The following is a 109,439-nucleotide window of genomic DNA, read 5'->3' as shown; positions in this document are numbered from 1 at the left end:
CCGGCGGATTCATCGGACTTGCAGTCTACATAAGCCGCCGCGCCGCTCGATGACGCGTGTCCGGTGTCCGATCGCCGCTCGCCTCCACCCCCCGCATTCAAGTGGGTCCAACACCCGAACCAGTCGATCGCCCCTCCGCGTTCCACCAGTCCGTGTCATTGAGCGGAACAGAACAGAAATCGACGATGGCGCCCTCCCTTTTCGAACTGAGCCCCATGCGCTTCCACCCCCCTTCCCTGCTGTCCACGCTCGCCGTCTGCGCCCTGGTCGCCGCCTGCGGCGGACGTTCGTCGGACCCGGTCGCGACGCCGTCCAGCACCCTGATCCCCGTCCCGGATCCCACGGTCGCCTGCAGCATCCTGCGCGTCACGCCGGACAACGCGATCAAGCAGACCTTCGTCGATCCGCTGATGACCATCGTCTACGCCGCCCCCTCGGCCGGGGCCTGCGGCGACCTCACGCTGCAGGACTCGTCCCGGTCGGCGGTCGCCGCGACCGTCGTCGCCAGCAGCGAGTGGCCCAACCCGCAAGGCGGCTACATCGGCACGCGCACGATCGAAGCCGCCGCGGCGCTCAACCCCGCCGCCATCTACAGCCTGCGCTGGAACGACAAGACCATCTCCACCTTCAAGACCGGCACGGAACGGCGCGGCGCGGTGGTGTCGGTCACCGAGCAGGCCCTGCAACTCCCGTCGCTGCCCGATGCCGCGCACCTCGGCCAAGGCGACATCAACGACGTGCTGGACTCGCTTGCTGAATTGATGGCCAAGGGCAACGACATCAAGAAGGCGCTGTTCGCGACCGTGCTGCGGCACGAACTGCCCAACATCGCCCGACCGGACGCCCGTTTCGGCGCCAGCATCGGCAAGCTCGCCTACCGCAGCGCCGATGCACGCGGCAATCCGGTGACGCTGAGCGCGCTGCTGATCGCGCCCGAGCAGTCGCCCGGCGGGACCCCGGTCGAGTTCAACGGCATGCCGATCGTCGTCGGACAGCGCGGCTCCACCGACAACAACTCGGACGCGCCCTCCTCCGGCGCCACGACGATGGCCATCCCCGGTCTGATCGCGGCGGGCAAGGGCCAGGTGTTCGTGGCACCCGACCTGATCGGCCTGGGCGATTCGAAGGCGCTGCCGCAGGCCTACCTCGTCGCCGCCGATACCGCCGGCCAGACCCAGGATCTGCTGCGCGCCGTCCGCGCGCACTTCCAGGAGCAGTACCGGTCCACGCTCGGCATGGACCTGCGCCTGTTCGGCGGATCGCAGGGCGCGCATTCCACCATCGCGTCCCTGCCGTACCTGGCGCGGGAAGGCACGGTCCGCGTCGTCTCCGCCTCGCAAGGCCCCTACGACGTCTACCGGACCTTCCACGGCGCGCTGCTGGCCCTGGGCGGCGCCGCCCGGGACGCCTACGCCATCAACGAGAACCTGGACTTCCTGCCCGGCCGCACCCGCGACGTCATGACCAGCTTCCAGGCCTACGGCAACTACGCCTTCGATGCCAAGACCGTCTTCGACGCCGACGGCAAGATCCTTCCGTCCTTCCTCGCCGATTACAAGGACGGCAAGGTCAAGGACTTCGTCCGCCAACTCGGCGCGAACAGCCTGGTCACCGGATCCCAGGTCTACGACCTGCCGCAGGCCCAGGTGCAGCTGTACCACTTCAGCGCCGACACCCTGGTACCGGCACAGAACACGGTGGACATGCTGGCCGCATTGGCCGACAGGAAGCACCGCTTTGCCAGCATCCAGCGCGGCAACTGCCATGAGAACTCGGAGCTGGTGAAGCTCATCGTCAGGCTGAGCAAGAGCAGCACGACCACCCACACGATCTGCGTGGCGTTCCAGATCGACGATTTCGTCGGCGGGCTCTGAACCACCATCCCGGCGCCCAGACGTTCGGGCGCCCAGGCGCCCGGAACTCAGGAGCTCAGCAACTGCCGCACGCGCTGCCGGTGCATGCCGCGCAGCGCCGGCAGCAGCGCGCCGACGTCGCTGTACTCGGCGCCGGACAGCGCGCCCGCCAGCGATCCGGCGAGCGCCCCGGCCTGCGCCGGCGACAGGGGCTCGCCCTCCGCCCATGTGGGCCGCGCGGCCGATTCGAGCTGCTCATGCAGGCGAGCCCGCGCCTGCGCCACCTTCGGCTGCGCCTGGAGCAGCTGACCCAGCGCCTGGCGCTGGCCGCTCGCCTCCTTGACGTCCCAGCGCTGCGGCTGCAGCGCCTCGGGCGAAGGCTCCAGCAGCGCACGCACCGGCTGACCGCTCGGGAAGCGCTTGCCTTCGCCGCGCAGCGTCAGGCCGTCGCGCAAGGCGGGCCATTGCGATTCAGCCACGCTGAAAACGATCTCCGTGCCCTGCGCCTGCACCGACAGGCCCGCTGGGGACAAAGCCTTCGTCAGCGCCTGCAGTTGCTGCTGGGTGCCTTCGCCATCCAGCGTGACAGCGATCAGCGTCGGCTTGCCGCCCGTAGCGCCGAAGCCACCCGTGCCGCCGCCCGTGCCGCTGTCCTGCGCTTGACCCGGCAACTGCAACCGCAGCGTTTCCTTGCCGCCCTGCTGCAGCACGGCCAGATCGAGGCCGCGCAGCTTGAAGCGCTGGCGCGCCGCGCCGTCCTCGGGCGCGGCCTGCAATTCGGCATCGACGCGTCCGCCGGCGTCACGGCTGCGCTGCGACCAGAGTTGGCGCAATTGATCGAGCTGCCCGTTCACCGCCGCGGACGGTGCGGCCTGGCGCGCCAGCGTGTCGCTGAGGCCGCCCTTGAGCTGCTGCATGGCCGCGGCCAGACGATCGAGGTAATCCAGCCCCTGCTGCAGTTTGCCGAGCTGAAGCTGTGCGCCGGGCTCGCGCGCCGACGAAGCGCCATCGCCTGCCCGCAGCGGCGCGGCGGAGAGAACGGCGACAGCCGGCGCCTCGCCGGCGCGCGCGCCTCGGGCCGCTGCGACGCCCGATCGCGTGGCGACGACCGCCGCGCCCTCCGCGCCGCTCGCTGCCGAGGAGGCTGCCGCCGACGACGCCACGTTCGACAGCGCGGGCGCGCGAGCGCCGTCGGTCGTCCGCCCTGTGCGGTCCCCGCCGAACAGCGGCGCGGTGATGCCGTCAGATCGCATCGAACAGGCTCAGCTGGCTGACCTTCGCGTAGGCCTTCTGCGTCGCCTGCAGCGCCAGCGTGTAGCTGTTGAGGCGGGTGGCGGCCTCGCCGTAGTCGATCTGGCCGAGGTCGATGGCGCTCTGCTGATTCGCCAGACTCACCGACGCATGATTGGTGGCGATCGTGTCCAGGATGTTCTGCCGTCCGCCGAGCTGCCCGATCTTGCCCGCCACGTCGCCCAGCGTCTGGTCGAGCGCAGCGATCATCGCGGTCACGTCGGCGTGCGCGCTCTCGGCGGTCACGCCCGGCATGGCCAGTTGGCCGCCCAGCGCATTGAGCTGCCGCAGGAAGGCGCCTATGCCCTCCAGGGACACGTTGCCGCCTATGGTCATGTTGTCCGCCACCGCGACCTGCTGCGTCTGCGAGTTGCCCTGGAAGTTGTAGGCCGCATCCACCGTCGGCTGGTCGCTGGCCGTGCCGGAGAACAGGTAGCGGCCTTCCGCGTTCTTGCCGTTGGCCAGGAAGAGCAGGCTGTCGTGCAGCGTCTTCACCGAGCCCGACATCGCGTTCAGGTCGTCGCCGGTGTTGCCCGCGTCGGCCGCCCAGACCAGCAGGTCGCGCGTGGCCTGCAGGTCCTCGCGGATGCTGTCGAGCGAGACCTCGCTGGTCTTGAGCCGGCTCTGCAGCGCGCCGATGTTGTCGCGGTACTGGCCGAGCGCGGCCTCCTCGCGCGACAGCCGCGCCAGGCGCAGCGCGGCGATGCTGTCGTCGGACGGCTTGAGCACGCGCTGGCCCGAGGCCATCTGCTGCATCACGTGCGTCAGGCCCTCGTTGGCGGCCTGCAGCGCGCTGTTCATCGTCGTGTGGTACTGGTTGCTGGCGATGCGCATGGGAGCTTCTCCGAAGGGCGACAGGCAGGAGGCGGACTGGACCTGGACAGGCGGCAGGGACGGGAACGGCGGCTTCGAGTGCGGGCTCAGCCCAGCATCTGCAGCGTGCTGTCGAACAGCTGGTTGGCCACGGCCACCACCTTCATGTTGGCCTGGTACATCTGCTGGTACTGCATCAGGTTGATGGCTTCCTCGTCGGTGTTGACGCCGGCGCTGGACTTCCAGTCCTCCTCGGACTGGTCGCGCACGGTGGTCGCGGTCTTCTGCGAGCCCTGGTTCAGCGAGCTCGCCACGCCCAGCTTGCCCACCAGCTGCGTGAAGACGTCGCCGGTGACGATCTGCGAAGTGCCGGCGGCGTTGCCGGCGGCGTCGAAGGTGGTGATGGTCATCGGCCGGTTCTTCAGGGCGATCAGCGCGGTGAGGTTGCCGCTGTCGCCGCTGACCGTGGCGCTGCTGGAGAAGGCCAGCTGCGCCGCGGTGATGCCGGTCATCTTGAGCGTGCCGCCGCTGGTGTCGAACAGCGCCGCGCCGGGCGTGGCCGCCGGCGGCGCGAAGCCCGACGCCAGCTGCGCGTTGAACGCGTTGCCGATGCCCAGCGCCAGCTCCGAGATCGTCGTGCGCATGGGCCCCAGCACCTGCTTCTGCAGATCCGCCAGGCCGCCGAGCTGACCGCCCTGCCCCACGTCCGAGACGGTGAACGCGGTGTTGGCGAACTGGAGCTTCAAGGCGGCGGGACCGGCGGTGGACAGCGTCGCCGCGTCGGCGCCGACGACCAGCGGCTGGCCGCCCTTGAGCGACACGCTCTTGGCGCCGTCCGGCGTGTCCACGACCTGCAGGCCGACCAGCGCGGACAGCGACTTGATCTTCTCGTCACGCGCGTCCTGCAGGCCGGCGTCGTTCATGCCGGTGGCGCGGCTGCCGGCGATCTGCTTGTTCAGCAGCGCGATGTCCTGCGTCAGCGCGTTGACCTGGTTGACCACGCCCTCGCGCTGCGTCGCGATCGCGGTCTGCTGGTTGGTGAACAGCTGCTGCAGGCTGTCGAAACGCTTGACCAGGCCATCGGCGGCGGTCAGCACGGCCTCGCGCAGCGGGCCGGATTCGGGCTGCACGCTGGCGGCATTGAGCGCGGCGAAGAACTGGTCGATGCCGTTGTTGATGTTGGCGGTGTCGTCGGACATGACCTGCTCCAGCTGCGTCATGTAGGACTGGCCGGCGCTGTACTGGCCGAGCTGGCTGGTGGCCTGCCATAGCTGCACGCTCTTGAAGCTGTCGGCGAAGCGCAGCAGTTTGGACACCTGCACGCCGGCGCCGCCCTGCGGCGTCTGCATCGAGCCCAGCAGCACGCCGGTGCGGGTATAGCCCGGCGTCATCGCGTTGGCGACGTTCTGGCTGGTGGTGCCCAGCGCGGCCTGGGCGGCCTGCGCGCCGGTGAGGCCGTTGAGGAGGATGCTCATGAGGTCGAGGTTCCGGAGGAGGCGGAAGTGCTTGCGGGATCGCCTGCAGGTGTGCGTGCCGGCAAGGCCGCGGGGGTCTTCTCTCCGGAAGGCGACGCGGAAGCGGCGGAACTTAAACCGGCTGCGGGCAGCACCTGCTTGAGCATCAGATCGGCGATGCCGAAGGCGCGCTGCTGGGCGAGCGCGTCGGCGACCATCCCGTCGGCCAGGTCCAGCATGTCCTGGTTGGCGCGCTTGTTCTCCGCGCTGTCGTCGTCGGCCAGCGCGCGCGTGCCGGCCCGCATCTGGCTGATCATCTGCTTGATGAAGAAGGCTTCGAACTTGACGGCGGCATCTGTGGCCTGCGCCTTGATGCGGGCGTCGGGATCCTTGGCGCCGTCCAGCGCAGTGGCCAAGGGCATCGGAGAGGAGGTCGGAAAGTCGCTCATCAGATGACCTGCAGTTCGCCTTCGATGGCCCCGGCCTGGTCCAGCGCCTGGAGGATCGCCATCAGGTCGTCCGGGTTGGCGCCGATGCTGTTGACCATGTCGACGATCGCCTGCAGCGAAGTGCCTGCCGGCCAGCGGAACATCCGACCATCACCCTGGTCCACGCGCAGCTGCGACTGCGGCACCGTCTGCGTGCGCCCCTGGCTGAAGGCGTTGGGCTGACTCACCTGGGGGCTCTCGCTGATCACCACCTTCAGCGATCCGTGCGACACCGCCGCCGGGCGCACCTTGACGCCGTCGGCGATGACCACCGTCCCGGTGCGGGAGTTGAAGATCACTCGCGGCAACGCCGGCGCCGCATCGATGGACATGCCCTGCAGCTGTGCGACGAAGGCGACCCGCTGAGTCGACTCCATGGGCGCGCGCACCGACACGCTGGTGCCGTCGCGCGTCGACGCCGTTCCGCCGCCGAAGCGCTGGTTCAGCGCGTCGACGATCTGCGTCGCGGTCTGGAACGCGGGCCGCTTCAGGTTCAGCACCACGTCCGGACGCGTGTCGAAGTCGCTCGATATCTCCCGCTCGATCGAGGCGCCGTTGGGCACGCGGCCGGTCGTCGGCGTGTTCACCGTCACGCTGGAGCCGCTCTGCCCCTGCGCGCTCAATCCCGTCACGACGAGGTTGCCCTGCGCCAGCGCATAGACCTCGCCGTCGGCGGCGTGCAGCTCGGTCAGCAGCAGCGTGCCGCCGCGCAGGCTCTTCGCGTCGCCGAGCGAGGACACCGTGATGTCGATCGCCTGGCCGCGCCGATAGCCCGACGGGAAACTCGCGCTCACCATCACCGCGGCCGCGTTGCGCGATTTGGCCTCGGTCTTCTCCGGGAGCTTCACGCCGAACTGCTTCAGCAGGTTGGCCACCGACTGCCCGGCGAACTTCACCTGCGTGCTGTCGCCGCTGCCGTTCAGGCCGACGACCAGACCGTAGCCCAGCAGCTGGTTCTCGCGCACGCCTTCGATGTCGACGAGCTGGCGCAGCGGCTGCGCGGCGAAGCTCGGTGCGGCGACGGCCAGACCGAGGACTGCACCGAGCACCAGACCGATGGACAGGGAGATCAAGCGCTTCTTCATGAGGGTCTCGCGGTGGACGAATGTCGAATCGGAAGTCGGATCGGATCTCAGATCGGATTCCACGGGCTGTTGAACCAGCGCGTGAACCAGCCCGGCGTGGCGGCGTCGGCCAGCACGCCGCGGCCGCTGTAGGCGATGCGGGCGTTGGCGACGCGCTGCGAGGACACGCGGTTCTCGCTGTCCACGTCGGCCGGTCGGACATAGCCGGCCACGCGCATCAGCTCCTCGCCCTGGTTCAGCGTCAGGCTTTTTTCGCCGTGCACGCGCAACAGGCCGTTGGAGGTCACCTCCTGCACGACGACGGTGATCGCGCCCTGCAGCGTGTTCTGCTGCGTGCTGCTGCCGCTGCCGTTGAAGTCGCGGCCGGCATTGATCCCGTACGCGCGCTGCTTGCCGTTCAGGTCCAGGCCGAGGCTGCCGCCGCTGGTCTTGCCGCTCTGCGTGTTGGCGCTCTTGCTGGCCTGCGTCGCCTCTTCGAGCACGATGGTCAGCACGTCGCCCGAGCGGAACGCCCGTGTGTCCGCGATCAGGCTGGCGCTGCGGCCCGCGGCGAACACGCCGCCGCCGGAGGGCTTCACCGTCTCGGCGATCGGCAACGGCAGGCCGCCCGGATCGGCGCTGGGCAGCTCCGGCGGCGCGATGATCGCGCAGCCGCCCAAGGTCGTTGCGACGACCATCGCGAGGGCGACGGCAAGCCTCCCGCGGCGCACGGATCGCTCGGCCTTGAAGTCTTGGGGGGCAGCGTTCATCGCGTTCTCCTCAGCGTGCGGCCTGCGCCAGCACCTGCAGCATGTTGTCGGCGGCGGAGAGCACCTTGGTGTTCATCTCGTAGGTGCGCTGGGCCGCGATCATGTCGACCATCTCCTCGACGACCTGCACGTTCGAGCCTTCCAGCGCGCCCTGCTTGAGCTTGCCCAGGCCGTTCTCGCCGGGCACGCCTTCGGTGGGCGCGCCGCTGGCGCCGGTCTCCTGGTAGAGGTTGTCGCCCAGCGCCAGCAGACCGGCCGGATTGACGAACTGCGTCAGGCGCAGCTGGCCGATCTCCTGCGGCGCGGCGTTGTCCGCGACGGTGATCGACACGGCGCCGTTCTCGGCAATCGTCAGCGACTTCGCATTGATGGGCACGGTGATCTCGGGCTGCAGACGCTGGCCCTGCGCCGTCGTCAGGCGGCCTTCCGGGCTCAGGTTGAGCTGGCCGGCGCGCGTGTAGGCCGGACGGCCGTTCGGGCCCTCGACCTGCAGGAAGCCGTTGCCGACGATGGCGATGTCCATGCTCTGGCCGGTCGTCTGCAGGCTGCCGTTGGTGAACACCTTCTGCGTGCCCACCATGCGCGTGCCGTTGCCCAGCTGCACGCCGGTGGGCGCGGCGGTGCCGTCCTCGGCCTGGGCGCCGGGCTGGCGCTCCACCTGGTAGAAGAGGTCCTCGAACATCACCCGGTCGCGCTTGAAGCCGACCGTGTTGACGTTGGCCAGGTTGTTGGCGATCGCTTGCAGCTTGGCGTCCTGCGCCTGCACGCCGGTCTTGCTGATCCACATGGCGGGGTTCATCGGGGGCTCCTTGGGGATGTTCGGGAATGGCGGGAATGTCGGGGAAACGGATTCGAAGAGGGAGACGAGGTCGAGGTCGAGGTCGAGGTCGAGATCAACGTCGAGACTCGACGCCTCACTCGCGGACCAGACGGTTGCCGGTGTCGGCCATGCCGTCGGCGGCCTTGTAGAGGCGCATCTGCAGCTCGAAGTCGCGGGCGAGGTTCATCGTGGCGACCATCTCCTCGACGGCCGACACGTTGCTCGATTCGAGCTTGCCCTTGGCGACCTGCACCGCCGGATCGGCCGCCGGTGTGCTGCCGTCGCGCGTCACCAGCAGGCCGGCTTCGTTCTTCGTCAGTTGCGAGAACGGCGGCTTGACCAGCTTGAGCCGGTCCACCGTCTGCAGCTCCGGCTGGCCGTTGGACAGGACCGAGATCGTGCCGTCGGCCTGCACTTCCAGCTTGTCATGCGGCGGCAGCACGATCGGACCGCCCTCGCCCAGCACCGCGTGGCGGCCCAGTCGCAGCGTGCCGTCGGCGTCGACGGTGAAGTTGCCGCTGCGGGTGTAGGCCTCTTGCCCCGCCGGACCGTCCTGCGCGACCGCGAACAGGCCTTCGCCCTCGACCGCCAGGTCGAGGTCGCGACCCGTGTCGCGCTGGCTGCCGGCGCGCGCGCTGATGACGTCCGAGCGCGCCTGCGACAGGTGCCGCGCGTCGTAGCCGTAGCCCAAGACCCGCGCGGCGCTCGCCTGCTCCAGGTTGGCGCGGAAGCCGGCCGTCTCCAGGTTGGCCAGGTTGTTGGCATGCACGGCCTGCGCGCGCTGGATGCGCTCGGCGCCGCTCATGACGGTGTAGATCAGCGCGTCCATGCGATCACACCGCCTGCATCAGCGCCTGCATCATCTCGTTCTCGGTCGAGATGAGCTTGGTGTTGGCCTGGTAGTTGCGCTGCGCGCTCATCAGGCTGACGAGTTCGCCGGTGACGTCGACGTTGGACTGCTCGATCGCGCCGGCGCTGAGCTTGGACGCGGTGCCCGCGCCCGGGCGCGCATAGAGCGCCACGCCGCTGTCCAGCGTCGCCGTCCAGCTGGTGTCGCTGATCGGCTTGAGCGCGCTCTCGTTGGCGAAGGTCGCCAGCGCGATGGTGCCGACGGTCTGCTTCTCGCCGTTGCTGTAGTTGGCCACCAGCGAGCCGTCCTCCGACAGGCTGGTGCCGGTCAGCGTGCCGGCGGCGTAACCGTTGGACTCGTTGGTGCGGGTGGTCGTGTCGCCGGAGAACTGCGTGGTGCTCGTGTAATCGATGCGCATCGCGATGGGCGCGGCGCCGTTGGCGGGCGCGGCGTTCAGCGTCACGGCGGGCACCGCGGTCAACTGGCCCTGCGCGTCGAAGTTCATCGTCGCGCCGACGCCGGCCGGGGCCGCGCCGTCGAAGCTGTAGTACGCGTTGACGGCGCCGACGCCGGTCTTCACGAAGTACTGCGTCACGCTGTGCTTGGTACCCAGCGAGTCGTACACCACCGAGGTCACCGAGCTGTTGTAGCTGCGCGAGTCGTCCTTGTCGAAGGGCGTGAGCGCCGGCACGGTCCAGTCGGCGCTGAGGTTGCCGTTGTAGGTCAGCACGTCGCTGGGTTGCGCCGGAATCGTGCCGGCGTTGACGCGCAGGTCGCCGAAGGCGCCCAGGCCGGCGCCGGGCAGCGGGCGGCCGCTGGCGTCCAGCACGGCGGCGTAGCCCTGCGCCTTGCGGCCCAGGCTGTCGATGACGTTGCCGTCCTTGTCGACATCGAACAGGCCCACGCGGGTGAACACGGTCTGGCCGTCGTCGCCCTTGACCGCGAAGAAGCCGCGGCCCTGGATCATCGCGTCCATGCCGCGACCCGTGTTGAACAGGCCGCCACCGGTCTGGATGCTCTGCGAGATCGATCCGACCTCCACGCCGGTCGCGTGGCTGTCCGCATACATCGACGAGAAGTTGCTGCGGCTGGACTTGAAGCCGTAGGTGCCGGAGTTGGCGATGTTGTTGCTGATGGTCTCCAGGCTGGCGTTGACCGCGTTGATGCCCGAACGTGCGATTTCGAAACTCATTGGGGGCCTCCGAAGGCGTTGGATGCAGGGAACTCGAGAAACTCGGGGAAGCGGGAGGAACGCGGTCGCGTCAGGACGCGGCGCGGCCCTTGAACTGGGTGATGGCCTGGCTGGTGACCTCGCCCACGCCGGCGAGCTGCAGCATCACGCCGCCGTCGGCGGACAGGCGCACGCCGTCCAGGCGGGCGACGGTCTCCAGGCTGACGTCGCGCTTGTCCTTGGCCTCGAACTTCAGGCTGTACTGGCCGTCGCGCAGGCCCAGCCTGGCCGGGTCCAGCGTGTAGCCGTGCTCGCCCTTGCCGAGCGAGCCGAGATCGATGCGCTGCTCGGTGCCGTCGCCGCCGGTGACGACCAGCGTGTTGGCCGGGCTGCTCGCATCCAGCGTGTAGCGCAGCTCGACGGGCTCGCCCTGCAGCTGCACCTGCGAGACCGTGGCCTGCAGCGTCGAGCCGACCTGCGCGCCCAGCGTCATCAGCTGCAGGCTGGCCAGCATGCTGGCGTTGGTCTGGCCCTGCGAGGTGAGCTTCTGCATCGATTCGACCTGGCTCAGCTGCGTGAGCTGGCTGACGAACTGCGACGGGTCCTGCGGCGAGAGCGGGTCCTGGTTCTTGATCTGCGCGACGAGCAGCGTGGTGAACAGGTTGCTCAGGCCTCCGCTGTCGCCGTTGCCGGCGATCGCAGGGGAGGACGACGCGCCGTTGCCGGTCGTGTTGTTGTTGACGGAAGTGGTCATGTCGGGGGCTCCGTGGCGTTCGGGGTCAGGTCTTGATCCGGGCGATCTGGCGACGATCGGGCGTCGATCAGCTTTCGCCCAGACGCAGCAGCGACTGCTGCATGGACTTCACGCGCGACAGCACCTCGACGTTGGTCTCGAAGGCGCGCGAGGCGGACAACATGTCGGTCATCTCGGCGACCGGGTTGACGTTGGGATAGAAGACCTCGCCGTTCTCGTTGGCGAGCGGGTTCTCGGGCTCGTAGGCCTTGCGCAGCGGCTCCTGACTCTCGACGACGTCCAGCACCTGCACGCGCGTGCCGGCGAGCTGCTGATCGCCCAGCCCTTCGCGCGCGGCGAGAGCGGCGAACACCGGCTTGCGCGCGTGGTACGTGGCGGTCTCGCTGCCGGCGGCCGACTGCGCGTTGGCCAGGTTGCTGGCGATGGTGTTCAGGCGCACCGTCTGCGCGGACATCGCCGAACCGGCGATCTGGCTGATCTGCTTGAAGGACATGGGAACGACTCCTGGGCGGCTGGCCGTGGTGACTGGCGAGGTGAGCGCCGGTGGTTACTGGCCGCTGATGGCCTTGGCCAGGCCCTTGAGCTTCATGTTCACGAAGCTCAGGCTGGTCTGGAAATCGAGCGCGTTCTGCGCGAAGGCGGCCTGCTCCACGCCGAGCTCGACGGTGTTGCCGTCCTGCGCCGGGTGGTAGGGGACGCGGTACTTCACGTCCTGGTCGCCGGTGTCGAGTGCGAGCTCGCCGTTGAAACCATCGCCCGATCCGTCGCCCGAACCCAGTGCGCTGCGCAAGGACGCGGCAAAATCGATGTCGCGCGCCTGATACCCCGGCGTGCTGACGTTGGCGATGTTGGAGGCGAGGACCTTGGTCCGCTCCGCGCGCAGACGCAGCGCGTCGTCATGCACCCCGGCCGCCTTGCTGAAATCGATGCTCATGCGCGACTCCCTCTCTGCTTTCGTTGCTGTGTTCCGTCCGCCGTTGATCGCCGTGGCGATCTCAGCGTTGTCCTTGCCCTGCGGGGTGACGGCCGCCCCGGCCGCGAGTCCCGCATCGAATGCGCCCGGTGCTTCCAAGGACGGCACCGCCGCGCTCGACGCCCAGGTGCTGGACACCGCCCGCAGCGCCTTGCTGGACCAGGCCCAGCAGTCCGGCCTGATCTCGCCCGAGTTGCAGCTGCTGCAGCCCGCACCGCGTCCGCGCCCGGCCTGCCCGGCCGGCTGGGACGTCGCGCTGCAGGACAGCCGCAGCCTGATGCGCCTGCGCCTCGTCGCCCGCTGCACCGACGACGCCGCGCGCGTGCCGCCGCAGGACTTCCTGCTGCGCGCGACGCTGAGCGCCGAGGTCCTGGTCGTCACGCAGGGCGTGGCCAGCGGTCAGCCGGTGACCGACGATCAGCTCCAGCTGCAGCGCCGCGACATCAGCCAGACGCCCGACGCGTTGTCCACGCTGGAGCCCGGCTTCGCCGCGCGCACGACGCTGCGCCCGGGCCAGCTGCTGCAGAAGCGGCTGCTGGCGGCGGCCATCGTGGTGAAGCGCGGCGACGCCGTGCGCATCCAGGCCAGCCGCGGCGGCGTCAGCGTCGAAGGCGCCGGCGAGGCGCTCGACAGCGGCGCGCGCCAAGGCCTGATCCGCGTGCGCAACAACGCCAGCGGCCGCGTGATCCAGGCGCGCGTGCTGGACACCGGCCTGGTCGAGCCCGCCGAGCTGCGCTGACCCCTTCACGACGGAAACGATCGTCATTTCGAAGCTCCTCCCGCTCGGGCTGCTCGGGTCGATGCACCTGACGTGACCGACATCGGTGCGGTCGTCGGCACCGCGCCGGCCTGCGCCGACACGCGCGCCGCCACCTGCGCGAGCTTCTGTGCATACGCCGGATCGGTGGCGTAGCCGCCGCGTTGCAGCGCGGCCCCGTAGGCCTGCGCATCTGCGCCCGCATTGAGCGCGGCTTGGTAACGCGGGCTGGTGCCGACCAGCCGGGCCAGATCGTCGAAGGACTGCGACGGCGACGCGTAAGCGCGGAACGCCTCGCTGCGCGCGACGGGCGCGCCGCCTTCGAATTCCGTGGTCATCGCCTGGGCGACGGCGCCCTGCCAACCCGTGGCCTTGATGCCGAAGTAGTTGTGGCTGCTCGCGCCGTCCGCCGCGCGGATCGGCGAACGGCCCCAGCCCGTTTCCAGCGCGGCCTGCGCGGTCAGCACCTCGGGCGCGACGCCCAGCTTCGCGCCGGCGCTGCGCGCCAACGGCAGCATCTCGTCGATGAACGCCTGACGCTGCGCCTCGCTGACGCCGTCGTCGGCGGAACCGCCGGTGCCCGGCGCCGAGTCCATGCCCGCCACCGACTGCGATCGCGCGCGGCCCCACGCCCCTTCGGGACTGAGTCCACCGCCGGAACCGCCGTCGCCCTGCTCGATGTAGCGGACGACGTCGCGATTCAATTCGTTGAACAGCGCGTCGAAGCGCGGCGTGCCGAAGGCGCCCGTGCCAGCGGGGCTTGCGGCACCGACGGCGCCGGTTGCGCGCGCCGGCGTGACCTGCCCGCCCGGCAGCGACGGAAACTCACCCGCCCGGAAATCAACGTTCCGCATAGATGTGATCCTCGCGGCCCAGCAGCTGCTGCATCAGCGCCTGCTGCTCGCCGATCAGTTGCGCGTTGCGCAGGTTCATCGCCTTGCACTCGGCCAGCGCGCGTTCGATCGCGCGGCGCAGCGTCGCGATCGGCTCGGCCGTCGCGGCGGGCAGGCGTTCCAGCAGTGCGCGCAGGCTGGGCTGCGCGGCACGGCCCAGCAATCCGACCAGCAGATCGCGGCGACGCGTGCGCTGCGCCTCCATCTCCGCGGCCTGCGCGAGGATCTCGGCGGACAGCGCCGCCATCGCCTCGGCCTCGTGGCGCAGCGCGGCGTGGAACTGGCGGTCCAGCAGCGCGCGCAGCGTCTCGTAGCCGCGCAGGTCCTGCGAGAGCCCGTCGAGGAGCTGCTGCAGCATCACCGCGGCGGTGCTGTCGGCGCGGCGCGCCGTGCGGGTCAGCGTGGCGGTCACGCGCGGCCTCCGTGATAGCGCTGGATCAGCTGCGACAGGCGATTCGCGTCGAACTTGATCTCGCCCTTCGCCAGCGCGTCGCGCAACGCGGCGACCTTCAGCTCGTCGACCTCCGGCATGGCGGCCAGCGCGGCCTGCGCAGGCTTGAGGACCTCGCTGGCGAGCTCGCCGGCCAGCATCGCGGGACCCGACGACGGCCCGGCGACCAGCGCAGCGCTCGCGCGATCAGTCGATTCGACGGACGCCGACGACGTCGTGCCGGCGGCGGGGTTCAGCGGGTTGTTGCCTGTGATCTTCATTCGTTCACCCTTGGGTCTGGTGCGCATGGGGCCTCCGTCAACGGGAGGCCGCCGGAGCGGCGGGCGCGGCGGGAGTCGTGGTCGTGGTGGGCGTCGCTGCCGTCGCTGCTGTCGCTGCCGCGGCGGCCGCGCCCGTCGCCGGCGCCTTCGTCAGCGCGCCGCGCACCTGTTCGGCGGCGTCGCCTTCGCGGCCTGGATCGCGCAGCCCGGCCGGGCCGAACATCCCGGCGATCGCCTGTGCCTGCCTGGCGGTCAGCAGCATCAGCTCGATGCGGCGATTCGCCGCGGCGGTCGGTGCGAGCGGATCCAGCGGCGCGGCGTCGGCCATGCCGGAGACCTGCAGCACGCTGGACTCGGGCATGCCGCCGATCAGCAGTTCCTGGCGGGCCGCCATCGCCCGGTGGCTGGACAGCGCCCAGTTCGTGAAGGCGCCCGGGGCCTTGTCCTGATAGGTCGTCGCATCCGTGTGACCGACGATCAGCAACTGGTTGCGGATCTCCGCCAGCAGCGGACCGAGCTTGCGCAGCAACGCGCGCAGCGGCGCGCTCGGCTGCGCGCTGCCGCGCTCGAACATGCCGCTGGCCTCGGTGTCGTGCAGCTGCAGCCGCAGACCCTGCGCCGTGACGGCGCTGCGCAGGTGGCCCTCCAGACCCTCTTCCGCGGCCAGCGCGGCGATGCGGCGCGCCAGCGCCTGCAGCTGCTCGGGCGAGTCCAGGCTGGGCCGGCCCATGCGCGCATCGGTCGAGCCGTGCTGAGGATCGCCGGGGCTGGGTTCCTCGCTGCGCGCCGGCACCGGGTGGCGTTCGATCATGCTGCCGCGCGAGCCCGCCGCCAACGAATTGGTCAGCCCCTGCCCGTCCTCGATCAGGTTGGCGCCGGCGTTCTGCAGCACGATCTGCATGCGCTCCGCGTTGCGCGAGGCCAGCAGCCACAGCACGAGGAACAGGCACAGCAGCGCCAGGCAGAAGTCGGCGAAGGCGACCTTCCACGCGCCGCCGTGGCCGTCGTCCTCGGCGCGGCGCGAGACGCGCTTCACCACCGTCGGGTGGTGATCGCGCGCGCTTTTTCCGCCGGGGCTGCCAGCGCCGCCCATGCCCTGGAGGCCGCCCGGGCCGATGGACACGACCTCAGGCTGCACGGCGTTCTCCTTCGCCCGCCGGCCGGTCGCCGGCACGGCGGCGCGGTGCGGCGGACGACGACTCGTCGCCGTTGAGCGCGTCGATCCAGCTTTCCAGCAGCGCGAAGCTGGGCTTGATGTTGAGCTGCACCAGCCGGCGGCCGGCGTCGATCGCCAGCAGCGGCGGCTTGCCCGACACATGCGTGACCAGCACCACCTTCACCGACTCCAGCGAGGACAGCTCGTGATGCACCAGCTGCTTCATCATGTTGGACAGCGGGTCCATCACGCCGTAGCAGAAGAAGATGCCGATGAAGGTGCCGACCATCGCGGCGGCGACCATCACGGCGATCTCGCCGGTGCCCGCGCCTTCGGCGACGTGGTTCATCGCCATCACGATGCCCAGCACCGCGGCCAGGATGCCGAAGCCCGGCATCGCCTCGGCGATCTTGTGCAGCGACTTGGACGGCTGGATCAGTTCGTCGTGGATGGCTTCGAGCTCCTGCTCCAGCACGCCTTCGAGCTCATGCGCGTTGATCTTGCCCATCGCCATCAGCCGGAAGTTGTCGACGATGAAGTGCAGCAGCTTGCGGTTCTCCAGGATCAGCGGATAGCGCTGGAACAGCGCGCTCTCGTGCGGCGCCTCGACGTGCGCGTCCAGCGCCTTGAGGCCGCCGGCGGCCGTCTGCAGCAGCTCGTACATGAGCAGCAGCAGCTGGCGCTGGAACTCCTGGCCGTGGTCGCTGCGGCGCACCAGCTTGCGCAGCTGCAGCAGCATCTCCGACAGCACGTGGCGCGGATTGCCCAGCACGATCGCGCCGACCGCGGCGCCGACGATGATCAGCAGCTCCACCGGCTGCCAGATGACCTTGAACTGGCCGCCGTGCAGCATGAAGCCGCCGAAGACGCAGCCCAGGACGATCGCGATTCCGACGAGTGCCTGCATGTCCGTTTCCTTGTCCTTTCCCTTTTCCTGTCGCGCCGGTCCTCAGACCTGCTGCAGGAAGGCGCGCATCTTGGCGAGCGCGGCCTTGTTGATCTGGGAGACGCGCGCCTCGGTGAGATCGAGCACGGCGGCGATCTCCTTGAGGCTGGCGTCGAATTCGTAATAGAGCTGGATCACGCGCTGCTCGCGCTCGTTGAGCGCCGTCAGCGCCTGCGCGATCGAGCGCGTGACCATCAGCTGCGCCTCCGGGTTGCGGTGCTCGCTGGGCAGCTGCGCGAGTTCCTCGACCAGTTCGTCGAAGCTGGCCATCTCCTCGGCGACCTCGGCCTGGAGGAAGTCCTGGTACTGCTGCGGCGTGAGCTTCAGGTGGCGCAGGATCTCGGCCTCGGTCGCCTCGCGGCCGAGCTGCCGGGTCAGCGCGCGCAGCGCGTCGCGCTGCCGGTGGCTGTCCTGGCGCACCGTGCGCGGCCGCCAGTCCTGGCGGCGCAGCTCATCGAGGATCGCGCCGCGCACGCGCAACGCGGCGAAGGCGCCGAAGCCCGCGTCCGGCGTGCCGTAGCGGCGCAGCGCCTCCAGCAGGCCCATCAGCCCGACCTGCGCCATGTCCTCGCGGTCCATCACCGCGCTGGCCTGCGCCGACAGCTGCCGCACCACCCGCTTGACCAGCGGCGCGTACTCGCGCAGCGCGCGCTGCTCCATCGCGGCGCCCTGCTCGGCGCCGAGGCCCGCCGTCGCGACGGCGCCCCATTCGGCGTAGGCGTGCTGCACAAGCCCCTCACTCGATGATCAGCTTGCCGATGAGCGCCTCGGCGAACGGCGCCTCGCGCCGGTCCGCGGCGTAGCTCTCGGCATAGGCCTGGTTGAGCAGCTGCGCGAACTGGTCGACGCTCATCGCCTGCGCGCTCTCGACGGTGTGCGTGGACAGCGCCTTCACGGCCACCGTGCGCAGCAGCGGCAGGTGGTCCTTGGTGCGCTTCTCCTGCTCCGGCAGCGTCTTGAAGACGATGTCCACCGCCATGTAGTGCGACACCGCGGACCCGTTCGGGCCGCGCAGCATCACCAGCACCTTGTCCAGCGTCACGTACTTGTAGTCCGGCGCGGGCTCGCCGTCGTCCTTGGACGCGTTGGCGTCCTTCGCGTCCTTGCCGGCGTGAGCCGCGTCCGCGCCTGCCGCCGCGCTCTTCGTGCCGTCCGACTTCATCCACCACACGGCGGCGCCGGCACCGCCGGCGGCCAGCAGCGCGACAACGGCGATCACGCCGATCAACTTGATCCTGCTCTTCATCGCGAAGTCCTCGTGTTGCCGCTCACGGTGCCGATGACGCCCGTACTTCCGGCCGTCGATCCACCGGCGTTGCCTGCCAGCGCGTCAGCGAATCCGTAGGCGGAGGAACTTGCCGCAGCGCTCTGGTCCTCGTCCTGCAGCGCGCGACCGGGCTGACGTTGCGCGTCGCGCTGTTGCCCGTTCGACTGCGGTTGACCGCCAGCGGCCGCGCCGTCGCGGCCTCGGCCGTCGCCGGCGGCCTGCGCGCCCGAGGCCACCTGCACCGAGACCTCGCCCGCATGGCGCTGCACCAGTTCTTGGCGAAGCGGCTCGGCGATCTGGCGCAGCTGCTGGCGCACGTCGTCGTTGCTCGCGGACAGCTGCACCTGCAGCGCCCCGCCCTGCTGGCGGATGTCGATCTCGATGCGGCCCAGCTGCGGCGGCGCCAGATGGAGCCGCGCGCTGTCCGCGCGCTGCGCGATCTGCAGTTGCAGCCGGTCGCCCAGCGCCTGCATCAAGGGCTGCTGCCAGGCCTCGCGCGCGGCAGGCAGCGTGAGCGTCGAACCCATCGCATCGCCACCGTCGGCGAACGCCGTGCCGATCGCGTTGGCCGAACCCGCCGGGCTCGCCGACGCCATGGCGGTCATCAGGTCGGCGCTCCAGCGCGGCAGGCCCTGCCAGGCCGGAACGTCCGCCGGCATCGATACGGCGTCCGACCCGGGAATCGCCAGCAAACTGGCGAGGTCCGTCGTCAGCGCCGACTTGGACGCAGCCTGCGACGAGGACGCGGTGGCGCCGGCCACGTCCGAAGAAGCGGTGGACACCGGGACCGATCGCGACGCTGACGCCGCCGGCATGGCCGCGGGAATCGGTGCGGGAATCGCCGTGGGCATCAGCATCGCCAGGATCGGCGTGGGCGTCACCGCCGGCATCGCCGCCGAGCGTTCGTCGTCAACCGCGTCGACCGGCACATCGCCGTCAGCCGCGACCGCAGTCGCCTTCTTCGACGGTCCGCGGCTCAACATCTCGTCGAGCGCCTGCATCAACGCGGTGTCGAGCACGTCGACGGGCGCGTCGTCCGGCACCGCATCCGACGTCTCATCCGACGCCTCGCCCGGCTTCGGCAACGACATCGCCGGCGCCTCGTCCTTCGTCTTCAGGAGCGGGGCGAACGGCAAGGCCGGCGCGACGGCCTTCGTGGCGTTGGCGGCGACTGTCGCACTGCCGACCGCGAGCGTGGGAGCAGCCGGCGTGTTCATCGCGGCCAAGGGATTCATCGTCATCGTCATGCTTGCGCCTCCGTGCCCCAGTCGGCGGACTCCGCATACGCGGACCACCCCTGGCGCTGCTGGCGCATCTGTTCCAGCGTCTGGCCGACGCGCTCCAGTTCGCGCTGGCAGTCGCCGCTGATCTGCCGGTGGAGCTGGCGTAGCTGCTGCAGGGCGGTGCGCTCGCCGGGCGTCAGCGCCGCGGCGTCGAGGCCGCCCAGCCACTGCGCCAGCTCGGCGTCGGTGCGGGCCAGCGCGGTCCAGTTGCGCTGCGCGCAGGCGTCGCGCAGACGCTCGCCGAGCCTCTGCAGGCGGGCGGTGACGGGAAGGTTGCGCAGGGTCTGGGGCATTGCCGTTCCTTCCTCAGCCGTGACGGGCCTGCACGCCCAACCAGCCGCCGCGGATCTGCGCCAGCAGGCCGCGGACCTCGTCGACCGGGGCCACGTCCAGCTCGACGCCGGCGCGGTACAGCCGCTCGGCGCAGTAGTCGTACAGCCGCGCGAGGCTGGCGACGACCTCGCCGCCCGCGTCCAGGTCCAGCGCGCTGGACAGCCCGTTGATGATGGCCACGCACTTGTCCAGGCTGGCCGCCTTGAGCTCGAAGCGCCGCGCCTCGATGTGGGCGCGGGCGCGCGCGAGCTCGTCGAGCAGGCCGTCCATCAGCACCAGCACCAGCTGAAGCGGCGAGGCCTGCGCGGTCTGCGCCTGCAGATGGACGGACTGATAGCTCTGGTAGGCGTCGTGGCTCATCGTGGGGTCATCGGTCTTCCCGGCGCTCAGGCCGAGACGGCGTCGAACAGGCTGCTGGTCCCGCCCAGTTGCGACTGCAGGTTCTGCAGCTGCGTGAACTGTTGGAGGTAGCGCGTGTACGCCTGGTTGTATTGCTGGTCGAGACGCAGCTGGCGGTCGCTGATGCTCTTCTGCTGCGACTGGATCGTGGTCTGGCGCTGCTTGATCTGGCCGTTGGAACTGTTGGTCCAGGTGTCGGCGAGCTTGTCCATCGCGCCGAGCAGCCCCGAGGCGGCGGACAGCGAGGTCGTGCCCATCAGCTTGTCGAGCGCGTCCGGCGCGGTCGAGAGCGCCTTGGTCAACTTGGCGCCGTCGAGCTTGGCGCTGCCGTCGCGTTCGATGGAGACACCCAGCGTGCGCAGGTTGGCGCCGGCGTAGTCGCTGCGCAGCACGTTGCCGATGCGGTCGCGCAGCGCGCGCACGCCGGCGTCGCTGGCGAAGGCGCCGTTGGCGGTGCCTTCCTTGCCGACGACGGTCAGGTCGTCGAGCGCCTTCTCCAGCGTGTTGTACGCGTCGACGAAGCTCTGCAGCTTGGCGCTGGTGGCCGAGTCGTCGCGGGCGACGCTCAGCGTGACGGGCGATTCGCCGGCGGCCTGCGCCTTCTTCAGGGTGACGGTCACGCCCTGGATCGCGGTCACCGTGTTGCCGGCCTGCTGCAGCCGAACGCCGGTGCCCTGCGCGCCCAGCCAGACGACCGCGTCCTGCGCGCCCACCAGCTCCTTGCGCTTGGTGGTGTCGTCCAGCGCCGTCTTCAGCGGGCCCGACAGGCCGGAAGTGTCGATGGTCAGCTTGCCGCCCGCGCCGCTGACGCCGGAGCTCAGCACCAGCTGCGTCGCGCCGCCGACGGTCACCACCATCGCGGTGGCGCTGCCGCTGGCCGCGGTGTTGATCGCGCGGGCGATCTCGGTCTGCGACAGCGTGCCGTCGCCGTCGCCGTCGGCGCTGGCCAGGTCGACGTTGAAGCTGCTGCCGTTGGCCAGTTGCACGGACATGCTGCCCGGGCCCGCCGGCACCGCCGGCAGGTCCTGGAAGGCCACCTGGTGCGTCGTCGCCAGCTGCTCGACGAACATGGGCGTGCTGGTCGGCTGCGCGCCGCTCGCCGCGGTCGCCGTCATGACCGTGCTGTCGCTGGGCGTGGCGCTGTACTGCGTGACCGCCTGGCCCGGCTTGGACGACAGGGCGGCCAGCGCCGTCTTGAACGCGCTGAGCGCGCTCTGCAGCTTGGTCAGGCCGGTCGATGCGGCCTGCGCCGCCTTGGTCTGGGCGTCCAGCAACGTCTGCGTCGGCTGCGTGTACGCGGTGGCCAGGCTGGTGGCCGTCGAGGTCGGATCGAAACTAGTCGCCATGGCGGGCTCCTCCACAAGGTCCGGGGTTGAGACTTCCCTGGTGGTGGGCGACCGGCTCGCGGCAGAACTTAAGTCCCGCGATCTCGTCCTGCGCTTTCTGTTCCTTGCGGATCGACTCCACACGGACGCGCTCGTCGGCGCGCTGCATGAGCTGGCGCAGCGTCTCCTGCTTGCGCGCGGCGGCCAGCGTGTCGGCGCGGGCGAGTTCCAGCTCGGCCTGGCGGCGCGCCAGCTCGGCGCGCTGCTGGTCGGCCCAGCCGCGCATCGCCTGCTTGTAGGCGGCGCTGTTCTGCGCCAGGCCGGGCAGCGCGACGCCGCTCAGCGTGGCCTGCGCGCCCAGCGCGTCCAGCCGCTCGACGGTGCCCTGCACGCGCCGGCACAGCTGCTGCTGCGCGACCAGCTTCGCCTGCTGGCGATCGAGCTGGAGCTGCTGCAGTTCGGCCAGCCTGCCGAGGCTGCGACGCAGCGAATCCTGGCTGCCGCTCATGCGAGCACCTCCGTCAGTTGGGATTGCGAACGCGCCAGCGGCGCCCCCTCGTGGGTGCCCTGGTGCAGGAAGGCCTCGATGCGCGGCCACAGCGCGACGGCGCGGTCGGTGGCCGGATCCGCGCCGGGCACGTAGGCGCCCAGCGGCATCAGCTCGCGGACCTGCTCGAAGCGGGCCATCAGCTGCTTGAGCTCGCGCGCGGCCTGCTGCTGGCCGCGGTCGGCGACCAGCGCCATGCAGCGGCTGATCGACTGCGCCACGTCGATCGCGGGGTAGTGGCCGCGCTCGGCCAGCGCGCGCGTCAGCACGATGTGGCCGTCCAGGATCGCCCGGGCCGTGTCGACGACCGGGTCCTGCTGGTCGTCGCCCTCGGCCAGGACCGTGTAGATCGCGCTCATGCTGCCCTCGCCCTCGCCGTTGCCGGCGCTTTCGACGAGCTCAGGCAGCAGGCTGAAGACCGACGGCGGATAACCGCGCGTGGCCGGCGGCTCGCCCAGCGCCAGTGCGACCTCGCGCCGCGCCATCGCGTAACGCGTCAGCGAATCCACCAGCAGCAGCACATGCTGGCCCTGGTCGCGGTAGTGGGCGGCGATGCTGTGGCACAGCTCGGTGGCGCGCAGGCGCATCAGCGGCGACTCGTCGGCCGGCGCCACGACGACGACCGCGCGCGCCAGGCCCTCGGCGCCCAGCGACAGGTCGATGAACTCGCGCACCTCGCGGCCGCGCTCGCCGATGAGGCCGACGACGACCACGTCGGCGACCGTGTTGCGCGTGATCAGCCCCAGCAGCACGCTCTTGCCGACGCCGGAGCCGGCCATCAGCCCGACGCGCTGGCCGCGGCCCAGCGTCAGCAGGCCGTTGATGGCGCGCACGCCGACGTCCAGCGGCTCGTGCACCGGCTTCTTGCGCAGCGGATTGACCTTGGGCGGCACCATCTGCAGCGGCAGGTCGCCGCCCAGACGCCCACGGCCGTCGATCGGCTCGCCGAGCCCGTTGACGATGCGGCCCAGCCACTGCGGGCCGATCATCAGCGAGGAGCGCTCCGGCGCGGGCAGCACGCGCGCGCCGGCGGCCAGGCCGTCGGGCTTCTTGAACGGCATCAGGTAGGCGACCTGGTCGCGGAAACCGACGACCTGCGCGGCGAGCCAGCCGTCGGGCGCGCCCTCGACCGCGCCTTCGAGCCGTTGCTCGATCAGGCAGCGCTGGCCGGTGCGCAGCGTGCAGCCGCTCGCCTCGAGCAGCAGGCCCGAGGCGCCGACGAGGCGGCCGGTGGGCGTCGACACCGGCACGTCACCGAGTTCGACGCGACGCAGCGCGTTGCTGATCATCGGGCGCCCTCCCCGGTCGCGCCGAGCGCATCGAGCGCGCCGGCGGCCGTGGACGCATGCGCGTCCGGATCGACGTACGAATGCGATGACGATGAAGCGCCATCGGCGCCGCCATGCGCGTCCATCGTCGCCTCGGGCATCAGCTGACCCCGGACCTGGTCCATGCAGGCGGCCAGGCGCTGGCGGCAGCCGGCGTCGGCCTCGCGACCGCCGGCGATGACGCGGCACTCGCCCGGATCCAGCGAGGCGTCGGCATGCAGCGTCCACTCGTGCACGCGCTCGGGGCCGAGCTCCAGCAGGCGCTGACGATCCTCGGGGTTCAGGAAGACCTCGACGCCGTCGCGCGCCGGCGGCATGGCCGACAGCGTCTCGTCGACCAGCGCCATCAGCTGCGTCGGACGCAGCGTGAGTTCCGCGCGGATGACCTGGCGCGCGACGCGCTCGACCAGCTCGACGACCTCGCGCCGCACCGCGGATTGATAGTCCTGCTGCAGCTGGCAGAGGTGCGTGAGCAGCGTGTCGACCGCCGCCACGGGGCTGACCAGCAACGCCCGCGCGTCCTCGCGACCGGCGGCCAGGCCGTCGGCATGGCCGCTGGCCTCGGCGGCGCTGCGCGCCTCGTCGGTGCCGGTCTGCAGGCCGCTCGCATACCCTTCCTCATAGCCCTTGGCCAGGCCCTCCTGGAAGCCCTGCGCAAGGCTGGCCTGCAGCTGCGCGCCCGACTGCCCGTCGAGCAGCGAGGAGACGCGGCCGACCTGGGCCAGCGGCGGGAAGCGGTGCGGGCGCGGCGTCTTCATTCGACGACGTCCTCGGCGAACAGCTGGACCTGGATCTCGCCCGCGTCCACCAGCGCCTTGACCTGCGCCATGATCTCGGCGCGCGCCTGCTCGACGCGGCTCATCGGCATCGGCCCGCCGCGGCGCATCAGGTCCTCGAAGCTCTGCGCCTGGCGGCGCGGCATCGCGGCCAGCAGCGCGTCGCGCACCGGCGGCTCCGCGCCCTTGAGCGCGACCGCCCACAGCTCCAGCGGCACTTCCTCGATGAGTCGCGTCAGCGTGGCCTCGCTCTGACGCGAGAGCATGAAGAACTCGTACATCGAGGACTCGATCTCGCCGACCACGCCCGGGTCGTGCGCGCGCAGCAGCTCCACCATCTGCTGGCGCTGGCCGGGCATGCGGTTGAGGATCTCGGCGACCTGCTTGACGCCCTCGACGGTCGCGCCCTGCTGGCCGAGGCCGGCGAGGCAGCGCTCGACGAGGTCGTCGAGTTCCACCAGCAGCTCGGCGTCGACCTCCGACAGCCGCGCCATCTGCAGGAGCACGCGGTCGCGGCCGCCGGCGGGTCCTTCCGGCAGCGCGGCGACGACGTCGCCGGCCAGCGCGCTCGGCAGGAAGGCGAGGAACACCGCCTGCATGCGCTGGTGCTCATGGCTGATCTGCTCGGCCAGCCACTTCGGCGAGGCCCATTGCAGGCGCTGCATCTTGGGCCGGATCGCGTCGCCGTAGATGCTGTTGAGCACGCTGGACGCGATCTGGCCGCCGAGCGCCAGGTCCAGCGAGCGCTTCAGGTAGGTGCGCGACGCGCCGTGCACGCCGCTCTGCTCGCGGTAGTCGTCGAAGAAGGTCTGCAGCGAGGCGCGCACCCAGTCGACCTTGATGCCCGACAGCCGCGACATCACCTGCGTGACGTCCAGCAGTTCCTCGCGCGACAGGCAGCGCAGCACGGCGGCCGCGGGCTCCTCGCCCATGCTCAGCAGCACGATGGCGGCACGCTCGACCGGGCTCAGCGACGCGGCGCTGCCGGGCGGAATGAAATCACTCGCTTCGGCCATTTTTCTTCTGCACCCATTGCTTGACGACTTCCGCCACCCGCTCCGGCTCCTTGGCCGCGAGCACCTTCAGGTGGTCCACCAGCACGTCCACCGGAGAACCCGGCGGCGGCAGTTCGTAGTTCTCCAGGAGCGTGGTCACCGCGGAGCCGGACGAGCCCGTACCTGTCAGCGCGCCGCCGTGCAGGCCACCGGCCGGGCCGCCGAGCGCCGGAGTGCCCTCGCCCGCCAGCGACATCCCGGCCTGAGCGCCGGAGCTCACACCACCGGACGCGCCGGACAACGGCTCCAGCGGCGTGATCTCGGGACCACCGCTGCGATCGGCGCGGTCGGCGCGGCCGTCGTTGCGACCCTCCTTGCGCTTGTCCTTCTTCCGCGCGCCGCCCATGCCCAGCGCGTGCTGGCCCATGCGCAGCAGCGGACGCGCCAGCAGCAGATAGCCGAGCAGCGCGGCCAGCGCGTAGGCGCCCCAGCCGCCGAACTCGACGATCGTGTCGCGCTGCTGGTACCAGGGCTCGACCACCGGCGGCGCCGGGAAGGCCAGCGTGGACACGCTCAGCTTGTCGCCGCGCTGCGTGTCGATGCCCAGCCCGCCGTTCAGCAGCTTCTCGATCTTCTGCAGGTCGGCGGGCGTCCAGTCCTTCGCGCCGCCGGGCGCGGCCGCGGTGTTGAGCAGCACGGCCACGCTCAGCCGCTCCAGCCGGCCGCGGCTCTTCTTCACCTGCGTGATCGAGCGGTCGTAGGCGTACTGGCGCGTGGAGGCGTTCTTGCGCGCGGTGTTGCTGTTGGCGTTCGCGTTCGCGCCGTTGGGATCCTCGCCCTGCCCCGCGGAGGCGGCGGCCGCCGCCGCCAGCGCGCCCGGCGCGCGGTTGCTCAGAGAGCCCGGCACGCCCAGCGCGATGCGCTCGCGGTCCTGCTCCTCGCGCATCGCCTCGTTGGTCAGCTTGGGCGCGTCGCCGTACTGCTCGCGGGTTTCCTGGACGCGGTCGTTGTTGACGTCGGCGGTGACGCTGAGGCGATAGTTCTGCTCGCCCAGCACCGGCGCCAGCAGCTCGTGCACGTTGCGGCGGATGTCGTCCTGGATGCGGCGTTGTGCCTCGTTGCCCTGCGCGCCGCCGTCGAAGCCCTCGCTCATGTCGACGCGCGCCGACAGCAGGTTGCCCTGCTGGTCGACCAGGCTGACCCGCGTCGGATCGAGGTTGGCCACCGAGCCGGCGACCAGGTTGATCGCCGCGGCGATCTGCTCGTGGTTGAGCGAGCGCCCGGGCTTGAGCGTCAGCACCACGGAGGCCGAGCTCTTCTGCCCGTCGTTGAGCACGAAGGAGCTGCTCTTGGCGACGGACAGATGGACGCGCGCGCCTTCGACGGCGTCCAGCGCCATCATGCTCTGCGCGAGTTCGCCTTCGAGGCCGCGGCGGAAGCGGATGTCCTGCACGAACTGGCTCACGCCGAGCGGATCGTTCTGGTCCATCAGCTCCAGGCCGGCGGGCAGCTTGGCCACGACGCCCTTGGCGGCGAGCAGCATGCGCGCGCGACCCAGGTCCGCATCGGGCACCAGCACCTGGCCGCTCTCGGGATGCAGGCGGTAGGCGATGTGTTCGGCGTCGAGCACCGACAGCACGTCGGCGGTCGGCACATGCTCGCGCTGACCGAAGACCGGCTTGTAGCCGGCCTGGTCGCGCCACAGCAGCATCAGCACCAGCGCGGTGACGACGGTGGCCAGGACCAGCAGCGGCGCCAGCCCGCGCAGCCCGGCACCGGCCGCCGGTCCAGCCTGGTGGAGGCCGCCCAGCGCCTGGCCGAGACGGCGGCGCCACGCGGGCGTGCCGCTGTCGGCGGCGTGGCCGGTCGCGTTTCCGGACGCGTTTCCGGACGCGTTCTGGAGGGTCTGCAGCTCGTTCATCGTGGTCGTCCCGCAGGCCTCAGAGCTGCATCTTGATCAGCTCGTCCACGGCGCCCGCGACCTTGTTGCGGACCTGCATGAGCATGGAGAACGACAGGCTGGCTTCCTGGCTGGCGAGCATCGCGCCGACGAGGTCGTCGCTCTCGCCGCGCTCGACCGCTTCCATGCGGGCGGCGGCGGCCTGATCGCGGTCGTCCACGCGCCGCAGCACCTGCTCGAAACCCATCGAAGACAGGTTATCGACCGAGCCTGCTCCGACGCCGTGTGAAAGCGCTTGCGCATCCTGCTGCAGGCGCACCGCGTCCTGCTTCAACAGGGATTCCATCGCCGACTGGCCGACGGCGGCGTTGAGCGTCAAAGCTGACATACCTTTGCTCCGGGCAATAAGGGGCCTGACCACGCCGGACGGCGCGGGTTTTCCCGTGACCATTCATTGACCTCATCCGTCCATACCCTGCGGTTAATGGACCGACCTGGTCGGCTCTCTCTTCAATCTCCATCGCGGAGATTCACGACGGATTCGAATGTCGCTTCTCTATTTGTCACCGCGTTGTGGTTGCGTATTTTTGCGGCGACATACGATCGATATTTACAGACAGTTTCATTCCCATCAGTTCCCAGAATTCAGGACGAAGAATCTCCCTCGCGCCGGATGGGCTGCGATATTGATTCAGCGAGTTTCCGAGGAATATCCGGAACCCATGCGGCAGCGCGACCGCATTCGGGCCGGTCGATGCCGCGGATCAGCGTCCGACAGCACCGTCCCGGGGCCGGGTCAGGGAATGAAGAGATGTCTGTGAATGACCATGTCCGTCCTCTCTCTGCAAGACGGGCGCACCTCGGCGAGGGCAGGCAGGGTCACAACAAGCCCGGGTGAGGCCTGGCAGGCGAGCGCCTTTGAACCACGCGTCACGCGGCTCGCAGACTCAGGTCTGGCAACCCCGCTATCGTGGTCCGGCGTTCTGCTGGAAGAGTTTCCAGCGAGCGCCCGACGGTAGACCGGAGGCTTTGCGACCCCGGCTTTCGCTCGGGTGTGCCCTGATGTGTCCGGACTGTAGCCACTGTGAGCGTGCGCAACAAGAACCCATTTTGCACCGCACCAAAACAGCGTACGACAGCGTGACGGATGTCACGAACTGCCGTCGATATTCGAATCGCGATGATCCGCAGTTCGCGCATTTGCCTCGGATTAAGACGGTTTTGTTTCAGCATTGATAAATGTGAAAAATAAACCACCCGTGGTGCACCGGGTTATTGAACGACGCGATCCTCACCCGACTTAAGCGCACCTTTTCCGCGATGTGCGATTCGCAGCCGACAGTTTGTGATTTATTCCCCGCGGAATTCAAACCAACAGTTCCAATGCTGGCCGGAATCACCAGCGATTCCTAGAATTCTCATGGTTATGGCGTGAATGCCATTCCCAGCGCCGCCCACTTATCTGGAACCACGGATGAACCAGCCCCTCACCGCGACGCCGCACCGTCCCGCCGCGCTCGATCCGCGCAGCCTCGGCCGCCCGGTACACCTGCTGCCGCAGGTGGCGCAGCGCCTGCGCGAGGCGCTCCAGCGCCTGCTTGTGCAGCCGTGGAACCGCCGCTATCACAGCCGCCATGAACTGCACGCGCTGACGCTGCGTCCGCTGGACACGGCGCCGCAGGAGACGGGCGAGTCCCCGCGCTGGCTGCGTGCCACCGGGCCTTCCGGTCTGCTGGCCTGCCACATCGACCGACCGCTGGTGCTGGCCTTGATGGCCAAGCGGCTGGGCCTGGGCGCGGACACTGCGCTGGCCACAGCCGACACACCGCCCACCGCGACCGAAGACCGCCTGCTTCACCTGCTCGCCGGCCAGTTCGCGGGGCTGTGCGTGCAATGGCTGGCGCAGGCTTCCCGTCCGGACGCCGAGGGCCCGCAAGACCTGACCCCCGAGAACGATCCGCCGCCGCTGCAGGGCGGCGCCCTGCCTGCCTTCGGCCCCGACGGCTGGGAGCTCGTCGCCTCGCTGCGCGACGGCGACCAGGAAGCCTCGATCTCGCTGGCCCTGTCCGGCGCCTACCTGCTGCCGTTGCTGCGGCAGCTGTCGGCCCGGCAGCGTCCGTCGCGGACGGCGGCGCAACAGCAGCCGCTGGACCGCCGCCTGGCGCTGACGCTGCAGGCGCGGCTGCTGGAGCGCGAACTGGACCTGGGCGCGGTGCTGGACCTGCGCCCCGGGACGCTGATCCCGATCCGGCTGGCCGACGCGACCGTGATGGTCGAGGGCTCGCCGCTGATGAGCGCGGCCGTGGCCGAACACCAGGGCAAGTTGTGCCTGACCTCTTTCCAAGACCTGGAGTGATTGATGATGAGCGATACCGATCTGATCGCCGGCCTGCTGGACGAACCGGTGGCGGAAGACGCCCGGGTCGTCGAGTCGCGCCCCGCCGGCCGCGACCTGCCCGCGCTGATGCGCAAGATCCCCGTCACGCTGACGCTGGAGGTCGGCGAGGCGCGACTGTCGCTGCATGACCTGGCGCAGCTGCAGGCCGACAGCGTCGTGGAGCTCGACACGCTGGCCGGCGCGCCGCTGGTGATCAAGGTGAACGGCACGCCGATCGGGCATGCCGAGGTGGTCGTCAGCGGCGACAGCCACGCGCTGCGCGTGCTGGACATCGACGGGCTGGACCTGGACCGGCTGGGGTCATGAGGACAGGACGCGCGATCGCCGTGGGCGCAGGCGCCGTCGCGCTTGCGGCCCTCGCGGCCGACCCGGCGACGGCGGCGATCCGCATCGCCGGCGCCGGCGCGGGCGGCGGCGACTTCACCTTGAAGACGCAGGTGCTGGTCATCATGACGCTGCTCGGGCTGCTGCCCGTGCTGGTGCTGATGATGACGAGCTTCACCCGCTTCGTGATCGTGCTGTCGCTGCTGCGCCAGGCGCTCGGTCTGCAGCAGGGCCTGCCGAACCGGCTGGTGACGGGCATCGCGCTGATCCTGACCCTCCTGGTGATGAAGCCCATCGGCACGCAGGTCTACGAGCAGGCGATGCTGCCCTACGACAGCGACAAGATCACGCTGATGCAGGCGCTGGCGATCGCGGAGAAGCCGATTTCGCGCTTCATGCTGGCGCAGACCGGCAAGAGCGCGCTGGCCCAGATCGCGCAGCTCGCCGGCGAGACCGAGGTCGCCAGGCCCGAGGACCACAGCTTCCCGGTGAAGCTGGCGGCCTTCACGCTGTCGGAGCTCAAGACCGCGTTCCAGATCGGCTGCATGCTCTTCATCCCCTTCCTGGTGATCGACCTGGTGGTGTCCTCGGTGCTGATGGCGATGGGGATGATGATGCTGTCGCCGCTGGTGATCTCGCTGCCGCTGAAGCTGCTGCTGTTCGTGCTGGTGGACGGTTGGACGCTGACGGTGAACACGCTGGTGTCCAGCGTGCGCGGGGTCGCGGGATGACGCCCGAGATCGCCGCCGACCTGATCGGCGAGAGCCTGCACCTGACCATGCTGCTGGTGCTGGTGCTGATCCTGCCGGGGCTGGTGACGGGCCTCGTCGTGGCGCTGTTCCAGGCCGCCACGCAGATCAACGAGCAGACGCTGGCCTTCCTGCCGCGGCTGCTGGTGACGCTGCTGGTGCTGGGACTGGCGGGCCGCTGGATGGTGGGCCTGCTGATGGACTACTGCGTCTCGATCTTCGAGCGCGCGGCGCAGCTGGCTTCGTAGCGGAGCCGCCCCGTGGACATCGATTTCAGCCAGCTCACCGCATGGCTCAGCGCGCTGTGGTGGCCCTTCTGCCGCATCCTGGCGATGCTGGTCGCCGCGCCCACGATGGGCGACGCCGGCATGCCCATGTCCGCGCGCGTGCTGCTGTCGCTGGTGCTGGCGGTGGTCATGATGCCCATCGCGCAGTCGACCGCGGTGGCGATCCCCGTGTTCTCGATGCAGGGGGTGCTGGCCGCCGCCGAGCAGGCCGTCCTCGGCCTGGCCATGGGGCTCACCTTCCACCTCGCGATCGCGGTGATCGGCGTGCTGGGCTTCCTGCTCTCCTCGCAGCTGGGCCTGGCGATGGCGGTGATGAACGATCCGATCAACGGCAGTGCCTCGGACGTCGTGGGCGCGCTGCTCAACATCCTGTGCGTGCTCGCCTTCTTCGGCATGGACGGCCACCTGCTGTTCACCGCCGTGCTGGGCGAGAGCTTCCGTGCCTGGCCGCTGGGCGCCGGGCTCTCGCTGTTGACGCTGCAGAACCTGGCCTACAACCTCGCGTGGGTGTTCTCGGCGGCGCTGCTGCTGGCGCTGCCGGTCGTGGCGGCGACGCTGGTGGTGCAGCTGGGCATGGGCTTCCTCAACCGCGTGGCGCCGGCGCTCAATCTGTTCTCGCTGGGCTACTCGCTGGTGACGATCTTCGGGCTGTTCATGCTGACGCAGATGCTCGCGAACGTCCCCGCGCACTACCTGCGCATGACGCAGCAGCTGCTGCGCATGCTGGAGCAAGGCATGCGCGGCGTGCCCGGTGTCGGAGGGGCCCATGGCTGAGTCCGACACCGCCGACAAGAGCGAGAAGGCCTCCGAGCAGAAGCTGCGCAAGGCGCGCGAGCAGGGCCAGGTCGCGCGCAGCAAGGACATCGGCGCGGCGATCGGCCTGCTGGTCGGGCTGAAGCTGCTGATCATGATCGCGCCGTCCTATCTGGAGGACTTCGCGCGGCTGTTCCGGCTGGCGCTGGCGCCGCTGGACGGCAACGACGCGCTGCTGGGACTGGACGCGCTCTGGGGCGAGGCGGCGCAGGAGTCGTTGTGGCTGCTCGCCAGGATGGTGATGCCGTTGCTGGCGCTGCCGGCGGCGGTGATCCTCGCAACGCAGCTGGGCGGCGGCCTCGTGTTCACGCCTTCGCAGTGGGCGCCGAAGTTCTCGAAGCTCAATCCGCTGGGCAACCTCGGCCGGCTCTTCAGTGCCAAGCATTACACCGAGCTCGCCGCGACCTTGATGAAGACGGGCGGCGTCCTGGTGGTGCTGTACTGGGTGACCACCGCCTACGCGGCGCAGTACGTGCAGCTGCAGGCGCTGAGCCTGCCCGTGGCGCTGGCGCGCGCGGCCTCGCTGGTGATGGACGGGCTGCTGACTTTGGCGGCGGTGCTCGCCTTCTACGCGCTCATCGACGTACCCTTGCAGCGCCTGCTGTTCCTGCGCAACCAGCGCATGAGCAAGCAGGAGGTCAAGGAGGAATACAAGCAGAACGAAGGCCGGCCCGAGGTGCGCCAGCGCATCCGGCAACTGCAGCAGCAGCTGGCGCGGCGCAGCGTGCGCAAGTCCGTGCCGGAGGCCGACGTCGTCATCGTCAACCCGTCGCACTACGCGGTCGCGCTGCGCTACGACAGCAGCAAGGCCGAGGCGCCCTACGTCGTCGCCAAGGGCGTCGACGAGATGGCGCTCTACATCCGCTCGCTCGCGCGCGAGCACCGCGTGCAACTGCTGGAACTGCCGCCGCTGGCGCGCGCGCTCTACAACAGCGCGCAGGTGCAGCAGCAGATTCCCGCGTCGCTGTACCAGGCGGTCGCGCAGGTGCTCAGCTACGTGATGCAGCTGAAGGCCTTCCACGCGGGCCGCCGCCCGACCGAACCCAGCCTGGCGGACGACCTGCCGGTGCCGCGTCATCTCTCCGATCCGGAGTCCGAATGAAGTCTTCCCCGCCCTCCTCGTCCGCGTCGTCCGCATCGTCCGGCGCTTCCTCACGCGCCGGCGGAACTTCCCGCTTCGGCCGCTTCGGTCAGCAGCTGCGCGACCTGCGCGTGGCGGCGCCGCTGTTCCTGCTCGCCATCCTGGCGATGGTGATCCTGCCGCTGCCGCCGGTGCTGCTGGACGTGCTGTTCACCTTCAACATCGTGCTGTCGCTGGTGGTGATCCTGGTCAGCGTGAACAGCCGGCGGCCGCTGGACTTCTCGATCTTCCCCAGCGTGATCCTGGCGACGACGCTGATGCGGCTGTCGCTGAACGTCGCCTCCACGCGCGTGGTGCTGCTGCACGGCCACGAGGGCACGCACGCGGCGGGCAAGGTGATCGAGGCCTTCGGCAACGTCGTCATCGGCGGCAACTTCATCGTCGGCCTGGTGGTGTTCGTGATCCTGATGGTGGTGAACTTCATCGTCGTCACCAAGGGCGCGGAGCGGATCTCGGAGGTCTCGGCGCGCTTCACGCTGGACGCGCTGCCCGGCAAGCAGATGGCGATCGACGCCGACCTCAACGCCGGCCTGATCAACCAGGACCAGGCGCAGAAGCGGCGGCAGGAGGTGGGGACCGAGGCGGACTTCTACGGCGCGATGGACGGCGCGAGCAAGTTCGTGCGCGGCGACGCGATCGCGTCCATCCTGATCCTGCTGATCAACCTGGTGGGCGGCGTGGCGATCGGCGCGCTGATGCACGGGCTGTCGCTGGGCGAGGCGATCCGCCAGTACGGGCTGCTGACGATCGGCGACGGCCTGGTCGCGCAGATCCCGGCGCTGCTGCTGTCGGCGGCGGCCGCCATCATCGTGACGCGGGTGAGCGACTCGGGCGAGTTCGAGCAGCAGGTCAGCGATCAGATGCTGGCGTCGCCGCAGGTGCTCTACAGCGCGGCGGGCGTGATGGGCGTGCTGGCGCTGATCCCGGGCATGCCGTGGCTGGCGTTCGGCGCGTTCGCGGTGGCGCTGGCGTATGCGGCGTGGCGGATGGGGGACCGCTCGCGCGACCGCATCCAGCCGGCGGTGCCGGTGGAGAGCGCACTGGTCGCCGGCACGCCGCCGGAGATCGACTGGCGCGCGCTGCCGGTGGTGGAGGCCGTGTCGGTGAGCCTGGGCTACAAGCTGGTCGGGCTGATCGATCCGGCGCAGGGCGCGCCGCTGCAGACGCGGGTTCGTGGCATGCGGCAATCGCTGAGCGAATCGCTGGGCGTGCTGCTGCCGACGCTGTCGGTGCGGGACGACCTGTCGCTCAAGCCGAGCCAGTATGCGATCTCGCTGAGCGGCGCGGTGGTGGCGCAGGCGGAGGTCTATCCGGACCGGCTGATGGCGATCGCGTCGGGGCAGGTGTGGGGCGACGTGGACGGCATTCCCGGTTTCGATCCGGCGTATGCGATGCCGGTCACCTGGATAGACGCGGAGCACAAGGCGCACGCGCTCGGTCTGGGCTACCAGGTGGTGGACGTCGCGAGCGTGGTCGCGACGCATGTCTCGAAGGTGCTGCGCGAGCAGTTGCCGGAGCTGCTGAAGTTCGACGACATCGCGGCGCTGATGGAGCGCCTGAATGCGATCGCGCCCAAGCTGGGCGGTGCGCTGGACAAGGCGTACACGCATGCGCAGCTGCTGAAGGTGATGCGGCTGCTGTTGGCCGAGGGCGTTGCGGTGAAGGACATCCAGAGCATCGCGTCCACGCTGGTGGAGAACGCGGAGGCGACCAAGGATCCGGTGCTGCTCGCGGCGGAGGTGCGTTGCGCGCTGAAGCGCCAGATCGTGTCGCAGCTGCAGGGGCCGCAAGGAGCCTTGAGCGCGCTGAAGGTGTTCAATCTCGGCAGCGATCTGGAGAACCACCTGCTGAACGCGCTGAACCAGGCGCGCGCCGGCGGCGCGAAGGTGCAGCTGGACAGCTACCCGGTGGATCCGCAGCTGCTGTCGCAGCTGCAGCAGCACATGCCGGGGGCGCGGGATCAGATGAAGTCGCTGGGCGCGCCGCCGGCGCTGCTGGTCATGCCGCAGGTGCGGCCGCTGCTGGCGCGATACGCCCGGCTCTTCGCACCCGGGCTGGCCGTGCTCTCGTACAACGAGGTGCCGGATCAGAAGGAGATTGCGGTGGTGGGGACCTTGGGGTGAACATCTTGGCCGATGCGATCCTGCAGCCCCCAAGCGTCCTACCTCCGTTGCTCCACTGTCTCACTCCGTGGAGCGATTACGATCCCCCAAAGGTGCCAGCCTCACGCCAGCGTCGACTTCAACAAGCCAATACAGACCCGACGATGCACAAGCTCTTCCGCGCTCTTCCCCTCTTTTTTGCCAGCCTGATCGCCCTTTCTGGCGCAGTGCATGCGGCGCCGCCGCAGGCGCGCGACCTCAAGCAGGAAGAGACCAACCGCGCGATGGTGGTCGATTTCTACGACCGCTTCTTCAACAAGCACGAGATCGCTTCGGCGCGCGTGGTGGCGGACAGCTACCGCCAGCACAACCCCGACGTGCCGGACGGCAAGGCGCCGTTCGTGTCGTACTTCAGCGGCTTCTTCAAGGAGCACCCGAAGTCGACCTCTCGTATCGTGCGGAGCGCGACGTCCGGGGACCTCGTGTATCTGCATGTCCACTTCAAGGTCGAGCCGGCGGACCGCGGTCAGGCCGTGGTCGACATCTTCCGCGTCGCGGACGGCAAGATCGTCGAGCACTGGGACGTGGTGCAGGACGTGCCGGAAAAGGCGGCGAACAAGAACACGATGTTCTGAGTTCGGAACGACGCCGACGGGACGCCCGACCTTCAGTCCCTCGTCAGGTCCTCAAGCAACGCTCGCGCCCGTTCCAACGAATCCGGGCTGACGCTGCTTGACGCCAGCACGCGCTGCAGCAGTTCGATGGTGCGGGGGCGTTCCGCCTGGCCCGGCGGGAGCAGATCGGCGAGCTCCAGCGCAGCCTCGCCGTCGCCGCGATCGGCGGCCTGCTGGAAGCAGTCCATCGCAGCGCTCCGATCGCCTCGACGCCGATAGCTGATGCCCAGGTTCAGCAGCGCCGTCACGCTGCCGGCGGCGATGGCGCGCCGGGCCCATTCGAGCGAACGTTCCCAATCGGGCACCACGCCTTCGCCGGCCTCGTACATGTTCGCGAGCATGGCCATCGCATCTGCGTGACCGGCTTCAGCGGCGCCTTGAAACCAAGGGAGGGCCGCAGCGAAATCGCCTTGCCAATACTTGTCGAACGCCTCTGCCTCTGTTGCATCCATGGGCGAATGTCTCCGTTGCTCAGCGCTCAGGCGTCAGGGCGTGCCGGAAGGTTCGACCTTGCCTGCGGCGGCACTCTTTTCCCGCTCGATCTTCTCCAACATTTTTCGAAACCTCTCCTCGATCTCCGGATCGATGTCACCGAACTCTCGAAATCCGTGCTTCTCCGCGGACAGTCGCAGTGCTTCCTCGGTCGACATGGGTCGGCACACACGTGCGGCAATTTCCCAGGGTTTCATGGCGTCACCTCAATGCTTCGCTTCTTCGCATAGCGATGGAAGTGGTCCCAACTGCGCGAAGGTTCTTTCAACTGGAACTCCAAGTGGATCGAGCGCCCAAAGCTTAGCCAAAATTCCTGCCCTGCATGTGTGTACATCAGGTCGATCATGTCCACACAGTGTCGACAGCAATCCGGAAGCGCCGGATGGCTCAACAAGTCCGCAGGCACCGGCGCATTGAAGCCCAAGCTTGCCCAAACGTAGTAACCGACCATTGCCATGGGTCCACTCATCGAACTCGAATCTCCGACCGCGCTGACAACCACCTTCGTGAAATGTGCGAGCCGTTTCGCCTCGTGCAGTTCGATGGCCACGCTTCGCATGCCGATGCCTTGGCGTCGGAACTCCGACCGCAGGACGAAGGCCGCATTTTCAATCTCGAAGACGTATCCGCCATCGATCGCCTGACTCACGCGGCGGACCAGCGGCTCACACAACAGATCCTGATTGGTGACCCGCAGTTCTATCTGTCCATCAGAGTTCGGCATCACGTCGAGGTGACTTCCCTTCGGTGCGCCAGACAGCCGAATCAGCTCTTCGTCCGAGTACCACCCGTGCAACTCGGGCGCACGGGTGACCCGCACCATCGACACATCAAACCATTTCTTCGTGACCTCATCCATCCGTACTGCTCCGCGACAACAACGATGCAGAAAGTCTGGAGCTGCTGGTTCCTCCCGGAATCGAACGAAGGCGTTTTGGTGAGCTCGCCTTGACCAATCACCGATGACAACCCACCTCCGGGTGTGTCGCGACGGGCTCGCTTGACACGAGCTTTCGCCCCTTGAAACCTCGAAAGAGTTTTTCCAGGCACCGCCCGCGATGCACTCTGTTGCGCTCGGTTGCGGCGTTCGAGGCTTCGTCAGAAATACATTGGCAACAAACCAGCCAATGAGCCCGCATCCATGCTGAAGCAACGCCTCCTCCGCCGTCCGTTCCTGGGCATGAGCCCGATCGCCGCGGCGTTCTCGATGGCGATCCTCACGGCCTGCGGCGGCGGATCGGGATCCAGCGAGGCCTCGCCGCCGCCAGTCGCAACCACTCCGCCACCGACTGGCGCCAGCTCGCCGACGACGCCGACCACACCGGAAACGCCGTCCACGCCGACAACTCCGACGACGCCTACAACACCCACGACGCCGACGACTCCAACGACGCCGGAGACGCCGACGACCACACCGGTGCCCACGCCGGTGCCGCCCGCCGGCACCGACGATCCCCAGACGGTCGCCACCTTCACCGCGACCGACGCGGAACTTCCCAACCCCGAGCGCGGCTTCTACCGCTGGACCTGGGCCAACCTCGACACCTTCACCCGCGCCGACGCCGATGACGCCTACAAGGCCGGCTACCGCCTGCTGTTCTCCAAGCTGGACCTGTCGGCCTATCGCGGTTCAGACCTGACCCCGGCGCTGCTCGCGCAGGTCGAGACCGCCTTCGACCACGCGCGCGCCGCCGGCGTGAAGCTGGTGATCCGCGTCGTCTACAACTATCCCGAATCCGAGGTCGACTACCAGAACGCCAAGGACGCGCCGCTGTCCCGCGTGCTCGCGCACATCACGCAGTTCAAGCCGGTGCTGCAGCGCAACGCCGACGTCATCGCGTTCATGCAGGCCGGGTTCATCGGCGCCTGGGGCGAGTGGCACACCTCCTCCAACAACCTGACCGCGGCGGCCAGCCGCAACCAGATCCGCGATGCGCTGCTCGCCGCGCTGCCGGCAAGCCGCTTCATCCAGCTGCGGTATCCGCCGTATGTGATGGACGGCACGCCTACGCTGCCGAGCTTGAGCGCGGTGCTGACCGGCGGGTTGCGCGTCGGGGTACACAACGACTGCTTCCTCGCCAGCAAGACGGATGTGGGGACGTACGACGACAACGCGACCACGGCGGCGAAGCAGCGCGACTACGTCGATCGGCTGGGGGATCTCGCGCCCTTCGGCGGCGAGACCTGCAATCCCGCCGACGAAGCCGGCGCGGTGCCGCGCAGCCAGTGCGCGGACATCCTCGGCGAGGGCGCCCGCTACAACCTGACCTACCTCAACGACGAGTACTACCGCACCGCCTTCCACGACAAGTGGGTGCAAGGCGGCTGCATGGCCGAAGTGCGCCGGAAGATGGGCTATCGGTTGGTGCTGGTGAAGGCGTCGCACGCGGCAGCGGTGACGCGGGGGCAGTCCTTGACGCTGAAGCTGGATCTGCGCAACGACGGCTGGGCGCGCGTGTTCAATCCGCGCGGCGTGCAGCTGGTGCTGAAGAACGCCACCAGCGGCGAGGTGCGTCGCATCGATGCCTCGGGCGCGGACCCGCGCACCTGGCTGCCGAGCGGCGTCGACCAGGCGGCGACGCTCGCCGCGTCCGTGCCGGCGGATCTGCCGGTCGGTCGCTATCAGGTGAGCGTGGCGCTGCCAGACGGCGATACCCGTCTCGCCACCGACGCGCGATTCGCGATCCGCTGGGCCAATGCGGACAACGCCGCGTCGGGACAGCGATGGGACGCCACATTGGGGGCGTTCGCGCTCGGCACTGTGGTTGATGTGAAGTGACGAGATCTTGTTGACTGCATAGGCCGCTGGCCCTCACCCCCACCCTCTCCCGCGGTGCGGGAGAGGGGGCCACCCCGGTGCTCCTGCGCCGAAAGGCTCACTCTTACTCCTGCTCCGAATGGCTCGGTGCATTCTCACTCCCTCTCCCGCTTGCGGGAGAGGGCGGGGGTGAGGGGCGCGCGCAGCGCGCGGGGTCTAGGCAGTCATTGAGCCTCTTGCTCCCTCTCCCGCACTGCGGGAGAGGGCCGGGGTGAGGGTCGTGGATCAGCGCGAGGCCATCGCTTCCGCTTGAAGGCGACCGATGGCCGTGATGCGCTGGAGACGCCGCAGCGCCTGATGCGCCGACGGTCCGTCGCAGTCGTCGTGTTCCAGCGTCGCAGCCAAGGCTTCGCGCAGTCGCGGAATGTCGTTGGCGGACGCCGCCCGGCGGAACCAGGCGCTGAAGCACAACGACGCGAACGCGGCGCGCTCGTGCTCATCGAGTGCCGCAAGGGCACGCTGCCACCGCGGCACGAACGGCCTGGCGGGCAGACGCTCGAGCAGATCGCCGACGGACCGCGGCCGCGTGCCAGCGGGCTGCGCCACCGAACGCTGATCCCGGGCCGAGATCCGCGTCGGCTCGGGAAGCCTCTCCCCCTCCGTCTGCAGCGCCACCGCGCACAGCATGCCCATCACGAGATTCGCGTGATACGAGGTCCGCTGCACCACGTCCTCATGCGCGAGACCGGCACCCGATCGCCCCGCCCATCGCGCGTAGTCCGGCCCCGGCAGGAACGCGTGCTCGTCCTGCACCCGCATCAACAGCTCGAGCGCGAAGACCGCCGCCGCACTCCATCGCTGGCGCAGCATCGGCCACGTCCACAGCAGCTCGGCCGCCAGGTCGAAGTTGTCCGCATCGAGCGCCGCGGCCAGACCCGCTTCCGCCTCGGCGAGGATGTCCTCGACCGGTCGCGGCGGATGCACCGCTCGCCGCCCCATGTCGGAGGCATACATCACCACGTGAGTGAACATGTAGAGGTCCAGCGTCGAGCAGCCCAGCACATCGAGCGGCCACCCGATGCACGTGGCGACGAGCAGCTCCTCGTCGATCGGCTCGACCTCGACGCGCCCGCGCCGGATCTGGTCGAGCCAGGCGCATTCGAGCTGGTGATTGGGCAGACGCTCCGGACCGCACGCGTCCTCGCCGTCGAGGATGTCGTCGAGCAGCCGGTCGAACGCCTCGTCCGGATACCCGGCGTCGCCGAGGAACAGATGCGCCGATGCATGCTCCAGCGCGCGACCGGCGTCGTTGCACAGGCGCTCACGCACCCGCGCCCCGCGCGCCTGCGCCACGAGCTGCACGGCGAGCAGCCGGGACTCGACATCGAGTGTCTCGTCCTCGCCGCGCAACGGCGCCGTCGTGCGCAGCAGCATCGCGGCCTCGCCGACGACCTTGCCGAGCACCAGTGCGGCCGGCGCGGCCGGCGCGACCGGCCCCTTGGAAGCCTCGCGACCGCCCTCGGCGAGGAGGCCCTCCTCCTCCGCGGCCACGGCCGCCTTCAAGGTCCTGCGGGCCATGCGCACCGCGAGGTGCACGCGGCCGAGCAGGTCGTCCCGACGCCGGGCCGCGACCGACCGCCTGCCAACCACCGGCCGGACCATGGGCATCGAGACAACCGCGCTCATGGCCTCACCCGCGCAGTTGCGGCGCGTCGCGCAGGATGTCGAGTTCCGGCCCCGGCCAGCCGCAGTTCCAGATGGCGTGGCGGTTGATGATGGTCACCAGCGGCTCGCCCTGCAGCAGGGCGCGCTCGCCGAACTTGGCGAAGGTCGCGCTCACCGCGTCGATGTTGATGGCCTTGCTCTCGACGAGCGCCTCGATGACCTGCTGCTGGAAGGCGGTTCTTGCTTCGGTTCTCATGACTGACTCCTTGATGGGATGCGCGTCGGAGATGAAGCGGACTGCCCTACCCCTCGATCGCCTACCGGTTGTAGGCGGCGCTCCCGCAGCCACCTACCCCTAGGTCGCCCCCCTCTGAAGGGGTCCCTCCAATGGGCGCCCGCGAATGAGCGCCCTCCATCGGGGGATGACCGCGCGAAAAGCGGTTAGGTGATTACCCGCAGTTGTACGACATCCCTCTTGAACCGTGATGTCCTGCTCGCTACCATCTGCTCACGCTGGTACCGGTACCAATCCAGGTGCGATGAAGGGTCCAGCGCTGTTGTAGCCACGGAGACAAGCCCCTCATGACCTCGCCCCAAGCCCTCAAAGAGACGATTTCCCACGGCCTGCTGTCGTTCCCGCTGACCGACTTCGACGCCCAGCTGAACTTCGCGCCCAAGCCCTACGCCGAGCGCCTCGAATGGCTGATGCCCTACGGCGCCACCGCCCTGTTCGCCGCCGGCGGCACCGGCGAGTTCTTCTCGCTCGAACCCAAGGAATACAGCGACGTCATCCGCGTCGCCGTCGAGACCTGCAAGGGCCGCATGCCCATCATCGCGGGCGCCGGCGGCCCGACCAAGGTCGCCATCCAGTACGCGCAGGAAGCCGAACGCCTGGGCGCCCAGGGCATCCTGCTGCTGCCCCACTACCTGACCGAAGCGTCGCAGGACGGCCTGGTCGCCCACGTGCAGGCGGTGTGCCGCAGCGTCAAGTTCGGCGTCATCGTCTACAACCGCGGCGCCTGCCGCCTGACGCCCGAATCGCTGCTCAAGCTGGCCGACACCTGCCCCAACCTGATCGGCTTCAAGGACGGCTTCGGCGACATCGAATCCTTCGTCTCCATCCGCCAGACCCTGGGCGACCGCTTCAGCTACCTGGGCGGCCTGCCCACCGCCGAAGTCTTCGCCGGCGCCTACCGCGCCATGGGCTGCCCGGTGTATTCGTCGGCCGTCTTCAACTTCATCCCGAAGACCGCCATCGACTTCTACAACGCCCACGCCGCCGGCGACACCGCGACGACCGACCGCCTGATCAAGGAGTTCTTCCTCCCCTACATCGCCCTGCGCAACAAGGGCCACGGCTACGCGGTCTCCATCGTCAAGGCCGGCGCCACCCTGGTCGGCCACGCCGCCGGTCCGGTGCGTCCGCCGCTGTCCGACCTCAAGCCGGCGGAAGTCGATGAGCTGGGCTCGCTGATCTCCAGGCTGGGCCCGCAGTAAGGCCTCAGCGGCGCGCGCCGATCACGACGGCGCGCGCTCCCCCTTCTCTCGCCGCATCCCCGATGGCGACGGGCGAAGCCCAGTCCAAGACAGAGAGCAGTCAGTCATGTTCAAGAACCTCATCAACGGCGAGTGGGTCGACGGTCCCCGCGCTTCCCGCAACATCAACCCGAGCGACACGCGCGACGTGGTCGGCGAATACGCCCAGGCCGACGTGACGCAGACCCGCGCCGCGATCGCCGCCGCGCGCAACGCCTTCGGCAAGTGGAGCCTGGCCACGCCGCAGCAGCGCTTCGACGTGCTCGACGCCGCCGGGGCCGAGATCCTCGCGCGCCGCGCCGAACTCGGCGACCTGCTCGCCCGCGAGGAAGGCAAGACGCTGCCCGAAGCCATCGGCGAAGTCGCCCGCGCCGGCAACATCTTCAAGTTCTTCGCCGGCGAGGCGCTTCGTGTCGGCGGCGAGGTCGTGCCGTCCGTGCGTCCCGGCGTCGGCGTCGAGGTGACCCGCGAGCCCATCGGCGTCGTCGGCCTGATCACGCCGTGGAACTTCCCGATCGCGATCCCCGCCTGGAAGATCGCGCCCGCCCTCGCCTTCGGCAACAGCGTGGTGCTCAAGCCGGCCGATCTGGTGCCGGGTTCTGCCTGGGCCATTGCGGACATCCTCAAGCGCGCGGGCCTGCCCGACGGCGTCTTCAACCTCGTCATGGGCCGCGGCTCCGAGGTCGGCGCCGAGCTGCTGGAGAACGCCGGCGTCGACGCCATCAGCTTCACCGGCAGCGTGGCCACCGGCCAGCGCGTCGCGGCGGCCTGCGTGGCGCGCGGTGCGAAGTTCCAGCTGGAGATGGGCGGCAAGAACCCGTTCGTCGTGCTGGACGACGCGGACCTGGACGTGGCCGTCGCGGCCGCGATCAACAGCGGCTTCTTCTCGACGGGTCAGCGCTGCACGGCGTCCTCGCGCCTGATCGTCACCGAAGGCATCCATGACCGCTTCGTCGCCGCGATGGTCGAGCGCATGAAGACGCTGAAGGTCGACGACGCGCGCAAGGCCGGCACCGACATCGGCCCGGTCGTCGACGAGCGCCAGCTCGCGCAGGACCTGGAGTACATCGCCATCGCCAAGGCCGAAGGCGCGACGCTCGCCGCCGGCGGCGAGGCGCTGGCCAGCAGCAGCGCGGGCGCGCCCGGCTTCTACCTGACGCCGGCGCTGTTCACCGAGACCGCGCCGGCCATGCGCATCAACCGCGAAGAAGTCTTCGGACCCGTGGTCAGCGTGATCAAGGCGAAGAACTACGACGAGGCGCTGCACCTGGCCAACGACACGCCGTTCGGCCTGGCCACCGGCATCGCGACCACCTCGCTGAAGCACGCGACGCACTTCAAGCGTCACGCGCAGGCCGGCATGGTGATGGTCAACCTGCCGACGGCGGGCGTCGACTATCACGTGCCCTTCGGCGGTCGCAAGTCGTCGAGCTACGGTCCGCGCGAACAGGGCCGCTACGCCGCCGAGTTCTACACGACGGTGAAGACGGCTTACACGCAAGCCTGACGACGGTCCCGAGGCCACGCTGATTCCAGGCCCGACCCCGGGCCATTCCGACAGGCAAGCCGGCGCAGACCGGCCCTCGATACGATTCCGGAGACAACATGCAGTTATCCCTCTCCTCCTCGGCCGCGGCCGGCATCGGCCGCGCGCGCTTCGGCGTGCTGGCGATGATCTTCGCCGTCACGGTCCTGAACTACGCGGACCGCGCCACCGTCGGCGTCGCCGGCCCCGTCCTGTCCAAGGAACTGGGCATCGACTCGATCCAGATGGGCTTCATCTTCTCGGCCTTCAGCTGGTCCTACGTGCTGGGCCAGCTGCCCGGCGGCTGGCTGCTGGACAAGTTCGGCGCCAAGCAGGTCTACGCCTGGAGCATCCTGCTGTGGTCGCTGTTCACCATGCTGCAGGGCAGCGTGCACCACATGGGCATGGACGCCCTGCTCTTCGGCCTGCCGCTGGCGGTGGCGTCGCTGTTCCTGATGCGCCTGATGGTCGGCCTGGCCGAGGCGCCCTCCTTCCCCGCCAACGGCCGCATGGTCGCCGCCTGGTTCCCGGTGAAGGAACGCGGCACCGCGTCGGCGATCTTCAACTCCGCGCAGTACTTCGCCACCGTGCTGTTCGCGCCCATCATGGCGTGGATCGTGCACGCGGTCGGCTGGTCGGAGGTCTTCTACTTCATGGGCGCGCTGGGCATCGTGATGAGCGTGGTGTGGATGCGCACCATGTACAACAGCCCGGCCGACCACCCGACCATCTCGGCCGCGGAGCGCGAGCACATCGAGTCCGGCGGCGCGCTGCTGTCGGGCGACGGCAAGGCCAAGGCGGCGTCGGGCCCCAAGCTCGGCTATCTCAAGCAGCTGCTGGGCAACCGCATGCTGATGGGCGTCTACATCGCGCAGTACTGCGTGAACGTGCTCACCTATTTCTTCCTGACCTGGTTCCCCATCTACCTGGTCAAGGAACGCGGCATGTCGCTGCTCAACGCCGGCATCGTCGCGGCGCTGCCCGCGATCTGCGGCTTCGCCGGCGGCGTGCTGGGCGGCGTGATCTCCGACTGGCTGCTGCGCCGCGGCCATTCGCTGACCTTCGCCCGCAAGGTGCCCATCGTGGTCGGCATGCTGCTGTCGACTTCCATGATCGCGTGCAACTACGTAGGCATCGAGGCCGTCGTCGTCGGCATCATGGCGCTCGCCTTCTTCGGAAAGGGCCTGGGCGCGCTGGGCTGGGCGGTGGTGTCGGACACCTCGCCCAAGGAGATCGCCGGCCTGTCGGGCGCGCTGTTCAACACCTTCGGCAACGTCGCCGGCATCGTGACGCCCATCGTGATCGGCTACATCGTGCAGACGACGAAATCCTTCAACGGCGCGCTGGTCTTCGTCGGCGCGCACGCCCTGATCGCGGTGGCGAGCTATCTGCTCATCGTCGGCGAGATCAAGCGCGTCGAGTTGAAGCCCGTCTGAACGATTGAACGACCGACCGCGCGGAAGCGACGAACGGCTTCCGCGCCTCTCCCCCTCTCCCCAGGTTGAACCGACCCAGGACACGACCATGATCACCTCCCCGCTGACCATCCAGATGCACGAGGCCGACAACGTCGCCATCGTCGCCAACGACGGCGGACTGCCCGAGGGCACGGTGCTGCCCTCCGGACTGGTGCTGCGCAACCAGGTGCCGCAGGGCCACAAGGTCGCGCTGGTCGACCTGCCGGCCGACACGGCGGTGCTGCGCTACAACGTCCCGATCGGCTACGCGCTGCAGGACATCCCGGCCGGCAGCTGGGTGCACGAGCGCCTGCTGCGCATGCCGCCGGCGCGCGAGCTCGAAGGCCTGCCGATGGCCACGGTGCAGGCGCCCGCACTGGAGCCGCTGGAGGGCTACACCTTCCAGGGCTACCGCAACGCGGACGGCTCGGTGGGCACGCGCAACATCCTGGCGATCACGCAGACGGTGCAATGCGTGGCGGGGGTAGTGGAGTTCGCGGTGGAGCGCATCAAGCGCGAGCTACTGCCCAAGTACCCCAACGTCGACGACGTCGTCGGCCTGGCGCACACCTACGGCTGCGGCGTCGCGATCGACGCGCCGGACGCGGTGATCCCCATCCGCACGGTGCGCAACATCAGCCTCAACCCGAACTTCGGCGGCGAGGTGATGGTCGTCAGCCTGGGCTGCGAGAAGCTGCAGCCCGAGCGGCTGATGCCGCCGGGCGTGATCCCGATCGCGGATCAGCGCGGCCAGGGCGTCGAAGGCGTCGCGGCTGAAGCGCTCGATGTCGTCTGCCTGCAGGACGCGAAGCACGTCGGCTTCATGTCGATGATCGATTCGGTGATGACGCAGGCGACCTTCCATCTGGAGCGTTTGAACAAGCGCCGCCGCGAGACGGTGCCGGCCTCGGAGCTGGTGGTCGGCGTGCAGTGCGGCGGCAGCGACGCGTTCTCCGGCGTGACCGCGAACCCGACGGTGGGCTACTGCGCCGACCTGCTGGTGCGCGCGGGCGCGACGGTGATGTTCAGCGAGAACACCGAGGTGCGGGACGGCATCGCGCAGCTGACTTCGCGTGCGAGCTCAGCGGAGGTGGCCGAGGCGATGGTGCGCGAGATGGCCTGGTACGACGCCTACCTGGAACGCGGCAGCGTCGACCGCAGCGCCAACACCACGCCAGGCAACAAGAAGGGCGGGCTGTCCAACATCGTCGAGAAGGCGATGGGCTCGATCGTGAAGAGCGGCAGCTCGGCGATCTCGGGCGTGCTGTCGCCCGGGAACAAGCTCGCGCGCGACCAGCGCGGACTGATCTACGCAGCCACGCCGGCCAGCGACTTCATCTGCGGCACGCTGCAGCTGGCCGCGGGCATGAACCTGCACGTGTTCACCACGGGACGCGGCACACCCTACGGGCTGGCGGAATGCCCGGTGATCAAGGTGGCCACGCGCAGCGACCTGGCGCGTCGATGGCACGACCTCATGGACATCAACGCCGGTCAGATCGCCGACGGCGAGAAGTCCATCCAGGAGATGGGCTGGGAAATGTTCCGGCTAATGCTGGACGTCGCCTCCGGTCGCAAGACCTGGGCGGAGCAGCACAAGCTCGCCAACGCGCTGGTACTGTTCAATCCGGCGCCAGTGACCTGACGCAGGGAAATCCTCTCCCGCCGGGGAGGAGCGACTGCCGTGGGTGCCGGCCGCCTTCCTTCCTCGTCTCTGGGTCCGTATGGGAGAAAGATTTTCCCGGCTCCGCCGCGAAAACCCTTCCCCCATACACCGACACAGCACCGCCCTTCGACGGCCGCGCACCGAGGCGTTCGTCGGGAGAGGTTCTTTGCGGCCTTCAGGCCGCCTGGCGGGAGGCCTGCGACGCGCGGTCCAGGACTTCCTTGAGCTGATCAATCGTCGCCGGCTTGACCAGATAGGCACTCGCGCCACGACGGATCGCCTCTGCGGCATCACCCGGATCCGACGTCCCCGTCAGCATCACGACCGTCATCGGCCCCTGCAGCAAGGCCTCGGTCAGGAAATCCATCCCCTGCCCGTCCGGCAGCGCACGGTCCAGGATCAACACGTCCGGCCGATGCTCCGCGATGCGCTGCCGCGCTTCACGCAAGGTCGCCGCAGTCGCGGCAGAGTAACCCTCCAACTCCAGGAGGATGCCCAGCGTTTCGCTGGACTCGATGTTGTCGTCGACGATGACGGCGTGGGGAGGCATGGCAAACCCTGCGGCAAGAGGTCCACTGAGGAAGACCGACGCGCGCGGCAAGAGCCGGCGCGCGACGGACGTGCGATTAGGCGAATCGGGGAGACCCGGCAAACGGTGTGCCTCCCCCACCCCCATCCCTCTGAAGGACGGTCCGACATTCTTGCCGGGTTCCGGTACCCGCGTCGGGCCCCTCGTCCGTAGGGGGCGGGACGGATGTTTGCCCTGCGCCTTTCTGACCATAATCCGCGCCTTCGCGGAGCGGGGTTGCGGCAAGGCCGCAACAGGACCGTTCCGGGCTGCGCATCCGCCTTGCCTCTCCAGCTTCATGACGACGACCGACGCCACGATCGAGACCGACCTGCTCCCCCGCCTGCGCCGCTGCACGGGGCCGCTGCACGACGACATCGAGGCGCTGCTCCGGCTCGAAGCTCCGATGCCGCTGACGCGCTACGGGCGCATCCTGCGCGGCTTCCATGAGTTCCTGCAGCTCTGGGAACCGCGCGTGCGCCAGGCCTTGCCCGATCGCCTGCACCCGTGGTTCGACGCCCGGGTGCGCTCGCCCTTCGCGGCGCGCGACCTCACCGCCCTGGCGCTGCCCGAGGACGGCACGGACGAGGCGATGCGGGCCTCGGCCCTCGCGGCGCAGCAGGGCCTGCGGCTGGACTCGCCGGCGGCGGCGATCGGATCGCTGTACGTGATCGAGGGCTCGGCGCTCGGCGGGCAGGTGCTGACGCCGAAGCTGCTGGCCGCGCACGGCCTGACCCCCGAGCACGGCACGGCCTACTTCCACGGTTTCGGCACCCGGACCGGTGCGATGTGGCGGGAGTTCCGCCAGCTCGCCCAGGCCGAAGCCGGGGGTTCCGAGCAGGATCGCGCCGCCGCCTGCCAGGCGGCCGTGGACACCTTCCAGGCGCTGATCGCGACGTTCGGACCCGTCGATGCGCCGCAGAAGGCGGCGACACTGCACGCCATCGCCGCGTCGACGGCACCGCCGAGGACCCCATGAACACCGCGACGCTGGCGCCCTCCCCGACGGACCTGCAGATCGCGCAATGCGCGAGCGAGCCGATCCGCGTGCCCGGCGCGATCCAGCCGCACGGCTGGCTGGCCGCGGTGGACTGGCGCAGCGGCGGCCTGGTCGCGTTCAGCGAGAACTGGGCGACGCTGCTGCCCTCCCCGCCGGATGCGCTGCCCGCAAGGATCGAAGGCACGCTGGACGCGGTCAGCGGGGTGCGCCCGGGCCTGGTCGACGGCGAAGGCCCCGTCTCCTGCGGCACGCTGACCGTCGGCGAGCGCCGCCTGCATGTGTCAGGCCACCGCATCGGCCCGCTCGCCTACCTCGAACTCGAAGCCGATGCCGAGGACGCCGGCAACCGGGCCCCGATCTACAGCCTGGCGCGTCACCTCGTGCCGATGATGCAGCGCACATCCGCGGTGACGGAGCTGTGCCGCGTGGTGGTCGCGGAGATGAAGCGGCTGACCGGCTTCGGCCGCTGCCTGGCCTACCGCTTCGACGCGGACGGGCACGGCGAGGTGCTCGCCGAAGCGATCGACGCAGGCTACGACGCCTACGCCGGCCACCACTTCCCGGGTTCGGACATCCCGCCGCAGGCGCGCGAGCTCTACCGCATCAACCACATCCGGCTGATCGCCGACGCGAACTACGAGCCGGTGCGGGTGCGCTTCGTCGACGGCCGCGACGGCACGGCGCTGGACCTGTCGCAGGCCGCGCTGCGCAGCGTGTCGCCGGTGCACCTCGAGTACATGCGCAACATGCGGACGCTGGCGTCGATGTCGGTGTCCATCATCGTGGGCGGCAAGCTGTGGGGCCTGGTGTCCTGCCACGACCACGATCCGAAGCAACTGTCCTGGCAGACGCGCATGGCCTGCGAGCATCTGGGGCAGCTGCTGTCGCTGCAGATCGAGGCCAAGGAAGAGAACGAGCAGGTCACCGAGCAGCTGCGGCTGCGGCAGCTGACGCTGGCCATCGTGTCGCACCTGTCGGACAGCGACGCCACGCTCCAGCGCCTCATCGAAGAACCCGGCCCGCTGCTGCGCCTGGCGCGCGCGACGGGCGCGGCGGTGATCCTCAACGACACCTGCTGGGCCGTCGGCGAGACGCCGGACCATGCGACGCTGCTGGCGCTCGGCCAATGGCTGGGCAACCGCATCGACGAGGTCTGGCACAGCGACCGGCTGCCGGTGGAGGCCTCGTCGTTGAGCGAATTGACGGAAACCTCCGCAGCGCAGGCGCTGGGACCCACGGCGGGACTGCTGGCGATCTCGATCTCCAAGCTGCATCGCCACCACATCGTCTGGTTCCGGCCCGAGATCGTCCAGACCATCGTCTGGGCCGGCGATCCGCGCAAGGAGTCGGCCACCGGTCAGGACTCACGCCTGCATCCGCGCCGCAGCTTCTCCAGTTGGAAGCAGCAGGTCAGCGGTCGGTCCCTGCCCTGGACTCAAGGCGAGGTCCACGCCGTGCAGGAACTGCGGCAGGCGCTGATCGGCATCGTGCTGCGCCGCGCCGAGGAAATGGCGGAAGTCGCCATGGAGCTCGGCCGCGTCAACAAGGAGCTGGAAGCCTTCTCGTACACCGTGTCGCACGACCTGCGCGCGCCGATGCGCCACATCGCGGGCTTCGTCGACCTGGTGCTGGAGATGGAGGGCGGCGCGCTGTCCGAGCGCTCGCGCCGCTACCTCGCGCACGTGAAGGAGGCCTCCGCGCACGCCGGCCAGCTGGTGGACGCGCTGCTGGACTTCTCCCGCATGGGACGCTCGGCGATCAAGCACAGCTCGCTCAACACCGAGCACCTGATCGACGACCTGATCGCGGAACAGACCTCGATGAACAAGGAGCGCCGCATCGAGTGGTCGGTGCAGCGCCCGCTGCCGCGCCTGTGGGGCGACCCGGTGCTGCTGCAGGTGGCCATCCGCAATCTGGTCTCCAACGCCGTGAAGTACACCCGGCCGCGCGATCCGGCGCGCATCGAGATCGCCGGCATCGACAGCGACGAAGGCGTCGGGCTGAGCATCTCGGACAACGGCGTCGGTTTCCAGATGAAGTACGTGAACAAGCTGTTCGGCGTGTTCCAGCGCCTGCACCAGACCGAGGCCTTCGAAGGCACGGGCATCGGCCTGGCCAGCGTGCGCCGCATCGTCGAGCGGCACGGCGGCCAGGTCGAGGCCTGGGGCGAAGCCGACCGCGGCGCACGCTTCCGCTTCACCCTGCCGACGCGCGCGATGCAGGAAGCGCAGGCGCAGGATCCGCTCGCGCCCTCCCCCGCCGACTCCGGCGCCCTCCCCCCTGTCGTCCCCATCGCGAGCGCCTCCGAGCGGCCCGCACGGACCGACACCACCCTTTTCTGACCCGAAGACCCCGAACGCCATGCTCAAGCCCATCCTGCTTGTTGAAGACGACGCCCGCGACCTCGAACTCACCTTGGTCGCGCTGGAACGCAGCCAGCTCGCCAACGAAGTGATCATCGTGCGCGACGGCGCCGAGGCGCTGGACTACCTGAACCGCGAAGGGGTCCATGCGGACCGCGCCGAAGGCAATCCGGCCGTGATCCTGCTGGACCTGAAGCTGCCGAAGGTGAACGGGCTGGAGGTGCTGAAGGCGGTGCGTGCCACGACGAACCTGAAGAGCATCCCGGTGGTGATGCTGACCTCGTCGCAGACGGAGTCGGACGTGGTGCACAGCTACGAGCTGGGCGTGAACGCGTATGTCGTGAAACCGGTGGAGTTCAAGCAGTTCGTCGCGGCGATCGCGGACCTGGGCGTGTTCTGGGCCGTGCTCAACGAGCCGCCGCCCGGATCGCTGCGGGCCACGCGCCGTTACGAATGACGCAATGACTGAACCCTCGCTGTCGCCATCACCGCCGACGTCACCGCCGCCGATTGACGCGGCCGCGCCGCCGCTGGAGATCCTCCTGCTGGAGGATTCGACCTTCGACGCGGAGCTGCTGCTCGCGTCGCTGGAGACGACGCATCCGCGCGCGCGGGTGACCTGGGTGAAGGACGAGGCCCAACTGCTGGGCGCGCTGGAGACGCAGCGCTTCGACCTGATCCTGTCCGACTACCAGTTGCCCGGCTTCACCGGCGCGGAGGCGCTGACGCTGGCGCAGCGGCTGGTGCCCGGCACGCCGTTCATCTTCGTGTCGGGGGTGATCGGCGAGGAGAACACCGTGGAGCTGCTCAAGCGCGGCGCCACCGACTACGTGATGAAGGGCCGCCTGACGCGGCTGCCGGTGGCGATCGACCGCGCGCTGCGCGAGGTGCGCCAGCGCGAGGCGCAGATCCAGGTCGAGGCGCAGTTGCGCGAGGCCGACGCGCTGTACGCGCGGGTGGTGGATTCGCTGCAGGACCATGCGGTGATCCTGCTGGACACCGAAGGTCGGATCCGCGACTGGAACCGGGCGGCGGGGACGATCTTCGGCCACGCGCTGGACGCCGTGCGCGGCATGTCGGCGGAGATCCTGCTGACGCCGGAGGACCGCGCGGCGGGCGTGCTGGAGAACGAGCTGGCGCTGGCGCTGACGCAGGGCGCGGCGCGCGACGACCGCTGGCTGATGCGCCAGGACGGGACGCGGCTGCGCGCCGAAGGCGTGGTGACGCCGCTGTTCAGCGCGTCGGGCGTGACGACGGGGTTCTCCAAGATCGTCAAGGACTCGACGCCGGCCTACGAGGCCCAGCAGGCGCTGCGCCAGGGCAAGGAAGAGGCGGAGCGCGCCAACGAGTTGAAGGACCAGTTCCTCGCGGTGCTGTCGCACGAGCTGCGCTCGCCGCTGAGCGCGATCACGGGTTGGGCGGACATCCTGACCAACTTCTCGGATGCGCATCCGCTGCTGGGCAAGGCGTCGACCGTGATCCGCCGCAACGCGCAGCTGCAGGCGCGGATGATCAACGACCTGCTCGACATGAGCGCGGTCGCGGCCGGCAAGCTGGTGCTGCAGACGGCGCCCATGGACCTGGCGGCGCTGGCGTCGGAGTCGGTGCTGGGCGCGCTGCACGAGGCGCAGGGCAAGGGCGTGGCGCTGAACTGCCATGCGGCGGACGCGGTGTGGGTCGCGGGCGACGCGCAGCGGCTGTCGCAGGTGCTCACGAACCTGATCGGCAACGCCATCAAGTTCACCGAGGGCGGCGGCAGCGTGGACGTGCATGTCGAGATCGAGGACGGCTGCGCGCTGCTGCGCGTGCGGGACACGGGACGCGGCATCTCGCCGGAGTTCCTGCCCTTCGTGTTCGACCGGCTGCGGCAGGAGGACGGCTCGAAGACACGCAAGGTCGGCGGCCTCGGCCTGGGTCTGGCGATCGCGCGCGCGATCGCGCAGCTGCACCAGGGCCGCATCAGCGCCGACAGCCCGGGACCGGGCGGCGGCTCGGTCTTCGAGCTGCGCCTGCCGATGCTGCAGGACCAGGCGCTGGCGCCGCCGCCGTGCGCCGAGCCGGTGGAGCTGTCGGAAGACACGCTGTCGGGCGTGCGGGTGCTGCTCGTCGACGACGAGGAGGACGCGCGCGAGGTCGGCCAGGTGGCGCTGAGCCGCCTGGGCGCGAAGGTCAGCGTGGCGACGAGCGCCGCGGAAGTGCTGTCGCGGCTCGAAGAGGGCGAGGAGCACTACGACCTGCTGGTGTCCGACATCGGGATGCCGGAGATGGACGGGCGCTCGCTGATCCGCGCGGTACGGCAGTTGCCGGGCGGCAGCCCCGAGCAATTGCCGGCCGTGGCGCTGACCGCGTTCGCGATGGTCGCGGATCGGCAGGAAGGTCTCTCCGCCGGGTTCCAGGGCTATGTCGCGAAGCCGATCGAATTGGCGGCGCTGACGCGGGCGATCCAGGTGGCGTTGGGGCGCAAGGCTGGCGGGGATTGACTCCGCAGCGGCGAACCCGGTCGCAGGGTCAGACCTTGCGCGCCGCCCGCAGGCGCCGCATCACCGGTTCATTGAGCTGCTTCGTCAGCGCGTTCCACTTCGCGCTGACCTTGTCGATCTTCGCCAGCAGCGGCTGCGCGGTGGCGTCGTCGCCGCGGCCCATCGCCCAGATGGCGTACTCCGCCCAGGCCTCGACGCTGCCGAAGCGCTCCGACGCGGATTCGAATTCGGCACGCGCTTCCACCGGACGGTCCAGCGCCGCCAGCGCCCGGGCCGTCAGCAGCGACACCGCCTCGGTCCGGAAGTCGGCCTTCTCGGCCCGGATGGCGGCCAGATGTTCCAGCGACTGAGCCGCCTGGCCCGCCGCCAGGAAGGCGCGCGCCGCCCCGAGCCGGATTTCCAGATCCTTCGCGAAGGGGCCCTGCAGGCAGGCCTGGAAACGCTCGGCGGCCTGCGCCGCTTCGCCGGCTTCCAGCAGCGCCGCGGCCAGGCGCATCTGGTTCTGCGCGGTCGGGGTCTCGTCGAAGGCGTCACGCGCCTCGCGCAGTTCCCGGCCCGGATCCATCGCCCGACCCGCCGCGCGCATCGCGCGCCTGGCGCTGCGCTCGACCCGCGAGTGCGGCACCACGAACACCAGCAGGTAGACCAGGCTGCCCAGCAGCGGGAACGAGAACAGGATGACCAGCCAGTACAGCTGTCCCCCGTTGCGCACGACGTGGACGGCGCAGAACAGCGCCAGCAGAACGTGAACACCCAATCCGACGAATGGCATCGCCTTTTCCTCCCGAGTTCAACCGCCGTATCGGCTTTTTTTCGATCGCGGATTCTGCACGCGGGAGATGAAGTCGCCAAGACGGCGAAAGGTAACCGTCGGCGTGCCGTTCAGCGGTCGGCGCCGGAAACGACAAAGGCGCCTCGCGGGCGCCTTCGTTTCGGAATCGGAGGTCTGAAAACCGGCTCAGTGCACCAGGCCGATCCATTCGCCGCGACGCTGGTAGGCGTCGAACAGGGACTGCGCCGCCGCCTGCAGCTGCCAGTCGCCGTGAGCGTAGGCCGTGTTGAGGCGCTCCAGCGCGTAGAGGCGGTCGTACAGCATGCGGGTCGGCTGCAGGGTCAGGCCTTGTCCGGCCATCAGGTCCTGCAGCGCGTACAGCTCGTCCATGCCGGCCGGGCCGGCCACCGTCAGGCCGAGATCCGGCACCAGTCCCCAGGGAGCCTGGGCGGTTTCGGGCATCAGGTGCGGCGGGATGGCGGTGGTGTGCATGGCGGCCTCGGAACGATTCATGTCGGCGTGGGAGGGATCATGAATCGAGCCGAAAAAAACTTGAGCGGGAAAAGCGGGGGGTTTTCCGGCCAGTTCGACGGATCACCCGTCGAGGCGAGGTCAGGTCCGCGGCTTGGCGATGAACCCCGACAGGTCCGTGCACCAGACGGCCGCCGGCACGTCGAGCTCGTTGAGCGCCAGCACGTTGATCCGGGCGTCGGTCAGCATCTTGGCCGAGGCCGCGTTCAGGCCGATCTGGTGGTCCTTCTTCTCCAGGTAGACCACGCGCTGGATGCCGACCTGGATGATGGACTGCACGCAGCGCGGGCACGGGTACTGCGTCGTGTAGATGGTGCTGCCGGTCAGGGGCAGCACGACGCAATTGAGGATCGCGTTGACCTCGGCATGGACGATGTAGCTGTGTCGCGAGTTGGCCGGATCGGTGTCGTCGTCGGACCAGTAGGCCGGGTCGTTGTCGTCGCAGCCGCGCGGCAGGCCGTTGTAGCCCACCCCGACGATCTTGTAGTCGGAACTCGCGATGCAGGCGCCGTTGCGCTTGCGGCTGTCCTTGGAACGGGCGCCGGCCAGCAGGGCCACGCCCATGAACATCGAATGCCAGTCGATCAGCGGTTGGTTGTCCATGACGGGGAGAACGCGAGGGTCCAGGAAGGCGGAGAAGTGTAGTGGAGCGCCAACCGCCTCGCAGCGCGCAGGCCGTCGACCCGCGAAGCGATGGCGGCGCCTGCGAACCGCGGTGTCGGTTTTCTACAAGACCCGGCGGCGCCCTTGTCCGACAGTGAGGCCATCCCCACCGAGCCCAGGAGCCGCCATGAACACCGCCATCCACCCGTTCCGGATCGAGATCCCCCAGTCGCAGATCGACGACCTGCGCGCCCGGCTGGCCGCCACGCGCTGGCCGCAGCCCGTCGTCCGCGATTTCAGCCACGGCCAGGCCGTGTCGCTGGTGCAGGAGCTCGCCGACTACTGGCGCGACAGCTTCGACTGGCGCGCCCAGGAAGCGCGCCTGAACGCGCTGCCGCAGTTCACGACCGAGATCGACGGCCAGACGATCCACTTCATCCATGTGAAGTCGCCGGAGGCGGACGCCTTCCCGCTGATCCTGATGCATGGCTGGCCGAGCTCGCCGGCCGAGTACCTGGACCTCATCGGACCGCTGACGGATCCGCGCGGCCAGGGTCGGGTCGGCGCTCCGGCCTTCGATCTGGTCATCCCCTCGGTGCCGGGCATGGGCCTGTCGTCGCCGCTGGCGTCGGCCGGCTGGGACGCGGCCCGCACCGCGGCCGCCTGGGACACCTTGATGAAGCGCCTGGGCTACGAGCGCTACGGCGCGCAGGGTGGCGACGTCGGCGCCCTGGTCGCGCGCGAACTGGGCATCCTTGCGCCGGAAGGCCTGGCCGGTGTCCACGTCCAGCAGATCTTCGCGTTCCCCGCCGGCGCGCCCGACGAGATGCAAGCCCTGACCCCGTTCGAGATGGCGGGCTTCGAGCGCCTGGACTACTTCCGCAAGTACGCCGGCTACGTCGACATCCAGTCCAAGCGGCCCGGCACCCTCGCCTTCGGCCTGACGGATTCGCCGGCCGCGCTGCTGGCCTGGAACGCCGAGCTGTTCTTCGGCTTCGAAGGGGAGCGCGTCGCGGAGGTCGACCGCGACCGCTTCCTCACGCACCTGTCGCTCTACTGGTTCACCGGCACGGGCGGACAGGCGGCCGAGATGTACTTCGCCAATGCCGCCAGCGGCGCCGGCTATCGCGACCTGCCCAACCCCACGCCGACGGCTGTGGCCGTGTTCCCCGACGACTTCCGTTCGGTCCGCAGCTTCGCGGCGCGCTCGCACGCCCGGCTGCTACAGTGGACCGAGATGCCGCGCGGTGGCCACTTCGCCAACGAGACGGAGCCGCAACTGGTCGTCGACGACCTGCGCCGGTTCTTCGGCGCACTGCAGGCCTCCGCGTCCCAATCACCCCGAGAGGGTCTGGATGGAAGGACCGATCGCTGAAGAGGAACGTCCGGCGGACTCGCCCCTGGTGGCGAAGATCCGCCGCGTCCGCCATCTCGCGGACAGCCAGGAGATCACACTTCCCGACGGCTCCTGGGACCTGCTCTTCGTGCGCCGCGGCGACGGCCCCGTGACGGTGATCCAGACAGGCCAGATCACCGCCCCGCTCACGATAGACAACCGCGCGGGCGACGAGGTCCTGAGCATCGCCTTCAAGACCGAGGTCTACATGCCGCGACTGCCGGGACGGCTGATGGTCGGCCAGGGCGTGGTCTGCCCGACCGACCGGCAAGGGCGCTTCCACATCGGCGAGGAGCGTTTCGAGATCCCCCGCTTCGACAACGCCGAGCAGCTCGTGGCGGCGCTGGCGCGCCAGGGCGTGCTGGAGCGTGATCCGGTTGTCCTGCGGGCAATGCAGGGCGCACGCCAGCGGCTCGACGAACGCAGCATCCAGCGGCACTTCGCGGAGGTCGCGGGACTCGGCCTGAAGACGCTGCAGCAGATCGCGCGAGCCCATCAGGCGGCGGCGCTGCTGCGCCAGGGGAAGACCGCCTCGCAGGTCGCCGCCGAGCTCGGCTTCTCCGATCAGGCGCACATGAGCCATTCGCTCAAGCGGCTGCTGGGGCGTACGCCGCGGGAGATTGCGCAGGGCCTCTTGCCAGCGGTGCGCTGAGCGAGCAAAACCGTTCGACTTTGCGTGTTCGCAGTCGGCGATTCACTTGAATTGCTGGAAGGCGTCAGCGCATCCCCATGGAATGAGTCATAGGCGACGACCCGGTCGACAAGTACGGTCACGAGGTCCGCGACGTCCTCTTCGGAATGTTGCATTTCCTAGGTACTTGTAGACTTATGCATAGCTTCTCCAACACACTCACCGGGATGCCTCGCCGCCCCCCCCCCGCCTCCGCCTTCCTACGAGCAGGCCGTTCTCGCCCTTGCGCAGCAGCGCTCGCTGCTGCGCGCGCGGGACGTGGTCGAGGAAGGGATTCCGTCGATGGTGCTGAGCAGGATGGTGCGGGCAGGCTCGCTGCAGCGCATCAGCCACGGCATTTACGCTCCGAATGAGCGAGATGTCTCTGAACACATTTCGCTTGCCGAGGTGTGTGTGCGGGCGCCTCGCGCGGTGGTCTGCCTCCTCTCCGCGCTGCGATTCCACGAGATCGGGACGCAGGAACCCTACGACGTCTGGATCGCGCTTCCGTCGAGCGCGTCTTCACCACGTATCCACTCGCCAGCGGTGCGCATCATCCGGATGTCGGGCGACGCGCTGACCGAAGGCGTCATCGAGCATGAGATCGACGGCGTCCGCGTGCCGATCTTCAACCCGGCCAAGACCGTCGCCGACTGCTTCAAGTTCCGGAACAAGGTCGGCCTGGACGTCAGCATTGAAGCGCTGCGTGATGGCTGGGCTCAGCAATCCTTCAAGTCGAGCGACCTTCGTCGGTTCGCAAAGATCGATCGCGTCGACAACGTGATGCGTCCGTATGTGGAGAGCCTGATCGCATGAGCCGCAACGTCGCCGCCTCGGTGCGCGACCGGCTGCTCAATCTGGCCCAACGCACCGACATCAACTTCTCCCGCCTCATCACCCGCTTCGGGCTTGAGCGGTTCCTCTACCGTCTCTCCGCATCGCCGCATGCAAACGAATTCCTGCTGAAAGGCGCCCTGCTCTTCTCTCTCTGGTACCAGGAGCGCAACCGCCCGACCCGCGACGCAGATTTCAGAGAAGCTGCACGCGATCTGGGCGCGTGGCGTCGACAACACGCGTCTCAAGGACTACTTCGATCTCGACGTGCTGCTGCACGACGACCTCATCGACGCGCACGAGTTGCGGACCGCGATTGGAGCAACTTTCGCCCAGCGTGGGACGGCGCTGCCCGACGGGGTTCCCGAAGGTCTCACCGATGAGTTCTCAACCCATCCGATCAGGGTCAGCATGTGGAAGTCCTTCCTAAAGAAGAACAATCTGTCGGGCGCGGAGCTTTCGGTGCTTGTGGAGCGAATGGTCGTCGCACTGCGACGACTTGAAGTGATCTGAGCCGGACGCGCCGGCGACTCACTTCGCGACCGACACACCCTTGTTCGCCAACGCATCAGCGCGCTCGTTGCCCGGATCGCCGGCGTGGCCCTTGACCCAGCGCCAGTCCACCGTGTGCAGCTTGCGCAGCGCGTCCAGGCGCTGCCACAGGTCGGCGTTCTTCACCGGCTTGCCGTCCGCCGTCTTCCAGCCGCGGCGCTGCCAGCCCGAGATCCACTCGGTCATGCCCTTGCGCACGTACTCGCTGTCCGTGTAGATCACGATGTTGCAGCTGCGCTTGAGCGAGGTCAGCGCCTCGATCACCGCCGTCAGTTCCATGCGGTTGTTCGTCGTGTTGCGCTCGCCGCCGAACAGCTCCTTCTCGTGGTCGCCGCTCTTGAGCCACGCGCCCCAGCCGCCCGGACCCGGATTGCCCTTGCAGGCGCCGTCCGTGTAGATGACGACGGGCGGCTTGGCGATCTTGGGCGCGGCGGGAGCAGGAGCAGCAGGGGTATCGGTCATGGGAATCAGAAGAAAACGGAGAAGGTCGACGTCAATCGACCTCGACGTCGTCGCGATGACGACGATGGTGATGATGGGCCGCCGCCACCGCCGGAGCGGTCTTGGCGGCGCGCTTCTTGCCGCGCGCCATGCCGATCAGCCGCATGCCGTGCACGCGCTTGACCGCGACGACGCCGTACAGCGCGCCCAGCACCGTCCACCACTTGCCGCCGGGCTTCTCGATCCACTGCCAGCGCGCCAGCCACGCGTCGCTCAACAGCGGCGGCCGGTAGCAGCCGAACTGCGCGCGCTCGACCTCGAACGACAGCAACCTCAACCAGTCGCGCAAACGCCAGTAGCCGAGGTACTCGCGCTCCTCAGGCAGGTAGAGCCGCGGCGGACGGCCCAGCATGCGGCCGTTGACGCGGGCCAGATTCTGCCTCACCGCCCACAGGCTGGCCGGGTTCATCCCAAGGATCACGACCCGGCCCTCCGGACGCAGCACGCGCTCGACCTCGCGCAGGCAGCGGTGCGGATCGGCGGCCTGCTCCAGCGTGTGCGGCAGCAGCACCAGGTCCAGGCTGTTGGCCTCGAAGGGCAAGGCGTCGAACTCGCAGTAGACCGCCGCGCGGCCCGCGCCGTTCAGGCCCGGCGCCAGTTCGGCCTGCGGTTCAGGCTGGTATTCCAGCGGATGCGCGCCCACGCCCCGCCGCGGCGGACCGGCGACGCCGTCCTCGAACGGGCGGTGGTTCAGCGCCAGCCAGCGGTTGCTCATGCGGTTGGTCCGCAGGCCGTGGAGTTGCGGGAAGCCGAGCTGCAGCGCGTGATACCCGAACCAGTCGATCACCGCCGCATCGATGAAGCGCTGCTCCCAGGCCAGCAGGTAGCGACCGGCGGGCGTGCGCAACCAGTGCGCGAACTCCGCCGCGGCGGTGTCCGGCCGGAAGTGCGCCTCTACAATCGGCGGCTTCTCGTCGCTGTCGTCGTCCTGGCCCGGAGTCTTCATCGCTGGGACCTGATCCCCTTGCCTGCATGAACCTGGTCGCCGTTCCCGCCTTCTCAGACAACTATCTCTGGCTGCTGCATGACGGCCGGTCGGCGCTCGTGGTCGACCCGGGCGACGCCGCACCGGTGAAGGACGCGCTGCGCTCGCTGGGGCTGGACCTGCAGGGCATTCTAGTGACCCATCACCATGCCGATCATGTCGGCGGGGTGCGGGATTTGCTGCCCCTGCTGACCCCGGGCGCCAAGGTCTGGGGACCGGCCGGCGAAGCCATGCCGGTGGACGTCGAACCCCTGTCCGAAGGCGACCGCTTCGAGCTGCTCGGCCAGACCATCGACGTGCTCGACGTCCCCGGCCACACGGCCGGTCACATCGCTTTCGTGTTGAAGCAGCCCACCGACGGCGGCGCGCCGCTCCTCTTCTGCGGCGACACGCTGTTCTCCGCGGGCTGCGGCCGGCTCTTCGAGGGCACGCCGGCGCAGATGCACGACTCGCTGTCCAAGCTCGCGGCGCTCCCCGGGGAAACCCGCGTCTGCTGTGCGCACGAGTACACCTTGTCGAATCTGCGATTTGCTCGCACAGTCGAGCCCCAGAACGAGGCGGTCGCGCGCCACGAGGCCTGGTGTCTGGCCCGGCGCGAGCAGTCGCTGCCCACCCTGCCCTCCACCATCGCCGTGGAGCTCCAGATCAACCCCTTCCTGCGCTGCGAGCACGCCGACGTCCAGGCCGCCGCCCAGCACCGCGATCCGAGCGTCACGTCGCAGCCGGTCTCGGTCCTGGCCGGGCTGCGTCAATGGAAGAACGAATTTCGCTGAGCCCCCGATGCACCGACACCAGAACCCGACCCGCCTGCCGTCCCGTTCTTCCCGCGCCGCGACCGGCGCGGAGGTTTCCTCCCCCCGCTCCACCACGTCACGCCCCGCGCTGACCCTGATCGCCGCGCTGCTGCCGCTGGTGCTGGCCGCCTGCGCGACGAACCGGCCGCAGGCCGACAACCAGGAAGCCCAGGCCGTCGCGCAGCAGACGGTGCAGGCGGTCGAAGCCGCGGCCTCCGCCGTGCCCTCGCCGGCCACGCCGGTGGCGCGCGTCGCCACGGCGCCGGAGGAGAAGCTGGACGTCCTGCTCGAGGACAACATGAACCCGGGCGAGAAGGTCGACCTCGACGCCCCGAAGACGCACGTCGACCTGTGGGCGCGCATGCGCGCCGGCATGGCGATGCCCGAGTTGGACAACGACCTGGTCCGCAAGGCCGAGGACTGGTACAGCAGCCGGCCCGACTACGTCGCGCGCATGACCGGCCGCGGCAGCCTCTACCTCTATCACGTGGTCGAGGAAGTGCAGAAGCGCGGCATGCCGATGGAGCTGGCGCTGCTGCCCTTCGTCGAGAGCGCGTTCCGCAACGACGCGCAGTCCAGCGCGAAGGCCGTCGGCATGTGGCAGTTCATGCCCGCCACCGGCCGCGACTTCGACCTGAAGCAGAACATCTTCCGCGACGACCGCCGCGACGTGCTGGCCTCGACCAAGGCGGCGCTGGACTACCTGCAGCGCCTGAACAAGATGTTCGACGGCGACTGGCAGCTCGCGCTGGCCGCCTACAACTGGGGCCAGGGCAACGTCAGCAAGGCGGTGGCGCGCAATCAGAAGGCCGGCCTGCCGATCGACTACGACAGCCTGCGCATGCCCGACGAGACGCGCTACTACCTGCCCAAGCTGCAGGCGGTGAAGAACATCCTGATGCGCCCGGAGGCCTACGGGATCGAACTGCCGGCGGTGGCGAACCATCCGTACTTCCTGTCGGTCAACATCGACCGCGACATGGACGTCGCGCGCGCGGCGCAACTGGCCGAGCTGGATGAAGAGACCTTCCGCCAGTTCAACCCGTCGATGAACAAGCCGGTGATCCTGGCGGCGAGCAGCGGCCAGCTGCTGCTGCCGTATGACAACGCGAGCACCTTCGTCGCCAATCTGGAGAAGCATCGCGGGCCGCTGGCGTCGTGGACGGCGTGGGTGGTGCCCCGGACGATGAAGCCCGCCGACGCCGCCAAGCAGGTCGGCATGAACGAGACCGGCCTGCGCGAGATCAACCGGATCCCGGCACGGATGCTGGTGACCAAGGGGTCGACGCTGCTGGTGCCGCGCACCGCGGAGCGCGATCGCGATGTGTCGGAGCATCTGGCGGACAACGCCAGCATCGGCTTCGCGCCGGACGTGCCGCCGATGCGCCGCGTCACGCTCAAGGCCAACAAGGGCGACACGGTGGCCAGCGTCGCCAGGCGCTATCGGCTGGGCACGACGCAGCTGGCGCAGTGGAACCGCGTGAGCACGAAGGCGACCTTCAAGCCGGGTCAGCAGGTCGTGGCGTATGTGCGCGAAGGCCAGCAGCTGGCGGCGGCGGAACCGGCCGCGGCGACGTCCAAGACCTCGGTCAAGTCCGCGAAGACCACGAAGTCGGCGAAGGTCACCAAGGTGGCCTCCAGCGCGGCGAACAAGCCCGCCAAGGGCGGTGCGAAGACACGCAGCGCCAAGGTCGCCGCGAGCGACGGCAAGGGTGCCCGCACGGTGGCGACGAAGACAGCACTGCGCTGACCGCAGCCCTCACCCCTGCCCTCTCCCGCAAGCGGGAGAGGGAGGAAGAACGGAGCCGTACGGTCCGCTCGGTGCATTCTCACTCCCTCTCCCGCTTGCGGGAGAGGGTGGGGGTGAGGGCCAGCGGCGGCGGAAGTACGGGGCTTCTTCAGCCGAAGAAGAGCGCCACCGAGATGGCCGTTCCGATAGCCCACGCCAGGCTGCGCAGGTTCGGCTGATCCGCGATGTAGAGCGCGACGTAGACGACCCGCGTGACGACGAAGGCGATCGCCAGCAGGTCGATGCGCGACTGCGCATGCTGCATCTGCTGCGCCGCCAGCACCCCGGCGATGAACAGCGGCAGCGCCTCGAAGCTGTTCTGCTGCGCCGCATGGGCGCGCGCCTGCCAGCCGGTCTGCCGGCTCAGCCAACCCCGCGGATCATGGTTGTCGAAGCCCCCGTCGCGACGACGCTTCCCCATGCCGCGCGACTTGGCGATCCACGCGCACAGCAGCGGCATCAGGCAGACGGCGATCAGGCAGTAGTTGGCGATGGTCATCGGGCTCCCTCGACCGGATCAACCGGCCAGTCGGTCAACAGGGCGGCGTACCGGCCCGCCAGCGTCTCCAGCGGGTCTGGCCGGCCAACTCAGGTCGACCGCCTATCCACCAGCGCATGCGCGATGGTGCCCAGGTCGACGTATTCCAGCTCGCTGCCCACCGGCACGCCGCGCGCGAGCCGCGTGCTGCGCAGGCCGCGTGCGCGCAGCGCCTCGGCCAGCACATGCGCCGTGGCCTCGCCTTCGGCGGTGAAGCTGGTGGCGAGGATCACCTCCTCCACCAGCCCGTCGGCGGCCCGCTCCAGCAGCTGGTCGACGCCGATCTCGCGCGTCGACACCCCGTCCAGCGGGCTGATCCGCCCCTGCAGCACGAAGTAGTAGCCGAAATAGGACGCCGTGCGCTCCATCGCGGCCTGGTCGGCCGGCGACTCCACGACGCACAGCAGCCGACCGTCGCGCTGCCGGTCCGAGCAGATCGGACACAGCGGCGCTTCGCTGAAGGTGTGGCAGCGCTCGCAATGGCGCACGTTGACGGCCGCGGACTGCAGCGCGCGGGCCAGCGCGTCGGCGCCGGCGCGGTCGTGCTGCAGCAGGTGGTAGGCCATGCGCTGGGCCGACTTCTGGCCCACGCCGGGCAGGCGCCGCAGGGCCTCGATCAATTGCTCGAGCGCGGTCACCGCAGTCCGCTCCGATCGACGATCAGGACGGCGCTCAGAACGGGAACTTCATGCCCGGGGGCATGGGCATGCCGGCGGTCAGCTTGCCCATCTTCTCGGAGCTGACCTGCTCGGCGCGACGCACGGCGTCGTTGAACGCGGCGGCGACGAGGTCCTCCAGCATGTCCTTGTCATCGGCCAGCAGGCTGGGGTCGATGGCGACGCGCTTGACGTCGTGCTTGCAGGTCATGGTGACCTTCACCAGACCGGCGCCGGACTGGCCTTCGACCTCGATGTTGGCGAGCTCGTCCTGCGCCTTCTTCAGGTTGTCCTGCATCGCCTGCGCCTGCTTCATCAGGCCTGCGAGTTGACCCTTCATCATGATCGTGATTCCTTGTTCAGAGATTCAATGGGCCGGCGGAGCGCCGACCCGGAGATGACCCGGAGGTCGATGCGATGGGCGGGATTGTCGCCCACCGCGCGCCTGCGCTGGCGCCGCGCGACAGCAGAGGGCGGCCGGACCGGATCGTCAGATCGGCTTGATCGAACCCGGCAGGATCCGCGCGGTCTTGAACTGCGCGAGCAGCTGCTGGACTTCCGGATCCTCCAGGATGATGGATTCCGCCAGCCGCTGGCGCGCGCGCGTGGCCTGCGTGTCGCGCAGCGCCGGCGAATCGGAGGCACGGCCGGCTTCGATGTCCACACGCACCGGCTTGCCGACGAAGCCGGCGAGCACCGCCTGGAGCTTCTCCAGCAGGCCGGGCTGGCGCAGCGATTCGCGCTCGACGCGGAAGCGCCAGCGCTGCGGGTCGGCGGATTCGTCGATCTCGATGCATTCAGCCTGCAGCGCCAGCTCGCGCGACAGGGCGTTCAGGCCCAGTTGCGGGACGACCGCGTACCAGCGCTCGCCCAGCGCCGTGGGCACGAGTTCGACTTCCTCGATGGCGGTCGAGACGTAGATCCCGCTGCCGCCACTGCCGCCGCCGCCGGATTCGGCGGACGACGGCATCGGATCGTCCATGTCGGGCATGGACATGCCGACGGACGCCTCCTCGTCGGACGGCGGCGGGACGTCCATCCAAGGCGGCGGACCGTTGTCGTCATGAGGCGGAGACAGGTCCTCGGGCTCTTCGGCGTCCGACTCGACCCTCGCGGCAGGCGGCGGACCGGCGCGCGGGCGCAGGCGTTCGCTGAAACGGGTGGCCGGTGCACCCGCCTGTGCGGCGCGCAGCGGGCCGGACGGCGCACGGGGCGCCGGTGCCTCAGCAGGCGGGGGCGCACGGGGCGGTTCGGCGGCTGCCACGGGCGCAGGCGCGGGAGCCGGCTCGGGTGCAGGCTCCGGCTCAGAGGCAGATTCGGCGACCACGGCCGGCGCAACGGCCGACGGTATCGCGGGCGCTGCGGCCATCGACGCCGCTGCGGGCGCTCCCGCGGGCTCGGGTTCGGGTTCAGGCGGCGCCGCCTCGGCGACGCGAGGCACAGCAGGCGCCGGCGCGGGCACGGGCGCGGCCACGACCGGCGCCGCAGCTGGCGGCACAGGCTGCGGACGCTCGACCGGCGCAGCGCTCGCGGCATTCATGGCGGGCGCCGGCGCGGTGCGCGCGGCTCCTTCCGGCGCCGTCGGCTGACGCGCGCCCTGCCCGTTCGGCCGGAACGCCATCATGCGCAGCAGCACCATCGTCAGCCCGGCGTATTCATCCGGCGCCAGCGGCAGTTCCTGGCGTCCATGCAGCGCCATGCTGTACATCAGCTGGACCTCGTCCGCCGGCAGCTGGCTGGCCAGCGGCAGCAATTCGGCGAGGTCGGGATCGCCCGCGTCGAGCGCGCCCGGCGCCGCCTGAGCGACCGCCAGCTGCTGCAGCGCGACCGCCAGATCTTCGAGCGTGCCGCCCGCCGACAGGCCCATGTCGCGCAGGCGGTCCGACGCGCCGACCAGCGCGGTGCCATCGCCCGCGATCAGCGCATTCAGGATCCCCAGCACATGGCCGCGGTCGACGCTGCCCAGCATCTGGCGCACGCCGGCTTCCTGGAGCTGGCCGGAGCCGAAGGCGATCGCCTGGTCGGTCAGCGACAGCGCGTCGCGCATCGAGCCGCGCGCCGCGCGCGCCAGCAGGCGCAGCGCGCCGGGTTCGTTCGGGACGCTTTCGTTGGACAGCACGCGCGTCAGGTGCTCCAGCACCGTCTGCGGCGACATCGGTCGCAGGTTGAACTGCAGGCAACGCGACAGCACCGTCACCGGCACCTTCTGCGGATCGGTGGTGGCCAGCACGAACTTCAGGTACTCGGGCGGCTCCTCCAGCGTCTTCAGCATCGCGTTGAAGGCGGTGTTCGAGAGCATGTGCACTTCGTCGATCATGTAGACCTTGAAGCGCCCGATGACCGGCTTGTAGACGGCCTGGTCGAGCAGCTGGGAGATCTCTTCCACGCCGCGGTTGGAGGCGGCGTCCAGCTCGACGTAGTCGACGAAGCGGCCGGCGTCGATGTCGCGGCAGGCGTCGCAGACGTTGCAAGGCTGGGCGGTGATGCCGCCGGTGCCGTCCGGACCGACGCAGTTCAGCGACTTGGCCAGGATGCGCGACACCGAGGTCTTGCCCACGCCCCGCGTGCCGGTGAACAGGTAGGCGTGGTGCAGGCGCTGCTGCGTCAGCGCGTTGGCCAGGGCCTGGACGACGTGTTCCTGACCCATCAGCTCCTCGAACGTGCGGGAGCGGTACTTGCGTGCGAGGACCTGGTAACTCATGGCGGGGCATTCTACGGGGGCGGCTCCGTGCTCCCGGAGCGGCGACGGGCGGACGGCGTCCGGGTTTGTCAGGAGAGGCGTTCCGGGAGGCGGTCGGCGCTGACGGATAATCCGCGCCCATGAGCACCCCGCACGACCCCTCCTCCGGCACGCTGAGCTACGAACAGGCCGGCGTCAACTACGACCTGATCGACCCGCTGAAGATCAGCGCCCAGCGCGCCGCGGCCGCGACCGCCGTGCACATGAGCGCCCACGGCTTCACCGAGGTGAAGGCGTCGCGCGGCGAGTCGGCCTACGTCGTCGACGTGGGTCCGTTCTACATCGCGTCCATCGTCGAGTGCCTGGGCACCAAGACGCTGGTGGCCGACGAGATGGCCACGCTGACGGGCAAGAGCTACTACGACGGGATCGCGCAGGACACGATCGCGATGGCGGTGAACGACCTGATCACCGTCGGCGCGACGCCGCTGGTCGTGCAAGCCTACTGGGCCGCGGGCGGTTCGGACTGGTTCGGCGACGCGCAGCGCGCGCAGGCGCTGGTGGCGGGCTGGAAGAAGGCCTGCGACGTCTGCCAGGTCGCCTGGGGCGGCGGCGAGACGCCGGCGCTGGCCGGCATCGTCGAAGGCGGCCGGATCGACCTGGCGGCGTCCTGCACCGGCCTGATCAATCCGAAGGAACGGCTGTCGGTCGGCGACAAGCTGGGCGCGGGCGACGCGATCGTGCTGCTGGCCTCGTCGGGCATCCACGCCAACGGCCTGAGCCTGGCGCGCAAGCTGACGGAACGCCTGCCGCAGGGCTACCTGACCGAGGTGCAACCGGGCCTGACCTACGGCGACGCGCTGCTGGCGCCGACGGCGCTGTACTCGCCGGTGACCGAGGCGCTGTACAAGGCCGGCATCACGCCGCACTACTGCGCCAACATCACGGGCCACGGCTGGCGCAAGCTGCTGCGTCACCCGGGCAAGTTCACGTACCGCATCCACACGGTGCCGCCGGTGACGCCGGTGCTGAAGTTCATCCAGGACCATGCGCAGCAGGACGACCGCGAGGCCTATTCGACGCTGAACATGGGCGCCGGTTTCGCGATCTTCGTGAAGGCGGACCAGGCGGCGAAGGTGGTGGAGATCGCCAAGGCCTGCGGCATCGATGCGTGGGACGCGGGCCGCGTCGAGGACGGCGAGAAGCAACTGCTGATCGAGCCGCTGGACATCCGCTTCGGGGATGACGATCTGCAGCTGCGCTGAGCGGGGTCAGGTCTGAAGGCATGAAGGGCGCTGCGGCGCCCTTCGTTGTTTCTCAGCCCCGCTCCGTGGCTGCGTCAAGGCGCCTTCACTCGCCACGGTACTGCTTGCGGCCAGCAATCGCCTGAAGCTGGGCGCGGATCTGGCGAGACCGCTTCATCGCGTCATCGATGTCCTTCTGGCTCACATGACGATCTGTCGAGTAATCGACATTGTTCCTGCTCTCCCGCAGCAGCCGCAAGTTCATACCGAGCGCTTTCTCCCCTTCTCGCTCGTAGTACTCCTGGGTCCACTGATGGACCCTGGGATGTCGATCGGAAATGTTCGCCATGTCGCGCGCCCTCAAGAACACACCGTAATGGGCTCGCGACACCGCACTCCGGTTGCTGGCCTCGTCACGTCGCGTCAACAAGTGATGCGCGACAGCGAGGACTTCGTCTGGATCGAATACCGCCATGGCTGGCCCCTCACCTCAACAGATGGCGATCTTCGAAGCGACCGGACGAGGTGCTGACCAACACCACCCGCCACAGGCGGTCGATTGCCGGCACCGTCGCATGCAGGGCCTCGAATGCCTCAACATCCGCGTAGGGATAGCCAGAGATCGGCGGGTAGCCGAACAACCTGAACATCAGATGCAGGTTGCACTCCTCGGGATCCCTGCCCACCTCGACACTGATCTCGCGCCCCCCTGCGCACCGAACGAGCTCACGGTCGACGGTATCGAAGTCCTCGCGCTGCAGATGCGGATGCTTGCGAGCGAACCAGTCGATGATGTCTGCGTAGTCTTGCGTGCCACGCAAGGCTTGGAGGTCATACGGCCACTCGCCGGGTACGCAGGGGTTCATCCACGGACGGAAGAGATAGGGCGCCTGGGACTTGCTGTGCACCCACACCGGTCGCGCACGACCGGTGGCGTGCGACTCCAGTGTCGCCATCTGTGGCGCTTCCATGATTTCAACTTGCTGCAACATCGCTACTTGCCTTTCCTTCACCGACCCACGTCGATGCAATGCGCTCATTCTCGAAATCGCAACGCGTTCTGCCATGACTCAAACTTGTGGGCGGCGGGGGATGCGGAGGGGGCCCTCTTCGGAGGGAGATCGAGGGATCGCCGGGTGCCCTGCCCCGCCTCGCGTTCCCCAGGTTGACATCGCCCCGCCGGGTGACGAAGCTCCCCGGTCATGGACTGGTTCTACGGCCCGATGGTCAAGATGCATGCGCTGCTGGCGTGGTGCAGCATCGGGCTGTTCCTGGTCCGCGGACTGGCGCATCAGTTCGGCGCCGCCTGGGTGACGGACGAGCGGCTGCGCACGCTGGTGTTCAGCAGCCACGTGCTGATCGTCGTGTCCGGTCTCAGCCTCTGGGGCGCGCTGCACCTCGACCCGCGCTACGAGACCTGGATGACGGCGAAGTTCGTCGCGCTTGGCATCTACTTCGCGACCGGACACTGGGCCTTCGGGCGCGGGGAGTTCCGCATCCTCGGCTATGTGCTGGCGCTGGTGGCGCTGGCGTACGTGATGGCCGTCTCCGTGACGCGCCAGGTCTTGCTCGGGTTCTGAAGCAAGCTCGACGGGCGATGACGACGATCACGCCGGTAGCGACGATCGCGTCGATGACGCGGGCTTGACGCACCTCGGTCGGGCCGGGCGTAGGATCGTCCGATGCCTTCGAACACGCCCATCCACGACGCCGCCCAGCGCGGCTACACCAGCGCCTCCGACAACTACCAGCGCGGTCGCCCCGAGTACCCCGACGCCCTCGCCGGCTGGCTGGGCGAGGCGCTCGGCCTGCGGGCGGGTGCGCGGGTCGTCGACCTCGGCGCGGGCACCGGCAAGTTCACCAAGCTGCTGGCCCGCACCGGCGCGACGGTGACGGCGGTCGAGCCGGTCGACGCGATGCGCGCGCGGCTGTCGGAAAGCCTGCCGGCGGTGCGGGCGCTCGCGGGCACGGCGGAAGCGATCCCGCTGGCCGACGGCGACGCCGACGTGCTCGTCTGCGCGCAGGCCTTCCACTGGTTCGCAAACGCACAGGCGCTGCGCGAGATGCACCGCGTGCTACGCCCGGGCGGCCGCCTGGGCCTGATCTGGAACGTGCGCGACGAGTCGCGCGACTGGGTCGCCGAGATCACGAAGATCGTCACCCCCTACGAGGGCGATGCGCCGCGCTTCTACAAGGGCACGTGGAAGCGGCCTTTCGAGGGACAGACGCTCTTCGGGCCGCTACAGCGGACGGTGCTCCCGCACAGCCACGTGGGATCGTTCGAGCAGGTGGTGCTCGACCGCATCCTGTCGGTGAGCTTCATCGCGGCGCTGCCGGAGTCGGAACAGGCGCTCGTCGCGGACCGGCTGCGCGCGCTGAAGGGCCGGTACGCGGAGCTGCGTGAACCGGTGATCGCCTTCCCTTACGCCACCGAGGCCTGGCTCGCGGAGCGGCTCGTCACGGCGTGATCTCGGCCGGCGCGGGCGCCACGCAGGTGGCGCCGTCGAGGCGGCTCGCCAGGAAGGCGGAAACCCGCCGCGCGTAGTCCTCGGGCGCGAAGTCGAACAGGTCCACATGGGCGGCGCCCGGGACCAGCCACAAGGACTTCGGTTCGAGGGCGGCAGCGAAGAGCCGCTGCGTCTCCGCCGCGGGCGTGTGGCGGTCGTTGCTGCCGGAGATCACCAGCAGCGGCGCGTGCAGCTCGGCGATGTGATCGATCGGGCGCAGCTGCTGCGCGGTGATATCGAGCTGCAGCGGCAATTGCGTGAGCAGCAGCGGTGACAGCCGCCCCGCCCACTCGCCGAGGTGCAGCTTGAGTCGATCGGAGACCGCGTCCTCGATCGTGGGGTACATCGACTCCAGCACCACGGCGTCGAGGCGCGGGCGGCCGCGCGCCAGCACGGTCGATGCGGCGCCCAGCGAGACGCCGATGACGGCGCGCCGCTCGCAGGGCGCTTCCTTGGCGAGGAACTCCAGCGCGGCGACGACGGCTTCGGACTCGCGCCAGCCGAAGGTGATGGCGGTGCCGCCGCTCTCGCCGTGACCGGGCAGATCGATCAGCAGCGCGCCTCTGCCCTGCCGATGCAGCAGCTGCGCGCGTTGCAGCATCTGGCGGCGATCGCCGCGCACGCCGTGCAGCAGAAGAACGGTGCCGAGGCCGGGGCGACCGGGGCTCCACCAGCCCGACACGAGCACGTCGGAGGAAGTGACCAGCTGGATCTGTCGCGCCTGCAGCACCGGCGGCGGCGCGCCGATCGCGCGGAAGGCGGGCGCTGCGAGTTCCCGGCCCGCGAGCCAGAGCGCGCCGGCACCGAGGACGGCGAGCGCGAGGATCCCCAGGAGGATCCGCGCCAGCCGTCGCATGCTCATGCGATCAGACCAGCTTCCAGCCGGCCAGCCAGAGCTGGCGGACGGCGGCGGCGTGGAGCTCGCGGCGCAGCGCGGCGGGACGTTCGCCAGGCCGGGCGACGCGCGGTGCGCTGAGCCATTGCGGGCCGACCTCGCGCGAGACGCGGGCGCGGCCATGGCGGTCGGCGCGCAGCAGGGCCAGACGCCAGGCGGCGTTCAGGCGCTGGGCCTGGCCGTCGTCGGCGAGCGGGCCGATCCAGTCGTCGGCCTGGAGGCGATGGGCGGCCTTCAGGAGTTCGAGGTCGGAGGGGAAGCGGGAGAACTCGGCGACCGGTTCGCCCCAGGGGTCGCGCAAGGTGCGCGGGGCCTGGGCAGGCGAGGCGGTGGTGGTGCGAGCGGCGCGGCGGCGGGAGAGCAGCGAGTCGAACTGAGCCAGACGAGCGGACATGAAAAAACTCCGAGAGCCCACAGAGGTCACCGGCGTTTGCCGGCCCGGGGGCAGTCGGAGCCGCAACGCTTTAGCCGCATTTGTTGATCGCCCGCAAGTAGTTGGTAAATCGGCGATGGCACTGGAGGGCTGAGCGCCCGCGAGGTCCGGAACGGATTTAACCACAGGCGCCGGGCTTGAGTCGACGCCGGGCCGGCGTTGTTCGCACGCGGGTCGCACGCCGAGGGGCGCACGAGGGAGCGATCGGGGGTGACTCGGTCGGAGCCCCTCGAAAGCTCGGATAGAATGCGAAGTGACGGGCCTCCTCGCATGGAAGCGCGGCCAACCGGGTCAGATGGGGAACCAAGCAGCCCTAACCGTTGTGACCAGTGCCGAGGGTAAGGCTCGTCAACCTCATTCAAGTGAAAACCGCCGGGAGGCGGTTTTTTCGTTTGTGGGCCCGCAAGACGTGGCACCCGGCTGCATCAAGATGTGTCCCCGTCGTGAGCAACATGACGTAGGTCAACGCTTGCCGCCGACGCCACTCCCTAGAGTTCCGAATGGCCATCCAGTTCGTAATCGGTGAATACCGCCTCTTGCGGGAGGCGCTGAAGCTGCACCAATCCAAGCTGCAGCGGGAGTCCGAAGCAATTGAGGACGAAGACGAGCAACTCCTCGTGGACGACAAGCTTCAGAAGCTTAACGACATGCTTCGCGGCATCGCGATCGCAGCGAAGGCAGATTGGGATATCGACCTCGCTTGAGCAGATCAAAGCAGCCGATGCGACGTCGGTTTGGATCAAGCCAATCTTGATCGTGGCCGGCGAGGCTCGCCAGCCTCATTCAAGTGAAACCGCCAGCGGCGGTTTTTTCGCTTTTGGGAGTTGTGTGAGAGTCGAAGGTTGTTCAAAAGTCCGGGCCATCGGTCGTGGACCGAGAGTGGGCCATGCCACCGCTCATCACGAAAGGGAGCAGAGGACCTGCGACGAATCAACAACATCAACAAACGACCACGTGCGCGCTCCGACCTTTAGAAGAAAATGGCTTCCGGGAGGAAGCATGGCTCTGGCAAATCGGCATGGCCTAACTAGGCACATCCCTGCGGAGATTAAGCGGGAGGTTCGTCAACGGTGCGGCTTCGGTTGCGTCATTTGCGGCCTCGGCTTCTACGACTACGAGCACTTCGCTCCAGACTACGCGGACGCGACAGCCCACCACCCTGAAGGCATCACCCTCCTCTGCCCGAACTGCAATCAAAAGCGCGCACGCGGCACTCTGTCAAGACAAACTGTCGCCGCGGCCGACCAGAATCCCGCTTGCTTGCAACGCGGCTTCACGCGAGAGTACCTCGACGTTTCGCCGGACCGACTCATCCTGAGGTTCGCTGCAGCCACATTCGTGAACTGCCCTGTGGCCGTGGAGGTCAACAGATTCCCCATTCTCTCGATTGCTCGGCCAGCGTCGCCCGGCGAACCACTGCGACTTTCAGGGCACTTTTGCGACGCTCAGGGGCGCGTGACCCTCATGATCCGGGACAACGAATGGCGCGCGCCTAAAGATGTCTGGGACGTCGAATGCAGAGGCCCGCGAATCACAATTCGGACCGGTCGCGGCGACATTGCGTTGGCACTCCGTACAGAGCCACCGGAGCGCCTCGTGATCGAGCGGATCAGCATGGGATTTGAGGGCTGCTTGATCCAGGGAACGGAGGACGAAATGCGTCTATCCGTTGACGGTGGGCGCGGATGGTCGACCATACAGCGTGCACACGTCGAGGATTGCGCGATCGGCTTTTCCTTAGCAAATAGCGAGCGCTACAAGAATTCCAACGACTTGCGCTTCTGAAGTCCGTTGGAACAGGCAATGGAGGAGATCACCGCCAGACTTCGATGGAGCGGCGCGGTAGCATTTTTTGCTCGAGAACACACGCAGCGCGCGCCTCTATCGGGAGGCGGGCGGCGTTCCGGTGCACTGATATTCGACGGTCACTCGCCAAGCGTTGCACGTACCTTGATAGAAACTGGTGCAAGCGCGAGTCCCACCTCCGAACGGCTCAGCCCCGGAGTAGCCCCATGCGCCGCAACGTTGTTGCGCTGAAGAGAGACCTTGCTGGAGATCGACCTTCGGATTCTCGAAGCCTCCATATTCGTACGACATTCTGACGATGCCGTCCGCGCGGCTACCGCCTGTAGGAATTAACTGCTTGTTCACGGCACAAGCCGTAAGCGCCAAAGACAGTGCAGTTGCGCAAGCCGCCAAGCAGTAGTCGCGCCGGAAAATGGTCTGTGCCATGTCGCTTCTCCCTCATTGAAGGTTGCAGTCTCAGTTTCCGAGGCGGCGCTGGAATCGGTAGAACCCTTGAATTCCTCGCTGAATCTCATCAATCCTGAGGACGATGTGATTCGAAGCGCAGCGCTCCCTGCAGCCCGCTAGAGTTCAAGTGAAGCCAAGGGTGGACCAAACATGTCATCGTCCTTCGACCTTCAGCGATTTCTGGAAGCCCAAACTCCGCAAGTCGCCGACGTCCTCGCCGAGCTCAAACGCGGCCGCAAGCTCACCCACTGGATGTGGTACTTCTTCCCCCAGCTTCGAGGTTTGGGGGTGAGCAGCACGGCGCAGTTCTACGGGATCGAGTCGCTGGATGAGGCGATCGCGTATCTCGACCACGACGTGCTTGGAGCGCGATTGCGCGAATGCGTGGCGTTGATGAACACCCACCGCAACAAGACCGCTGAGCAGATCCTCGGCTCGGTGGACGCGATGAAGTTCCGCTCGTCGCTGACGCTCTTCGCGAAGGCATCGGGCGACGAGGCCGTGTTCATCGAGGCGCTGGACCGCTACTTCGGCGGTCAACCCGATCAGCGCACGCTAGATCTGCTCGCCTGACCGGCGAGCGACGCTTCACAGCGTCGGTTCAACCGCCCGCCGCTTCCCCGCCTCTTCCGCCGGGAACAACCGCAGCCACGCCACCGCCACGTTCCACAGCGCCAGCACCACGAAGGCAAAGACTGGCACCGCCGCCAGCTTGACCGGCGCCTTCGTCGCGATGAACGCCACCAGGACGCCCAGGAGGAGCGCCCACAGCGTGTTCACGACCAGCGACGCCCAACTCGCAAGCCGCTTCGAATCCGCCCGACCCGCGATCAGCGCCAGGCCAGGCGGCAGGAAGGTCACGACGCTCGCGACCTCCCCGCCCACCGTCGACACCGTGAACATCAAATTCGCGACGAGCATCAGCCCGAAAAGAACGAGCTGCACGACATTGGCGATACGGAGCGATTTCGGCATGCGGGCTTGAACCATCTGCGGTGGAGGGGCGCCGGATTATGAGTGTTTCGCGATGTATCGCCCTCCCCCGGCATGCCCGCGGCAGATGACCTTCGTCCATTCCCCTGCCGGCGCCCCTGCACAGAATGTCCTCTCGCCCATACCGTCTTCGCGAGCCAACGGGAGTTCCATGACCACGAGCCTCAATCCCTACGACCCGGACATCGAATCCGTCGCGCGCGCCTTCGCCGACCGGGCCGCGGCCGCCCCCGATGAAGCGCTCAGCCAGTGGCGCGCCGATACCAGCTCGCTCTCCCCCGTCCAGCGCGCCACCGGCGCCCGCCTGGCCGCCTCGCAGCTGAGCTGGCGCGCGAAGGCCGCCCTAGTCGGCTCGTCCTCCGGCACCGCGCTGCTGGCCGACTGGGACAGCGACCGGATGCGTGCACCGTACGTCCCGCAACTCCCCCTGCTCACCAATCGCCAGACCTATGCCTACTGCGCAGGCATCGTCCTGCAACGCGGCACCCCGGCCGCGATCAACGCGCTCAAGCAGGGCCGCATGATCCTCGTCGGCCTGCGCCGCGAGACCTCCACCCTCGCCAACCGCGGCCGCGGCGTCTATGACGACCACATCGTCGTGCTCAACGGCGGCGACGGCCTGCGCACCGCCCGCGTCTTCCCCGCCTGCACCGAACCCGGCGCCCAGTACTCGCAGCGCGCCGCGCCCAAGGGCACCGGCCGCGTCGACGCCCGCTACAACGACGTGATCTACAAGCACGCCGAAGGCTTCGACATGAACGGCGACGGCATCAAGGAAGTCGGCCGCCTGCGCGCCGGCACCTACTTCTTCGGCGAGAAACCGAAGGGCCATCTGAAGGCCCGCGCCTTCCAGGCCACCCGCACCCAGACCGCCGAACGCGACACCGACGGCGACGGCCGCTTCAACGCCATCGACCCCAACCGCATCGACCCGACCACCGTCGGCACTACGATGTACATCCACCGCGGCGGCACGCAAGCCTCCGGCAACACCTGGTCCGCCGGCTGCCAGACCATCCCCAACGATGTCTATCCGCGCTTCCTGGCCTCCATGGGCCAGATGTCGTCGTTCCACTATGTCCTCGTCGATGGCTACTGATCACCTCCTGCGCAACGCCGCCCTGCTGCTCGCCACCGCCGGCTTCGCCTCGCTGGCCAGCTGCGCAGGCACCGGCGACAAGGCCCCGACCGCTTCGGCTGCAGCGACGCCATCGGCTTCGACGGCCGCCGAGCCGGCCACCCGCACCTGCAACTTCGGCGCCTTCGTCGCCGAGACCGATCCCGCCGGACTCAACGTCCGCGCCGCGCCGAACGCCACCGCCAAGGTGCTCGGCAAGCTGCCGCCGTCCTTCGTCGAACCGTCGATGAACTACGGCGTGCGCGTCGAGGTCGAGGTCGTCGGCGCGCGCAACGGCTGGTTCCTCATCCGCAACGCGCAGGACAACGAGACCTTGACCGACCGCCCCGCACGTCCGATGTACTCGGGCGAAGGCTGGGTCAGCGGCAGCAAGCTGACCGTGAAATCGCAGGCCGAGGTCGGTCGTGCACAGCCGAACCTGAAAGCGAAGGCGGTGCTGCGCATCGGCGACAACGAGGCCTTCGACAACGACCTCGTCGTCGATGCCGCACGCCTGGCCGACTGCACCGGCAAGTGGGCCCAGGTGGAGTTCTCCGATCAGCGTTTCCCCGCCTCGGACCGAAGCTCGGTGAAGGTCGACGCCGCCGCGCGCGCCGGCCTGCCGCCGGGCCGGTTCCGCGCCTGGGTGAACCGCATCTGCGCGATCCAGGAAACCAGCTGCGACGGCCTCGGCGGCGACAACGACGTCGACACCAAGCCCTGATATCAAGCGCTGCCACGAAGCCCTCGGCGCGCCGCGTATCGCGTGGCGCGCAAGGGGTTGGTAGAGTCGCGGCAAGCTCCCCGCCGCGCCATGCCCGCCTTCACCCGCCTGCCTTGTCCGCTCCCCGGCGTCGACATCGTCTGCGCCGACAGCGCCAAGGCCTTCCCGCGCCACATCCACGATGAATTCGGCATCGGCCGCATCGATCGCGGCGCGCAGAAGACCGCCAGCGGTCGCGGCATGGTCCAGTCGGTCGCCGGCGACGTCATCACGGTCAATCCGGGCGAGGTCCATGACGGCCTGCCGCTCGGCGACCACGGACGCGCATGGCGGATGCTGTATCTCTCGCCCGACGTGGTCGGCGGTCTCGTCGCCGACATCGCGGAAGGCCGCAGCGCCGGGGACGTCGAGTTCCACCTTCCCACGCTCCACGACGACCGCGTCGCCGGTCGCTTCGAAGCGCTGTTCCGCGCCATGGCGACCACGCCGACCGCCGCCACAGACACGCTTCAGGTCGACGGCGCGCTGATCCTGCTGCTGCAGTCGCTGCTGCAGCCCCGCGCGGCGGACCAGCCCGCGATCCCCGCAGGCATCGCGATCGCCCGCTCCCGTCTCGACGACGATCTCACCGCCCCTGTCAGCCTCGCGGAACTCGCGCGCGAGGCCGGCCTGAGCCGCTTCCAGTTCCTGCGCGGCTTCACCCGCGCGACCGGGCTGCCGCCTCACACCTACCTTGTGCAGCGCCGACTGCAGCACGCGCGCCGGCTGATCGCGCTCGGAACGCCGCTCGCGGACGCCTCCGCCGCCAGCGGCTTCTTCGACCAGAGCCACCTGACGCGCCACTTCGTCCGCTGCTTCGGCATCGCGCCGGGCGCATACGCCGCCGCGCTCCGCTGAGCCCGCCTGCAATTTCATCCAAGACGCGCCGCCGGCGCGCCTCGACGATCACCTCCCCGCCTTCACCGCACCGAGGTCCGTCGTGCCCTTCTCCTCGCTCTCGAATCCCGAGTTCCTCATCACCTCGCTGATCGTCGTCGCCTCGCCCGGCACCGGCGCGCTGGTGACGCTCGCCGCCGGACTGTCGGGCGGCGCGCGCGCCTCGCTCCACGCCGCCCTCGGCTGCACCATCGGCATCGTCCCGCACATGCTGGCCGCGATCACCGGCCTGGCCGCGCTGCTGCACGCCAGCGCCCTCGCCTTCGACGCAGTGAAATACGTGGGCGTGGTGTACCTGCTCTACATGGCGTGGATGTCGCTGAAGGAGCGCGGTCCGCTCGCCGTGGAGGCCACGGGCGCCGACGGCCCGCCGCGCTCCGCGCGCGAGATCGTCACCCACGCGGCCCTCGTGAACCTGCTCAACCCGAAGCTGTCGATCTTCTTCCTCGCCTTCCTGCCGCAGTTCATCGCCCGCGACGACCCGCATCCGACGCCGCTGATGATCGAGCTCTCCCTCGTCTTCATGGCGATGACCTACGTGGTGTTCGCGGTGTACGGCGTCTTCGCCGCCGCGATGCGCGATCGGGTGCTCACGCGCCCGCCGGTGCTGCGATGGATGCGCCGTGGCTTTGCCGCGGCGTTCGTGGGACTCGGCGTTAAGCTCGCGTTGGTCCAGCGTTGAGAGGACATTGAGCGGATATCGAGCGGCGATCGAGCAAGTCCCGATCGCGCGCTTCCGACGAAGAATCGTCGAGGCAAGGCTTGACCCTCACGTGACGTGAGGCTGCATCATCGCCTCCATGCCAACGATTTCCCCGCCGATGCAACGATCGGCGCGGACACGCCCCATGGACTACACCGTCGGCGATCTCGCCAAGCGCAGCGGACTCACCGTCCGCACGCTCCACCACTACGAGCAGCTCGGACTGCTCGTGCCCTCGACCCGCACCGACAGCGGCTATCGGCTGTACAGCGACGCCGACATCCGGACCCTGCATCGCATCCTGGCCTATCGCCAGATGGGTCTGGCGCTGAAGGACATCAGCCCGCTGCTCGCGCCCGGTGCGGCCGCGCCGTTGCGGGAGCTGCTGGCGCGCCAGATCGCCGCCGTGGAAGCGGGGATCTCGGAACAGCAGCGCCTGCTCGCCATGTTGCGGCGGGTCGAGCGGCGCGCGGTCGACGGTGCCGAAAGCACCGAGGACCTGCTCCAACTCATCACCGCGCAGCAGATCCTGGAGCGCCACTACTCCGACGACGACATGACCCGGCTGCGGGCGCTGCAGGACGCGATCCCGCCCGAGACGATCTCGCGGCTGAAGACGGAGATCCCGGCGCTCCTCGCGGCGTTCCGGGCCGCCAAGGAGGCGAAGCCGGCCGACCCCGACGTCCTGCTCGCCCTGGCGCGGCGATGGATCGCCATGGAGCGCCTGGTCCCTGTGGACGAAGAGCTCCGTCGCAAGGGACGCCAGATGCTGGGCACCGATGCGAGCTTCCAGCAGATGAGCGGCATCGATCCCGCGCTGGCCCAGTTCATCGACGACGCGGTCGCCGCAGCGAAGGCCGCGGACGGGGGCGAAGCATGAGCGCCGCCATCACCTCGGATCCCGCAAGCGCGGAAGCGACGGCGACGGCGACCGAGCCTCAGCCCGCGCCGCGTCTCTTCGCCGACAGCAACGTCCGATGGCTCGCCGGCGGCGGCCTGGTCTCGATGCTCGGCGACCAGTTCACGCTGCTGGCGCTGCCGTGGCTCGTGCTGCGCCTCACCGGCGATCCGCTGGCGCTGGGCACCGTCCTCGCCGCGATGGGCGTGCCGCGCGCGCTGCTGATGCTGGTCGGCGGCGCGACCGTCGACCGCCACGCGCCCCGTCGCGTGCTGCTGGTCACGCGTCACGCCAGCGCGGTGCTTCTGGCGGGGCTCGCCGCGCTCGTCGCCAGCGGCCATGTGACGCTCTCGATCATCCACGTCTTCGCCGTCGCCATCGGCATCACGACCGCGTTCTCCCATCCCGCCGCGAGCGCGCTCGTCCCGAGCACCGTGCCGAAGGCGCTGATCCAGCCCGCCAACGCGCTGCTGATGTCGATGCGGCAGGTCACGATGCTGCTCGGCCCGTTGCTCGGCGCCGCGCTCATCGCCGGCACCGGGACGCAGGCCGCCCCCGTCCCCGGCGCCGCCGGACTGCGGGAGGCCACAGGCCTCGCCTGGGCCTTCGGGCTGGACGCCTTCAGCTTCGTGGTGGCCGCGCTCACCTTGCTGCCGCTGAAGCCGATCAACGCGGCACCTGCGGCGTCCCGCAGGAACATCGCCGACGCGAGCACCAGCACCAGCACCAGCACCAGCAGCACCAGCAGCAGCAGCAGCAGCAGCAGCAGCACCGTTGCCGATGCCAAAGCCGCAGCCGACAAACAGTCGATCGCAGCCTCCATCGCCGAAGGCCTGCGCGCGCTGTGGAGCGATCCGCTCCTGCGCGCCCTCTGCCTGTACGTGACCGCCATCGGACTGCTGGTCGGCGGTCCGCTGCAGGTCGCGCTGCCGGTGCTCGCCGAACGGCAGCTCCACGGCGACGCGACGACGTTGGGCGTCCTCACCGCAGGTCACGGCGCCGGCATCCTCGTCGGCCTGCTGCTCGCAGGCCGTTTCGCAGGTGGACGGATCGCCGCGCTGGGGTCGCTCGGCACGACGGTGCTCGCCATCGACGGGCTGGCCGGCCTCGTCTTCATCGCGCTCGGACAGGTCTCGCACAGCTGGGAAGCCGTCGCGCTGTTGGCGCCGATCGGCGCCATGGCGGGCTTCGTCCAGGTCGCCGTGATGAGCTGGATCCAGCGGCGCGTGCCGCCGCGCATGCTCGGCCGCGCGATGTCCGTGCTGTTGTTCCTCATCATGGGCCTCGCACCGCTGTCGTCGGCGCTCGCGGGCTACCTGCTGCGCATCGTGCCGTCGCCGGTGATGTTCGCGGCCTGCGGTCTCACGATGATGGCCGTCGCCACGATCGGCGCGATCGCGCTGCCGATGCGCCGCATCGACTGAACATGCCACAGGCAGACCTGGAAAGCCCGGTCTGATCTTGTCAGCCCCTAGTCGGCCGCGCCCGCAGCCACGGAAGGGGCCGGCATCGCGCCGTCGAAGTCGAACAGCTCCACCTTCTTCGGCTGCCCCGAACGGCGCTCCACCTTGTGCTGCGGCCCGATCGCCTTGCCGGTGCGGGCGTCGATGAGCTTGAGCTCCACCGGCTCGCCGGTCTCCGTGTCGATCAGACGCACCGGCCTGTTCTTCAGCGGCGCGTGCTTGTTGCCCCAGGTCAGCAGCGCCAGCATCACCGGCCGCAGGTCGCGGCCCTTGGGCGTCAGCACGTACTCATACCGCGGCGGCTTGTCGCTGTAGAGCCGCTTCTCCAGCAGCTCCCGCTCCACCAGTTCCGCCAGCCGGCGCGTCAGCGTGTTGGACGCGATGCCCAGCTCCGTCACGAACTCGTCGAAGCGGTGGTGCCCGTAGAACACCTCGCGCAGGATCAGCACGCTCCAGCTGTCGCCCAGCATGTCCGTCGCCCTCGCCAGCGGACAGGCCATGTCTTCGAAGCTCGTGCGGCGCATCGGGGGTCTCCTTGTCGGGATCGGCGCCGGGATCCGGGCCGTCCGGCGATTCTCACTGACTTTCATCATGGAAGTTAGTTGACGAATCAGGAACGGTGCATTCCACGCGCAGTGACTTCCATGATGAAAGTGACATTCCTATAGTCCGCCCCATCGCTCGCCAACCGGCGGGTCCTCGATGCCGGAGTCCTTCCATGACCGCTTCAACGCCTTCCGCCCCCGCCGCCACCGATGCCGCCGCGCCCACTGGTCCCACGACCGCGCCGTCGACCTCGACGCCCCGCCGCGCCCTCGGCCGCGCCACGTTGAAGTGGGCCGTGCTGACCGCTGTCGTGCTGGGCGTCGCCGCCTACGGCGCCCACTGGTGGACGGTCGGCCGCTTCCATGAGGAGACCGACGACGCCTACGTCGGCGGCGACGTGACCGTCATCGGCGCGAAGGTCACCGGCTACATCACCGAGCTGCCGGTCGCCGACAACCAGTTCGTGCACGCCGGCGACCTGCTCGCCCGCATCGACAGCCGCGACTACCAGGCCGCGCTGCAGCGCGCCGTCGCCGCGGTCGAGGCGCAGGACGCCGCCATCGCCAACCTGGGCGCCGCCGCCGCGCTGCAGCAGGCCGTGATCGCGAAGGCCCGCGCCGGCATCGACGCCGCCGCCGCCGAAGAGCAACGCGCCCGCGACGACTTCGCGCGCTACAAGGACCTCGTCGGCCGCGCGGCCGTGTCGGTGGAAAGCAGCCAGCGCGCCGAGGCCACCTTCAAGACCGCGCAGGCCGGATCCGCCCGCGCCCGCGCCGAGCAGCAGGCCGCCGAGCGCCAGCTCGACGTGATCGCGACGCAGAAGCGCCAGGCGCAAGCCGCCCTCGACCAGGCGCGCGCGGAGCGCGACATCGCCCAGCTCAACCTCGGCTACACCGAGCTGCGTGCGCCGCGCGACGGCTACATCGGCAACCGCAAGGCGCGGCTCGGCACCTACGTCGGCGTGGGCACGCCGCTGCTGTCGGTGGTCCCGGCGCAGGGCCTGTGGGTCGACGCGAACTTCAAGGAAGACCAGCTCGCCCGCATGACGACCGGCCAGCCGGTGAACATCCGCGCCGACGCCTGGCCCGGCGTCGTGCTGCACGGCACGCTGGGCAGCCTGGCGCCGGCGACCGGTTCGCAGTTCAGCGTGCTGCCCGCCGAGAACGCCACCGGCAACTTCACCAAGATCGTCCAGCGCGTGCCGGTGCGCATCCAGCTCGATCCCGCCGACGATCGCCTCGGCCGCCTGCGTCCTGGCCTGTCCGTCATCGTCGAAGTCGACACCAACCATGCCGGTGCCGTCACCAAGGACGCCGCCAAGGACGCCACCAAGACGGCGAGCGTGCAATGAGCGCCGCCCTCGCCCCGGCGGACGGCGGGGCGCCGCCGTCCTCACCGCCGCGCAAGCGGCCGCCCTTCTGGTCCGACATCGTCATCCCCATCGACCAGCTGACGACGCGCGACAAGGTGCTGGCCTTCGCGACCATGTGCGTCGGCATGTTCATCGCGCTGCTGGACATCCAGATCGTCTCGGCCTCGCTGCGCGACATCGGCGGCGGACTCTCCGCCGGCGCCGACGACACCACCTGGGTGCAGACCAGCTACCTGATCGCCGAGATCATCGTGATCCCGCTCTCGGGCTGGCTCGCGAGCGTGATGTCCACGCGCTGGCTGTTCGCGGTCTCGGCGCTGGGCTTCACGCTGACCAGCCTGCTGTGCGGCCTGGCCTGGAACATCCAGAGCATGATCGCCTTCCGCGCGCTGCAGGGCTTCATGGGCGGCTCCATGATCCCGATGGTCTTCACCACCGCGTTCATGTACTTCAGCGGCAAGCAGCGCGTGATCGCCGCCTCCACCATCGGCGCGATCGCCTCGCTGGCGCCGACGCTCGGCCCCGTCGTCGGCGGCTACATCACCGACGTGCTGTCCTGGCAGTGGCTCTTCTACATCAACCTGCTGCCGGGGCTCCTCGTCACCATCGTCGTGCCGATGATGGTCCGCGTCGACAAGCCCAACCTGTCGCTGCTCAAGGGCGCCGACTACCTGTCGATGTTGCTGCTCGCCGTGTTCCTCGGCTGCCTGGAATACACGCTGGAGGAAGGTCCGCGCTGGAACTGGTTCAGCGACTCCACCATCGTCGCCACCGCCTGGATCGCCGGCGTGACGGGCATCGCCTTCATCGCCCGCAGCCTCACCCATGCGCATCCCATCGTCGACCTGCGCGCGCTCAAGGAACGCAATTTCGCGCTGGGCAGCCTGTTCTCGTTCATCACCGGCATCGGCATCTTCGCCACCATCTACCTGACGCCGCTGTTCCTCGGCCGCGTGCGCGGCTACAGCGCGCTCGACATCGGCCTGGCCGTGTTCTCCACCGGCGTGTTCCAGGTGCTGTCGATCCCGCTGTACGCCTTCCTCGCCGGCCGCTTCGACCTGCGCTGGATCCTCTTCGCCGGGCTCTCGCTCTTCGCGATCTCGATGTGGGAGTTCGCACCGATCACGCATGACTGGGGCTCGGCCCAGCTGCTGCTGCCGCAGGCGCTGCGCGGCATGGGACAGCAGCTCTGCGTGCCGCCGGTGGTGACGCTGGCGCTCGGCGCGCTGCCGCCGGCGCGGCTGAAGCTGGCCTCGGGGCTGTTCAACCTGATGCGCAACCTCGGCGGCGCCATCGGCATCGCGGCCTGCGCCACCATCCTCAACGACCGCACCAACCTGCACTTCCAGCGCCTGGCCGAACACCTCAACACCAGCAACGAGTCCATGAACCAGCTGCTGGCGTCGGTGGGATCGTCGCTGTCGGCGTCGATGCCGTCGAGTGACGCCGCCACCGCCGCGTTGCGGCAACTCTGGTCGCTGACCTACCGCGAGGCGCTGACGATGACCTTCGCCGACGCCTTCCTGATCGTGATGGGCTGCTTCGTCGTCGCGCTGGTGTTCGTGCCGATGCTGCGCAAGATCGCGCCGCCGGCCGCGCCCTCCGCCGATGCGCATTGATCGCGATCGATGCCCACCCTTCGTCCTCGTTCGTCCCGAACGCCCCGATTCCCTCGACCTCCTGGGAGACCCGCCATGTCGCTCCTGCCGTCCGCTTCCTTCCGCCCGCTGATGCGGCTCGCCCCTCTCGCGCTGGCGGCCGTCCTCGTCGCCTGCGCCCAGGTGCCCTCGTCGGGCGAACGCCCCCGCGCGCTCGATGAGCGCTTCGCCGGCCAGTCCCTGATCGCGCAGCACCAGGACGGCGTCGCGCCGGCCACGCTGGGCACCTGGTGGCAGGACTTCAACGATCCCGCGTTGACCGCCATCGTGCAGCGCGCGCTCGATCAGAACCTGGACCTCGCGGTCGCACTGGCGCGTGTCGAGCAAGCTCGCGCCGCGGCACAAGGCGCAGGCGCTCTGCGTCTGCCGCAAGGCGCGGTGCAAGGACAGCTGCTGACCCAGCGTCAGTCGCTGAAGAGCCCCGAAGGCTCGCTGGCGCGCGGTTTCCCCGGCTATGACCGCAACCAGACGCTGCAGACGCTGGGCGTGGGCGCGAGCTGGGAAGCCGACCTCGCCGGCGGCCTTCGCCAGGGCGAAGCCGCGGCTGTCGCCGAATGGCAGGCCGCCGAGGCCGCTCGACTGGGTACGCGCGTGACCGTCGCCGCCGAAGCGGCCGACGCCTACTTCCGCGTGCGCGGCGCCCAGGCGCGCATCGAGGTCGCCGAGGCCCACCTGCGCACGCAGTCGCAATTGCTGCAACTGATCCAGGATCGCTTCAAGGGCGGTCTGGCCGCGCAGCGCGAAGTCGCCGAAGCGCAGGCGCTGCAGCTCCAGGCGCGCGGTACGCTGCCGCCGCTGCGGACTGAGCTTGCGCAGCAGCAGCATCGCCTTGACGTGCTGATGGGCGAGCAGGCCGGCACCTATGCGGCGAAGCTGGTCGCGCCTTCGCAGTCGTTGCAGTCGTCGCAGTCGTCGCAGACTTCCACGTATCGCGTGCCTTCCTTGCCCGGCGATCTGACGCCCGCCACGCTGATGCGCCGTCGTCCCGACGTCATCGCCGCCGAGCGCCAGCTCGACGCGAGCCAGGCGCACATCGGCATCGCAACGGCCGAGTACTACCCGCGCCTGACGCTGGGTGGCGTGCTCGGCGCCTCGAGCCTGCACGGCGGGCTGTTCAGCTCGGATGCGTTCCAGCCGCAGGCGCTGCTCGGATTGCACTGGCGGTTGTTCGACTTCGGTCGCGTCGACGCGGAAGTCGCCCAGGCGCGAGGCGCGCGCGCGGAGGCGCTCGCGCAGGTGCGCCAGCGCATGCTGCGCGCCACCGAGGACGTCGAGAACGCGATCGTGTCGCTCTCCGAGCTGGAGCTGCAACGCGGCGACCTCGTGCAGGAAGTCCGCGCGCATCAGGTCGCGCGCGACGCCGCCGAGGACGCCTACAAGGGCGGCGCGGCCAGCCTGATCGAGGTGCTGCAGGAGGACCGGCTGCTGCTCGCCGCGCGCGACCAGCTCGCGCAGCTGGACGCGAACCATGCGCGGGCGGCGGTGTCGGCCTTCCGGGCCTTCGGTGGAGGATGGGATGCGCCGGCGCAGCAGTCACCGACGCTCCAACCCGTTCCGCCCTCGCCCACGACCGCCCTGCTGTCGCCCACCGCAGCCGGGGGCCAAGCGCGATAGGCGCCCGACCAAAACTAGGGCCTCGTTAGCATCGGGCTCCATGAGCCTGTCGCCCGCCTCGCCGTCACCGTCGCCCAAGCCTCCCGCCCCGCCCGCGCACGGCGCAGGCGGCCTGCTGCCCCTGCTCTTCGTCGCCGTCTGGAGCACCGGCTTCATCGGCGCGAAGTTCGGGCTGCCGGACGCGGAGCCCTTGACCTTCCTCGCGTGGCGCTACGCCGCGGTCATCGCGCTGATGCTGCCCGTCGTGCTGGTGCTGCGCGCGCCCTGGCCGCGCTCGATGGCCGCGTGCGGGCACATCGCGGTGACGGGGCTGCTGGTGCACGGCGTCTATCTGGGCGGCGTGTTCACCGCCATTTCACATGGTCTGCCGGCCGGCATCACCGCGCTGGTCGTCGGCCTGCAGCCGCTGGTCACGGCGCTCGGCGCGCGCGCCTTCCTCGGCGAACGCATCGCGACCATGCAGTGGCTGGGTCTGGGCGTCGGCTTCCTCGGCGTCGGACTGGTCGTCGCGCAGAAGATCGCGGCAGTCCCCGGCGGCGCGCTGATCACGATGCTGCTGCCCGCCGTCATCGCGCTGATCGGCATAACCGCCGGCACGCTCTACCAGAAGAAGTTCTGTCCGTCCTTCGACTTGCGCACCGGATCGATCATCCAGTTCGTGCCGAGCCTGCTCGTCACCGCCGCGATTGCCGCCATGACCGAGACCATGCAGGTGCAGTGGACCGGCCAGTTCGTCTTCGCGCTGGCGTGGCTGGTGTTGGTGTTGTCGCTCGGCGCGGTCAGTCTGCTGAACGTGCTGATCCGCCGCGGCAGCGCGGTCAACGTCGCCAGCCTCTTCTACCTGACGCCGCCGACGACCGCGCTGATCGCGTGGGCGCTGTTCGGCGAGACGCTGACCGGCCTCGCGATGGCCGGCATGGCGCTGGTCGCGATCGGAGTCTGGCTGGCGCGCAGGACGCGCTGAACGCGCTGAACGCGTCCACATCGGAACGCGGCAATCGCGCTGCCGTCGCACGTACGGGAGCGCGCACGAAAAAGGCGGCCACGCGGGCCGCCTTCGGTGATGACAGCGAAATCAGTTGCGGTCGGCGCGCGCCGGAAGCGTCGTGTCGGTGGTGCTGGTGCTGTCGTTGCTCATCGTCGACGTATCCGTCGACGAGGTGCCGGCAGCAGGCGCGCTCATCGGCATCGGATCGGTCTGCGTGCGGACGTTGGGGTCCTGGCGCTGATCGGTCGACATGTTGTTGCCGTTGTTCTCGCTACCGGTGGACGGCTGGCTGTTCTGCCAGTCGTTCGTGGTCGCGGGCTGACCGGTGCTCGGGTTGGCGGCCGGCGTCGCAGGCGGCGCCTTGCCCTGGTCGTTGTTGTTGGACAGCGGATCGTTGGTCTGATCGCGCGCGCCCACGGAGCCGGAGCTGCCGCCCTGGCCGCCACTCTGGGCGTGAAGGAAGCCGACGCCGGAAGCCAGCGCAATCGCCATTGCCACGGTGGTGATCTTGGAACGGGGGTTCATGGTGGATCTCCTGGAAGCTGTGGATGGAAGGTCTTGCCGGGGGTTCCTGCTCGGTTCGCACTGCGTCCTATCGCATCGCGAACCGTCGCGGCACCCTTGCAAGGAAAGACTGGCAATCCCGATGCCTGCGCGGTTCTCGCGCGATGGTTCGAGCAATGGCCGATCAGGACTTGAATCCCGAGGCCCGCGCAGGCGAAGGTTCGAGTTCATCGAGCACGGCGAGGATCGCGACCGGCGGTGTCGACGCATTGGCCGGCGGCACGATGATGTCCTGCGCCAGCGGTTGAGCGAGCGAACGCGCCTGCGCGGCGCCGCGCGACTCCGCCGGCGTAGCGAGCAGTCGAAGCCGTTGTCCGATGGCATCGAGGCTCTGCGCCGTCGACTCGTCGTCGGCCTCCGGGTCGAAGGAGTCGAGGGTGATGCGATCGGGCGAAAGACCCAGCCCCAGCGCATGGAAATAGCTCGCCTCCGTGACGACGCTGAGCTGGCTCGCGATCAGGCGATGGACTTCGAGATCCGGCATGTCCATCTGAGCGCCCTGCACGGTGGCCAGCACGGGCGTGCGCGTGATGCCGCCGGCCAGACCGGCGAGGCGATGGGCGTTCGGCAGGTGCGCGTGCAGCACCGCCGCCTGCTTGTTGCGGATGAGCCCGATGAGCACCTGGATCGCGTGCCACGGCGGGTCGTCGGGCATCGCGACGATGACGGTGTCGGCGCCGAGATCCCGCAAGCGTTCCGCGTACGGTCCGTCTGCAGGGCAGACAACGGTGAAGCGGACGTTGCCGCCCTTGCCATGCCGCTCCACGAGACGCTCCACCAGGCGCGTCGCGCCGAGTCGATCGGCTGCAGTGGCGAGCGGGCACGCCTCATCCGGCGCTTCGTCCGACGACACCGCGCCGACGATCTCGACGATGTGCAGCGAGGGCACGGGATTCCCTGTCGTGACGGCAGAGAGCGTCGGCGTCGCGCCGGGGCGTCGTTGTGCAGGGCGGTCCATCGCGAGCCTCTTGAAACCGCACCATGCGGTGACTACGCATGGCAAGGCTCATACCCGCCGGGCGCTGCCGGGCTCTGCCTGAACATCTGAGGCTACAGAGGCTTCAGCGACTGCAGCACCGTCGGGAGAAGTTCGCTCACCGTCGGGTGGATGCGCACGCCGCCGGCGGTGACGTCGGTGTACGGCCGCTTCGATGCGATGACGTCGAGCAGCGATTGCACCGCCTCGTCGCCGTCGACGCCCAGCACCATCGCGCCGAGGATCGCCTTCGACTCCGCGTCGACGAGGATCTTGATGAAGCCTTCCGTCTCGCCCTTCTCGACGGCACGACCCACGCGCGTCATCGGCCGCGTGCCGATCAACGCGGGACGGCCGCTGGCGCGCACCTCCTGCTCGCCGAGGCCGATGCGCGCGAGCGGCGGATCGGTGTACAGCGCGTAGGTCACGACGCGGTCGCCGACACCGCGATCGGCGCCGTCGAAGAGGTTGGCCGCGGTGACCTCGAAATCGTTCCACGACGTATGCGTGAACGCGCCGCGGCCGTTGCAATCGCCGAGCGCCCAGATGTGCGGCACGCTGCTGCGCAACTGGTCGTCGACGACGATGTTGCCGCGCTCGTCCACGCGCACGCCGGCGCGGTCCAGGCCCAGGTCGTCGGTGTTGGGCTTGCGGCCGGTGGCGATCAGCACGTGGCTGCCGCGGACCTCGGGCTCGCCGGTCTGGCAGTTCACCTGCACGGCGACGCCCTCCTCCGCCGGCGCGAGCTTCACGCATTCGGCGCCGGTGCGGATGGTCAGGCCTTCGCGTTCGAGGATCCCGCGCAGGGCCTCGGAGACATCGGCGTCCTCGCGCGGCACCAGCCGCGGGCCGCGCTGCACGACGGTCACCTCGGAGCCGAAGCGCCGGAACATCTGCGCGAACTCCAGCCCGATGTAGCTGCCGCCCACGACGACGAGGTGCCGCGGCAGTTCATCGAGCTTCATGATCGACGCGTTGCTGAGCCAGGGCACGGTGTCCAGGCCCTCGACGCCGGGTTGCGCGGGGCGGCCGCCGACGTTGATGAAGAAGCGGTCCGCGCGCAGGCGGCGTCCGTCGACGCTGACCGTGTGGGCGTCTTCGAAACGCGCGTGGCCCATGATCAGCTCGACCTTGTCCATGCCGCGCAGCCACTTCTCGACGTTCTGCCGGGACTGGCCCGAGATGCGTTCCTTGCGCGCGATGACGGCGGGCAGGTCGACGCCGACCTGCGCCGGCACCCGCACGCCCCAGCGCGCGGCCTCGCGGACGACCCAGGCGGCATGGGCGCTGGCGACCATCGCCTTGGTCGGGATGCAGCCGGTGTTGACGCAGGTGCCGCCGACGCGCGAGCGCTCGATGACGGCGACGCGCCAGCCGGCCTGCGACATGCGCTCGGCCAGCGCGGGGCCGGCCTGGCCGGCTCCGATGACGATGGCATCGAAAGAGTCCGAGGACTCGATGGGTTCACTCACGGCGACGCTCCTGGAGAGGGATCGTCGCGGAGTCTGCCACTGTCGGGCGACAGGTCAATGTGCGTGCCCGGGCGTCAGTGCGCGTCAGTGCGCGTCAGTGCGCGTCGAGCAGCGCGCGCAGCCGGTCGTCCCGGACCTCGAGGACGTCGAACAGGCCGAGCTCGCGCAGCGCCGGCAGCGCCTCCACGATGTCGCGTTCGGCGTCGGCGCGGCGGTCGGCCTCGACAGCCGGATCGCCCCACGCCTTCGCGTTGACGAGGAACGCGCCGACGGTGCCCTTGCGGATCACGGTGCCGTTGCGTTCGATCTGGTTCTGCCCGTCGGGCAAGAGGTCTTGGGCTTTCATCGTTTGCTCCTGGTGGTGATGGTGGATGGGATGGATGAATCGTAGGGAGCGACGGCTGGCCTGAGTACGGCATTGAAGACATAAGATAGTCCGATGACGCCACGACGAGCTGCCGTATCCCGCACTTCGAAGACCTTCGAGTCAGCCGCCCACGCGGAGTCGCTGCTGTTGCGCGCGGTCCAGCAGAGCTCCGCCGACGGCCGCTCGACCCGTCGCCATCGGCATGCGAGCGGACAGATGCTGGGCGCCATCCAGGGTCTGCTCACGGTCGACGTGAGCGATGGCCGCTGGGTCGTGCCCGCGACGCATGCGCTGTGGATTCCGCCGGACGTCCCGCACGGGCTGCGCTCGCATGGACCCTTCGCCGGCTGGAGCGTCTACGTCAGCCCTGCGGGTAGCGAAGCGCTGCCGACGGAACCGCGGATCGTGGCCGTGTCCGGCCTGCTGCGCGAAGCGGTCGCGCGGGCGGCGATGTGGCCGGAGACCGCCACCGCGCTCGACGCGGCGCAGACGCGTCTGGCGGGCGTGATCCTCGATGAGATCGCAGCGGCGCCTCCGGTGGCGCTCGGCCTGCCGATGCCTTCGGACGAGCGCTTGCTCAAGATCGCGCGCGCGTTGTCGGCGCGACCCGACGACGAACGGCGGCTCGATGAATGGGCCGTCTGGGCGGGCATCGCGCCGCGCACGCTGACGCGGCGCTTCGCCGAGGAAACCGGCTTCAGCTTCACCGAATGGCGACAGCGCGTGCGGCTGTTGCGCGGGCTGGAGCTGCTCGCCGCTGGAAAGCCGGTGACGACGATCGCTCTGGAACTTGGCTACGACAACATCAGCGCCTTCATCGCGCTGTTCAAGCGGACCTTCGGCGTGACGCCGGGGAAGTACGGCGCCACCCCGCCTGAAGGCTGAGGCTGAGGCTAAGGTCGACGCTGACGTCGGCGCCGGGTCCGGGTCCGATCAGGTCGAGCCGTGGCGTCGCCGGATCGCGGCCAGGGTGCCGCGCTGTTCCAGCACCTGGATGGCCAGATCGATGCGAGCGAGATCGCGCTCGTCGAGCCGTCGCCGGCTCAGCATCAGGCACACCGGCTGCACGCTGTGTCCGAAGGGCTGCCGCAGCAGCCGCACGCCGGAGACGCGCGCCTGCGCATGGACATCCAGGTCGTCGCCGAGGATCAACGCCGCCCGGCCGAGCCGCAGCATGTCCACGCCCTGGCGCGTGGTCTGGTACGGCAACAGCAGGCCCGCGTCGGCGAGGCGTTCGCGCCAGGCCTCGAAGTCATCTCCCAGTCCGAGCGCATCGACGTGCAGCAGGGGGATGCGCCGCTGCAGCACCTGGTCGAACCCCTGGAGCCCGACGAGCCGCGGATCGCGAGGATCCGTCGCGGCGACCATGAAGGCCTCGTTGCGATAGGTCCGGCTGTACATGACCGCGGCGTCGCGGCCCGGGACCGGTGTCGCCGAGAAGATCACGTCGAACTGGTCGTTCAGCAGCTCGCGGTAGCGCCGCTTGCGCCATTGCGGCGTTCCGCGGACCCAGCGGAGTTCATACCCCGCCTGCTTGCAGATGGCCTGGAGCAGTTCCGCATCGAGTCCGCGCACGCTGCCGTCGGCGCCGGGCTCAAGGTACGGCGGCCAGGATTCCACCAGCGCGCGCAGGACGCGCGGCCGGCCGCCCGCCCACGCGGCGCTTCCCCATGAAGCCGTCCCCCAGGCGAGGGCCAGACCACCCACGACGGCGCGGCGCCTGGGCCCTCGAAGGTCGGAGGGACCGGAGGAGCCGGATGGAGTCATTGCCTCGTCGAGAGCCATCGCGGTGGGCATTCGATCCAGTGTGCGCCTGGCTCCGGGGAGCCACAAGGCGGGCGAGGCACGTCCTTCAGGGACTCCCCTCGGATGGGGGTCGGTGGCCGGCGGCGTCCAGAGAAAGTCACGAGGTACCGCAACCGCTCGGTTACCCACATGGTTTTGTCAGTTTCAAAAGCGCAAAATTGATACATGAAAGTCGTTCTCGTCGAAGACTCCCCGCTGGTCCGCAAGCATCTGCTGGCGGCCCTGAAGGAACAGCCCTTCCTGTCGGTGGTCGGCCTTGCCGCCACCGAAGCGGAGGCCCTGTGCACCGTCGGGCTGACGCGGCCCCACGTCGTGGTGCTGGACCTCGCGCTGGCCTCCGGGTCCGGGCTGGAGGTGCTGCGCAAGCTGCGCCTGGCCGGCTACGGCGGGACCATCCTGGTCCTGAGCAACCGCGATGCCGAGGTCTACGGCCCGCTGTGCGTGCGCAACGGCGCCAACGCGTTCTACGACAAGGGCCGTGAGTTCGAACAGTTCCTCACCGACCTGAACGTGCTGGCGGAAGCGCCGCGGCTGGCGGCCAGCCAGCCGATGAGCTTGACCTCGCTGCATATGCGCTGAGGACTTCCCGGCCGCTTGACGGTGCCGGCTGCGGATCCTGGCGAGAGTTACGGCAGCGAGTTTCGGAAACTGCAGCCGAGTGTGCAGCCAAGCGGTTCGAAAAGAAGAAAACCCGCTCTGGGCGGGTTTTCTAAGTGCTTGATCGAGCAAGCTATTTTGGAGGAGAGGGGGGGATTCGAACCCCCGAGACGTTTCCGTCCGCCTGATTTCGAGTCAGGTACATTCAACCACTCTGCCACCTCTCCGGAATTCGGTGATCGCTGTGGTTGTTAGCGACTAAGCCTAAGAGTATAGCGAGGTTTTTGACGCCTTGGCAAGAACTCGCGTGAGTTTGTGCGAAAGACGCGTCAGAGAGGTTTCGAGCAGTCGGCTCGGCCCCTCTCCCCGCTGGTCCGCTCAGGCCTTCAGCACGTCCTTGCCGCCCAGGTACGGACGCAGCGCTTCCGGCACCGTGATGCTGCCGTCGGCCTGCTGGTAGTTCTCCAGCACCGCGACCAGCGTGCGTCCCACCGCCAGGCCCGAACCGTTCAGCGTGTGCACCAGCTCGTTCTTGCCTTGCGCGGTCTTGAAACGCGCCTGCATGCGACGCGCCTGGAAGGCGCCCATGTTCGAGCACGAGCTGATCTCGCGGTAGGTGTTCTGCGCCGGCAGCCAGACTTCCAGGTCGTAGGTCTTGACCGAGCCGAAGCCCATGTCGCCCGCGCACAGCAGCACCGTGCGGTACGGCAGGCCGAGCTTCTGCAGCACGGCTTCGGCGTGGGCGGTCATCTCTTCGAGCGCGGCCATGCTGTGCTCGGGCTGCTCGATGCGGACCATCTCGACCTTGTCGAACTGGTGCTGGCGGATCATGCCGCGCGTGTCGCGACCGGCCGAGCCCGCTTCCGAGCGGAAGCACGGGCTGTGCGCCGTCAGCTTCACCGGCAGCTCGTCGACCGTCAGGACGCTCTCGCGGACCGAGTTGGTCAGCGAGATCTCCGAGGTCGAGATCAGGTACTGCTCGTTCTGCTCGTCGTCGCCGCCGCGCAGCACCCAGAACATGTCTTCCTTGAACTTGGGCAGCTGGCCGGTGCCTTCAAGGATCTCGCGGTTGACGATGTAGGGCGTGTAGCACTCGGTGTAGCCGTGCTCCTGCGTCTGCATGTCGAGCATGAACTGCGCGAGCGCGCGGTGCAGGCGCGCGACCGGGCCCTTCAGGAAGGCGAAGCGCGAGCCCGACAGCTTGGCGCCGAGTTCAAAGTCCAGGCCCAGCGGCGCGCCGAGGTCGACGTGGTCCTTGACCGCGAAGTCGAACTCGCGCGGCTGGCCCCAGCGGCGCACCTCGACGTTGCCGGTCTCGTCCGCACCGGCCGGCACGCTGGTGTCGGGCAGGTTGGGGACGCTCATCAGCATCGTGTTGAGTTCGACCTGGATCAGGTCCAGCTTCTCGGCGCCGGCCTTCAGCTCGTCGGCGATGCCGGCGACCTCGGCCATCACCGCGCTGGCGTCTTCACCCTTGCCCTTCAGCATGCCGACCTGCTTGGACAGCTGGTTGCGCTTGGCCTGCAGCTCCTCGGTGCGGATCTGCACCTGCTTGCGGTCGGTCTCCAGCGCCTTGAAGCGCTCGACGTCCAGGAAGGGTTGGGGATTCTTGCGCTGTTGGAGACGCTCGATGACGGCGTCCAGATCCTTGCGCAGCAGGGTGATGTCCAGCATGGTGTGTCTTTCGTGTTCTGCGCCGACGGCGGCCCTCGGAAGGGGGGCGTCGGCGATGCATGGGGAGTGTCGGTCAGCGGGGGCTCGACGAGGAGCTCATCCCGAACTGGGCGGCGCCCCTCCGAAGAGGGTCGCCGCGACGATCAAGATCGCCCGCTGGTGACCTCGGCCATCGACTTGTCGCCCAGCCCCATCGGCAGCGGGAAGCGCACATGCTCCTCGACGCCCGGCAGCGTACGCACGGTGGTCGCGCCCAGCTCGCGCAGGCGCGAGATCACGGCTTGCACCAGCACGTCCGGCGCCGAGGCCCCCGCCGTGAGGCCCACCTTCGAGCGACCGTCCAGCCATTCGGCCTGTACGTCCTCAGCCGCGTCGACCATGTAGGCCGGCGTGCCCAGGCGTTCGGCCAGCTCGCGAAGTCGGTTGCTGTTGGAGCTGGTCGGGCTGCCGACCACCACCACCACGTCGACCTGCGGCGCCATCACCTTCACGGCATCCTGCCGGTTCTGCGTGGCGTAGCAGATGTCCTGCTTCTTCGGCTCCCGGACTTCGGGGAAGTGCTTCTTCACCGCGCGCAGGATCTCGGCCGCGTCGTCGACGCTCAGCGTGGTCTGCGTGACCACGGCCAGTCGGCTCGGGTCCTTGACCCGCACGTGCGGCACGTCCGAGGCCTCCTCGACGAGGTAGATCCCGTCGCTGAGCTGGCCCATCGTGCCTTCGACCTCGGGGTGCCCCTTATGGCCGATCATGATGAATTCGTAGCCTTCGCGGTGCAGCTTGGCCACTTCCACGTGGACCTTGGTCACCAGCGGGCAGGTCGCGTCGAAGATCTGGAAGCCGCGCTCCTGCGCTTCCTTGCGCACCGCCTGGCTCACGCCGTGGGCCGAGAACACCAGCGTCGCGCCGGCCGGCACGTCGGCCAGGTCCTCGATGAAGATCGCGCCCTTGGCCTTGAGGTCGTTGACCACGTAGGTGTTGTGCACGATCTCGTGCCGCACGTAGATCGGCGCGCCGAACTTCTTCAGCGCGCGCTCGACGATCTCGATCGCCCGGTCCACGCCGGCGCAGAAACCGCGCGGCTCGGCCAGCACGATGTCCTTCATGTTCACGTCCATCGCCGTCATCACAGCACCCCGATCAGCTGCACCTCGAAGCTGACGGGCTGTCCCGCCAACGGGTGATTGAAGTCGAACAGCAACCAGTCCTCCCCCAGCTCGCGCACCACGCCGGCGTACTGGCCCTGGCCGTCCGGCGTCGGGAACTGCACAACGTCGCCGACGTGGTACTCCTCGTCCGGATCGCCCAGCTGGCGCATCAGCGCGCGCTTCACGCGCTGCAGCAGCTCGGGGTTGCGCTCGCCGAAGGCCTCGCCCGGCGCCAGTTCGACGCGGGTGTGCGTGCCCTCGGCCAGGCCGACCAGGCGCGCCTCGATCGCAGGCGCCAGCTCGCCGGCGCCCAGCGTCAGCGTGGCCGGCAGCTTGTCGGCGAAAGTGTTGATCAGATCCTGGCCGTCCGGCCCGCTCAGCCGGTAATGCAGGGTCAGGAAGGATCCTGGTTGAACGAGGGTCACTAGTCAGGGGGATTTTGGGAATCGAGCCGTGATTTTAGGCTGTAGCGCCACCCTCCTTCCTCCGAGTCCCGACATGACCGTTATCCCCGACCCGAACGCCCCGCCCCGGCCGTCCGCTCCGTCGGTCATCGCCGAGCTGCCGCCCGAGGTCCGTCCGCGTGAGAAGCTGCTGGCCCGGGGCGCGTCCGCCCTCTCAGATGCGGAGTTGCTGGCGATCCTTCTGCGCACCGGACTTCCAGGGCGGCCGGTCCTGACCCTGTCGCGCGACGTGCTCGATAGCTGCGGCGGTTTTCGTGGCCTGCTGCGCGCCCCGGCCGCCTCGCTCGCCGGGGCCAAAGGATTGGGGCCCGCCAAGCGCGCGACGCTGTTGGCGATACTGGAAATTGCCCGGCGAGCCTTTCGCGAAGCGCTCGCCAACGGGCCGGTTTTCGAATCCGCCGAAGCCGTCCGCGACTACCTCCGCCTGGAGTACGACGACAAGCGCGCCGAATGCTTCGCGGTGATGTTCCTGGACACCCAGCATCGGCTGATCGCCCTCGAGACGCTGTTCCACGGCACCCTTTCCCATACCATTGCGTACCCCCGGGAGGTGGTGAAACGCGCGCTGACCCTGGATGCCGCCGCGGTGATCCTGGTTCACAACCACCCATCGGGGCGTACCGATCCGTCGCCGCAGGACGTCCAGCTGACCCGCGCGATGATCGAGTCGCTGGCGCTCATCGACGTGAAGGTCCTGGACCATTTCATCGTCGGCGCGGGTCAGCCTGCTTCGATGACCGACCTGGGCCTGCTGTGACCGACCGACTGCGCAGCCTGCAAGACCTGCAGACGCTGCACCGAGAACTGAAGCTCCGCCAACGCGTGGAGGAAGAGCGCCGCGAGCGCGAGGCCGCGCTTGCGCGCCTGCGCGACGAGGAAGCCCGCATCTTCGAGCGCACCGTCGGCAAGGTCGTGCCGCTGCCGGAGACCAACCGGGTGATCCTCACCCTCGGCAGACCCGAGCCGGAGCCGCGCCAGCGCGAGCTCGACGAGCAGATGGCCTGGAAGCAGGCGCTGTCGGACGATTTCGACGTCGACTCGCTGCTGGAGACGGACGAGACGCTGTCCTACCGCAGACCGGAGGTCTCGGCGGAGTCGGTGCGCAAGCTCAGACGCGGCCACTGGGCGCTTCAAGCGCAGATCGACCTGCACGGCCTGCGCCGCGATCAGGCCCGCGAGGCGCTGGGCACCTTCATCCACGACAGCGCCAAGCGCGGCCTGCGTTGCGTGCGCGTGGTCCACGGCAAGGGCAACGGCTCCCCCGGCCGCGAGCCGGTGCTGAAGGCCCGCGTGCGCCGCTGGCTCGTCCAGAAGCAGGAAGTCCTGGCCTTCGTCCAGGCCCGCGCCAGCGATGGCGGCAGCGGCGCGCTGATGGTCCTGCTCAACAGCTGAGCGTCGCCGCTCTCCCGCCCCCTCGCCCACACGGGCTTTCCCCTCCCCCGCTCCGCGTTGTTTTCCGGAACACGCGATTGCATCGCCGTGCCCGCGTGGCTAGTCTGCGGACATGCCGGCGTAGTCGAGAACCGTTCTCAACAAATTGAGTCTCCACAACCACGCAGCCATCGTTTCGATGGGGAGGGAACACGCATGTCGATGTCCACGTCGCCGACCTTTCCGGCGTCTCCGGCCCTGGCCACGGCCGCCCGCATCCGCGGCCGGATGCACGCCCCCAACGCCCGCACCACCGGGCTCATCCTGGTCGGCCTCGTCCACCTGCTGATGGTGGGCGCCCTCGTGAAGGGCTTCCAGCGCCACGCCGCCGAGGCGCCGCCGCTCATCAAGATGAAGACGATCGTCGAGCCCGAGAACAAGCCCAAGCCCGTCGAGCCCTTGCGCATCCCCGAGCCGGCGGTCCAGACCCCGCGCCTGGTCGAGGTGCCGATTCCTCCCGTGGAAATCACCCCGACGAAGGAGCCGGTCATCGTCGCCGTGGGGATCACCGACGGACGGACCACCACCCCCTTCGAGGTGACGGACGGGGGCACGAAGCCAGAAGTGGCCCCCACCAGGACTGTCCCCGACACGGCCATCAAGGCCCCCGGCGCGGTCTGCACGCAGATGGCGGCGCCGGAGATGCCCGCGGTGAACTGGACCGGCGAAGCGCTGTTCCGCGCCGTGGCCGAGGTGCAGGGAGGCCGCGTCGTCGCGGTGCAGCTCCAGGCGCTCAGCGGAGCCATGGACGCCCGCACGCGGCGCGCGTTCTCCAACGCGATCGAAGGCACGCTGAAGTCGCGCTACGTCTGCCCCGGCGAGCACCGCTTCCAGCAGGACTTCGCGTTCCGCATGGACTGACCCCGATGCCCCGGATCGCCCTCACGGGCGATCCGGGGCCGCAATGAAAAACGCCGGCACGCATTCGCGTCCGGCGTTTCGTTCTTCGGAGGGATCGGAGATCCCTCTTCAGTCGGTCCTCAATGCAGCATCAGGCTGCCGTACGGCGAGACCGGCGTCGTGAACGCCATCAGCAGACGTTCCGGGCGGAACTCGCCGACCGTGTCGGCGCCCTGCCAGTGGGTCTCGATCGCATGTTCCAGGCCCTTCAGCACGCAGAACGACATGAAGGCGTGTTCCGCCTCCTCGCCGTCCATGTCCACATGCTGCAGCCGCACGCAGGCCGCGCGCAGGAAGTTCAGCATCTGGATGGGGCTGTCGGTGTCCGGACAGTAACCGGCGCAGACCTCGATGTCTTCCCGGGCGTCGTCGGACAGCCAGAGTCGGCCGTCGTCGATCCGGACATGCATCAGGTCGGGATTGGCGTCGATGCCGACCTCATCGTCGTGGAGCAGCGTGTACATGATGGTTCGGACGGTAGACGAAGGCGCGCGCCCGTGTTCATCGACTCCCCCGCCTGGAGGGGCGGCAGTGTCAGATATGCACGCTGGAGACACCGTTTACATCATTTTGTGGTGTTGGCGTAGAACGCCGCCCGCAGTACGGCGGGGCCTTCCGGCACCACCGGCGCCTGTCCCGCGCGCTGCATCGGCACCCCGGAGATCCGCAGTTCCAGCGCCCCGCCCTGCGCGTCGACGCCGGCGAACAGCAGCGCCTGACGGTTATCGGCATCCATCTTCGAGACGGTCGTGCCGGGCCGCCAGCCCAGTTGCTGGAACGCGCGGGCCAGTTGCCCGCCCGCGTCCGCCATGCGCAGGCGCAGCGCGTCGTCGGGGGCGGCATCGGTCGTCCACACCACGTTGACGTGGGTCAGCCGGCCCGAGGCCTGGTCCAGGATGTAGGTCACGGTCGCCGGCACCGGGCCGGGTTCCAGCTGGTCGAGCCGCAGCACCAGCGCGCGCTTGCCCGCCTTCGGGTCCTCGACGACGCGGATCGCCTCCGGGGCCGCCTTGAAATCGCGCTGGATGGCGCCGCGCAGGTTGGCCTCATCCATGCCGAAGAGCGCCGAGCGGAAGCCCGAGACGCGGTACGCGCCCGCAGCCGCCGTCGATGCGGCCGCCGACGCGGGATCCATCGCCGGATAGGGATCGGGCCGGTCGACATTCGCCACGACCCGCAGACGCAGCTGCGACGGGCCCGGCGAGGCGACGCGGTGCTCGCGCGCCCGCGCCGGCGAAGTCGCGGTGCGCTCGCGTGCTTCCACGTCAACATCCGCGCCCAGCAAGCGAATCTCCGCGCCCGCGCCTTCGAAGTCCTTGCCCGAGAACACGATCAGCGTCCCATCCGGCAGCAGATGGCCGCGCCGCGTCGCCAGCGGCGGCCAGCGCCAGCCGGCCATCGTCGCGCCGACGACGCGGGCCGCCTCGACCAGCCCAGCGCGCTGCGCGGGCGTCGACGGGCCGTCGGTGGTCCATTCCACGTCGACCGCGACCAGACGTCCGCTCGTCGCGCCGAAGCGGTAGCGCAGCAGCACCGGCGTCGGCGCCGGCACGCGCGGCAGCGCGGCGACGCGCAACGTCAGGTCGATGGCGCCGCTGTCGGGATCGACGTATTCATGCGGCGGCGACACGGTCTCGGGATAGTCCCGCGCGACTGCGGCGCGGACCTCCGCAAGGCTCATGCCGAAGTGCGCGCTGCCGTGACCGGTGATCGCATAGGGACGGCCCTCGACGAGATAACGGGTCGGCTGGCCGGTGAGCGAGATTTCAAAAGGCATGTCGGCGGCCTGCGCCGGGGGAACGACCGAGGCCATCGCCGCTGCAGCGACGATGCCAGCCAGGGCGACCCGCTGGCGCTGGTTAGGAGAGAGGCGGAAGAGGCGGGGCATGAGGGCCATGAGGGAGGGGCGGAAGACGTTCATTCGAATGATCCTCAAGGGCGGGTCGGCGAGACGTAGGTGACCTTGCCGTCCACCACGGCCAGTTGCACGCCGAAACTGTTCGCCTCGCCGCGCAGCGCCGCTTCCTCGCGCTGGTTCGCACCCGCGAAGTCGGTGTTGTGAGCCATGGCGATGGCGGCCTGCGGATCGGTCTTGAGCAGGTTCAGGAACGTGACCTGGTCGGCTTGCTCCTTCTTGATCAGCGCCTGCGTGCGGCTGATCATCGAGCGGTAGCTGTTGTAGAAGGCCTGCATGCTGTCCCAGTTCTTGCGAACCCCTTCGTCGAACATGTAGTTCCACGGCCGATCGCGCCAGCGGGAGTTCTCGTCCAGGTACTTGAAGCGCGCCGCCGCATCGGTGATCGACGCGGCATACCTGGAATCGGCGGCCGAGTAATGGTTGTCGGGCTCGCTGTGATTCAGGCCGAAGACGCCGAGCACCGCGCGGCCCACGACGTTGTCGGTCATCGCCTCCGCGAGACCCATCGGGTTGATCGAGAAGTTCAGCGACAGCCCAAGCCCGCCGAAGCCCAGTTGCGCGCCCAGGTCCAGCGACACGCTGATCGCGCCGTCCGAGATGCCGATCGAGTAGTTGAACGTGCCGCCGATCGAGCCCGGCGTGTAGACGGTGGCGCCGCCGCCGACCGAGCCGGTGCTGCCCGACACCCCGGCGGCGATGCCGGCGGAGGAGCCGACGCCGACCGCGTTGTCGAAGCGCTGCACCACGCGGCCGTCGCGGACCGTGTACTGCTCGTCCGCGCGGGCGAAGACGAAGGTGCTGACCGTCGTGCTCAGCCGCGCGTCGCCCAGCCCGCTGATGTTGCCGCTGACGCCCGTCTGCGCGGTCGCGCCCGCACGGGCCTCGGCGGCGATCTGCAGGCCGTTGCGGCCCAGGTTCCCGATCGCGTAAGCCTCGCCCTGCGCGCCGAAAGTGACGTAGCCGGGACCGCTGGTGATGGTCACGTCGACGTGACCGTTGACGTTGGCCTCCAGCTTTACGCCGGTGATGCCGAACTTGGCCAGGCCGCTGACCTCGCCGCTGGCCTGCGTCGACAGGTCGACGCCGCCGACCGTCACGCCGGTCTCCACGACACCGCTGGCCGTGCCGCTGACGGCGCCGCCGCGCGGTCCGATCGTCACATCGCCGGCGGTGCCGGTGCCCGTGATGTTCCGGCCGAAGTCCTCGATCTGACCGGTCTTGTTGCTGCTCCAGCCGGTCAGCGGCGGTGCGACCACGGTGGGCGCGGGCTGCGGCAACGGCGGGATGGTCGGGATCCGCTGTGCGGTGTCGCTGAAGCTCCCGCCCAGCATCGCCGACGTGAAGACATCCAGGGTCCCGGGATCGTTGGTGACGTAGGGATAGCCGCCGTAGTAAGGGCTGATGATCTCGAAGTCCTTCGCGTCGGCGCCGGTCAGGCCGGTGACGCGGAAGACATACCGACCCGGCACCAGATGGCTGAGGTCGCTGACGGGCCGGCCCTGCGGATCGTAGGCGGTGACCACCGGATGGACGTCCGGACCGCTGAAGGGACCGTCCGGCCCGCGCAGCGTGGCGATGCCCGGCGTGCCGACGAGCTCGTTGAAGAAGATCGCGCTGGTGACGCTGTAGCTCAGCTGCATCGGCGAGATGGTCAGCAGGCCCGGCAGGCTGCCGCTGTCGGCGACGCGGTAGTTCTTCGCCGCCGCGCCGGTCAGACCGGTCACGACCTTGAAGTACTGACCCACATGGGTGAAACGCTCCGCCGCCAGCGCGTTGCCCGCGAAGTCGACCAGGCCGACCGTGCCGTTGACCTCGTCGCCCGGCAGCACGTTCTCGAAGGTCGGCCTGCCGAGGTTCACGCCGCCGCCGACCGGGAGACCCCACGGCGTGCAGCCGCTGCGGGTGCAGTTGTACACGTACCCGCCGTAGTTGTAGCCCGTCGCGATGATGCCGTAGGTGATCGGCCGCGGCGCGACCGTCAAGGTGCCGCCTATGGGCGATGCGACGTAGTTCGTCGACTGCGCGCCGGTCAACGAAGCAGTCCAGCCGTAGTCACCGGCATCCAGTCGCGGCGCATAGGTCAACGGGTCGTTGCCCTTGCCGGCGGGCAGGCTCTGGAGCTTGCCGCCCGCATCGACACGCACACCCACGTCGTCCCCCGACAGCACGCCCGTCAGCACGCCCAGCGTCGCCACGTTGCCGTAGATGCTCGCGGCGGTCGCGGGCGTGAACCCCAGCGCCTTGCGGGCGATGCTCAGCGGCGCCGTCGCGCCGTTCGTGGAGACGAATCGATAGTTTCGGCTGAAATCGATGAGCGAGTCCTGGCGGCCTTCCTGCCGCAGGCCGAGCACGACCTGCAGATAGTCGCCGGCGGCGGTGCGATCGCCGTAGCTGATCTCGCCCGCGTTGTTGACGACGTGGAAGTCCGGCTTGACCCACAGCGCATCGTTGCGGATCAATCCCGACACCGACACCGTCGGCGCAACGTAGGTGCCGTAGATGGTGTTGATCGCGTCGATGGAGACGGTGACCGGCTTGGGCGCGACGGTGATCACCGCGATGCCGGTGGATCCGCTGGCGGTGAAGTAGTTCGCCGCGTCGCGGCCCGAGAGTCGCGCAACGTAGAGGTAGCTGCCGACGTTGAGCTTGTCGTCGATCGCGTACTCGTAGCCGGGACCGACGCTCCGTCCCTGCAGTTGCGTGGCGACCGCCACCGTGCCCAGGTTGACCTCGTCGCCCGGGAGGATCCCGGTGGTCAGATGCAGTGCGGGCAGGCCGCCGCCGTAGATGATGTCGAGGCTGCCGCTGTCGAGCGATCGGCCGATCTCGCGCTTCAGGACGTTGATGTAGCCCGTGTTGGACGCGGGCAGGCCCGGCACGATCAGGTTGCCGGGCGCGATCACGTAGTTCGAGGCGTCCGCGCCGCCCAGGCCGTCGACACGGACCGGATAGCGGCCCGACGGCGTCCGTTCCCACAGGCTCACCGGATCGAAGAGGCTGGTCAGCGCGCCGACCTGGTCGCCCGACAGCACGCCATTGACGATGCTGGTCGGCATCCGCGGCACGTCGCCGTAGGTGGACGTCGTGTCGGGCGTCGTGACGGTGACCGGCTTGGGCTGCACGACGAAGGCGCCGAACGACGGCCGCATCGTGTAGTTGCCGGCGTCGGCACCCTGCAGCACGCCGCTGGTGGCGTAGCTGCCCACCGGCAGTCGCGCGGGCGCGGTCGTCACGTTGCCGGCCGGCGTCGTCAACCAGGCGTCGACGGAGACCTGGTCGCCCGGCCGCAGCTCGTTCGACAACGCGGACCGGAAGCTGTACAGGTCCGAGCTGCCGTAGGTGGAGAGGTTGACGAGGCCGTTCGGCCCCTGCAGCCAGGCGGTGCCGGTGATCGCGATCGGGCTCACGGTGAGCGTCGCTCCCCGGTTGCCGCTGCCGGCCATCACGTAGTTGCCCGCGTCGGCGCCGGTCAGGCCGGTGCCGGTCATCGTGTAGGTGCCGACGTTGAGCGCGCCGCTGCTCGATCGCGTCATCGGCGACACGCTCGTGACGACCGAGACCTGGTCGCCCGACAACAGGCCGCTGACGGAACCCCGGGCGATCGGCAGGTCCGAGCTGACCATGCCGTAGCTCGGATTGAAGGTGGAGAACGAGCCGTCCGGCGCGATCGTGCTGTAACGGACGTTCTGGAAGTAGCCGTCCACGGTGACGGTCACCACCTTGGGCGCGACGGTCAGCGTGGCCGTCGTCGAGCCCACGTCCGTCGCCACGTAGTTGGACGCGTCCGCGCCGGTCAGGCTGCGCAGGCCCAGCGTCCAGTGGCCCGCGTTCGTCCGATCGGTCGGCGCGGCGCCCGTGGCCGTCAGCACGGCGGGGCCGGCGCTCACCGCGTCGCCGGACAGCACGCCCAGCAGCGACGCGGCACCGAGGGTCGGCGCCGTGCCGTATGTGCCCGACGCATCCTGCGCGATGTAGCTGATCGGACGCGGCTGAACGGTCAAGGTGCCGGCCGAGTTGCCGTTCGTGGCCAGCACGTAGTTCGGGTTGCCGGTGATGGCGGTGACCGCCTCGACGTAGACGCCGGCATGCGTGCGATCCGTCAGCGCGACCGGCGTGGCGCCGGACAGCAGCGCCGTCGAGTAGCCGACCGAGTCGCCCGCGAGCACGTTGCCCAGCGTCACCGCGCCCAGGGTGGCGAGGTTGCCGTAGACCGAGTTCGCACTGGCCGTCGAGAAGCTCACCGGCCGCGGCGTCACGGTCAGCGCGCCGACGGCGTTGCCGCTGCCGGCCAGCGTGTAGTTGCCCGCGTCCGCGCCGGTGAGCGCGTTGACACCCGCCCACCAGGTGCCGCCCACGCTCGGCCGCGCCACGACGGCGCCGCCGCCGTCCAGCGCCGCCAGCACCGCACCGACGCTGTCACCCGGCAGCACGCCGGAGAGCGAGGTGCCGTTGCCCGCGACGGTGGGCACGTCGCCGTAGATCGCGTTGCCCGCGGACACGCTCCAGGTCAGCGGCTTGGGAGAGACGATCCAGCTGGCCGGCGTGTTGCCGCTGGCCGCGATCACGTAGTTGCCGGCAGCCGCGCCGTTCAGCGAAGCGGTCGTCGCGCCAAAGGTGTAGGTGCCGGCACGCGTGGTCGCCCCCAGGAATTGCGGACTGCCGCCGATGTCGACCGTCGGGAGGGCCTCGACCTGGTCCGCGCCGACGATGCCGCTCAGCACAGGCCCGCCGGCGAGCGGCGAGGACCCGTAGACATTGCCGCCGCCGGTCGCGACATAGGTCAGCGGCTTGGGCTTGACGGTGATGTCGAGCGCCGAGTTGCCGCTGACGGCGAGGACGTAGTTGCCGGCGTCGGCACCGGTAAGGCCGGCGACGCTGGTGACGTAGTGCCCGACCGGCCATGCCGAGGAACTGCCGATTCCCACGCGCGGCTCGACGACGTCGAAGCGCTGCGTGCCGACGACGGTATCTCCGGCGAGCAGACCGACGAGCCCGGGCGTCTGCAGCGTCTGACCGTAGATCTGGTCGATGCTGCCGCCGACGTAGGTGATCGTCTTGGGCGCGACGACGAGACGTCCCGTCGCGTTGCCGCCGACGGCCAGTGTGTAGTTGCCCGCCTGGGCGCCGCCCAGGCCGGTCACGATCTCGGCATAGTTGCCGGCGCGCGTGTTGGCGGCCAGGGTGAACGGCGTGCTGCCGTCGGCGCTTGCCGCGACGGTGCCGGTCACGACGTCGCCCGCGAGCACCCCGCCCAGCGTCGCGACGCCGAGCGTGGCCAGCGTGCCGTAGGTGCTGCCGGCATCGGCCACCGACCAGGTGAGCGCCTTGGGATCGACGCGGAACACGCCGTCGGTGTTGCCGCTGACGGCGAGCACGTAGTTCGACGCCGCGGCGCCGGCCAGCGTCGTCACGGAGGCTGCATAGCTGCCCGCTGCGAGACGCGCGCTCGCCAAGACGGACGAGCCGCCCGAGCTCAGGCCCACGACGCCGTTCACGTCGTCGCCGGAGAGCACACCGGCGAGCACCGAGATCGGCAGCGCCGACGCAGTGCCGTAGGTCTGCGCCGCGTTGCCGACGAAGAAGCTCACCGGCTTGGGCGCGATGGTGAGGGACGCGCTCACGCTGCCGCTCAGATCGATGGCGTAGTTGGACGCCGCTGTGCCACCGAGGCCCGTCAGCGAGAAGTTCCAGCCACCGGCACCGACGCGCTCGCCGAAGCCGTAGCCGCCGCCGTTGGCGGTCATCGCGACGCCGCCCTGCCCGCCCAGCGTGGCGATGGGCGCGACGCTGTCGCCGTTGACGATGCCGGCCAGGCTCACGACCGATGCCGGTGCGCCGTAGACGTAGTTGCCGGCGGAAACCGTCGGCGTCAGCGTGCGGCGCGTGATCGTCAGCGGCATCGTCGCGCTGCGCATGTCGACGAAGAAGTTGCCGAGGACCGACGGATCGAACGCCGCCGCGCCCGTACCCGACAGCGTCAGCGTGCCGCTGCCCGCGTTGGCCGTGACACCGGGGCCGCTGACCGTCAGTGAGCCGGGCATGAACAGCCCATCCAGCGTCGCCGCCGGACCGCCCACCTGATGCACCGGTGCGCGGCCGAGGTGCTCGGCGTCCGGATCGGCATCGCCGTAGACGCGAGTGACCGCGCCGCCGACGTTGTTGCCCAGCGCCACCCGCGTCGCGTCGACGCCGCCCAGCCGCGCCAGGCGCGTCACGACACCGTCCTCGACGAAGCGGAACACGCCCTCGCCCACGATGCTGTCGGTGGCCTCGGTGGTCCAGTCGACGGCATGGCCATCGATCCGGCTCGCGCCGCTGACCTTCAGCGCGCCGCTCAGCGTCGCCGAACCGGCGACCGAGATGTTGCCGCCGAGGACGATCTCCACCGGCATCCCGACGCCGGAACTCGCCGTCGGCATCACCGTCGCCGACAGCGACTCGCCCGCGAAGGCGCCCAGGCGCAGCGACCCGGCGCTGCGCTCGGTGTTGCCGGCGCCGTCGGCCAGCAGCAGCGTCAGCGGACCGTTGTCGGTGATGAAGTTCGCGTTGCGCAGATCGAGCGAGGCCAGCCCGGCGCCGCGTTCCGCATCGATGACGCCGTGGGCCGCCGTGTCGTTGGCGGTGATCGTCCAGTGGCCGCCGCCGTTGCTGAAGGCGCCGCTGAGCACGACCGAGCGGCCCGCCGCCAGCGTCAGGTCGCCCGCGGCCGCGCCGCCGGGACCGCGCGACACGCCGGTGAAGAAGGTCGACCAGGTGATGTCCTGGCTGGCCTGCAGGCGCACGTCGACGCCCGCGCCCAGCAGCGACGCGAGGTCGCCGGAGTTCAGCGTCGTCGTCCCGCCGGGGTTGTCGTTGAAGCCGATGTCGCCGGGCGGCGTGGCGGCCGCCGCGTCGCCGATGACGATGTCCTGCGGGTCCAGCAGCAGCCGTGCGCCTCGGCCCAGCAGCAGGCGGTCCAGCGCCACCGCCTGCACCGTGGACGCGGACGAGATCTCCACCGCGCCGCCCGCGGCCGCGCCGTGAGCGTCGAGTCGACCCAGCATGCGGGTGGCGCTCGTGCTCCACACGATCGCCGTACCGCCGAGACCTTGCGCACCACGTGCGGAGACGTCGATGCGGCTGTCCGCATCGATGCCCACGCGGTTGGCTGCCGCCAGCACCGGCAGCACGCCGAAGCGGCCGAGGTAGCGTCCGTCGGTGTCCGCCAGCGCGGCGTCCGCGCGTCCGCCCTGGAACGCGCCGCCGACGCGCACGAGACCGCCGCGTGTCGCGCCGCTCGCATCGAGCGTCGCGCCGGCGAGGGCCACGTCGTGCCCGGTGACGTCGATGCGCCCGCCGCCGGCCGTCGCCGACGACGCATCCAGCGTGCCGCTGACATGCACCGTGCCGCCGGCCCCGCCGTCGAGCACGATGGACCCATCGACGCCGGAGAGCGTCGTCGCGCGGATCGTGCCCGGCAGGTGGATCGCCTCGCGCAAGGCTTCGCGCACGGTCGACGCGCGCAGCGCGACCATGCCGGCCTCGATGCGGCCGCCGTTCCCGATCAACGGGCGGCTGTCGCCGTCCACGGCGTCGGCCGGCAGCATCACCTGCAGGAAACCGTCGCCGGAGAAGTCCAGCGTCGCGGCGGAGGCGCTGCCCAGCGCCACCTTGCCGAGCGGCGCGAGGATCAGCCCGTCGTTCTCGACCCGCCCGCCGAGCAGCGCGACCTGACCGCCCTCGCCCGTGACGATGCGTCCCTGGTTGAGCACGTTGCCGCCGCGGCCGTTGAAGCGCAGCCGTCCCGCCATGAAGTCGTCGTCCGACAGGCCCAACGTCGAGGCGACGAAGCCCGCGCGCGTGTCGACAAGGCCGGTCGCCGTGATCGCGATGCCTTGCGGGTTGATCAGGAAGACGCTGCCGTTGGCCTTCAACGTGCCGGCGATCTCCGAGCCCAGCGGGCCGGTGATCACGTTCAACGTCGCCGCCTGCGCGTTGGGCTGACTGAAGTTGACGACGCCGCCCGCGCCGATGGAGAACGAATCCCAACGCAACACCGCGCGCTGCGAGTTCTGCTGGATGTCGAGGCGGTTGCCGTTCGGCGTGCCGATCGTGGCCTGACCGGCGCTGACGCTGCCGCCGCGCGGCAGGACGGAAACCGGCGCCGTCTGCGCGCCGGCCAGCGGCATCAAGCCGGCCAGGATGGCGGCGGTCAGCGCCGTCAGGCGCGGGCGGGTCTGCGCCGAAGCGCGGGAGGAGTGCGGGGAGCGTGTCATGGTCGTCAGAACTGGACTTGCGCTTTCACGAACGCCTGGAACTCGTCCAGGCCGAAGGGGCGGTAGCGGCGGCGGCCGGCTTCAATGGAAAGCTCGGCGCCGCGCCAGCGCGTGCGCAGACCCGCGCCGCCGGAGGCGGCCAGGCGGTGCCCCTGCGTGCCGGCGAATTCCGACCACGGCCGGCCCATCGCCGCGAAGACGTAGGGCTGCAGCTGCAGGCCCGCGCCGCCGATCGACGGCGTCCAGGCCCGCGACAACTCCTGGCGCAGCGTCCAGCCGTTGTCGTCCGAGATCGATCCGGAGCGGAAGGTCGACAGCGCGTCCTCGCCGTCCAGGGTGAACAGCTCGGCGCTGGGCAGCACGTGGCCGAGCGCGCTCTGCAGCTTCGCCGACGTGCGCGCGCCCAGTCCCCAGGGCAGCTCGACGTCGGCGCTGGCGTTGAGCTCCAGCTTCGTGAAGAAGGGTCGCGCGCCGTAGCGCGACACCGGCATGCCGGTCGCCGCGATGTCGGCGGCGGTGCGGGCGCCGAGTCCGGGCAGGCCGCGCGACAGCGTCGCGCCCATGCGCAGCCGGGTCGACTCGCCGTTGCGGACGTAGTCCGCCGCGATCCGGCCGACGCGCAGCTTGTCCTCGCTCATGACGAAGTCGAAATCGGGCAGCGAGTCGATCTGTCGGCTCGCGTCGAAGGTGCCCGTGAGGGTCAGTTCTTGCGCCCGCGTCAGCAGCAGCGGATAGATCAGGCGCAGGCTGTAGCGTTCGAGCTGGCTGCGCGAGCGCAGCGCGCCGGCAGGTGCGCGAGGCTGCGTGTCGGACACGGTGAATTCGGGGTTGAGGCTCAGGCCGTCGGCCGTCAGCGGCAGGATCGCGCCGCCGCCCAGCACCCTCCGCGGCGCGTCGTCGCGCAGGGCGGTGCCCCAGTCCTTGCCGCCCGAGACGTAGGTGTAGAACTGCTCGCCGCGGCCGAGCGCCTGGTTCAGGCGAAGCTGGACGGTGGTCTGCCACGGACCGAGCGACTCGCTCAGGCGCCGGTCCGCCGAGACGGTGATCGCCGATCCGGCGTGTTCACCTTCGAGCACCAGCACCGTGCCGCCGACCTCCTTGCCCGCGCCCAGCGCGCTGCGCATCTGCAGGCCGGGACCGCGACCCGCCAACGTCAGCGCGCGTTCCAGCGCCTCGCCTCGCAGGTGCCGGCGCCCCAGCAGGCCGGCCAACGCCTGCTCCACGGCCCGGCGTGCCCGTTCAGGCACCGCCGAGGCATCGATGCGCTCCAGGTAGCCGTCCACCACGCGCAGCTCGAAGACGCCTCCGTCC

Annotated in this window: 111 protein-coding genes, 1 tRNA gene, 1 other RNA gene and 1 riboswitch (2 of these 114 running past the window's edge); of the genes, 48 read left to right on the top strand and 65 right to left on the bottom strand. The window is 69.4% G+C overall.

What is annotated here, in order from left to right; translation table 11 throughout:
• Nucleotides 1-13 carry the beginning of a DUF1624 domain-containing protein gene (locus ACQZ13_RS11140; protein ID WP_431051883.1) on the bottom strand. The gene continues 773 nt to the left of window position 1, outside the view, so 13 of the gene's 786 nt are visible here — the first part of the coding sequence; its start codon is at nt 11-13; its stop codon lies off the left edge, out of view.
• Between the two features lie 172 nt (nt 14-185).
• Here ACQZ13_RS11140 and ACQZ13_RS11135 point away from each other — a divergent pair, with 172 nt between their 5' ends.
• Nucleotides 186-1,874: a hypothetical protein gene (locus tag ACQZ13_RS11135; RefSeq protein ID WP_431051881.1), complete on the top strand. Its 1,689-nt coding sequence runs from the start codon at nt 186-188 to the stop codon at nt 1,872-1,874.
• Between the two features lie 47 nt (nt 1,875-1,921).
• On the opposite strand, the gene ACQZ13_RS11130 is transcribed toward ACQZ13_RS11135, so the two are convergent.
• The 12 genes from ACQZ13_RS11130 to flgB all read right to left on the bottom strand — a co-directional run bounded on the left by ACQZ13_RS11130 (nt 1,922) and on the right by flgB (nt 12,261).
• Nucleotides 1,922-3,106, bottom strand: a complete 1,185-nt coding sequence (locus ACQZ13_RS11130) for a hypothetical protein (protein ID WP_431051879.1) — start codon at nt 3,104-3,106, stop codon at nt 1,922-1,924.
• Nucleotides 3,096-3,977 (bottom strand): flagellar hook-associated protein FlgL, encoded by an 882-nt coding sequence (gene flgL / locus ACQZ13_RS11125; protein WP_431051877.1) that lies wholly within the window; start codon nt 3,975-3,977, stop codon nt 3,096-3,098. Before flgL ends, ACQZ13_RS11130 begins: the two co-directional genes overlap by 11 nt.
• An 86-nt stretch (nt 3,978-4,063) precedes the next feature.
• Nucleotides 4,064-5,431 carry a flagellar hook-associated protein FlgK gene (gene flgK, locus ACQZ13_RS11120; protein ID WP_431051875.1) on the bottom strand — a complete coding sequence of 456 codons (1,368 nt, stop codon included), beginning with the start codon at nt 5,429-5,431 and terminating at the stop codon, nt 4,064-4,066.
• Nucleotides 5,428-5,859, bottom strand: coding sequence for a rod-binding protein (locus tag ACQZ13_RS11115; RefSeq protein WP_431051873.1), 432 nt, complete (start codon nt 5,857-5,859; stop codon nt 5,428-5,430). The genes flgK and ACQZ13_RS11115 overlap by 4 nt, the downstream gene beginning before the upstream one ends.
• The gene (locus ACQZ13_RS11110; protein ID WP_431051871.1) at nt 5,859-6,983 is read right to left on the bottom strand and encodes a flagellar basal body P-ring protein FlgI; all 1,125 of its coding nucleotides are present in this window, start codon (nt 6,981-6,983) and stop codon (nt 5,859-5,861) included. Before ACQZ13_RS11110 ends, ACQZ13_RS11115 begins: the two co-directional genes overlap by 1 nt.
• 47 nt (nt 6,984-7,030) lie before the next feature.
• Nucleotides 7,031-7,732: a flagellar basal body L-ring protein FlgH gene (gene flgH, locus ACQZ13_RS11105; protein ID WP_431051869.1), complete on the bottom strand. Its 702-nt coding sequence runs from the start codon at nt 7,730-7,732 to the stop codon at nt 7,031-7,033.
• 10 nt (nt 7,733-7,742) lie between these two features.
• Nucleotides 7,743-8,531 carry a flagellar basal-body rod protein FlgG gene (gene flgG / locus ACQZ13_RS11100; protein WP_431051867.1) on the bottom strand — a complete coding sequence of 263 codons (789 nt, stop codon included), beginning with the start codon at nt 8,529-8,531 and terminating at the stop codon, nt 7,743-7,745.
• Nucleotides 8,532-8,646: 115 nt separating this feature from the next.
• Nucleotides 8,647-9,381 (bottom strand): flagellar basal body rod protein FlgF, encoded by a 735-nt coding sequence (locus ACQZ13_RS11095; RefSeq protein ID WP_431051865.1) that lies wholly within the window; start codon nt 9,379-9,381, stop codon nt 8,647-8,649.
• A gap of 4 nt (nt 9,382-9,385) precedes the next feature.
• Nucleotides 9,386-10,594, bottom strand: a complete 1,209-nt coding sequence (locus ACQZ13_RS11090) for a flagellar hook protein FlgE (RefSeq protein ID WP_431051863.1) — start codon at nt 10,592-10,594, stop codon at nt 9,386-9,388.
• A gap of 70 nt (nt 10,595-10,664) precedes the next feature.
• Nucleotides 10,665-11,327 carry a flagellar hook assembly protein FlgD gene (locus ACQZ13_RS11085; RefSeq protein ID WP_431051861.1) on the bottom strand — a complete coding sequence of 221 codons (663 nt, stop codon included), beginning with the start codon at nt 11,325-11,327 and terminating at the stop codon, nt 10,665-10,667.
• 67 nt (nt 11,328-11,394) lie between these two features.
• Complete coding sequence (gene flgC, locus ACQZ13_RS11080) at nt 11,395-11,820, bottom strand: flagellar basal body rod protein FlgC (RefSeq protein WP_431051859.1); 426 nt, start codon at nt 11,818-11,820, stop codon at nt 11,395-11,397.
• A 54-nt stretch (nt 11,821-11,874) separates the two neighbouring features.
• On the bottom strand, nt 11,875-12,261 hold the full coding sequence (flgB, locus tag ACQZ13_RS11075) for a flagellar basal body rod protein FlgB (RefSeq protein WP_431051857.1): 387 nt from the start codon (nt 12,259-12,261) through the stop codon (nt 11,875-11,877).
• Here flgB and flgA point away from each other — a divergent pair.
• Entirely contained in the window at nt 12,260-13,039 is a 780-nt protein-coding gene (gene flgA, locus ACQZ13_RS11070; RefSeq protein WP_431051855.1) for a flagellar basal body P-ring formation chaperone FlgA, read from the top strand. The two genes, flgB and flgA, sit on opposite strands and share 2 nt — an antisense overlap.
• A gap of 23 nt (nt 13,040-13,062) precedes the next feature.
• On the opposite strand, the gene ACQZ13_RS11065 is transcribed toward flgA, so the two are convergent.
• Genes ACQZ13_RS11065 through ACQZ13_RS10985 form a run of 17 tightly spaced genes read right to left on the bottom strand, consistent with a single transcriptional unit; the run spans nt 13,063 to nt 27,304 of the window.
• Nucleotides 13,063-13,911 carry a glucosaminidase domain-containing protein gene (locus ACQZ13_RS11065; protein ID WP_431051853.1) on the bottom strand — a complete coding sequence of 283 codons (849 nt, stop codon included), beginning with the start codon at nt 13,909-13,911 and terminating at the stop codon, nt 13,063-13,065.
• Nucleotides 13,898-14,362 (bottom strand): flagellar protein FlgN, encoded by a 465-nt coding sequence (locus ACQZ13_RS11060; RefSeq protein ID WP_431051851.1) that lies wholly within the window; start codon nt 14,360-14,362, stop codon nt 13,898-13,900. The genes ACQZ13_RS11065 and ACQZ13_RS11060 overlap by 14 nt, the downstream gene beginning before the upstream one ends.
• Nucleotides 14,359-14,661 (bottom strand): flagellar biosynthesis anti-sigma factor FlgM, encoded by a 303-nt coding sequence (gene flgM, locus ACQZ13_RS11055; RefSeq protein WP_431051849.1) that lies wholly within the window; start codon nt 14,659-14,661, stop codon nt 14,359-14,361. Before flgM ends, ACQZ13_RS11060 begins: the two co-directional genes overlap by 4 nt.
• A 37-nt stretch (nt 14,662-14,698) precedes the next feature.
• The gene (locus ACQZ13_RS11050; protein ID WP_431051847.1) at nt 14,699-15,799 is read right to left on the bottom strand and encodes a flagellar motor protein MotB; all 1,101 of its coding nucleotides are present in this window, start codon (nt 15,797-15,799) and stop codon (nt 14,699-14,701) included.
• Nucleotides 15,789-16,724, bottom strand: coding sequence for a flagellar motor stator protein MotA (gene motA / locus ACQZ13_RS11045; RefSeq protein ID WP_431051845.1), 936 nt, complete (start codon nt 16,722-16,724; stop codon nt 15,789-15,791). Before motA ends, ACQZ13_RS11050 begins: the two co-directional genes overlap by 11 nt.
• Nucleotides 16,725-16,766: 42 nt before the next feature.
• Nucleotides 16,767-17,492, bottom strand: coding sequence for a FliA/WhiG family RNA polymerase sigma factor (locus ACQZ13_RS11040; RefSeq protein WP_431051843.1), 726 nt, complete (start codon nt 17,490-17,492; stop codon nt 16,767-16,769).
• A 7-nt stretch (nt 17,493-17,499) separates the two neighbouring features.
• Nucleotides 17,500-18,009: a flagellar basal body-associated FliL family protein gene (locus tag ACQZ13_RS11035; RefSeq protein ID WP_431051841.1), complete on the bottom strand. Its 510-nt coding sequence runs from the start codon at nt 18,007-18,009 to the stop codon at nt 17,500-17,502.
• On the bottom strand, nt 18,006-19,277 hold the full coding sequence (locus tag ACQZ13_RS11030) for a flagellar hook-length control protein FliK (protein ID WP_431051839.1): 1,272 nt from the start codon (nt 19,275-19,277) through the stop codon (nt 18,006-18,008). Before ACQZ13_RS11030 ends, ACQZ13_RS11035 begins: the two co-directional genes overlap by 4 nt.
• The gene (locus ACQZ13_RS11025) at nt 19,274-19,606 is read right to left on the bottom strand and encodes a hypothetical protein (protein ID WP_431051837.1); all 333 of its coding nucleotides are present in this window, start codon (nt 19,604-19,606) and stop codon (nt 19,274-19,276) included. The genes ACQZ13_RS11030 and ACQZ13_RS11025 overlap by 4 nt, the downstream gene beginning before the upstream one ends.
• Nucleotides 19,607-19,619: 13 nt before the next feature.
• Nucleotides 19,620-20,006 (bottom strand): flagellar export chaperone FliS, encoded by a 387-nt coding sequence (fliS, locus tag ACQZ13_RS11020; protein WP_431051835.1) that lies wholly within the window; start codon nt 20,004-20,006, stop codon nt 19,620-19,622.
• A 26-nt stretch (nt 20,007-20,032) separates the two neighbouring features.
• Entirely contained in the window at nt 20,033-21,391 is a 1,359-nt protein-coding gene (fliD, locus tag ACQZ13_RS11015; protein WP_431051833.1) for a flagellar filament capping protein FliD, read from the bottom strand.
• Nucleotides 21,381-21,878 (bottom strand): hypothetical protein, encoded by a 498-nt coding sequence (locus tag ACQZ13_RS11010; protein ID WP_431051831.1) that lies wholly within the window; start codon nt 21,876-21,878, stop codon nt 21,381-21,383. The genes fliD and ACQZ13_RS11010 overlap by 11 nt, the downstream gene beginning before the upstream one ends.
• On the bottom strand, nt 21,875-23,206 hold the full coding sequence (gene fliI, locus ACQZ13_RS11005; protein ID WP_431051829.1) for a flagellar protein export ATPase FliI: 1,332 nt from the start codon (nt 23,204-23,206) through the stop codon (nt 21,875-21,877). Before fliI ends, ACQZ13_RS11010 begins: the two co-directional genes overlap by 4 nt.
• On the bottom strand, nt 23,203-24,003 hold the full coding sequence (gene fliH / locus ACQZ13_RS11000) for a flagellar assembly protein FliH (protein WP_431051827.1): 801 nt from the start codon (nt 24,001-24,003) through the stop codon (nt 23,203-23,205). Before fliH ends, fliI begins: the two co-directional genes overlap by 4 nt.
• Nucleotides 24,000-25,037 (bottom strand): flagellar motor switch protein FliG, encoded by a 1,038-nt coding sequence (locus tag ACQZ13_RS10995; RefSeq protein WP_431051825.1) that lies wholly within the window; start codon nt 25,035-25,037, stop codon nt 24,000-24,002. The genes fliH and ACQZ13_RS10995 overlap by 4 nt, the downstream gene beginning before the upstream one ends.
• Entirely contained in the window at nt 25,021-26,937 is a 1,917-nt protein-coding gene (gene fliF / locus ACQZ13_RS10990; RefSeq protein WP_431051823.1) for a flagellar basal-body MS-ring/collar protein FliF, read from the bottom strand. The genes ACQZ13_RS10995 and fliF overlap by 17 nt, the downstream gene beginning before the upstream one ends.
• A gap of 19 nt (nt 26,938-26,956) precedes the next feature.
• Nucleotides 26,957-27,304 carry a flagellar hook-basal body complex protein FliE gene (locus ACQZ13_RS10985; protein ID WP_431051821.1) on the bottom strand — a complete coding sequence of 116 codons (348 nt, stop codon included), beginning with the start codon at nt 27,302-27,304 and terminating at the stop codon, nt 26,957-26,959.
• Between the two features lie 564 nt (nt 27,305-27,868).
• A riboswitch (cyclic di-GMP riboswitch) is annotated at nt 27,869-27,985 on the bottom strand.
• 405 nt (nt 27,986-28,390) lie between these two features.
• Between ACQZ13_RS10985 and ACQZ13_RS10980 the strand changes: the two genes are divergently transcribed.
• The 8 genes from ACQZ13_RS10980 (at nt 28,391) to ACQZ13_RS10945 (ending at nt 35,365) form a co-directional block, all read left to right on the top strand.
• On the top strand, nt 28,391-29,272 hold the full coding sequence (locus ACQZ13_RS10980) for a FliM/FliN family flagellar motor switch protein (protein ID WP_431051819.1): 882 nt from the start codon (nt 28,391-28,393) through the stop codon (nt 29,270-29,272).
• Nucleotides 29,273-29,278: 6 nt separating this feature from the next.
• Complete coding sequence (locus ACQZ13_RS10975) at nt 29,279-29,620, top strand: FliM/FliN family flagellar motor switch protein (protein ID WP_431051817.1); 342 nt, start codon at nt 29,279-29,281, stop codon at nt 29,618-29,620.
• Nucleotides 29,617-30,369, top strand: a complete 753-nt coding sequence (gene fliP, locus ACQZ13_RS10970) for a flagellar type III secretion system pore protein FliP (protein WP_431051815.1) — start codon at nt 29,617-29,619, stop codon at nt 30,367-30,369. Before ACQZ13_RS10975 ends, fliP begins: the two co-directional genes overlap by 4 nt.
• A complete protein-coding gene (gene fliQ, locus ACQZ13_RS10965) occupies nt 30,366-30,635 on the top strand; it encodes a flagellar biosynthesis protein FliQ (protein ID WP_331613048.1) in 270 nt (89 codons plus the stop codon). Before fliP ends, fliQ begins: the two co-directional genes overlap by 4 nt.
• A gap of 12 nt (nt 30,636-30,647) precedes the next feature.
• Nucleotides 30,648-31,448 carry a flagellar biosynthetic protein FliR gene (locus ACQZ13_RS10960; protein WP_431051812.1) on the top strand — a complete coding sequence of 267 codons (801 nt, stop codon included), beginning with the start codon at nt 30,648-30,650 and terminating at the stop codon, nt 31,446-31,448.
• Entirely contained in the window at nt 31,441-32,589 is a 1,149-nt protein-coding gene (flhB, locus tag ACQZ13_RS10955; protein ID WP_431051810.1) for a flagellar type III secretion system protein FlhB, read from the top strand. The genes ACQZ13_RS10960 and flhB overlap by 8 nt, the downstream gene beginning before the upstream one ends.
• The gene (locus ACQZ13_RS10950) at nt 32,586-34,751 is read left to right on the top strand and encodes a flagellar biosynthesis protein FlhA (protein WP_431051808.1); all 2,166 of its coding nucleotides are present in this window, start codon (nt 32,586-32,588) and stop codon (nt 34,749-34,751) included. Before flhB ends, ACQZ13_RS10950 begins: the two co-directional genes overlap by 4 nt.
• A 143-nt stretch (nt 34,752-34,894) precedes the next feature.
• Nucleotides 34,895-35,365: a nuclear transport factor 2 family protein gene (locus ACQZ13_RS10945; protein ID WP_431051806.1), complete on the top strand. Its 471-nt coding sequence runs from the start codon at nt 34,895-34,897 to the stop codon at nt 35,363-35,365.
• Between the two features lie 32 nt (nt 35,366-35,397).
• Here the strand turns inward: ACQZ13_RS10945 and ACQZ13_RS10940 are convergent, their stop codons facing one another.
• From ACQZ13_RS10940 to ACQZ13_RS10930, 3 genes are all read right to left on the bottom strand, one after another.
• Nucleotides 35,398-35,751 (bottom strand): tetratricopeptide repeat protein, encoded by a 354-nt coding sequence (locus tag ACQZ13_RS10940; RefSeq protein WP_431051805.1) that lies wholly within the window; start codon nt 35,749-35,751, stop codon nt 35,398-35,400.
• A gap of 138 nt (nt 35,752-35,889) precedes the next feature.
• Entirely contained in the window at nt 35,890-36,093 is a 204-nt protein-coding gene (locus ACQZ13_RS10935; RefSeq protein ID WP_431051803.1) for a hypothetical protein, read from the bottom strand.
• On the bottom strand, nt 36,090-36,755 hold the full coding sequence (locus ACQZ13_RS10930; RefSeq protein WP_431051801.1) for a hypothetical protein: 666 nt from the start codon (nt 36,753-36,755) through the stop codon (nt 36,090-36,092). Before ACQZ13_RS10930 ends, ACQZ13_RS10935 begins: the two co-directional genes overlap by 4 nt.
• Before the next feature lie 282 nt (nt 36,756-37,037).
• Between ACQZ13_RS10930 and ACQZ13_RS10925 the strand changes: the two genes are divergently transcribed.
• On the top strand, nt 37,038-38,675 hold the full coding sequence (locus ACQZ13_RS10925; RefSeq protein ID WP_431051799.1) for a DUF4832 domain-containing protein: 1,638 nt from the start codon (nt 37,038-37,040) through the stop codon (nt 38,673-38,675).
• Between the two features lie 264 nt (nt 38,676-38,939).
• Here the strand turns inward: ACQZ13_RS10925 and ACQZ13_RS10920 are convergent, their stop codons facing one another.
• Entirely contained in the window at nt 38,940-40,340 is a 1,401-nt protein-coding gene (locus ACQZ13_RS10920; RefSeq protein WP_431051797.1) for a DUF6895 family protein, read from the bottom strand.
• Between the two features lie 4 nt (nt 40,341-40,344).
• Complete coding sequence (locus tag ACQZ13_RS10915; protein ID WP_088403830.1) at nt 40,345-40,575, bottom strand: hypothetical protein; 231 nt, start codon at nt 40,573-40,575, stop codon at nt 40,345-40,347.
• A gap of 326 nt (nt 40,576-40,901) precedes the next feature.
• Here ACQZ13_RS10915 and kdgD point away from each other — a divergent pair, with 326 nt between their 5' ends.
• From kdgD to garD, 4 genes are all read left to right on the top strand, one after another.
• Nucleotides 40,902-41,816, top strand: a complete 915-nt coding sequence (gene kdgD, locus ACQZ13_RS10910; protein WP_431051795.1) for a 5-dehydro-4-deoxyglucarate dehydratase — start codon at nt 40,902-40,904, stop codon at nt 41,814-41,816.
• A 106-nt stretch (nt 41,817-41,922) separates the two neighbouring features.
• On the top strand, nt 41,923-43,362 hold the full coding sequence (locus ACQZ13_RS10905) for an aldehyde dehydrogenase family protein (RefSeq protein ID WP_431051793.1): 1,440 nt from the start codon (nt 41,923-41,925) through the stop codon (nt 43,360-43,362).
• Nucleotides 43,363-43,460: 98 nt separating this feature from the next.
• Nucleotides 43,461-44,816: an MFS transporter gene (locus tag ACQZ13_RS10900; protein WP_431051791.1), complete on the top strand. Its 1,356-nt coding sequence runs from the start codon at nt 43,461-43,463 to the stop codon at nt 44,814-44,816.
• 88 nt (nt 44,817-44,904) lie between these two features.
• Nucleotides 44,905-46,482: a galactarate dehydratase gene (gene garD, locus ACQZ13_RS10895; RefSeq protein WP_431051789.1), complete on the top strand. Its 1,578-nt coding sequence runs from the start codon at nt 44,905-44,907 to the stop codon at nt 46,480-46,482.
• Between the two features lie 196 nt (nt 46,483-46,678).
• On the opposite strand, the gene ACQZ13_RS10890 is transcribed toward garD, so the two are convergent.
• Nucleotides 46,679-47,053, bottom strand: a complete 375-nt coding sequence (locus ACQZ13_RS10890; protein WP_431051787.1) for a response regulator — start codon at nt 47,051-47,053, stop codon at nt 46,679-46,681.
• A 316-nt stretch (nt 47,054-47,369) separates the two neighbouring features.
• Here ACQZ13_RS10890 and ACQZ13_RS10885 point away from each other — a divergent pair, with 316 nt between their 5' ends.
• The 4 genes from ACQZ13_RS10885 to ACQZ13_RS10870 are packed head-to-tail and all read left to right on the top strand — an operon-like array spanning nt 47,370 to nt 52,914.
• Nucleotides 47,370-48,050, top strand: a complete 681-nt coding sequence (locus tag ACQZ13_RS10885; protein WP_431051785.1) for a biliverdin-producing heme oxygenase — start codon at nt 47,370-47,372, stop codon at nt 48,048-48,050.
• Complete coding sequence (locus ACQZ13_RS10880; protein ID WP_431051783.1) at nt 48,047-50,413, top strand: ATP-binding protein; 2,367 nt, start codon at nt 48,047-48,049, stop codon at nt 50,411-50,413. Before ACQZ13_RS10885 ends, ACQZ13_RS10880 begins: the two co-directional genes overlap by 4 nt.
• A gap of 19 nt (nt 50,414-50,432) precedes the next feature.
• Nucleotides 50,433-50,891 carry a response regulator gene (locus ACQZ13_RS10875; protein WP_431051781.1) on the top strand — a complete coding sequence of 153 codons (459 nt, stop codon included), beginning with the start codon at nt 50,433-50,435 and terminating at the stop codon, nt 50,889-50,891.
• A gap of 4 nt (nt 50,892-50,895) precedes the next feature.
• Entirely contained in the window at nt 50,896-52,914 is a 2,019-nt protein-coding gene (locus ACQZ13_RS10870; RefSeq protein ID WP_431051779.1) for a response regulator, read from the top strand.
• 28 nt (nt 52,915-52,942) lie between these two features.
• Here the strand turns inward: ACQZ13_RS10870 and ACQZ13_RS10865 are convergent, their stop codons facing one another.
• The 3 genes from ACQZ13_RS10865 to ACQZ13_RS10855 form a co-directional block, all read right to left on the bottom strand.
• Nucleotides 52,943-53,686, bottom strand: a complete 744-nt coding sequence (locus ACQZ13_RS10865) for a tetratricopeptide repeat protein (protein WP_431051777.1) — start codon at nt 53,684-53,686, stop codon at nt 52,943-52,945.
• Nucleotides 53,687-53,872: 186 nt separating this feature from the next.
• On the bottom strand, nt 53,873-54,199 hold the full coding sequence (locus tag ACQZ13_RS10860) for a hypothetical protein (protein ID WP_431051775.1): 327 nt from the start codon (nt 54,197-54,199) through the stop codon (nt 53,873-53,875).
• 99 nt (nt 54,200-54,298) lie between these two features.
• Nucleotides 54,299-54,820: a deoxycytidylate deaminase gene (locus ACQZ13_RS10855; RefSeq protein ID WP_088405525.1), complete on the bottom strand. Its 522-nt coding sequence runs from the start codon at nt 54,818-54,820 to the stop codon at nt 54,299-54,301.
• Between the two features lie 187 nt (nt 54,821-55,007).
• Here ACQZ13_RS10855 and ACQZ13_RS10850 point away from each other — a divergent pair, with 187 nt between their 5' ends.
• The 5 genes from ACQZ13_RS10850 (at nt 55,008) to ACQZ13_RS10830 (ending at nt 58,233) form a co-directional block, all read left to right on the top strand.
• Complete coding sequence (locus ACQZ13_RS10850) at nt 55,008-56,195, top strand: epoxide hydrolase family protein (protein WP_431051773.1); 1,188 nt, start codon at nt 55,008-55,010, stop codon at nt 56,193-56,195.
• On the top strand, nt 56,176-56,868 hold the full coding sequence (locus tag ACQZ13_RS10845) for a helix-turn-helix domain-containing protein (RefSeq protein ID WP_431051771.1): 693 nt from the start codon (nt 56,176-56,178) through the stop codon (nt 56,866-56,868). Before ACQZ13_RS10850 ends, ACQZ13_RS10845 begins: the two co-directional genes overlap by 20 nt.
• 180 nt (nt 56,869-57,048) lie before the next feature.
• On the top strand, nt 57,049-57,702 hold the full coding sequence (locus tag ACQZ13_RS10840; RefSeq protein WP_431053189.1) for a type IV toxin-antitoxin system AbiEi family antitoxin domain-containing protein: 654 nt from the start codon (nt 57,049-57,051) through the stop codon (nt 57,700-57,702).
• On the top strand, nt 57,699-58,103 hold the full coding sequence (locus tag ACQZ13_RS10835; RefSeq protein WP_431051769.1) for a nucleotidyl transferase AbiEii/AbiGii toxin family protein: 405 nt from the start codon (nt 57,699-57,701) through the stop codon (nt 58,101-58,103). Before ACQZ13_RS10840 ends, ACQZ13_RS10835 begins: the two co-directional genes overlap by 4 nt.
• Entirely contained in the window at nt 57,988-58,233 is a 246-nt protein-coding gene (locus ACQZ13_RS10830; RefSeq protein ID WP_431051767.1) for a hypothetical protein, read from the top strand. Before ACQZ13_RS10835 ends, ACQZ13_RS10830 begins: the two co-directional genes overlap by 116 nt.
• A gap of 18 nt (nt 58,234-58,251) precedes the next feature.
• Here the strand turns inward: ACQZ13_RS10830 and rnhA are convergent, their stop codons facing one another.
• Nucleotides 58,252-58,734, bottom strand: coding sequence for a ribonuclease HI (gene rnhA, locus ACQZ13_RS10825; RefSeq protein ID WP_088405522.1), 483 nt, complete (start codon nt 58,732-58,734; stop codon nt 58,252-58,254).
• A gap of 31 nt (nt 58,735-58,765) precedes the next feature.
• Nucleotides 58,766-59,719, bottom strand: a complete 954-nt coding sequence (locus tag ACQZ13_RS10820; protein WP_431051765.1) for a class I SAM-dependent methyltransferase — start codon at nt 59,717-59,719, stop codon at nt 58,766-58,768.
• A 26-nt stretch (nt 59,720-59,745) separates the two neighbouring features.
• Here ACQZ13_RS10820 and gloB point away from each other — a divergent pair, with 26 nt between their 5' ends.
• Together gloB and ACQZ13_RS10810 are read left to right on the top strand one after the other, a co-directional pair.
• Nucleotides 59,746-60,531 (top strand): hydroxyacylglutathione hydrolase, encoded by a 786-nt coding sequence (gloB, locus tag ACQZ13_RS10815; RefSeq protein WP_431051763.1) that lies wholly within the window; start codon nt 59,746-59,748, stop codon nt 60,529-60,531.
• A 7-nt stretch (nt 60,532-60,538) separates the two neighbouring features.
• Nucleotides 60,539-62,302 carry a transglycosylase SLT domain-containing protein gene (locus ACQZ13_RS10810; RefSeq protein WP_431051761.1) on the top strand — a complete coding sequence of 588 codons (1,764 nt, stop codon included), beginning with the start codon at nt 60,539-60,541 and terminating at the stop codon, nt 62,300-62,302.
• A gap of 148 nt (nt 62,303-62,450) precedes the next feature.
• Here ACQZ13_RS10810 and ACQZ13_RS10805 read toward each other — a convergent pair whose 3' ends face one another.
• The 4 genes from ACQZ13_RS10805 to dnaX form a co-directional block, all read right to left on the bottom strand.
• Nucleotides 62,451-62,840 carry an MAPEG family protein gene (locus ACQZ13_RS10805; RefSeq protein WP_431051759.1) on the bottom strand — a complete coding sequence of 130 codons (390 nt, stop codon included), beginning with the start codon at nt 62,838-62,840 and terminating at the stop codon, nt 62,451-62,453.
• A gap of 89 nt (nt 62,841-62,929) precedes the next feature.
• Entirely contained in the window at nt 62,930-63,517 is a 588-nt protein-coding gene (gene recR / locus ACQZ13_RS10800; protein WP_431051757.1) for a recombination mediator RecR, read from the bottom strand.
• Nucleotides 63,518-63,551: 34 nt separating this feature from the next.
• On the bottom strand, nt 63,552-63,878 hold the full coding sequence (locus ACQZ13_RS10795) for a YbaB/EbfC family nucleoid-associated protein (RefSeq protein ID WP_431051755.1): 327 nt from the start codon (nt 63,876-63,878) through the stop codon (nt 63,552-63,554).
• Nucleotides 63,879-64,025: 147 nt separating this feature from the next.
• A complete protein-coding gene (gene dnaX / locus ACQZ13_RS10790) occupies nt 64,026-66,236 on the bottom strand; it encodes a DNA polymerase III subunit gamma/tau (RefSeq protein WP_431051753.1) in 2,211 nt (736 codons plus the stop codon).
• A 119-nt stretch (nt 66,237-66,355) separates the two neighbouring features.
• On the opposite strand from dnaX, the gene ACQZ13_RS10785 reads away from it, so the two are divergent.
• Nucleotides 66,356-67,480 (top strand): AIR synthase-related protein, encoded by a 1,125-nt coding sequence (locus ACQZ13_RS10785; protein ID WP_431051751.1) that lies wholly within the window; start codon nt 66,356-66,358, stop codon nt 67,478-67,480.
• A gap of 85 nt (nt 67,481-67,565) precedes the next feature.
• Here ACQZ13_RS10785 and ACQZ13_RS10780 read toward each other — a convergent pair whose 3' ends face one another.
• On the bottom strand, nt 67,566-67,934 hold the full coding sequence (locus tag ACQZ13_RS10780) for a hypothetical protein (RefSeq protein ID WP_431051749.1): 369 nt from the start codon (nt 67,932-67,934) through the stop codon (nt 67,566-67,568).
• Between the two features lie 10 nt (nt 67,935-67,944).
• Nucleotides 67,945-68,499: a hypothetical protein gene (locus ACQZ13_RS10775; protein WP_431051747.1), complete on the bottom strand. Its 555-nt coding sequence runs from the start codon at nt 68,497-68,499 to the stop codon at nt 67,945-67,947.
• A gap of 162 nt (nt 68,500-68,661) precedes the next feature.
• Between ACQZ13_RS10775 and ACQZ13_RS10770 the strand changes: the two genes are divergently transcribed.
• Nucleotides 68,662-69,039, top strand: coding sequence for a SirB2 family protein (locus tag ACQZ13_RS10770; RefSeq protein ID WP_431051745.1), 378 nt, complete (start codon nt 68,662-68,664; stop codon nt 69,037-69,039).
• A 102-nt stretch (nt 69,040-69,141) separates the two neighbouring features.
• Nucleotides 69,142-69,927: a class I SAM-dependent methyltransferase gene (locus tag ACQZ13_RS10765; protein ID WP_431051743.1), complete on the top strand. Its 786-nt coding sequence runs from the start codon at nt 69,142-69,144 to the stop codon at nt 69,925-69,927.
• On the opposite strand, the gene ACQZ13_RS10760 is transcribed toward ACQZ13_RS10765, so the two are convergent.
• Together ACQZ13_RS10760 and ACQZ13_RS10755 are read right to left on the bottom strand one after the other, a co-directional pair.
• Nucleotides 69,917-70,828 carry an alpha/beta hydrolase gene (locus tag ACQZ13_RS10760; RefSeq protein WP_431051741.1) on the bottom strand — a complete coding sequence of 304 codons (912 nt, stop codon included), beginning with the start codon at nt 70,826-70,828 and terminating at the stop codon, nt 69,917-69,919. The genes ACQZ13_RS10765 and ACQZ13_RS10760 overlap by 11 nt on opposite strands.
• A 4-nt stretch (nt 70,829-70,832) precedes the next feature.
• Nucleotides 70,833-71,255 carry a hypothetical protein gene (locus tag ACQZ13_RS10755; protein ID WP_431051739.1) on the bottom strand — a complete coding sequence of 141 codons (423 nt, stop codon included), beginning with the start codon at nt 71,253-71,255 and terminating at the stop codon, nt 70,833-70,835.
• A gap of 294 nt (nt 71,256-71,549) precedes the next feature.
• On the opposite strand from ACQZ13_RS10755, the gene ffs reads away from it, so the two are divergent.
• From ffs to ACQZ13_RS10740, 3 genes are all read left to right on the top strand, one after another.
• Nucleotides 71,550-71,647: signal recognition particle sRNA small type (ffs, locus tag ACQZ13_RS10750), an RNA gene on the top strand.
• Between the two features lie 147 nt (nt 71,648-71,794).
• Nucleotides 71,795-71,998 carry a hypothetical protein gene (locus tag ACQZ13_RS10745; RefSeq protein ID WP_431051737.1) on the top strand — a complete coding sequence of 68 codons (204 nt, stop codon included), beginning with the start codon at nt 71,795-71,797 and terminating at the stop codon, nt 71,996-71,998.
• Between the two features lie 295 nt (nt 71,999-72,293).
• Nucleotides 72,294-73,079, top strand: coding sequence for an HNH endonuclease (locus tag ACQZ13_RS10740; RefSeq protein WP_431051735.1), 786 nt, complete (start codon nt 72,294-72,296; stop codon nt 73,077-73,079).
• A 96-nt stretch (nt 73,080-73,175) separates the two neighbouring features.
• Here ACQZ13_RS10740 and yecR read toward each other — a convergent pair whose 3' ends face one another.
• Nucleotides 73,176-73,526 carry a YecR family lipoprotein gene (gene yecR, locus ACQZ13_RS10735; protein WP_431051733.1) on the bottom strand — a complete coding sequence of 117 codons (351 nt, stop codon included), beginning with the start codon at nt 73,524-73,526 and terminating at the stop codon, nt 73,176-73,178.
• 171 nt (nt 73,527-73,697) lie between these two features.
• Here yecR and ACQZ13_RS10730 point away from each other — a divergent pair, with 171 nt between their 5' ends.
• On the top strand, nt 73,698-74,120 hold the full coding sequence (locus ACQZ13_RS10730; RefSeq protein WP_431051731.1) for a DUF1810 domain-containing protein: 423 nt from the start codon (nt 73,698-73,700) through the stop codon (nt 74,118-74,120).
• A gap of 15 nt (nt 74,121-74,135) precedes the next feature.
• Here the strand turns inward: ACQZ13_RS10730 and ACQZ13_RS10725 are convergent, their stop codons facing one another.
• Nucleotides 74,136-74,537 carry a hypothetical protein gene (locus ACQZ13_RS10725; protein ID WP_431051730.1) on the bottom strand — a complete coding sequence of 134 codons (402 nt, stop codon included), beginning with the start codon at nt 74,535-74,537 and terminating at the stop codon, nt 74,136-74,138.
• Nucleotides 74,538-74,691: 154 nt separating this feature from the next.
• Between ACQZ13_RS10725 and ACQZ13_RS10720 the strand changes: the two genes are divergently transcribed.
• From ACQZ13_RS10720 to ACQZ13_RS10695, 6 genes are all read left to right on the top strand, one after another.
• Nucleotides 74,692-75,639 carry a hypothetical protein gene (locus ACQZ13_RS10720; RefSeq protein ID WP_431051728.1) on the top strand — a complete coding sequence of 316 codons (948 nt, stop codon included), beginning with the start codon at nt 74,692-74,694 and terminating at the stop codon, nt 75,637-75,639.
• Nucleotides 75,629-76,381: a hypothetical protein gene (locus tag ACQZ13_RS10715; RefSeq protein ID WP_431051726.1), complete on the top strand. Its 753-nt coding sequence runs from the start codon at nt 75,629-75,631 to the stop codon at nt 76,379-76,381. The genes ACQZ13_RS10720 and ACQZ13_RS10715 overlap by 11 nt, the downstream gene beginning before the upstream one ends.
• A gap of 90 nt (nt 76,382-76,471) precedes the next feature.
• Nucleotides 76,472-77,278, top strand: a complete 807-nt coding sequence (locus tag ACQZ13_RS10710) for an AraC family transcriptional regulator (protein WP_431051724.1) — start codon at nt 76,472-76,474, stop codon at nt 77,276-77,278.
• 82 nt (nt 77,279-77,360) lie between these two features.
• Nucleotides 77,361-77,999, top strand: a complete 639-nt coding sequence (locus ACQZ13_RS10705; RefSeq protein ID WP_431051722.1) for a LysE family translocator — start codon at nt 77,361-77,363, stop codon at nt 77,997-77,999.
• A gap of 166 nt (nt 78,000-78,165) precedes the next feature.
• Nucleotides 78,166-78,900, top strand: a complete 735-nt coding sequence (locus ACQZ13_RS10700) for a MerR family transcriptional regulator (RefSeq protein WP_431051720.1) — start codon at nt 78,166-78,168, stop codon at nt 78,898-78,900.
• Complete coding sequence (locus tag ACQZ13_RS10695; protein WP_431051718.1) at nt 78,897-80,342, top strand: MFS transporter; 1,446 nt, start codon at nt 78,897-78,899, stop codon at nt 80,340-80,342. Before ACQZ13_RS10700 ends, ACQZ13_RS10695 begins: the two co-directional genes overlap by 4 nt.
• A gap of 47 nt (nt 80,343-80,389) precedes the next feature.
• Here ACQZ13_RS10695 and ACQZ13_RS10690 read toward each other — a convergent pair whose 3' ends face one another.
• Nucleotides 80,390-80,905 (bottom strand): winged helix-turn-helix transcriptional regulator, encoded by a 516-nt coding sequence (locus tag ACQZ13_RS10690; RefSeq protein WP_431051716.1) that lies wholly within the window; start codon nt 80,903-80,905, stop codon nt 80,390-80,392.
• 194 nt (nt 80,906-81,099) lie between these two features.
• Here ACQZ13_RS10690 and ACQZ13_RS10685 point away from each other — a divergent pair, with 194 nt between their 5' ends.
• From ACQZ13_RS10685 to ACQZ13_RS10670, 4 genes are all read left to right on the top strand, one after another.
• Nucleotides 81,100-82,278 (top strand): HlyD family secretion protein, encoded by a 1,179-nt coding sequence (locus ACQZ13_RS10685; protein WP_431051714.1) that lies wholly within the window; start codon nt 81,100-81,102, stop codon nt 82,276-82,278.
• A complete protein-coding gene (locus ACQZ13_RS10680; RefSeq protein WP_431051712.1) occupies nt 82,275-83,918 on the top strand; it encodes a DHA2 family efflux MFS transporter permease subunit in 1,644 nt (547 codons plus the stop codon). Before ACQZ13_RS10685 ends, ACQZ13_RS10680 begins: the two co-directional genes overlap by 4 nt.
• 75 nt (nt 83,919-83,993) lie before the next feature.
• Nucleotides 83,994-85,571: an efflux transporter outer membrane subunit gene (locus tag ACQZ13_RS10675; protein ID WP_431051710.1), complete on the top strand. Its 1,578-nt coding sequence runs from the start codon at nt 83,994-83,996 to the stop codon at nt 85,569-85,571.
• A gap of 40 nt (nt 85,572-85,611) precedes the next feature.
• Nucleotides 85,612-86,535 carry a DMT family transporter gene (locus tag ACQZ13_RS10670; protein WP_431051708.1) on the top strand — a complete coding sequence of 308 codons (924 nt, stop codon included), beginning with the start codon at nt 85,612-85,614 and terminating at the stop codon, nt 86,533-86,535.
• A gap of 111 nt (nt 86,536-86,646) precedes the next feature.
• Here the strand turns inward: ACQZ13_RS10670 and ACQZ13_RS10665 are convergent, their stop codons facing one another.
• From ACQZ13_RS10665 to ACQZ13_RS10650, 4 genes are all read right to left on the bottom strand, one after another.
• Nucleotides 86,647-87,084, bottom strand: coding sequence for a hypothetical protein (locus tag ACQZ13_RS10665; RefSeq protein ID WP_431051706.1), 438 nt, complete (start codon nt 87,082-87,084; stop codon nt 86,647-86,649).
• Nucleotides 87,085-87,247: 163 nt separating this feature from the next.
• A complete protein-coding gene (locus ACQZ13_RS10660; RefSeq protein ID WP_431051704.1) occupies nt 87,248-88,081 on the bottom strand; it encodes a glycosyltransferase in 834 nt (277 codons plus the stop codon).
• 92 nt (nt 88,082-88,173) lie between these two features.
• Nucleotides 88,174-89,571 (bottom strand): FAD-containing oxidoreductase, encoded by a 1,398-nt coding sequence (locus ACQZ13_RS10655; protein WP_431051702.1) that lies wholly within the window; start codon nt 89,569-89,571, stop codon nt 88,174-88,176.
• A 94-nt stretch (nt 89,572-89,665) separates the two neighbouring features.
• Nucleotides 89,666-89,917 (bottom strand): hypothetical protein, encoded by a 252-nt coding sequence (locus ACQZ13_RS10650; protein WP_431051700.1) that lies wholly within the window; start codon nt 89,915-89,917, stop codon nt 89,666-89,668.
• Between the two features lie 93 nt (nt 89,918-90,010).
• On the opposite strand from ACQZ13_RS10650, the gene ACQZ13_RS10645 reads away from it, so the two are divergent.
• Nucleotides 90,011-90,823 (top strand): AraC family transcriptional regulator, encoded by an 813-nt coding sequence (locus tag ACQZ13_RS10645; protein WP_431051698.1) that lies wholly within the window; start codon nt 90,011-90,013, stop codon nt 90,821-90,823.
• Nucleotides 90,824-90,871: 48 nt separating this feature from the next.
• Here ACQZ13_RS10645 and ACQZ13_RS10640 read toward each other — a convergent pair whose 3' ends face one another.
• The gene (locus tag ACQZ13_RS10640; RefSeq protein WP_431051696.1) at nt 90,872-91,645 is read right to left on the bottom strand and encodes a substrate-binding periplasmic protein; all 774 of its coding nucleotides are present in this window, start codon (nt 91,643-91,645) and stop codon (nt 90,872-90,874) included.
• A gap of 264 nt (nt 91,646-91,909) precedes the next feature.
• Between ACQZ13_RS10640 and ACQZ13_RS10635 the strand changes: the two genes are divergently transcribed.
• On the top strand, nt 91,910-92,323 hold the full coding sequence (locus tag ACQZ13_RS10635; protein ID WP_431051694.1) for a response regulator: 414 nt from the start codon (nt 91,910-91,912) through the stop codon (nt 92,321-92,323).
• A gap of 157 nt (nt 92,324-92,480) precedes the next feature.
• On the opposite strand, the gene ACQZ13_RS10630 is transcribed toward ACQZ13_RS10635, so the two are convergent.
• From ACQZ13_RS10630 to ACQZ13_RS10615, 4 genes are all read right to left on the bottom strand, one after another.
• A tRNA-Ser gene (locus tag ACQZ13_RS10630) sits at nt 92,481-92,568 on the bottom strand.
• Between the two features lie 151 nt (nt 92,569-92,719).
• Nucleotides 92,720-94,015 carry a serine--tRNA ligase gene (gene serS, locus ACQZ13_RS10625; protein WP_431051692.1) on the bottom strand — a complete coding sequence of 432 codons (1,296 nt, stop codon included), beginning with the start codon at nt 94,013-94,015 and terminating at the stop codon, nt 92,720-92,722.
• A gap of 143 nt (nt 94,016-94,158) precedes the next feature.
• On the bottom strand, nt 94,159-95,139 hold the full coding sequence (ispH, locus tag ACQZ13_RS10620) for a 4-hydroxy-3-methylbut-2-enyl diphosphate reductase (protein ID WP_088403698.1): 981 nt from the start codon (nt 95,137-95,139) through the stop codon (nt 94,159-94,161).
• Nucleotides 95,139-95,585: an FKBP-type peptidyl-prolyl cis-trans isomerase gene (locus ACQZ13_RS10615; RefSeq protein ID WP_067275053.1), complete on the bottom strand. Its 447-nt coding sequence runs from the start codon at nt 95,583-95,585 to the stop codon at nt 95,139-95,141. Before ACQZ13_RS10615 ends, ispH begins: the two co-directional genes overlap by 1 nt.
• Nucleotides 95,586-95,658: 73 nt before the next feature.
• Here ACQZ13_RS10615 and radC point away from each other — a divergent pair, with 73 nt between their 5' ends.
• The 3 genes from radC to ACQZ13_RS10600 all read left to right on the top strand — a co-directional run bounded on the left by radC (nt 95,659) and on the right by ACQZ13_RS10600 (nt 97,916).
• Entirely contained in the window at nt 95,659-96,381 is a 723-nt protein-coding gene (radC, locus tag ACQZ13_RS10610) for a RadC family protein (protein WP_431051689.1), read from the top strand.
• Nucleotides 96,378-97,016 (top strand): Smr/MutS family protein, encoded by a 639-nt coding sequence (locus tag ACQZ13_RS10605; protein ID WP_431051687.1) that lies wholly within the window; start codon nt 96,378-96,380, stop codon nt 97,014-97,016. Before radC ends, ACQZ13_RS10605 begins: the two co-directional genes overlap by 4 nt.
• A gap of 195 nt (nt 97,017-97,211) precedes the next feature.
• Nucleotides 97,212-97,916: a hypothetical protein gene (locus ACQZ13_RS10600; RefSeq protein ID WP_431051685.1), complete on the top strand. Its 705-nt coding sequence runs from the start codon at nt 97,212-97,214 to the stop codon at nt 97,914-97,916.
• 119 nt (nt 97,917-98,035) lie between these two features.
• Here ACQZ13_RS10600 and ACQZ13_RS10595 read toward each other — a convergent pair whose 3' ends face one another.
• The 4 genes from ACQZ13_RS10595 to ACQZ13_RS10580 form a co-directional block, all read right to left on the bottom strand.
• Complete coding sequence (locus tag ACQZ13_RS10595; protein WP_088403694.1) at nt 98,036-98,419, bottom strand: hypothetical protein; 384 nt, start codon at nt 98,417-98,419, stop codon at nt 98,036-98,038.
• A gap of 101 nt (nt 98,420-98,520) precedes the next feature.
• A complete protein-coding gene (locus ACQZ13_RS10590) occupies nt 98,521-99,876 on the bottom strand; it encodes a hypothetical protein (protein WP_431051683.1) in 1,356 nt (451 codons plus the stop codon).
• Between the two features lie 11 nt (nt 99,877-99,887).
• Nucleotides 99,888-108,128, bottom strand: a complete 8,241-nt coding sequence (locus ACQZ13_RS10585; protein WP_431051681.1) for a beta strand repeat-containing protein — start codon at nt 108,126-108,128, stop codon at nt 99,888-99,890.
• Between the two features lie 5 nt (nt 108,129-108,133).
• Nucleotides 108,134-109,439: the 3' portion of a ShlB/FhaC/HecB family hemolysin secretion/activation protein gene (locus ACQZ13_RS10580; RefSeq protein WP_431051679.1), read on the bottom strand. 398 nt of this gene lie beyond the right edge of the window; the window shows 1,306 of its 1,704 coding nt (coding positions 399-1,704); the start codon falls outside the window, past its right edge; its stop codon occupies nt 108,134-108,136.

The organism is Roseateles sp. L2-2 (assembly GCF_050613215.1).
Classification (GTDB): Bacteria; Pseudomonadota; Gammaproteobacteria; order Burkholderiales; family Burkholderiaceae_C; genus Roseateles; species Roseateles noduli.
Note: the sequence above shows the minus strand (reverse complement) of the source record. Positions and strands in the feature narration are given on the sequence as shown.

Excerpts from the sequence above, each read along its gene's own strand:
- ACQZ13_RS11135 (WP_431051881.1), top strand. The coding sequence starts at position 186 with ATGGCGCCCTCCCTTTTCGAACTGAGCCCCATGCGCTTCCACCCCCCT.
- ACQZ13_RS11130 (WP_431051879.1), bottom strand. The coding sequence starts at position 3,106 with ATGCGATCTGACGGCATCACCGCGCCGCTGTTCGGCGGGGACCGCACA.
- flgL (WP_431051877.1), bottom strand. The coding sequence starts at position 3,977 with ATGCGCATCGCCAGCAACCAGTACCACACGACGATGAACAGCGCGCTG.
- flgK (WP_431051875.1), bottom strand. The coding sequence starts at position 5,431 with ATGAGCATCCTCCTCAACGGCCTCACCGGCGCGCAGGCCGCCCAGGCC.
- ACQZ13_RS11115 (WP_431051873.1), bottom strand. The coding sequence starts at position 5,859 with ATGAGCGACTTTCCGACCTCCTCTCCGATGCCCTTGGCCACTGCGCTG.
- ACQZ13_RS11110 (WP_431051871.1), bottom strand. The coding sequence starts at position 6,983 with ATGAAGAAGCGCTTGATCTCCCTGTCCATCGGTCTGGTGCTCGGTGCA.
- flgH (WP_431051869.1), bottom strand. The coding sequence starts at position 7,732 with ATGAACGCTGCCCCCCAAGACTTCAAGGCCGAGCGATCCGTGCGCCGC.
- flgG (WP_431051867.1), bottom strand. The coding sequence starts at position 8,531 with ATGAACCCCGCCATGTGGATCAGCAAGACCGGCGTGCAGGCGCAGGAC.
- ACQZ13_RS11095 (WP_431051865.1), bottom strand. The coding sequence starts at position 9,381 with ATGGACGCGCTGATCTACACCGTCATGAGCGGCGCCGAGCGCATCCAG.
- ACQZ13_RS11090 (WP_431051863.1), bottom strand. The coding sequence starts at position 10,594 with ATGAGTTTCGAAATCGCACGTTCGGGCATCAACGCGGTCAACGCCAGC.
- ACQZ13_RS11085 (WP_431051861.1), bottom strand. The coding sequence starts at position 11,327 with ATGACCACTTCCGTCAACAACAACACGACCGGCAACGGCGCGTCGTCC.
- flgC (WP_431051859.1), bottom strand. The coding sequence starts at position 11,820 with ATGTCCTTCAAGCAGATCAGCCAGATCGCCGGTTCGGCGATGTCCGCG.
- flgA (WP_431051855.1), top strand. The coding sequence starts at position 12,260 with ATGCGCGACTCCCTCTCTGCTTTCGTTGCTGTGTTCCGTCCGCCGTTG.
- flgB (WP_431051857.1), bottom strand. The coding sequence starts at position 12,261 with ATGAGCATCGATTTCAGCAAGGCGGCCGGGGTGCATGACGACGCGCTG.
- ACQZ13_RS11065 (WP_431051853.1), bottom strand. The coding sequence starts at position 13,911 with ATGCGGAACGTTGATTTCCGGGCGGGTGAGTTTCCGTCGCTGCCGGGC.
- flgM (WP_431051849.1), bottom strand. The coding sequence starts at position 14,661 with ATGAAGATCACAGGCAACAACCCGCTGAACCCCGCCGCCGGCACGACG.
- motA (WP_431051845.1), bottom strand. The coding sequence starts at position 16,724 with ATGCAGGCACTCGTCGGAATCGCGATCGTCCTGGGCTGCGTCTTCGGC.
- ACQZ13_RS11035 (WP_431051841.1), bottom strand. The coding sequence starts at position 18,009 with ATGAAGAGCAGGATCAAGTTGATCGGCGTGATCGCCGTTGTCGCGCTG.
- ACQZ13_RS11030 (WP_431051839.1), bottom strand. The coding sequence starts at position 19,277 with ATGACGATGACGATGAATCCCTTGGCCGCGATGAACACGCCGGCTGCT.
- ACQZ13_RS11025 (WP_431051837.1), bottom strand. The coding sequence starts at position 19,606 with ATGCCCCAGACCCTGCGCAACCTTCCCGTCACCGCCCGCCTGCAGAGG.
- fliS (WP_431051835.1), bottom strand. The coding sequence starts at position 20,006 with ATGAGCCACGACGCCTACCAGAGCTATCAGTCCGTCCATCTGCAGGCG.
- fliD (WP_431051833.1), bottom strand. The coding sequence starts at position 21,391 with ATGGCGACTAGTTTCGATCCGACCTCGACGGCCACCAGCCTGGCCACC.
- ACQZ13_RS11010 (WP_431051831.1), bottom strand. The coding sequence starts at position 21,878 with ATGAGCGGCAGCCAGGATTCGCTGCGTCGCAGCCTCGGCAGGCTGGCC.
- fliI (WP_431051829.1), bottom strand. The coding sequence starts at position 23,206 with ATGATCAGCAACGCGCTGCGTCGCGTCGAACTCGGTGACGTGCCGGTG.
- fliH (WP_431051827.1), bottom strand. The coding sequence starts at position 24,003 with ATGAAGACGCCGCGCCCGCACCGCTTCCCGCCGCTGGCCCAGGTCGGC.
- ACQZ13_RS10995 (WP_431051825.1), bottom strand. The coding sequence starts at position 25,037 with ATGGCCGAAGCGAGTGATTTCATTCCGCCCGGCAGCGCCGCGTCGCTG.
- fliF (WP_431051823.1), bottom strand. The coding sequence starts at position 26,937 with ATGAACGAGCTGCAGACCCTCCAGAACGCGTCCGGAAACGCGTCCGGA.
- ACQZ13_RS10985 (WP_431051821.1), bottom strand. The coding sequence starts at position 27,304 with ATGTCAGCTTTGACGCTCAACGCCGCCGTCGGCCAGTCGGCGATGGAA.
- ACQZ13_RS10980 (WP_431051819.1), top strand. The coding sequence starts at position 28,391 with ATGAACCAGCCCCTCACCGCGACGCCGCACCGTCCCGCCGCGCTCGAT.
- ACQZ13_RS10975 (WP_431051817.1), top strand. The coding sequence starts at position 29,279 with ATGAGCGATACCGATCTGATCGCCGGCCTGCTGGACGAACCGGTGGCG.
- fliP (WP_431051815.1), top strand. The coding sequence starts at position 29,617 with ATGAGGACAGGACGCGCGATCGCCGTGGGCGCAGGCGCCGTCGCGCTT.
- fliQ (WP_331613048.1), top strand. The coding sequence starts at position 30,366 with ATGACGCCCGAGATCGCCGCCGACCTGATCGGCGAGAGCCTGCACCTG.
- flhB (WP_431051810.1), top strand. The coding sequence starts at position 31,441 with ATGGCTGAGTCCGACACCGCCGACAAGAGCGAGAAGGCCTCCGAGCAG.
- ACQZ13_RS10950 (WP_431051808.1), top strand. The coding sequence starts at position 32,586 with ATGAAGTCTTCCCCGCCCTCCTCGTCCGCGTCGTCCGCATCGTCCGGC.
- ACQZ13_RS10945 (WP_431051806.1), top strand. The coding sequence starts at position 34,895 with ATGCACAAGCTCTTCCGCGCTCTTCCCCTCTTTTTTGCCAGCCTGATC.
- ACQZ13_RS10940 (WP_431051805.1), bottom strand. The coding sequence starts at position 35,751 with ATGGCCATGCTCGCGAACATGTACGAGGCCGGCGAAGGCGTGGTGCCC.
- ACQZ13_RS10935 (WP_431051803.1), bottom strand. The coding sequence starts at position 36,093 with ATGAAACCCTGGGAAATTGCCGCACGTGTGTGCCGACCCATGTCGACC.
- ACQZ13_RS10930 (WP_431051801.1), bottom strand. The coding sequence starts at position 36,755 with ATGGATGAGGTCACGAAGAAATGGTTTGATGTGTCGATGGTGCGGGTC.
- ACQZ13_RS10925 (WP_431051799.1), top strand. The coding sequence starts at position 37,038 with ATGCTGAAGCAACGCCTCCTCCGCCGTCCGTTCCTGGGCATGAGCCCG.
- ACQZ13_RS10920 (WP_431051797.1), bottom strand. The coding sequence starts at position 40,340 with ATGAGCGCGGTTGTCTCGATGCCCATGGTCCGGCCGGTGGTTGGCAGG.
- ACQZ13_RS10915 (WP_088403830.1), bottom strand. The coding sequence starts at position 40,575 with ATGAGAACCGAAGCAAGAACCGCCTTCCAGCAGCAGGTCATCGAGGCG.
- kdgD (WP_431051795.1), top strand. The coding sequence starts at position 40,902 with ATGACCTCGCCCCAAGCCCTCAAAGAGACGATTTCCCACGGCCTGCTG.
- ACQZ13_RS10905 (WP_431051793.1), top strand. The coding sequence starts at position 41,923 with ATGTTCAAGAACCTCATCAACGGCGAGTGGGTCGACGGTCCCCGCGCT.
- ACQZ13_RS10900 (WP_431051791.1), top strand. The coding sequence starts at position 43,461 with ATGCAGTTATCCCTCTCCTCCTCGGCCGCGGCCGGCATCGGCCGCGCG.
- garD (WP_431051789.1), top strand. The coding sequence starts at position 44,905 with ATGATCACCTCCCCGCTGACCATCCAGATGCACGAGGCCGACAACGTC.
- ACQZ13_RS10890 (WP_431051787.1), bottom strand. The coding sequence starts at position 47,053 with ATGCCTCCCCACGCCGTCATCGTCGACGACAACATCGAGTCCAGCGAA.
- ACQZ13_RS10885 (WP_431051785.1), top strand. The coding sequence starts at position 47,370 with ATGACGACGACCGACGCCACGATCGAGACCGACCTGCTCCCCCGCCTG.
- ACQZ13_RS10880 (WP_431051783.1), top strand. The coding sequence starts at position 48,047 with ATGAACACCGCGACGCTGGCGCCCTCCCCGACGGACCTGCAGATCGCG.
- ACQZ13_RS10875 (WP_431051781.1), top strand. The coding sequence starts at position 50,433 with ATGCTCAAGCCCATCCTGCTTGTTGAAGACGACGCCCGCGACCTCGAA.
- ACQZ13_RS10870 (WP_431051779.1), top strand. The coding sequence starts at position 50,896 with ATGACTGAACCCTCGCTGTCGCCATCACCGCCGACGTCACCGCCGCCG.
- ACQZ13_RS10865 (WP_431051777.1), bottom strand. The coding sequence starts at position 53,686 with ATGCCATTCGTCGGATTGGGTGTTCACGTTCTGCTGGCGCTGTTCTGC.
- ACQZ13_RS10860 (WP_431051775.1), bottom strand. The coding sequence starts at position 54,199 with ATGAATCGTTCCGAGGCCGCCATGCACACCACCGCCATCCCGCCGCAC.
- ACQZ13_RS10855 (WP_088405525.1), bottom strand. The coding sequence starts at position 54,820 with ATGGACAACCAACCGCTGATCGACTGGCATTCGATGTTCATGGGCGTG.
- ACQZ13_RS10850 (WP_431051773.1), top strand. The coding sequence starts at position 55,008 with ATGAACACCGCCATCCACCCGTTCCGGATCGAGATCCCCCAGTCGCAG.
- ACQZ13_RS10845 (WP_431051771.1), top strand. The coding sequence starts at position 56,176 with ATGGAAGGACCGATCGCTGAAGAGGAACGTCCGGCGGACTCGCCCCTG.
- ACQZ13_RS10835 (WP_431051769.1), top strand. The coding sequence starts at position 57,699 with ATGAGCCGCAACGTCGCCGCCTCGGTGCGCGACCGGCTGCTCAATCTG.
- rnhA (WP_088405522.1), bottom strand. The coding sequence starts at position 58,734 with ATGACCGATACCCCTGCTGCTCCTGCTCCCGCCGCGCCCAAGATCGCC.
- ACQZ13_RS10820 (WP_431051765.1), bottom strand. The coding sequence starts at position 59,719 with ATGAAGACTCCGGGCCAGGACGACGACAGCGACGAGAAGCCGCCGATT.
- gloB (WP_431051763.1), top strand. The coding sequence starts at position 59,746 with ATGAACCTGGTCGCCGTTCCCGCCTTCTCAGACAACTATCTCTGGCTG.
- ACQZ13_RS10810 (WP_431051761.1), top strand. The coding sequence starts at position 60,539 with ATGCACCGACACCAGAACCCGACCCGCCTGCCGTCCCGTTCTTCCCGC.
- ACQZ13_RS10805 (WP_431051759.1), bottom strand. The coding sequence starts at position 62,840 with ATGACCATCGCCAACTACTGCCTGATCGCCGTCTGCCTGATGCCGCTG.
- ACQZ13_RS10795 (WP_431051755.1), bottom strand. The coding sequence starts at position 63,878 with ATGATGAAGGGTCAACTCGCAGGCCTGATGAAGCAGGCGCAGGCGATG.
- dnaX (WP_431051753.1), bottom strand. The coding sequence starts at position 66,236 with ATGAGTTACCAGGTCCTCGCACGCAAGTACCGCTCCCGCACGTTCGAG.
- ACQZ13_RS10785 (WP_431051751.1), top strand. The coding sequence starts at position 66,356 with ATGAGCACCCCGCACGACCCCTCCTCCGGCACGCTGAGCTACGAACAG.
- ACQZ13_RS10780 (WP_431051749.1), bottom strand. The coding sequence starts at position 67,934 with ATGGCGGTATTCGATCCAGACGAAGTCCTCGCTGTCGCGCATCACTTG.
- ACQZ13_RS10775 (WP_431051747.1), bottom strand. The coding sequence starts at position 68,499 with ATGAGCGCATTGCATCGACGTGGGTCGGTGAAGGAAAGGCAAGTAGCG.
- ACQZ13_RS10770 (WP_431051745.1), top strand. The coding sequence starts at position 68,662 with ATGGACTGGTTCTACGGCCCGATGGTCAAGATGCATGCGCTGCTGGCG.
- ACQZ13_RS10765 (WP_431051743.1), top strand. The coding sequence starts at position 69,142 with ATGCCTTCGAACACGCCCATCCACGACGCCGCCCAGCGCGGCTACACC.
- ACQZ13_RS10760 (WP_431051741.1), bottom strand. The coding sequence starts at position 70,828 with ATGAGCATGCGACGGCTGGCGCGGATCCTCCTGGGGATCCTCGCGCTC.
- ACQZ13_RS10755 (WP_431051739.1), bottom strand. The coding sequence starts at position 71,255 with ATGTCCGCTCGTCTGGCTCAGTTCGACTCGCTGCTCTCCCGCCGCCGC.
- ACQZ13_RS10745 (WP_431051737.1), top strand. The coding sequence starts at position 71,795 with ATGGCCATCCAGTTCGTAATCGGTGAATACCGCCTCTTGCGGGAGGCG.
- ACQZ13_RS10740 (WP_431051735.1), top strand. The coding sequence starts at position 72,294 with ATGGCTCTGGCAAATCGGCATGGCCTAACTAGGCACATCCCTGCGGAG.
- yecR (WP_431051733.1), bottom strand. The coding sequence starts at position 73,526 with ATGGCACAGACCATTTTCCGGCGCGACTACTGCTTGGCGGCTTGCGCA.
- ACQZ13_RS10730 (WP_431051731.1), top strand. The coding sequence starts at position 73,698 with ATGTCATCGTCCTTCGACCTTCAGCGATTTCTGGAAGCCCAAACTCCG.
- ACQZ13_RS10725 (WP_431051730.1), bottom strand. The coding sequence starts at position 74,537 with ATGGTTCAAGCCCGCATGCCGAAATCGCTCCGTATCGCCAATGTCGTG.
- ACQZ13_RS10720 (WP_431051728.1), top strand. The coding sequence starts at position 74,692 with ATGACCACGAGCCTCAATCCCTACGACCCGGACATCGAATCCGTCGCG.
- ACQZ13_RS10715 (WP_431051726.1), top strand. The coding sequence starts at position 75,629 with ATGGCTACTGATCACCTCCTGCGCAACGCCGCCCTGCTGCTCGCCACC.
- ACQZ13_RS10710 (WP_431051724.1), top strand. The coding sequence starts at position 76,472 with ATGCCCGCCTTCACCCGCCTGCCTTGTCCGCTCCCCGGCGTCGACATC.
- ACQZ13_RS10700 (WP_431051720.1), top strand. The coding sequence starts at position 78,166 with ATGGACTACACCGTCGGCGATCTCGCCAAGCGCAGCGGACTCACCGTC.
- ACQZ13_RS10695 (WP_431051718.1), top strand. The coding sequence starts at position 78,897 with ATGAGCGCCGCCATCACCTCGGATCCCGCAAGCGCGGAAGCGACGGCG.
- ACQZ13_RS10690 (WP_431051716.1), bottom strand. The coding sequence starts at position 80,905 with ATGCGCCGCACGAGCTTCGAAGACATGGCCTGTCCGCTGGCGAGGGCG.
- ACQZ13_RS10685 (WP_431051714.1), top strand. The coding sequence starts at position 81,100 with ATGACCGCTTCAACGCCTTCCGCCCCCGCCGCCACCGATGCCGCCGCG.
- ACQZ13_RS10680 (WP_431051712.1), top strand. The coding sequence starts at position 82,275 with ATGAGCGCCGCCCTCGCCCCGGCGGACGGCGGGGCGCCGCCGTCCTCA.
- ACQZ13_RS10675 (WP_431051710.1), top strand. The coding sequence starts at position 83,994 with ATGTCGCTCCTGCCGTCCGCTTCCTTCCGCCCGCTGATGCGGCTCGCC.
- ACQZ13_RS10670 (WP_431051708.1), top strand. The coding sequence starts at position 85,612 with ATGAGCCTGTCGCCCGCCTCGCCGTCACCGTCGCCCAAGCCTCCCGCC.
- ACQZ13_RS10665 (WP_431051706.1), bottom strand. The coding sequence starts at position 87,084 with ATGAACCCCCGTTCCAAGATCACCACCGTGGCAATGGCGATTGCGCTG.
- ACQZ13_RS10660 (WP_431051704.1), bottom strand. The coding sequence starts at position 88,081 with ATGGACCGCCCTGCACAACGACGCCCCGGCGCGACGCCGACGCTCTCT.
- ACQZ13_RS10650 (WP_431051700.1), bottom strand. The coding sequence starts at position 89,917 with ATGAAAGCCCAAGACCTCTTGCCCGACGGGCAGAACCAGATCGAACGC.
- ACQZ13_RS10645 (WP_431051698.1), top strand. The coding sequence starts at position 90,011 with ATGACGCCACGACGAGCTGCCGTATCCCGCACTTCGAAGACCTTCGAG.
- ACQZ13_RS10635 (WP_431051694.1), top strand. The coding sequence starts at position 91,910 with ATGAAAGTCGTTCTCGTCGAAGACTCCCCGCTGGTCCGCAAGCATCTG.
- serS (WP_431051692.1), bottom strand. The coding sequence starts at position 94,015 with ATGCTGGACATCACCCTGCTGCGCAAGGATCTGGACGCCGTCATCGAG.
- ispH (WP_088403698.1), bottom strand. The coding sequence starts at position 95,139 with ATGACGGCGATGGACGTGAACATGAAGGACATCGTGCTGGCCGAGCCG.
- radC (WP_431051689.1), top strand. The coding sequence starts at position 95,659 with ATGACCGTTATCCCCGACCCGAACGCCCCGCCCCGGCCGTCCGCTCCG.
- ACQZ13_RS10600 (WP_431051685.1), top strand. The coding sequence starts at position 97,212 with ATGTCGATGTCCACGTCGCCGACCTTTCCGGCGTCTCCGGCCCTGGCC.
- ACQZ13_RS10595 (WP_088403694.1), bottom strand. The coding sequence starts at position 98,419 with ATGTACACGCTGCTCCACGACGATGAGGTCGGCATCGACGCCAATCCC.
- ACQZ13_RS10590 (WP_431051683.1), bottom strand. The coding sequence starts at position 99,876 with ATGAACGTCTTCCGCCCCTCCCTCATGGCCCTCATGCCCCGCCTCTTC.
- ACQZ13_RS10585 (WP_431051681.1), bottom strand. The coding sequence starts at position 108,128 with ATGACACGCTCCCCGCACTCCTCCCGCGCTTCGGCGCAGACCCGCCCG.